Genomic DNA, 115,343 nt, shown 5'->3' with positions numbered 1-115,343 from the left:
GACACGGCGCGTCGCTTCCCGTCGAACGGCACACCATAAATCGCCCCGCGCTCGTTCGCGTACACGAGCGTGCCGTCCTGCACTCCCAGGATGCGTGACCCGACGAGCCCAAGGGACGTGACCGAATCGGTCGAGCGCGAGTAGGCCATGAGCCGCGAATTGCCGACATTGCCTCCCCAGTCGACGAAGAGCATGGTCTCGCCGTCGTCGAGCAGATGCGGCGTCTGCGACTGTCGGCCGGTCTGCACGAGCGGCCGCAACGGCTTCACCGTCCCGCCGTTCTCGGGCACGACAATGATCGGGCCCGCGTCGCCCACGTAGATGTGGCCATCGGTCGACCAGTCGCCACCGCGCGGATTGCGCAGGTCGGCGAGAAACTCCACGTTTCCGCCAGCCGTCGGCACCTTCTTGAGCTTCCCGTTCGCGGCGAACGCGACCCACGTCCCATCGGGAGACAGAAAGAGTTGCGTGGCCCCGTCGGTGCCCTCGAGGCGGCGGGCCCGTACGTCGTCGAAGGCCCGTACATAGGCGTGTGTCATACCGGCGCTGTCGCGCGCGACAAAGACGATGCGTTTCGCCACCGACGAGATATCGATCGACGCGTAGCCTACCGTGAGCTGCGCGCCCTCGGGTTGATCGACCGTGTATTGGATCGCCTTCGTCGCGCCCTCCACCCTGCCCTGGGCGGCGCGCCACCAGCCAACGCCCGCGGTGCCGGCGGCGATGGCGAGTAGCGTGGCGGCGATGAGCGGACCGCGTGATACCGGAGCACCCGACGTGGCCGTGGTCGTTCGCGAAGCCGATCGGGTCCCCTCGCTGCCGAGCGCCTCGATGAACTCCTTGGCCGTCTCGAACCGATCGGCCGGCAACTTCTCGAGGGCCCGCAGCACGGCGTCTTCCACCCCGGCCGGAACGGCCTTCCGCTGCACGCCGATCGGGCGCGGCTCCTCGGTGAGCACACGGGCAATGATTGCCTGCACGCTCGGCCCGGTGAACGGGGCCTCGCCCACCAGCATTTCGTAGGTGACCGCTCCCAAGGCATAGAGATCGCTGCGCGCATCGATGGTGCGCTCGCCCATCGCCTGTTCGGGGCTCATGTAGTTCGGCGTGCCCAGGCTCAGCCCCGTCTGGGTCATGCGCTGGCCGCCGGCGGTCTGAACCGCAAGCGCAATGCCGAAATCGGCGACGAGCGCCGACCCATCGTGCAGGAGGATGTTCTCCGGCTTGATGTCGCGGTGGATGACGTTCTGGCGGTGCGCGTAGTCGAGCGCGCTCGCCACCTCGCGCGCGATGCGGACGGCGTCGGCAATTGGGAGCTGGCGCTCACGATCCAACCGCGCACGGAGCGTCTCGCCGGTCACGAGCGGCATGACGTAGTACAGGAGGCCGTCAGCCGCGCCGCTGTCCAGCAGCGGCAGGATATGCGGATGCTGGAGTCGCGCGGTGGTGCGGATTTCCGTGAGAAAGCGTTCGCCACCAAGCGCGGCACCGAGGTCGGGGTGCAGGACCTTGATGGCGACGTCGCGCTCGTGCTTGAGGTCGTGCGCGAGGTAGACCGTCGCCATGCCACCGGCGCCAAGCTCGCGGTCGAGGCGGTAGCGGTCGGACAACGCCGACGCGAGGCGGCTGATGGTGTCGGTCATTCGTGCGCGGAGTTCACTTGTTCACGGCGTCCACCGCCTGTTTCATCTTGGCCACCCAGTTCGGCACCACACGCAGCGACCGCACGGGCGCCTCGATGTCCGCCTGCAGATAGATCACCCGACCATCCACGCTCAGCTGCGACGACGCGCCGGGCGTGTCGAGTGCGCGTGTGGAATTGAACCACCGCCGCATCGGACCGACGGGGTTCTCGGCCGAGGCGGTGATCGTGACGCGATCGAACCCCCACGGCTCGTAGCTCTTGAAGACGAGCTCTGTCGCCGAAAGCCAGTGCGGATCGTCGGCATTGGATCCGCTGTGCAGCGGATACCGTTTCCCCGTACGCGGCAGCGGCTCGAGCCACATCGCGTTCTCGTCGGGCTGCGAGTACGCGATCCACTTACCGTCTGGCGACACCGCCCCGTAGAGGGCATCGGTGACCAGCGTGGTGGTCGTGGTGGACCGCTGCTCGACGTTCATCGCGACCACCTTAGTCGCCCAGTCACTCAGCGTGACGCGGCCATCCGGCAGCCAGTCGTTGGGCTCGAAACTTCCGCCACGCACGAGCGGCGGCGGCGCCTCGCTCGCGTTGAGCGGGCGCAGGTACAGCTCGAGCGTGCGATCTCTCGTCCAGAGCGCGTATACCAAGCGATCGCCGGTTGGGCTCCAGAGGGGTTGCCGAATGTTTGGGGCGCTCGCGAGCACGTCGAAGCGGCCCGTCTGCAGATCGTACACGCGCAGTTCCTGTCCTTCGAGTACCTCGACCGTCGCGGCCAGCCGCTTGCCATCGGGACTCATGCGCCACAACTGAAACGCCGCGCGCCCCACCGGCAGCGTGTCGATCGACTGCGCATTCTGCCGTACGAGCTGCCCCACCGCGTGGTTGGCCCCCACGGCGTACACCAGCGTCCCGTTGTCGGCGATGCGGTAGCTCGCGGCGGCCGAGTAGTCGCGCAGCGACAATCCCGACAGCATACGCACGGGGCGCCCGATGGTCCGTTTGACGAGATCCACGCGCGCGGCCTGCAGATCCCCCTGCTGATTCGCGTACACCACGTACCGCTCATCAATCACGGTGAACTGCGAACCATAGACCAACGAGCTGTCGCTCTCGCGGCGAAAGAAGAAGCCCTCCACCGGCTTGGTCGTGTCGGCCTGCATCTCCACTCGAGCCGCCATCCGATTGGATCCCCCTCCGCACATGAGGGTACCCGGGTCGGGCAGCGGCGAACTGAGCTCGCAGTAACCAATGGACCGGAGCACCGAGACGCCGGCGTCCGCATCCACGATCCGGGCGCTGCGTCCGATATCCTCGATGGACACCAGATGCTGCGCGTCCTTCCAGAAGAGGTGCGAGATGGTCTTCGCCCGCGCGAGCACCGTGGGCTTGCCGCCCGCCATGGGTATGCGTTCGATCGACAGCCCAGCCGTCCCCCCACTGCCCGGCTGGCCGCCGCTGCTTGTGGCGCGCGTGGCAACGTAAGCAAGGGATTGTCCATCGGGGGCGATGGCCGGCGCGAAAGCTGGGGCATCATCCGTCACGCGACGGCTGGTGCCGTCGAGGAGCGACCGATACCACAACGTGGTACGGGAGGGATCGGCAGCGGTCGGATCCGCGGCCGCCGGATACACCACGAAGTCTCCGGTCGGCGACACCGCAAAGGGTGTCGCGAGCGACATCGCGGCGCTGTCGGGGAGCACCACGTCGTACTCGGTGGGCCCGCTCGGCGGCGTGGGTCGGGTGGCCATCCAGCCGACGGCGGCGACGGCGACCACGCACGCCGCCGACGTCGCGAGCGCCAGCGTGCGCCACCGCGTGGCGGTGCGTCCACTGACGTGGGCACCCGAACGCGACGACAGACGGCTGGTGCCAGTGTCGTTGAGCGCCTGCACGAACGCGGCAGCGCTGGCATAGCGATCGGCGGAGAGTTTCTCAATCGCGGTGTGCACGGCGGCGGCGACATGCGGCGGCACCGCCTTGCGAATGGTGGCGATGGGTTCGGGCTCGCTGCTCAACACCTTCGCCACGATCGCCTGCACGGTGGGGCCGGTGAACGGCGGCTCGCCGGTGAGCATCTCGTACACCACCGCACCCAGCGCGTAGAGATCCGAGCGCGCGTCGAGCGTCTTCTCGCCCATCGCCTGTTCCGGCGACATGTACTGGGGCGTGCCGAGCGACAGGCCGGTTTGCGTCATGCGCTGGCCGCCGGCACTTTGCACGGCCAACGCGATGCCGAAGTCGGCCACCAGCGCGTGGCCGTTCTGCAGCAGGATGTTTTCGGGCTTGATATCGCGATGAATCACGCCGAGCCCGTGGGCGTAGCCGAGGGCATCGGCGACCTCGCGGGCGATCAGCAGCGCGTCGTCGATGGGGAGCTGCTTCTCGCGGTCGAGCCGGGCGCGGAGCGTTTCGCCGGTGACGAGCGGCATGACGTAGTACAGCAGACCGTCGGCCGCGCCGCTGTCGAGGAGCGGCAGGATGTGCGGATGCTGCAGGCGCGCGGTGGTGCGGATTTCGGTGAGAAAGCGTTCGCCACCAAGCGCGGCACCGAGGTCGGGGTGCAGCACCTTGATGGCGACGTCGCGGTCGTGCTTGACGTCGTGCGCGAGGTACACGGTGGCCATGCCGCCAGCGCCGAGTTCGCGCTCAATACGGTACCGGTCGGCCAGCGACGCCGCGAGTCGTTCGCTCACGTCGCTCATCGCGTCAACCCGGGAATCGCGGCCAGATACACATCGCCTCGGTACTGGCTCGCCACGCACGCGCCGACGGCGCTGCCCGTCGCGACAATAATGCTCTCCACCCGGCACTGCGCCGGCACCGACATCACACGCTCCGGTGACTGGACCGTACCGGTCGCGTTGACCCGATACAGTGCGGGGCCGCGGGGCTCCCAGCGCCCGTAGTACACCCAGCCGTCCTTGGTCCAGCTGAGCGTGGTATTCGCGAGCGAGCCCGAATACAGCACAAGTGGGCGAAAGTCCCAGCGCGCCAGCGAAGAGACGCCAATGGCGGAGCCGGTCGGGGTGGACACCAACAGCGCGGCCGAGCGGCCGTCGGGGCTCACGGTGTGCTTCACGACGCGCAGACTATCGGGGGCTCGCACGGTGCGCACCATTGCTTTGGTCGAATCGAGAACCATCAGGCTCTGGTAGTCCCGCCCAATCGCCGCCAGTCCACTCGCACCAAACGGGACGACGCGCCGGGGCCATGTCGCGCCGGCGCTGTCCCGGTTGGTAATGCGCTGCGTGGCGGTCGCCACGTCGTACAGCACGTTCTTCCCGCTTTCGATGCGCTGAAACACGATCCGTGATCCGTCTGGAGAGAGCGGCGAGTGCGACCCAACGCCGGCCCCCGCTCCGGTGCTCACGGCCTCCTCCTTCAACGGGCTGGCGCCGAGGCGGATACGATACAGGTTGTCACCGCTACCATTGCCACGCAGGAAATAGAGGGTCTGACCATCGTCGCTGATGGCCGGATCGGCGTACCATGACGTCCCCGAAGTGACGCGACGCGGCGGCATCGCCGTGGTGGTGCCAACGCCGAAAACCCACTGATCAGCCAGCGCATCACCGGAGATGTAGGCGAGTCCAGCGCTTCGTCGCGCGAGATCAAAGTCGCCTCGATACAGTGCCTGCAAGCGCGGCATGATGTTCGACGACGCGCCGGAGAAGTGCCCATCGCGGGTTACGGAAACCTTGACCCAGTCATCCTCTCGTCCGGGCGCGGCCATAAACCGCACGAGGGCCTCGCCGTTCGGCGTCCACCGGATGACCGATCGCCCATCATTTCGCATCGAGTCGACGAGCGCACCGTTACGACGGGCGATGAAGATCTTCGCCCCGGTGTTGATCGCCAGCAACGATCCATTCGGCGACCACGCCACCGCCCATACTTCTGGGGACGGCAGCTTCAGGCTATCGGTCGCTTGACCGGTGGCGAGCGATAGGATGTAGGCAAAAGCGGACGCCAGCGTCGTGCCGTTCTTCGGAATGAAGAGTAACGAATCGCCAGTCGGATCGACATCAAACGTTCCGGGTGTCGTGACCTGGCGCGTTGCGCCGCCAAGTCGAGGCACCACGAAAATCCCGCGCCGTGCCGAATCGAGCGTTGCCGACACGATCATCGAGGTGCCATTCGGCAGCCAACGCACATCCCAAATGATTTTCGCGTTATCGATGACGCGGGCCGACTCACTGCCGCCGGTATCCTGCACTACAAGCGCCGATCGACAGGGCACGCCGCTGTCGAGCGCTTCCTCATCGCTGAAGCCGTCGTTGTCCGCCTGATCGCACTCGCGTAGGACGTATGCGAGTACCGCCCCATCAGCACTCAGGGCCGGAACGCCCGCCTTCCCCGTAAATGTGAATTGCTTGCTGGTCGCGGTGGACAGGGTCCCGGGCGACGTCCGTAACGCACTGGTCAGCGCGGTCGCGGCGACCGCGCCGAGCAGGATGCCGGCCGCGAGCATGATGCGGCCATCGAGACGCGCGCGCTTGCCGCCCATGCTTGGCGCTTCGCTGGTGCTGGCAGTAAACGCCGACCCGTCGCGCAGCGCGTCGGCAAAGGCGGCGGCGGTGGCGAAGCGGTCGGCCGGCAGCTTCGCGAGCGCCTTCAGGACCGCGCGCTCCACCGGCGGCGCGAGGGTTTTGCGCGTCAGGGACGGCCGTTCGGGTTCGGCATTCAGCACCTTGGCCACGACCGCCTGCATCGTGGCGCCGGTGAACGGGGGCTCACCGGTGAGCATCTCGTAGGTGATCGCGCCCAGCGCATAGATATCAGAACGCGCGTCGATGGTGCGCTCGCCCATGGCCTGCTCGGGGCTCATGTAGCTCGGCGTGCCGAGCGACAAGCCCGTTTGCGTCATGCGGGGGCCGCCCGCCTGTTGCACGGCGAGCGCGATACCAAAGTCCGCAACGAGGGCGTGCCCGCCCTGCAAGAGAATGTTCTCCGGCTTGACGTCGCGGTGGATGACGTTCTGCGCGTGCGCGTAGTGCAGCGCGTCGGCCACCTCGCGCGCGATCAGCAGCGCGTCCTCAATCGGGAGCTGGCGCTCGCGCTCGAGCCGGGCGCGCAGCGTTTCGCCGGTGACCAGCGGCATCACGTAGTACAGCAAACCATCCGCCGCGCCGCTGTCGAGGAGCGGCAGGATGTGCGGATGCTGCAGGCGCGCGGTGGTGCGGATCTCGGTGAGGAACCGCTCGCCGCCGAGGGCGGCGCCCAGGTCCGGGTGGAGGACCTTGATGGCGACGTCGCGGTCGTGCCTGACGTCGTGCGCGAGGTAGACGGTGGCCATGCCGCCGGCGCCGAGTTCGCGGATCACGCGGTAGCGATCGGCGAGGGCAGCGGTAAGGCGCGCGAGCACGTCGTTCATTTCGTTCTCAGTGTCTGCGGCCAGTTCACCAGCACATTGATCTGCGTGGGGGCACCGGTCGGTTTGAGCATCAGGAATCGCCCGTCCCGGGCCACATCGTACTGCGCGTAGTTTGGCGAGGCCAGATAGTCGCCCTCGAAGAGCGTGGTCCGTGACACGACGCGAAAGGTAGGCGTGTGTTCGACACGGGCGCTGATCATCTGGCGGCCCGCGCGATAGAAGAGCTGCGTGCCGTCTCGCGACCAGATCGGTTCCGTCCCGCCGCCCGCGGAGATCGTGATGACGGGGCCCGGTCCGGGGAACGGACGGACGTAGACCTCGCGTCGAGCGGTCTCTCCGGTCACGTAGGCGACCCAGCGGCCGTCGGGGGAGAAGCGCGCCATCGTCGCCGACTGGCCGGCATCGACAAAGACCCGAGACGGTTCGTCCGTCCCGAGTCGCACGACCTTGAGCCCGCCATCGCTGTTGGCCCGAAAGAGCAGCCACGCGGCGTCCGGAGACATCACCGCGGAGTAGACCGAGCCGTCGGCGCGCATGGTCCGATTGCCGAGCACTTCGTAGGTGCCACTTCCGTCGGCGGGTTGCCAGAGCAGGCCGGACGCCGCTTTCACATCGGTCCGCGTGGACTGATAGAGCACGCGCGAGCCGTCGGGCGTCCACTCGGGACGTTGGCCCATGGTCCCCAATCGACTGATGGTCGCGTTGGCAAGGGTATAGACCGACACGCCCACCGTGCGTCCGTCGCCCCCCTCGTTCGTGAAGGCCAGTTGCGCTTCGTTCGGCGACAGTCGTGGATCGGCGCCGCGCGTCACCGAGTCGAGCCCAGGGATCGCCGAGACGGTACGCCCATCAGCGCTCACCCAGAGGGCGCGCGACGTCCGACCACCACTCGCCGCGACCAGCACGCCCGTTTCGCTCAGGGCGGCATTCCATGACCCGACCGACACCACCTCGGCATCGTTCGGCGCCCGCGGCGACGACGGATCGAAGGGCACACTGAGCAAGGCCTCCTCGCCGATCGCCTTGTACAGCAACCGGCCCGCTCCATACCCAAGCGCCTGCCCGACAATCGTCGAGTTGACGACCTCGCCGCTCTCGAGCGAGGTGACGCTGAGCAGATCGTCCTCGCCACCACCGGGGCCAAAATCCGTGAAGGCGATGTGCCGACCGTCAGGGAGCGCCACCGGCCACATATGCAGATGACCGCTTGGGCCAGCGGCGGCCGTCGTGAGCGGGCGAATGTCCCCGCCGTTCGCCGAGACGATGCGAAGCCCCTTGCCACGCGCGCCGATGCCGCCCAACACGATCGTATTGTCGCGGGTCCAGACGATCCCGTTGGCGCCATCGAGATCAGCGATGGGCTGCGCCGGTCCGCCGGACAGCGGCGCCTTCATCAAGCGCCCACGATTGACAAACGCGACCCATTTCCCGTCGGGGGAGAAGGCGACGCCCCCATAGCGCAGGCCATCGGCGGCCCCAATGGCCCTGGTGCCGTTCGAGTCCAGCGAACGCACCCGGAGCCGTGGAATCGTGGCGGAATCGGCGATGTACGCGAACTGGCGGCCGTCCGCAGAAATGGCGAGGGCCTGCAATTGGACGCCGTCGCTGAGCGGGACCGAAAAACTCACGACCGGCGCGTTCGGCGCGACGCCCCGCGCGCGCCACCCCCACCAGGCCACCGTCATGGACACGAGCGCCACCATCACCGACACCAGCGTGAGCGCCCGAAGACCGCGACCGGTGGCTTCGGGGCCCGCGGACGCCCCCGCCCCGCGCCCGCGAGCGACGGGCGCCTCGCTCCCGAGCGCGTCGATGAACTCGCGAGCGGACTCGAAGCGATCGGCGGGCAACTTCTCTAACGCGCGCAGCACAGCGTACTCGACCCCTGCCGGCACCGCCTTGCGCTGCACGCCGATAGCGCGCGGCTCCTCGGTGAGCACGCGCGCGATGATGGCCTGCACGCTCGGCCCGGTAAACGGGGCTTCGCCCACCAGCATTTCGTAGGTGACCGCCCCGAGCGCATAGAGGTCGCTGCGCGCGTCGATGGTGCGTTCGCCCATCGCCTGCTCGGGGCTCATGTAGTTCGGCGTGCCGAGCGAGAGCCCCGTTTGCGTCATGCGCTGGCCGCCGGCGCTTTGCACGGCGAGGGCGATGCCGAAGTCGGCGACGAGCGCCGAGCCATCGTGCAGGAGGATGTTCTCCGGCTTGATGTCGCGGTGGATGACGTTCTGGCGGTGGGCGTAGTCGAGCGCGCTGGCCACTTCGCGCGCAATGCGGACCGCGTCGGCGATGGGGAGCTGGCGTTCGCGATCGAGCCGCGCCCGCAGCGTCTCACCGGTCACCAGCGGCATGACATAGTACAGCAGGCCGTCCGCGCTCCCACTGTCGAGCAGCGGCAGGACGTGCGGATGCTGCAGGCGCGCGGTCGTGCGGATCTCGGTGAGGAACCGCTCGCCGCCCAGCGCGGCGCCCAAGTCGGGGTGCAGAACCTTGATGGCGACGTCGCGGTCGTGCCTGACGTCGTGCGCGAGGTAGACGGTGGCCATACCGCCGGCGCCGAGTTCGCGGTCGAGGCGGTAGCGGTCAGCGAGGGCGGCGGTGAGGCGGTCGATCATAGGCCGACCGCTCGCCGTAGCTCGGGATAGCGAGGATGCGTGCGCGTCAACGTCGAAAAGAACGCGGTGCGCAAGAAGTACGGACCGGTCGTATCGCAGCGCTTCACCGATTCGATCGCGTAGGCCATGGCCTCGTCGCTGCGGCCGAGTCCATCGGCGGCGGCGGCCAGCAGAACGCGCGGGACCACATCGGTCTGCGAGCGGGCGATGAGCTCGTCGTACACGGCAGCGGCGAGCGACTGTTGGCCCAGCGCGAGATACGCCTTGGGCAGTGCGCAAAGGAAATAGGGGCTTCGCCCGAATTCGGCGAACGCCGTCGCGGTGACCTCCAGAGTACCAGCGGCATCGCCCGCCCACGAATGCACCATGACCCGCACGTAGCTCACCAGGAACGAATGGGGATCCAGTGCGTATCCCCGCTCCACTTCGCCGATGGCCTCGTCATAGCGATGCTGCACAAGCAAACCGAGCGCCCGCTGCCCGGCGCAGAAGGTGCTCAACGGATCATCGTGCACGGCCCTGGTGAGCTCGGCGATACCGCGTTCGTCGTCTTCACGAAGACAGATCAGTCCCTGCATCGCATAGTTGGCGCGGACGTCGGCCAGGCGCGGCTGCGCGGCGAGTGCGCGCTCCCACCATGCGAACGCCGCGCTCGGGTCGTGCTCCAACACCAGGCTCACACTCGCCAAGGTGCCCATCACGGACGCGAGGCTGGGATCCAGCTCGAGGGCGCGCTGCAATGTACGCTTGATGACCGGCAACGTCCCGTCCACCGGGAGCAATCCATACCGAACGGTCGTGGCGAGCGTATCACCCAAGGCCGCATGCGCTTCCGCGTTCCTTGGATCGAGTTCTACGGCCCGTTCGAAACACTCGCGCGCGAGGATGAGACTCCGCCCCCGTTGAGCGAGGAGGGCCCGCCCCTTCGCGACGAGCTCGAAGGCATCGAACTCCGCCGTGGTCGCGCGGCCGGCCCCCGTGGCCGACGGGGTGAACGTCACCTGCAGTCTGGATGAGATGGCGCTGGCGATCTCGTCCTGCACTGCGAACACATCGGTCAGCTCGCGATCGAAGCGCTCCGACCAGAGGTGAAAGCCGTTCTCGACGGCGACCAGCTGGACCGTCAGCCGCATGCGATTGCCGGAGCGGCGCACGCTGCCCTGGAGGACCGTCGCCACGTTGAGCGCGGCGCCGATCTCGGCGAGCGCAACGGCCTTCCCGCGGAAGGAGAACGCGGAGTTGCGCGCGGCAACGTACAGCCCCTCTGTGCGCACCAGGGCATCGAGGATGTCGTCGGCGATGCCGTCGGCGAGATACTGGTTGTCCGGATCGGCGCTGAGGTTCTCGAATGGCAGAATGGCGAGCGACTTGGCGGGTGCCGCGGGCGCCGCGGTGCGCGATTCGGGTTCGTTGAGCGCGCTGACGAAGTGCGCCGCCGTTTCGTAGCGATCGACCGCCGCGCGGGCCAGCGCCCGACTGACCGCGCGCGAGACCGGGTGCGGTACGCCTTCACGCAACGCCGCCACTTCCACCGGCGTCTGCACGAACCGCTTGGCGATCACCGCCTGCACCGTGGGGCCGGTAAATGGCGGTTCGCCCACGATCATCTCGTACAGTACGCAACCGAGGCTGTACAGATCACTGCGGCCGTCGACGTCCTCCCCAACGGCCTGCTCGGGGCTCATGTACGCCGGTGTGCCGACGCTCATGCCCACCTGCGTGAGCGTATCGGCGCTGGTATCGCTCACGGCTTTGCCAATGCCGAAGTCGGCCACCAGGACGTGACCGTTCTGCAGCATGATGTTCTCGGGCTTGATGTCCCGATGAATAACGCCGATGCCGTGGGCGTGATCGAGCGCGCCGGCCACTCCGCTCGCAATGCGCACCGCCTCGGTCAATGGCAGCTGGCGCTGGGCGTCGAGCCGCTCCCGGAGGGACTGCCCCTGCACCACCGGCATGACGTAGAAGAGCGTGCCACCGGCTTCGCCCGAATCGTACAGGGGTAGGATGTGCGGGTGACTGAGCTTCGCGGCCAGCTGAATTTCGCGAAGAAAGCGCTCGCGACCGACCGACTGCGCCACGTCGTCGCGAAGCACCTTGATCGCCACCGGCCGCTCGTGCTTCAGGTCCTGGGCGAGATACACCGTCGCCATACCGCCCTGACCCAATTCGCGGTCGAGGCGGTAGCGGTCAGACAGGGCGGCACTGAGGTGATCAAGGAGGGTGCTCACTGTTCACAAGATGCAGCCCCAACCGCGTTGCTGCCATGCGCTGGCGCCCCTCGCGTAGATTCTCCGACGTGACGACTCCGACCCGCACCCTGCTCGGTCTGCTCTTCCCGTCGTGGACGTTCTTTGACGCGGTGCGACCGACGCCCGCGTTGGAAGTCCGACGCTTCCCCACCGCCGGAATGGCCGGCGACTGGCGCCCCGCCGTCACGCCCCCCCGCCGCCGCTGGTGGCACCTCGTGTTCAACCCGGCGGGCACGCACACGCTGGCGGCGCAGACGCTCGTCGAGGCGTGGTGCCGTGAGCTCCTCGATGCGGAGGAGCCCCCGAGCCCAGACAGCCAATCGTTTCCGCTGGTGCTGGCGTTCGCGGAAGCCGCGGTGGCTGCCGAGGGGGCCGCCACCCGTCCCGCGCCGCACGGCTGGCAGCTGCGGTTGGTGCTGCGACACCCGAAGGACAGCCGTCCGGAGGTGCTCTACGAGACGAGCCGCCTGCCCTTCCCGCCCTCGGGCGTGTCGACATGAGTGGAAGCGCTCCCCTGCTGGCCTCGACCATCGTGTGGATGTGCCGCGCGGCAGCGGTGGCGGCCGCCATCAACGCCCTCGAACTCCTGGTCCTCCGCGCCAGCTGGGCTGACCGTGGCATCTGGTCGGCGCCGCTCCTGTCAGCAGCGTGGGGTGCGTGGCGCGGGGTTCTACGCGCACGCGGCTTCACCGTGGTCCTCTTCGGTCAGCTCGCGGGCGCCCTCGTGCTGGCGCTGGCCCCGGGCACGGGCCTCGGCTGCCTGGCCGCGGTGCTGATGGCGTGGACGAGCTGGCTCGCCGCGCTCCGCTTTCGCGGGAACGTGAATGGCGGCAGCGACGCGATGCTCTTCACCGTGTTGGGCGGGCTCGCCGTGGCGCAGCTTCCCGCCGTTTCCGAGGTGGTGCACGAGGGCGGGGTCCTGTACATCGCGGCGCAGCTCACGCTGTCATACGTGCGCGCCGGCCTCGTGAAGGCGAAAGAACCGACCTGGTGGCGAGGGGACGCGCTGGCAGCGTTTCTCGCGCTGCCGGCCTATGGTGTTCCGGCGTGGGTACCGCGACAGATCCCGCGGCACGCGCTCGTGCTCCGCGTGGCGTCAGCCTGCGTGATTGGCTTTGAGTGCCTTGCTCCGGTGGCCTGGCTCGATCCGGTCGCCTGTATTGCCGTGATGGTCGCGGCGTTTGCGTTCCACGCCGCCACGGCGGTGCTGTTCGGCCTCAATCGGTTTCTGCTCGCGTGGACCGCCGCTCTGCCGTCACTGTGGTACGCGGTCCATCGGGTAGGGTGAGCAGCCGCAGGCTACCGGTTGCTCACTGCTCGATGCTCTTCATGATCGCATCGGCCCGCGGATCCTTGCGCAACGCATCGTAGCGTTCGGCGCGGTTGTACATCTGCAGCCAGCTGTCGGGCTGCTTGACGGCCCGCTCGATCAGCGTCACGGCGGCCGCATGATCGCCCAACACTTCCAGCGTTGCCGCCAGCACCCCCATGGCAGGCATTTCGCCGCCATTCTTCACGCGCAGATTCTCCATGGCGCGTCGCGCGTCGGCGGGGCGGCGGGCACGCGCGTACACATAGGCGAGCACGCCTTCAGTCTGATTGGGGAGGTTCCTCGGCAGCTGCTCCAGGTTGTGCTGCAGCGCGACGATGGCCTCGTCGTGTCGGCCGAGGTAGCTAAGCGCCTCCCCTCGTACATCCCATGCCAACGCATAGGTGGAGTCCATCGACAGGATCGAGCGCGCGGCGGAGTCGGCCTCGCGGTAGCGGCGCTCGGTCATCAGCAGCTGGGCCCCCCAGGTCCGTGCGATCAGCGACGCGGGTTCGGCCGCCTGCGCCCGGGCCGCATGGTCACGCGCCTCCTCGAAGCGTCCCATGTGGACGAGATTGAGTGCGTGCCAGCCCCAGAGGATGGCTACGCTGGAATCGAGGGCCTGCGCGCGTCGGTAGTTCGCGTCCGCCACGCGATTATCGAAGACGCCCATCTGCGCCGAGGCGATCGCGCCCCACGCTTCGGCCACCGTGGAGTCGATGGCAATCGCCTTGCGCGCCGCGGCAATGGCCATCGGTGCCGTGATGCGGGCAGTGCCCTGCTCGTAGAACGGGATAGACGCCAGCGCTAACCCCAATGCCGCATGGGCGCGCGCGAACTGCGGGTCCCGCGCCACCGCGCGTTCAAAGAGCGCGATCGACTGCCGTACGGTTTGTGCCGTACGACGCCCGAACATCACCTGTCCTTGCAGGTACAACGCGTAGGCCTCAGGGTCGGCGGTCTCAACGCGCGTCGCCGTCGCCGCACGCACGCCGTCCAACGCGCCCAGCAGCTTGGTGGCCACCGCCCGCGCGATTTCGTCCTGCAACGCAAAGACGTTGGTGAGTGGCCGATCATACTTCTCGGTCCACGTCACCGCGCCATCGCTGGCCGACACGAGCGAGACATTCACCCGGACCTGCCCCGCCGCGCGCTGGACGCTGCCGGTGAGCAGTGAGCCCACCCCCAGTTCACGCGCGATGGCACTCTCATCCAGACCGCGCGCCTGCAGCGCCCCGGCGCTCGACCGGCCAATGACGCGCACACCGGTCTTGGAGAGGGCGCGCGTCATCTCCTCAGCCAACCCGATGCCAAAGAAATCGTCGGCCTTGTCGCCGCTCAGATTGGCGAGCGGCAGCACTGCGATCGACCGGTTCGGTGCGCTCGCGGTGGCGTTCACGGCGGCGGCCGTGCGCGAGGGCGACGACCCACTGCCCCCGCGCCGCAGCAGGATCGCCGCCGCCACCGCGGCCACGAGGACGCCGCCGGCGAGCAGCAGACTGCGGCCCCGACGGGCAGTCGGCGCCGGTGTGCCACCGGCACGCGCCCCCGTGGCTCCGCCGGGCGTCGCCACGCCATCGAGGATCTGCAGCACCTCCTCCGCGTTCGCCGGCCGATGCGCCGCGTCCTTCTCGAGGCAGCGGAGCACGAGGCCGTTCAGCGAGTCGGGCACCGCCGTGCTTCGCTGGGTGAGCGGCACCGGCGTTTCCGACAGGTGGGCCGCGATCATCTGCGCCGAGTTCGCCTTGCCCGCAAACGGATGGGTGCCCGTGAGCAGCTCGTAGGCCAGGACGCCCCACGCGTAGATGTCGGCCCGCTGATCGACGTCGGCGCCCACGGCCTGTTCGGGCGCCATGTACGACGGCGTGCCGATCGAGCCGCCAACCTGCGTGAGCGAAGCGCTTGTGACCGCAGCGGTGCCACCGTCACCAATGGTGCGCGACGCACTGAGCGCCTTGGCGATCCCGAAGTCCGTCACCACCGCCGTGCCACCCGACAGCAGGATGTTCTCCGGCTTGATGTCCCGATGGACCACGCCCTGCGAATGCGCGTACGCCAGCGCGCGCGCCACGTCCCGCAGAATACTGAGCGACTGCGAAGCCGTGAGCGGCGCCCCATTCGACAGCCGCGCGCGCAGCGACTCCCCGGTTACGAACGGCATCGTGTAGTACGGCAGCAAGCCCGAGCTGCCCGTGCTCAACACGGGCACGATGTTGGCCTGCTGCAACCGCGCCGCCAGCTTCACTTCACGCGCAAAGCGATCGGCGCTGACGCCCTCGGCCAGCTCGGGGGCAATGACCTTCACCACCACCGTGCGGCCGAGCGCATTCTCGTGGGCCACGAACACGCGCGACATGCCGCCACCACCCAGCTCACGCTCGAGGGTGTAGCTGTCGCCGAGCGTGGATTGGAGCTGGGTGCGGAGGTCGGTCACTTCGGAGCGGCGGGATTGGTCGGACGAGCAAGCTGGGAAGGCCTCGCAAAGCTACCCGAGCCTCCTCGTCCGGTCGAGGCGACCTCGGGATACCCCAGCTGCCGGAACAGCGGTTGCAGGCGAGGATCCTCCCGGAGACGGGGGCCGTAGTACGCGTACATCCCCCACGCGACGCGAGCCTCGATCATCTCCGGGTCGCGAATCGCGCGCTCGAACACCGCCAACACGGCGTTGTCGTCGCGCATGTAACGCGCCAATGAGATCGCCGCGAAGGTGGGCCCGCGCGCGATGAGCGAATCGGTGGCCATTTCCCGGGTCGCGGGATTGGACCAGAGCGGCGCAAAGCGGGCCAACACGTCGCGCCGTTCATGGGTCTTGGCCCCCAGGGCGGTATTTAAGGCGACCGCGGCGGCATCAAGCCGCCCGAGTGCCAATTCGTGGCTGAAGCGAAAGCGCCACCCATACCACGCCTGCGGCTGCTGCGCCAAGCCCTGGGCAAAGAGCGGGTCGGCTTCGGCATGACGATCCTGCCCGGCATAGGCGATCGCGAGCGAGAGGGTGATGACGTGTGCTAGCGGATCGAGACGGTGCGCCGCCTCCATCTCCCGGATGCCTTCGTCGAACCGGCGATCGGCCATGAGAGCATAGCTGTACCACTGATGCCCGGTCGCGTACGCCGGGCTGAGGGCGATGGCGCGCTCGAACGCAGCCAACCCTTCCGCGAAGCGCCCGCGCTTGTCGAGCACTTCGCCGAGCGACGCATACGCCTCGCCGAGCGTGGGCGCCAGCGCGATGGCACGCCGAGCCGCCGCTTCGGCCAACGGAAGAATCCCGTCGGTGGTGACGCCGGGGACGCCGTACTCATCCGGAACTGAGAGCACGTAGGTGTCGGACAACCCGGACCATGCCCGCGCGTACGAGGAATCGATGGCGATGGCCTGCTTGAAGGCCGTCGTTGCCTGGATCATCCCGTCGGTCGTTCGGAGATTCCAGTGATAGCGCCCCAGCAGATACTGCTCGTAGGCGGCGGCGTTCGCGGTGCCGCCGATATCACGCAGCGAGTCAGGCACGGCGGCCAGCGTGAGCCGCATCGCGGCGACGACCGCGCGTGCCACTTCATCCTGCACCGCGAAGATGTCGGTGGCGGGACGATCGAAGCTTTGCGACCAGAGGATGGAGTCATTCGCGATACGCACGGCGCGAGCCGTGATGCGGAGCTGATCACCCGCGCGCTGAATGCTGCCGGTCAGCACCGACGAGACGCCGAGCAGCTTGCCGATGGCCCGCAGGTCATTCTCCTTGTCACGCACGGCAAATGCAGACGTGCGCGCGGAGACGGTGAGGCCCGGCACCTTCGACAGCGCGGTGATCAGCGTTTCGGCGACGCCGTCGCCCAGATAGGCGCTCGCGTGGTCGGGGCTGAGATCGGCGAAGGGGAGCACCGCGATGGAGCTCGTCGCGTTCGCCGATGCCGCCTCGGCGCTCGACGGCAGGCGCCGCGACCAGAGCACGGCGCTCACGAGCGCCGCGATGCCGATGACGGCGGCGACGCCAAACCATCGTGTCAATCGGGCGCGCGACGCGGGCGCGGCCGGCCCGTGCGCGACTGGTCCGTTCGTCACGCGCGATTCGCCCGAGAGCGAGACGGTTCCCAAACGCGTCAACAGCTCGCCAGCGGAGGCAGGGCGATCCGCCGGGTTCTTGGCGAGGCACTGCATCACCAGCGCGACCAACTCGGACGCGAGATCGGGACGGCGATCACCGAGATCGCGAGGCGCCTCGGCAACGTGGGCGGCGACCCACTGCGCACTGCCGGTCTTGCCGGCGAAGGGGTGCGCGCCACTCAGGAGCTCGTAGGCCACGACGCCCCACGCGTAGAGATCGGCGCGGTGATCGACGGCATCGCCCACCGCCTGCTCCGGTGCCATGTAGGCAGGCGTGCCGACGCTGCTCCCCACCTGCGTCAGCGTGCCATCCGATGTCGATGGCGCCGACCCATCGCTCGTGCGGGCGGCGCTGATGGCCTTGGCAATGCCGAAGTCGGTGACGACGGCCGCTCCGCCCGACAGGAGGATGTTGTCGGGCTTGATGTCGCGGTGGATGACACCTTGCGCATGCGCGTAGGCGAGCGCGCGAGCGACATCGCGCAGGACCGCGATCGCATCGGCGGTTGAAAGCGGGGCACCGCCGGCGAGCTGGGCCCGCAACGAGTCGCCGGCGACGAACGGCATGGTGTAGTACGACAGCTCGCCCGACGTGCCGGCGGTGAGGACGGGCACGATGTTCGCCTGCTGCAGGCGGGCGACGGTCGTGATCTCGCGCGTGAACCGTTCGGCGCTGACGGTGGCGGCGAGTTCCGGCGCCAAGACCTTGACCACCACCTCGCGCCCGAGCGCATGCTCGCGGGCCACGAACACGCGCGACATGCCGCCACCACCCAGCTCACGCTCGAGGGTGTAGCTGTCGCCGAGCGTGGATTGGAGTTGGGTGCGGAGGTCGGTCACGGTCTGACGGCGAGGTCAAGCCTGCGCGAATACGGGATGGACTCGGCAAAGCTAGCCCGTTCGCCGGTATTCCGCCGCACCCGGCGGCGCTGCTACCGCAGCGCCATATCCACCCCGCCCTGCCCCGCCGTCACCCGGCGCGTCTCCACGTAGCCGGCGTTGAACACGATGAGCGACGTGACCGAGCCGGTGCCGTTGGCGATGCAATGCAGGCGGCCGAGGGCGTCGGCCATGGCGCTTCCACAGGTTACGGCGGCGCCGCTGCTATTGGTCAGGTTGAGCCACGACGTCGTGCCATTCGATACGAACGACAGGTCATCGGTGCGCAGCTTCACCACCCGATTGGTAAACGTGCTGAGATTTTCGTACAGGCTCGCGTAGAGGAAGCCATCGAGCCCAAGCTTCACGCCGGCGCCGTAGGTGCCGGTGGGCATGGGCTTGGTCAGGAGCACGCGGCGGTTCTTGAGATCGACCTTGGCGATAGCGCCACTCGCGATGAGCGTGTACGGGAAGCTCGCGAAGCTGGCGTCGCCGCCGGCGCTCACGTAGGCCACGTCGCCCTGCACGATGGCGCCGGCGCCCGAGCCACGCAGCCCGGTGAGTACGAGCGTATCACGCGTGGTGCCCATGGCCGGCACGCGAATGAGGCGCACATCGCCCTGCACCGTGTAGTTCACCTTGCAGTTGGCGTTGGCGTCCACAATCCACGTGTCCGTGCCGTACTTGAAGACATCCGTGGGGCAGTTGCCAGCGTTGGCGATGCGCGTGCTGGTCGCGTTGCCGGCCGCGATCGTAACGAGGGCAATGCTGCCGGAATCGCGCAGCGCGGCAGCGATGAGCGTGTTGCCGCCGGTGCCGGTAAAGAGGCGCGCCCGGCCCGGGTTGCTCTTGCTGGGGAGCTGCACGCGGCGCACGGCCCCCGACTTCACGTCGGTGATGTACAGGAGGTCGCCCGCGCCGCGGCTCGACACCGCCAGCAGGGTGTCGCGCAGGAGGGAGAAGCCACCGGCGTCGAACTCGGTGGTGCTGCCGAGGTTGATCTTGGTCGTGGCGGTGCCAGTGTCACCCACCAAGGTGTAGCCGGGCTGAATGAACCCGTCGAGCACCACGATGCCCGTAGGCGGACCGGGCTGCACGAGCGTGGGCGAATCGCTTCCGCACGCCGCGGCCAAGGCGACAGCAGCCAGCGACGCCCCGGACAGAGCGCGACGAATCACGGTGGAGTCCTGCAGGATCATACGGATAGACCTGTCGGGCACATGCCCATTCGAGAAGTGAGCGCGGTGATCAGCGACGGACCGGCTCGACGGTGATGCCCAGCGACCAACTGCGTCCGGGCATCGGGAAACCGCGCACTGATTGCCAGCGCGCATCGGTGGCGTTGTCGAGCGCGAGCGTCACCAGCACATCGGTGCGATGCACCGACCGGTGATGGCTGACGGCTCCATCGACAAGCCACACGGCGGGAAGTTCGAAGAACGGGTCACGCGGCCCCGCGGTGTACGGGCGGCGGCCCACGTAGCGCGCGTTCGCGCTGAGCGTGGCCAGCCGATGCTCGTGCTGCGCGCGCACGCCAGCGGCGACGCGGGCGACGTACGGCGTGGGGATGCGCAACCCGTTGGTGTGCAGCAGGGCGTCGTAGCGGGTCAGCCAGCCATCGGCGTGCCAGGCGCCCCACACAGCGGCGGCGCGCGTCTCGAGTCCACGCAGCGTTTCGCGCCCCACGTTCGCCGGGCTCCACCCGAAGTTGCCTGGGAACCAGATGATCGCCTCGCGTGTGGTACGCGACACCGCCAGCACTTCGCCGCTCAGCGACCGCTCGGCTGCGCCGGTGCGCGCGGTGATGCCGGTGCTGGCGTCGAGCGTGACGCGCTCCGGCGCCAGCGTCGTGACGGTAAGCCGCTGGGGGCTGCTGAAGTAGAGGTCGTACAGCGTGGGGACGCGTACCGCCTGGCTGCCGCGCATCACCGCGCCGAGCTGCACGCCCCCGACCGTGGCGAGCGACCACGTGAGGCCGAGCGAGCCGGTGGGTTGGACGCCGAGCCGTTCGACCGCATCGGTGCGCACCCCGACGTCCAGCTGCCCGCGCGTGGTGAGCGCGCGTTCGATGCCGTAGGCGGCGAAGCCCCGCGTGCGCCGCTGCGTGATGCTACCGGTGGCGGTGAGCCCGTCGGCGCCGGCGCCCGCGCGCCAGGTACCGGGCCCCAGCGTGCCGCGCCAGTCGGCATCGGCCGCCCACGCCTGCGCCCGACTGTCGAGCGCGGGGCGCGTGGGGTCACGATAGGCGAGCGTGAAATGCCGCACGCCCACACTCGCGAGCGACGCGTGCATCCCCTGCTGCAGGCGCAGCGTGATCCGGTCGGTGCGTGCGCGATCGTGATCGTAGCTGCGCACGTTCGCCGGGCCGACCATGCCGCGTTCGCTGGTGGACGCGAGCAGCGCCAGCTGCGTGGCGCCCTGCACCACGCCCGCGCTGAGCGCCGCGCGCGCTTCATCGTTGTTGGTGCGCACCTCGCGGACCGGCGTCACCCCGGCATCATTCACAAAGGCAAAATCGTTCTGCGCGCGGCGCCAGGTGGCCGCGGCGTGCCAGCGGGCCGTGCCCACCGTGCCAGCCGTCGCGGCCTCCATCTGCGTCGCGCCAAAGGCACCACGCTGCAGACTGACCAGCTGCTGCGCGCGTGTGGTGAGGGCGATCACGCCGCCCGAGGCGCCGAGCCCGGCACCGACGGGGTCGGCACCCGGCGCCACCGTGGCCGACCCGAGGGCCGCAAGCGGAATGTCACTCACATCGGCGACGCCGGTCGCGGGATCGTTGAGCGGCAGGCCATCGAGTGTCATCACGACCTGCTCGCGCCGCGCGCCGCGCAACGAGACTCCGGTTTCGCCGCGCGCCGTGCGAAGCTGCGTGAAGGGGAGCAGGGTGAGGAGCGCGCTGGTTGAGCCGGCCCCACGCATGCGCGCATCGGCGGCGCCTTGCGAGACCGCGGTGGCCACCCCCGCGCGAGCCGCGGGCGCGACGACGCGCTGGGCAGCGAGCGTTTGCGGCGCGCGGCCCATCGGCCAGAGTGCCAGCACGATCGTGTCGCCCGATGCCCGCCAGGCGATGGCGCGTGGCTGATATCCCGCGCGCCGGACCTGCACCGAATCGCCCGAGGCCCGCACCGCCTCACAGCTGGCGCGCCACACGCGCGTGCTGGTGCCGACACGCACCGCGGCCCCCACGAGCGGCGCGCCGGTGACGGCGTCCACCACACAGAGTACCGAGGCCAGCTGCGCGAGCGGCAGCAGCGGGATCACGGCTCGCTCCGCCGGTTGGCGCCACCGCGCAGCGGCAGCAGAGCCGGTGCGCCCACGGCGGGATCGCGCGTCACCACCAGCGGCCACTCATACACCTGCTCGAGTACCTCGCCACGCATGACATCCGCGGCTGCACCCGCCGCCGCCACCCGGCCCTTGTGCAGCAGCACGATGTGCCCGGCAAAGCGCGCGACGAGATTGAGCTGATGACTCACCAGCAGCACGGTGCGCCCCTCGGCCGCGAGGGTATCGACGAGCTCGAAGACCGCCATTTCGTGCGCGATATCGAGGAACGTGGTGGGCTCATCGAGCACGAGCACGGGCGCATCCTGTGCCAGCGCGCGGGCGATACGCACCCGCTGCCATTCACCACCGGACAGCGAATCGGTGAGATGCGCGGCAGCATCGGCCATGCCCGCCCGCACCAGTGCGCGCTCCACCGCCTCGTGATCCGCGCTCGAGGGCGCGCCGAAGGCCCGCCGCCACGGATGACGCCCCAGCATCACGAACTCGGCGACCGGCATGGGCAGCAGCGGCTCTTCGCGCTGCGGCACGATCGCCACCGTCCGGGCCAGGGATCGCGCGTCCACCGAACGCAGCGCCTGGTCGCCGACGAACACTTCGCCCTTCGCCAAGGGCACGCGCCGGAGCAGCGTGCGCACCAGACTGCTCTTGCCGCTCCCGTTGGGCCCCACCACGGCGGTGATCCGCCCCGGGCGCGCCTCGAGCGACACGCCATCGAGCGCGGGTTCGTCGCGACGCGGATAGCGCACCGTGATCCCATCGAAGCGCAACGCGGGGGCCGGCAGGCGCGCGCTCATGAGGCCGCGACCCGACGCAAGCGCAGCAGAAAGAACGGTACGCCCACCAGCGCGGTCACCGCGCCCAGCGGCAGCTCCACCGGTGCGCGCAGCGTGCGCGCCGCGAGATCGGCGGCCACCAGCAGCACCGCGCCGTAGAGCGCCGACAGGAGCAGCATGGGGCGATGCCGCGTGGCGCCCATCGCCCGCGCGAGATTGGGCACCACGAGACCGATGAAGCCGATGAGCCCCGCCGACGCGACCGTGGCCGCTGCCAGCCACGAGCCGGCGAGGAAGAGCCACTGCGCCGTACGTTCCACGTCAACACCGAGGGCCATGGCCGGCTCGGCCCCCAGCGCGATCACGTCGAGATCACGAGCCCGCCACACGAGCCAGCCGGCGAGCGGCAGCATCGCGACCACCGCGCGCCCCACGCTCCCCCACGACGCATCGGCCACGGAGCCCATCATCCACCAGAGTGCACCGCGCACCTGCTCGGCGGGCGCGTCGGCCAGCGCGACCATGATGACAGCGTTCGCGAACGCCCCCACAATGACGCCCGCCATGATGAGGAGGCGCGTATCGCCCGCGCCGCCCGCCACGCGCGCCAGCGCGGTCGTGAGCAGCGTAGCCATCGCGGCGCCGGCAAAGGCACTCCCGGTGATGGCCAGCGGCGCGTGCAGCCCGAGCACCATGGCCAGCACCGCGCCGACCGCGGCGCCGCCCGAGACGCCGAGCAGATAGGGCTCCGCCAGCGGATTCCGCAGCGTGCCCTGCAAGGTGCCCCCACTCATGGCGAGTGCGGCGCCCACCAGCATGGCCAGCACCACGCGTGGCGCGCGCAGCGATTGCACGATCGCGACGGTGCCCGCGTCTCCCTGCCCCTGCAGCGCCTGGATGACCTGCGCGATGGGGAGCGACGCCGACCCGAAGGCCAGCGCCAGCACCCCAACGAGCGCGAGCAGCGCGACGCCCGCGCTCCAGGCGAGCGGCAAGCGCGAGGGGGTCGGGATCGAGGAGCGCGCGGGCGTCATGATCGACTCAGTGAATGGAGTCGGCCCACTGCGGATGCAGTGCGCGCGCGAGCTGCACCGCGGCCATGCCGAGCACGACCGACGGACGCCCCGCGAGCTTGGGATCATCGAGCGCGATGGCGCCCTGCCTGATCGCCGGCAACGCCCCCCACGAGGGCGACGCGCGCAGTTCGCGCGCACGCGTCTCACTCGTGACCACCCGCGACGGATTGCGCGTGATGATCTCCTCCACGCTCACCTGCGGCGACGGGCCGGGCTGGTCGTGAAAGACGTTGGTGGCACCGGCGATGGTAAGCAGTTCGTCGAGATAGCTGCCGGCGCCGATGACCATGGGGGGCGTGAGCCACACCGGCCACACCACGGTCGGGCGCTGCGCGGCCGGCACGAGGCGATCCACCGTCGCCTGCACCCGCGCCAGCGTGGCCTTCACGGAGTCGCTCACGAGGGCGGCGCGCGCGGGTTCACCGAGCGCAACGCCAAGCGTGTGCACGAGGGTATGGAACTGGGCGATGCGATCGACGCGCACCGCGAGCGTCTTCACCCCGGCGCGCGCGAAGGCGTCAGCGGCCGGGCGATTGTCGGCGGTCGCGTAGAGCACCACCAGTGTGGGCTTGGCGGCGAGGACCGCCTCGACATTCGGCTTGATGCCATCGCCGAGCGACGGCAGTTCCTTTGCGGCGTCGGGAAATGCATCCCAGCGCGAACGGCCCACGAGATGCGACTCGGCGCCGATGGCGTAGATGATCTCGGTGGCGGCCGGATTGAGCGACACGACGCGTGCGGCGGCGCTCGCGTCGCGCGGGAGCGGCGCACCGAAGTCGTCGGTATCAGCGGGCGCCAATGGCGCTGCATCGGTGGCGGCGCGGTCGCGCGCAGCCCCGTCGGTCGATTTCGATTCCGCGCAGGCGGTGGCGATTCCCAGCAGCGCCAGGACTCCCAACCGTACCGCGCGGCGTCCAAATCGTGGGGGAGGAAACAAAAGAGGCGTCCTCTCCCACGAGAAGACGCCCGAGCACGCATGCCGGCGCGCGAAGGCGACGACACGATTGCACGAGCCCCCCCTCGAGGGTCTTCGTCAAAGAAAGAGCGTGGGTCGTCTCCTGGCTCCGGATGTGTCGCGCGCCACTCCGAAGAGTGCCGCCCGTCAGGTGCGCTTCGCCTTCCCGGTATTGCAACCAGTGGCTTCCAACGCGCACGCCGTTTCCCGTGAAGGGAATCGGATCCGTTACAGTGGCGGGGCCGCGCCGGCGTTGCACCGGCTTCCGTGTCCCGCGCTCGAAATCAGTTGTCATCGCCCCCTGTGGGCGACCCTTCGAAGCTACCGTGCCGTTCCGGACTCGGCAAGCGCTTGCGCGAGCGCCGCCTCGAGCTCCTGCCGGCGCGCCTCGTAAGTCCGCTGCAGGTGCTCGGTGGGTGCGGTCTGCTTCGCCCACGCGGCGTCGAGCTGGCGGATGGCATCGCGCAACCGCTCGGGCTCGGTGTCGTCATCGCGCACGGTGGTGCGCAGCGTGGGGAGCGGCGCGTTCACGCGCGCGTTCGCGCTGCGCTGCATGCGGCGCCCCACCAGCAGCAGCACGAAAAAGCCGATGGCAATGACGATGCCGTAGCGTTGCAGGGCGCCGCTCGCCGGCGCGTTCGCGGTGGGGACATCCACCGCGAGGCGCGTGTCGGGCTTGACGTCCTGCGCCAGGAAGCGCTGAAACTGGCGCCCCTCGAGCGTGACTTCGCCAACGCGCGTGAAGCCCATGGCCTGCACGGTCGCGTCCAGATCTTCGAGCAGAATCTCGAAGACGACCGCCCCCGCCTCGGCGGTGAAGGCGAGCGGAAAGGCACTCTCCGGCACGCTGTACGTGAACGAGACCTGCTTCACGCCGGGCGGTACGGGGGCAAAGATCTCGGCGCGGCCATTCTGCACGCGAAACGCCTGCGGCGACACCTCATCCGAATTCACGCGGGCATTCGTGGCCGCCCCGGGGATGCGCACGCTCCACGTCGGGGTCGTGGTGCCGGTGGCGATGATCGTCTGCAGGCTGTCGTTCGAGAGTTCGAAGACCTCGATGACGGTGCGCACGTTGCCGGTGTCGCGCTTGCCGACGATGAGATGCCGCCCCTTCACGCTCAGCGGAAACGGTCGCGACGTGGTGTCGAAGACGGTGATCTCGCCATCGTCGCCTGACGCGTGCTCACTCTTGGCCGGTGGCGCAAAGTAGGCGATGCCGCCATAGGTGACTGAGGCGAAGTACACGGCCTCCGGCGCACCGAAGGGGCGCCATTGCAGCCGATAGTGGCCATTGGCATCGGCGCGCACAGAGTCGATGGGCCCCGCGCTGTCCTTGCCGAGGCGATGCAAGGTGACCCACACGTTCGCGGCCGGGCCCATGCCGGTCGAGTCGCCACGACCGGGCATGGGGCGACGGACACGGCCTTCGATGGAGCGCGGAGACTGAGCGGTCGCCGCCTGCACGGCGCAGGCGGCAGCGGTCAGGGCGCAGAGAACCAGACGGCGCATACGGAGGGGCTGGCGAACGACGAGTTCAGGGCGTGAATCGCCCAAAATCTTCCGGTCGCAAACTACCCAGATACCGCTTCAGTTCGTCAGCGCTGAGCTCCGAGGCACTCGGCGGCTCGGCGGCGCCGGTGCCCTCGTCCTCGTCGGCGTCGCTCTCCTCGACCGCGGTGAGGAGCAACTCCGGGGCGAAGATCGGCGCCGCGCAGCGCAGCGCGATGGCAATGCTGTCGGACGGGCGGGCATCCACTTCGACGAGGCCGGCGGGCCCGTCCACATGCATGGTGGCGAAGTAGGTGTTCTTCTGCACGTGTGTGATGGTCACGCGCCGAAGCGTGCCGCCGAGCCCGACGATGAGCGCCTTGCAGAGATCGTGCGTGATGGGACGCTCACGCTTGATGTCGTTCATGTGCATCACGATCGACTCCGCCTCAGGCTGGCCGATCCAGATGGGCAGCAGCCGTCGCCCGCCGCGTTCGCGAAGGATGACCACGTAGGAGTTCGTGGTGCTGTCGAGCCCGAGACGGGAAACGGTGACTTCGACCATAGTGCCAATGGTACCCCACGAACCGCCCGAATGCACACGCGGTCCCGTGCGCTGGGCACGGGACCGCGTGGGACCACCGGGCGATGCGACTTAGCGGATCGCCTTCTTCAGCGCGGCGACCCGGTCGGTGCGCTCCCAAGTGAACGTCGTGCGGGCGTTCTTGCCACGGCCGATCGTTTCCGGCGTGCGGCCGAAGTGGCCGTACGCGGCCGTGGCCTGGTAGATCGGCTTACGGAGCTCGAGGTCGCGCGTGATGCCGCGCGGCGTGAGGTCGAACACCTCGTTCACCGCCGCCTCGATCACCCGGTCGGGCACGGCACCCGTCCCGAACGTCTGCACGTACACGCTCACCGGCTCCGCCACGCCGATGGCGTACGCCACCTGCACTTCGCAGCGCTTGGCCAGCTTGGCCGCCACGATGTTCTTGGCCACCCAGCGGGCGGCGTAGCACGCCGAGCGGTCCACCTTGCTCGGATCCTTGCCCGAGAAGGCGCCGCCGCCGTGGCGGCCCATGCCGCCGTAGGTGTCCACGATGATCTTGCGGCCGGTGAGGCCGGCGTCGCCCTGCGGACCGCCGATTACGAACCGGCCCGTCGGGTTGATGTGCGTCTTCATGCGGCGCCCGATCATTGCCTCGGGGATCACCGCGTGGATGACGTCATCGAGGACCGCGCGACGGATCTTGGTGTTGCTCACCTTCTCGTCGTGCTGCGTGGAGACGACCACCGTGTCCACGGCAATGGGCGTGTCGCCTTCGTACACGACGCTCACCTGCGCCTTGGCGTCGGGGCGGAGCCACGAGTAGGTGCCGTCCTTGCGGAGCACCGAGAGCTGGTGCGTGAGCGCATGCGCGAGCTGAATGGGCATCGGCATGAGCTCCGGCGTTTCGTCGGTCGCGTAGCCGAACATCATGCCCTGGTCACCCGCCCCGCCCGTATCCACGCCCTGCGCGATGTCCGGCGACTGGCGGTCGATCGTGCTCATCACGGCGCACGTCTTCGAGTCGAAGCCGAAGGTCGCGTCGTTGTAGCCGATCCCGTCGATGGTGCGCCGCACGATCTCCGGCAGGTGCACGTAGGCCGACGTCGTGATCTCACCGGCAATGACGGCGAGGCCGGTGGTCACCAGCGTTTCACAGGCCACACGGGCCGCGGGATCCTCCGCCAGGATGGCGTCGAGGACGGCATCGGAGATCTGGTCCGCGATCTTGTCCGGGTGCCCTTCGGTCACGGACTCCGACGTGAAGAGATGGCGATCAGCCACGCGATTTTCTCGGGGTGAAGGTTGGGGGATGAGAGCGAAGGCTAGTTGGGACCGTTGCCTGGCGGCAACGGGTAGGGGTCAGGCGGGAGGATTGAGGGGGGAGTGGTCCCTCCCCCCGGCCTCAGGACTTGGCGTGGTGATCGAGCTCGGCGCGGAGGCGTCGACGCAGGAGCGTCTCGGCCTCGCGGGCGGTGCTGGCCGCCAACGCGGCTCGGGCGGCTTCTTCGGCCGCCGAGACCCGTACACTGCGAAGGACGCGCTTCACATCGCCTACGGCACGGGGGGCGACACTGAGCTGACGAATTCCGAGCCCGAGGAGCGCAAAGACGGCCAGCGGCTGGGAGCCCATTTCGCCGCAGACGCAGACTTCGATGCCGTTGTTCGCCCCGGTGGCCTGCACCTGCGCGATGAGGCGCAGGACCGCGGGATGGAAGGGCGTGTAGCGGGGGGCGAGGTTGGCATTGCCCCGGTCCACGGCCAGCGTGTATTGCACGAGGTCGTTCGAGCCGATCGACAGAAAGTCGACATCGCGTACGAGCGTGTCGCAGGCGATGGCGGCGGCCGGCGTTTCGACCATGACGCCGAGCGGCACATCGGCGCGGAACGGCACCCGTCGCTCAGCGAGCTCGGCGACGCACTCCTCGATGAGCTGGCGGGTCTCACGGACCTCGTCCACCGTGACCACGAGCGGCAGCATCACGCGCAGATCGCCGTGCACGGCGGCGCGCAGCAGCGCGCGAAGCTGCACCTTGAACAGATCGCTCTGGTCCAGACACATGCGGATGGCGCGCCAGCCGAGGAACGGATTGGCCTCGGTGGGGAAGCCGCCGATCGGGAGCTTGTCGCCCCCGATGTCGAAGGTGCGGATCACCACCGTCTGCCCCTGGAAGGCGGTGATGACGCGCTTGTAGGCCTTGTACTGCTCCTCCTCGTCGGGCATGCTGGCGCGCCCAACGACGAGGAACTCGGTGCGCATGAGCCCCACGCCCTGCGCGCCGCTCTTGGCGCCCAGTTCCGCCTCATCCGGGATGTCCACGTTGGCGCGCACGATGAGACGCACCCCATCGAGCGTGATGGCCTCGCTCTGGGCCACCTCACGCAACACGTCGGCGCGCCCTTCCTCTTCGGCCAGGCGATTCTGCGCTTCGGCGATTTCGAGCTCGGTGGGCGCCACGATGAGCGTCCCCTCGAGACCATCGAGGATGGCGGTTTCGCCGCCGCGCATCGCATTGAGCGCGTTGCGGACGCCCACGATGGCGGGCAGGCCGAGCGAGCGCGCGAGGATCGCGACGTGCGCGGTGGCCGTGCCGGCTTCGGTGACGATGGCCGAGATGCACTCGCGGTCGAGCTGCATCGTGAGCGACGGCGTCAGATCGTGCGTGACGAGAATCGCGTTGGCGCCGCGCGGCACATCGACGGGATCGTGATCGGGGAGGCCGAGCAAGATCGACAGGACGCGGATCTGCACGTCCATGAGATCGCCGACTTTTTCGCGCAGCATGGGCGCGGCGTGCCGCGCAAAGTGCTGGCGCCACTCGAGCAGCACGATATCGAACGCCTTCTCCGCGGCCAGATTCTGGCGGATGAGCGCGATGGTGCTGTTGGCGAGTTCGCGGTCGTCGAGAATGGACAGCTGCACATCGAAGATGGCTGCCTCTTCGGCGCCCACCTGGGCTTCGGCGCGCGTGCGCAGGAGGCGCAGGCGCTCACGCGCCTTCTCGAGGGCGCTGTGGAAGCGCTCGATCTCGCCCTGCACGTCGGCATCGGCAATGATCCGCGGCCTGACCTCGGGCACCTCCCATCGCAGGAGGTGCACCGGGCCCACGACGATCCCCGGCGATGCCGGGATGCCGCGGAGCACCGACTGCACTCAGCTCTCTCCGAAGCGCGACGCGACCAGCGCCGCGAGCGCATCGAGCGCCGCATCGGCGTCGGCCCCGGTGGCGCGCAGCGTGATGGTGGCGCCGCATTCGGCGGCCAGCATCATGACCCCCATGATGCTCTTGCCATTCACCTCGAGGTCATCGCGCGAGATGGTGATGTCGCACGCGAACTTGGACGCGGTCTTGACGATTTCCGCGGCCGGTCGGGCGTGCAGGCCATGCTTGTTCACGATTTGTACGGATCGTTCCGCCATCAACGCACCACCGAGTAAAGGATCACAACCGCCAGCAGCAGCAGCACCACGCGCCACCCCTCGGCACGTCCCTGCAGTCGCACGAGGAGTACCGCAAACAGCGGGGTCGCTACCGCGACACCCACCGGGACGGGCGCGAGCGGGTCGCCTCCGCCAATGGCCCGATGGACCGCCAGCGGCAGGGCCAATCCCCCCAGGACCGCTGATATCCGTCCAATGTAGCGAGGCCCGTGCTGGAGCACCGGATGGCCGAGCGCCTGCGCCACACGCAGACCGTAATTCCAGCCGGCGGAGAGCCCCCAGATGCGCAGCCCGAAGTGGCCGATGTTGTAGACCAGCAGGAACCCGAGGATGACGCCCAGTGGTGAGACACCGACGCCGAACAGGAGCAGGGCCAGGAGCGAGCAGGCCGGCAGCCAGGAGGCCCAGACGAGCCGGTCGCCGACGCTCCCCAGGGGGCCGCAGAGGGCCGTCCGGAAGCGCTCGATCCGGTTGGCGGGCACTTCCTCCAGCTCGACCCGAGCCAGCGCGCCGACCGCCAACGCGGCCAGATACGGGTGGGCGTTGAAGTAGACCGACTGCCGGGCCAGCGCCTCGCGATAGGCCGGGCCGTCCATGCCGCCGGGGAGGTCGCGCAGCGCCGGCTCCACGCAGAAGCCGATGCCGTTGCCCGACAGGATTTCGTAGTTCCACGAGCCCTGGATGGCGAGGCAGCGGAGCAGCATGGCGTTACGCCGGCTGGCCGTCAGCGGGCGCGTGGGGGGCAGTGCGGCCGGCCCTTCGACGGTGAACGCGGAGTTCAGCGTGTTCGTGAAGGTCGGGAAAAGCGCCGTAAAGCGTTCGGTGAGCCGGCTCATCGCATCCACCCGATCACGAGGAGCGTGCCCACGGCCAGCGAGACCAGAAAGAGGCGACGCGTCCCGCTGATGGCGTGGAAGTCCTTCCAGACTGCGGCCGCCGCGACACCAGCCACACCGGTGACGATCGCGGCGCGCACAATGTCGTCGCGCAGGTCAAAGCCGGCGCGCACGCGCGTCGCAATGGGCGACGCGAGCAGAAAGACCGTGCCCCCCACGAGTGCGCCGCGGATGAGATCGGCGGTCATGCCGAACACCTGCAGGCCGATCACCGTATTCCGCTGCCCAGCGGCCAGCTGGTCGAGACGCGGGCGCGCAAAGCGCGCGATGAGCTGGCGATGCTTGACCATGGTCCACCCGCCCAGCCAGGCGGCCCCGATCCCCACGGCCACGCTCACCGCGAGTGCACCGGCGTTGGGGAAGACGCCCCCGGGCGCCCCGCCCGCGGCAATCGCGCCGGCGGCGACGGAGGCACTCCCCCACTCCGGATAGCGCGAGGCGCCCACCGGCAGCGCCTCCAGCGCCAGACACTCGAGGACCGCGCCGCAGATGAGGCCGGCGATGGGCACCCCCGCAAAGGCGCCGCCGATCGTCGCGGCCACGATGGGACGCGAGATCATCGCCTGCGGAAAGCTCACGACGTCGAGCCCCACCACCCCGGCAATCAGGGCGAGGGGGAACGCATCGAGCAGCGGCGCCAGCCAGTCCATCGTACGAGGTCAGCCGACGTGCGTGGACGTCAGCAACTCGGCGAGCGGCACCGGACGCGCCGACGGCACATCCTGCGCGGTCACGTCCACGCCGAGTGCCGCGATCTCCCGCAGCCCCGCCTCTTCGGCGGGCGTCAGGAACACGTAGCGCAACCGGCCGGTGCGCCCCGGCTGATGATGCACCCCGCCAACGTTAACCGTCTGGATCCGGCCGGCGGCGGCGCTCACCAGACGCTTCATCGTCCCGATGTCACCCACCAGCACGAGCCCGGGCTCGGCCGACGCCTGAAAGTCGGGCAGCTGCTGCGCGGCTTCGCTGACGGTGCAGAAATGCACCGCCATCTCGGGCGGCACGCCCATGCGATAGAGCTCCTGCTCCCACTCACTCGCCGCGACGTCTTCGTCGACGAGCACGATGAACCGAAGCTCGAGCGGTTGCCCCCACCCGACCACGACCTGGCCGTGAATGAGGCGGTCGTCGATGCGATACAGCGCGATGGCCATGCGTAGAAAAACCGGTGATGCGGCGGGGCGTCAGACGCCGTGGGCGACCATGGACTGCTTCCCGCGCTCGATGGCTGCCTGCGCGGCGGCGACGGGGTCCTTGTCGTCCTGCAGCACGAAGTCGAGGATGAGCGAGAGGTTCACGCCGGTCACGAGCACGACGCCGGGGCGCTCCCGGAGCAGGCGCCGGACGGCCATGGTGCAGCTGCCAGCGGGAAGGTCGGTGAAGACGACCCGGGCCCCCGTTTCGTCGATGGCGCGCACGAGGCTCCCCTGGATGTCTTCCATGCACAGCCCGGCGTTGGACACGCCGATCAGCCGGTCGCCCCGCCCCGCGATCTGCTCGACCGCCGAGATGATGCCCGCGGCGAAGGTCCCGTGTCCGGCCACGATGGCCCGGACCTGCTGCTCGCTCACTATTCGTCGTCCTCCTGGAGGTACTGCTGCGCGTCGGAGCGCCGCCGCATCCGCCCCATGAGGCGTTCGTTGAAAGCGGTCGCCGCGTCGTACCCGCGATAATACCGCAGGAGGTGGTTCATCGCGATGACTTCGGCGATGACCGTGATGTTCTTCCCGGGATTGAGATGCACCGTGATCTTCGGGACCTCGACGCCCAGGATGTCCATGGTCTGCACGTCGAGCCCGGTGCGGTCGACCGTGGCGTTGGCGTCCCACTCCTCGAGCACCACCACCACCTCGAGGCGTTTCTGCTGGCGCACGGCATGAATGCCGAAGATGGCGGGCACGTCGAGCAGGCCGACGCCGCGGATCTCCATGAAGTGGCGCTGGAGCTCGTGCCCCTTGCCGATCAGCACGTCGTTGCCGCGGCGCGAGACGAACACGAGGTCATCGGCCACGAGGCGATGCCCGCGCTCGACGAGGTCCAGGACGCACTCCGACTTGCCGATGCCGCTGCGCCCCATGAAGAAGAGCCCCACGCCGTACACGTCGGCGAGCGAGCCGTGCATGGTGGTGGTCGGCGCGAACTGATCGGCGAGGAACGGCTTGATCAGGCGATAGAACTCAGCCGTCTTGAGCCGCGAGCGCAGGACGGTGAGCCCAGCCGCTTCGGCCAGGCGCATGAACGGCTCGGGCGGTTCGAGCCCCTTGGTGACGAACGCGCAGGGGATCGGAAAGCCGAAGAACTGTTCGAGGTGCGCCGCGCGCGTCGCCTCATCGAGCGACTGCAGGTAGGTGATCTCGGTTTCGCCGAGCACCTGAATGCGCTGGTACGGAAAGCGATTGATGTACCCGGCGAGGACGAGCCCCGGGCTGGATGCCTCGGGGCTCGTGATCTCGCGTTCGAGACCGGTAGATGAGCCGAGCAGCTCCAATTCGAGCGCGTCCTTCATGCGCTCGTAGAGCGTCCCGACGGTCAGGCGACGACTCACCCGGTGCGGTCTCCGTCCCGGCGCGCGCGACGGGTGCGGCGGGCTCGGGCGATTTGGGATTCAAGGCGCTGGACCGCAGTGGTCAGCGCTGGCGCGAAGGCGCGCGCATCGGCGTGAGCGAAGAGCTCGCGATGTCGGGTGCCACGCAGGACGATTTCGACACGACGGGTGGGCCCGTCGCCGACGAATCGTACGATCGCATTGGCCACCTTGGAAATGCGGGCGGCAATGCGGCGGACAGCCGACTCGGCCTGAGCGCGGAGCGTGTCGGTCACGTCCGCGTGGTGCGCGTGCAGGATGATCTCCATCAGCGACCTTCCTCCCTTCCCATCACCTCACGGAGATGGGCTTCGGTTTGGTCCGCGGCGTTCTGCCAGGTGAACCCCTCGGCAAAGCGCCGCGCGGCAATCCCCAGGTCTTCAACGAGCCCTCGCTCGTTGCTGAGGTGCCGCATGGCTTCCGCCATGGCCGCGACGTCACCGTGAGGCACGAGATATCCCGTCTCGCCGTGCTTCACCGATTCGCGAATTCCCGGAGAGTTCGACGCGATCACCGGAGTTCCGCTCGCCGCTGCCTCCAGATTCGTGATGCCCCAGCCCTCCTTTGGTGAAGCGAAGACAAACGCCCAGGCTCGTCGCAGCAGGGCGCACTTGGCAGTCTCGTCAACCCGACCTAAAAACCGTACCCGCGAGGCCACCCCAAGGGTTCCCGCGAGCCGTTCCAACTCCGGCCGGAACTCCCCCGCCCCGGCGATCTCCAGTACCGACTCTGGAATGGCCGCCGCGGCGAAGGCCTGTATGACGAGATCTACGCCCTTGTACTTCTTCAGGCGACCCAAATAGGCAAACGTGGGGCGATCCGCTCGCTGGGAGGGATCAGGCGTATACCCGGTACTGTCGATCCCTGGAAAAATCACCCGGATCTGGTCGGCCGGGATCCCCCGGCGGATCAGGTCTTCCTTGGTGCTCTCCGAGATCGCCTCAAAGGCGTAGCGCTTGTAGAACCAGGGGAGCGGCCGCTCGGCGAGCCACACGGCAGTGGCCAGCGGGGCGACGAGCTCCTGGAAGGCGGTCCCGCCAAACAGATGCGGGACGAGGCCGACCAGCTTCGGGCCACGCCAGGTCGGTGTGTAGATGGGGACCTTGTTGATGTCTTCGACCAGCACATCAAAGCCCCGATCCACGAGATGCGTATGCCAGTACCGGCGCGCCAGGAACGGAAAGGTCTGGCGGGTGCCCACGCGATGCACCTCGATGCCGTCGAGCGTGGCGCGCGGCGGACAGCCCGGCCATCCGCCACAGAGGAGCACGACCTCATGCCCCTTCGCGGCCAGGCGCCCGAAGATCTCGTGCAGGTGAATCTCGGCACCGCCCGCGAGGGGATTCTCGCGGCACTGCCAGTTGACGACGGCGATGCGCACCTGGCGTGCGCTGGTCAGAGCTTGCCGAGGCGACGCGCGTACGCGTCGAGCACGCCGTTCACGAAGCGCGCGCTGCGTTCGGTGCCATACCGTTCGGCGAGGCGCACCGCTTCCTGCAGCACCACCTTGACCGGCGTATCGCCGCGCGCGAGCTCGGCCGCCGCCACGCGCAGCACGCTGCGTTCGATGGCGCCGAGGCGCTCGAGGCGCCAGTTCGCCGTGACCTCGGCGATGGCGGCATCGAGTTCGGCGCCGCGCATGGCGACCGTGTTGACGAGCTTTTCGGCGAACGCGCGTTCATCGCTGTCGATGGCGAGATCGTCGAACACCGTGAGCGCGATCCGCGTGAGCTGGCTGAGGTCGCGCATGTCGGCCGCATACACGGCCTGCAGCGCCCGGGCACGGCCACGCGTTTCGACACGCTCCGCCTTCGAGGCGCGTCGCCCGGACCGACGGCCCACCACCGGCGCCAGCGGCTCCTGCATGGGCGTTTCCCAGAACGCGTCGTCGTGGAGGTTGGGCTTCGATTCGCTGGTCACGCGTCGTCTCCGTCGAACTCTGCGGGGAGGGCGCGATCGAAGAGATCGAGCATCTCGAGCGCGGCCAACGCCGCGTCTTCGCCCTTGTTGCCGTGCGCCCCACCGGCGCGCGCTTCCGCCTGCGCCATGTTGTCGGTGGTGAGGAGGCCGAGCGTCACCGGGACGTCAAAATCCCGTGACGCTTCCATGAGCCCGCGCGACGATTCGTTGGCCACGATGTCGAAGTGCGGCGTATCGCCGCGAATGACGGCGCCCACGGCGACCGCGGCATCGTAGCGCCCCGACGACAGCGCGCGACGCACGGCGACGGGCAGTTCCCACGCGCCCGGCACCCACAGCACGTCGATGTCGTCGAGCGCGACGCCCTTGCCCACGAGCGCGCTCACCGCGCCCTCGGCGAGCGCCGTCGTGATGCCCTCGTTGAAGCGGCTCGCGACGACGACGATGCGCCGACCTTCGCCCCGCGGTTCTCCGGAAAACTCAGCCACAATGATCTCAGATGGCGAAGAGGTGTCCAAGCTTGGTTCGCTTGGTCTCAAGATAGGAAGCGTTCTCACTGGACGGCGGCGCCTCGATGCGCACGCGATCCTTGAGCACGAGGCCATAGCCATCGAGCCCGACGAGCTTGCGCGGATTGTTGGTCAGGATGCGGATGGACTTGACGCCCAGGTCGAGCAGGATCTGCGCGCCGATGCCGTAGTTCCGGAGATCGGGCTTGAAGCCGAGCTTCTCGTTCGCTTCGACGGTGTCGGCGCCCTTATCCTGCAGTTCGTACGCCTTGAGCTTGTTGAGCAGGCCGATCCCCCGCCCTTCCTGGTCGAGGTACACGATGACGCCGCGCCCCTCGGCCTGGATCATCTGCATGGCCTTCTCGAGCTGCCAGCCGCAGTCACAGCGCTGCGAATGGAAGACATCGCCGGTGAGGCACTTGCTGTGCATGCGCACGAGCACGTCCTCGCCGTTGGTGACGTCGCCGTAGGCGATGGCGATGTGCTCGCGCTTGTCCACGTCGTTCTTGTAGCCCACGATGCGCCACTCGCCCCATTCAGTGGGGAGGCGCGCGTCGGCGACCCGATGCACGAGGCGCTCGTGCTGGAGGCGATACGCCACCAGCTGCGCAATCGTGATGAACGTGAGCCCGTGCTGCTTGGCGAACACTTCGAGCTGCGGGCGGCGCGCGGTGGTGCCGTCCTTGTTGAGGATCTCGCAGATCACGCCGGCCGGGCGACGGCCCGCCAGACGCGCGAGGTCCACCGCGGCTTCGGTGTGCCCAACCCGCTGCAGCACGCCGCCATCGCGGGCGCGCAGCGGATGGATGTGCCCCGGCACGCGCAGGTCGCTGCGCGTGGCTTCGGGGCTCACCGCGACGCGAATGGTCGTGGCGCGATCGCTCGCACTGATGCCGGTGGTGACGCCGTAGCTCGCCGCGGCGTCGATGCTCACCGTGAACGCGGTGCTCATCGCCTCGGTGTTGTGATCGGTCTGCATGACCAGCCCCAGGCGATCGGCCCAGGCGTTGGTCATCGCGAGACAGATCATGCCCTTGGCGTCGAGCATGAAGTTGACCATCTCGGGCGTGACCATTTCGGCCGCGCAGACGAGATCGCCCTCATTCTCGCGGTCCTCATCATCGGCGACGACGACGAACTTGCCGGCCGCGATATCGGCGAGCGCCTGCTCGACGGTGCCGAAGACCGGCTCGGTCGCCTCAACGTCCTGATCCTGCGGGTCCTGCGTCATGCGCGTACTCCAGAAGAAGCGGCACCCGCATAGGGCGCGAGCAGTCGCTCGACGTGCTTGGCCAGCACATCGACTTCGACGTGGACCTGATCGCCGGCGGTGAGCGTGCCGAGCGACGTGTGCCGCCGCGTGTATTCGATGATGGAGAGCTGCACCCCGGTGGGGAGCAGTTCGTTGACGGTCAGGCTCACGCCATTCACGGCGATGGAGCCCTTGTCGACGGTGAGCGGCCGAAGGGGGGCCGGGAGTTCCAGATCGATGAGCCAGGCATCGCCATGCTCGGCGGTGCGCAGCACGGTGCCCAGATCATCGACGTGGCCGAGTACCAGATGGCCGCCGAGGCGATCGCCGAGGCGCATGGCCCGCTCGAGATTGACCCGGGTGCCCGCGGTCCAGCCGCCGATGGTCGTGCGGCCGAGGGTCGTGATGACGGCGCCGACAGTGAACCAGCCGGCGCCATCCGCGACGCCGTGCTCGCGCACCGTGAGGCACGCGCCGTTCACGGCGATACTCTCGCCATCCGCGAGGTCAGTGTACCGGCACACAATGCGCAATTCGCGCCCAGCCGGCGTATCGGCGACCTCGGTAATGAGGCCGACATCGTCCACGAGCCCCGTGAACATCGGTGAATCAGTCTCCGGAAACAGCGTAGCGGGTCATCAGGTCGTCGCCGTACACGCGGCGCTCGAGCACCCGGAGCCGGGGCGCCACGGCGGCGCCCTGCGACGGGTAAGCGGCGAACGCCGGAACGGCGCCCGTCCCCAGAATGACCGGAGCCTGAAAGATAATCAGGTGGTGGACGAGGCCGGCATCGAGAAGGTCGGAGGCGACCACCGAGCCGCCCTCGACGAGCAGATGCCGGATGCCCTGCTGGCGGAGTGTCCGGAAGGCGTCGGCCACCAAGGGGGCGACGAGGATCTGCACCCCCCGGTCGGCCAGCGCCGCCTCACGGGAGGGCTGGCTGCCGTCGGTGATGACCGTGACCGGGATCTCGGTCGCCGTGCGCACCAGCTGCGACTCCAGCGGCAGCCGGGCGCGGCGGTCGAAAATGACGCGCCGGGGGGCCACACGGGGGGCCGGGGCGAGGCGGACGTTCAGGAGGGGGTCATCGGCCAGCGCCGTGCCGATGCCGATCCCGATGGCATCGGCGTCGGCCCGCAGATGGTGCACGGCGGTGAGCGCCGGCGGCCCGGTGATCCAGCCGCGCTGGCGCGTGGCATCGACGATGGCCCCATCGATGGACGTGGCCAGCTTGAGTGTGACGAACGGGGTGTCCGCGCCGCGGGCGGCGTGCAGGAACGGCGCGTTGAGCAGCGCGCCCTCGCGCTCACAGACGCCGCCGAGCACCTCAATGCCGGCCGCCGCCAACCGGGCGGCGCCGCCGCTGGCGATCGGATTGGGGTCGGCCACCGCATACACCACCCGGCGAATGCCGGCGGCGAGGAGCGCTTCACTACACGGCGGCGTCTGACCGTGATGATTACACGGTTCAAGGGTCACGTAGGCCGTGGCGCCGCGGGCCTGCTCGCCAGCGTGCGCCAGCGCATTCACCTCGGCATGGGCATCGCCATAGCGCTGATGCCAGCCCTCGCCCACCACCTGCCCATCGCGCACGATGACCGCGCCAACCTTGGGATTGGGCGACACCTGCCCCGCCCCGCGCTCGGCGAGCGCGAGGGCGAGGCGCATGAAGCGCTCGTCGTCAGAAGCGGGTGGCGAGACCAATCGACCCGTAGCGGAACCCTTCGTTGGCCCGATGGCCACCGAAGGTGTTGAGCCCGCCCTGTGCGTCGCCTTCACTGCTCCAGCCGAACTCGCCCACGATGCGCAGCATGGCGATGCCGAAGGACGCGCTGACGAACGCGGTGTTGCGCGTGATCTTCTGCCGCATGTTGGGCAGCGCCACCGAGGCGGTCACCGGCGTGCCGAGGACGGTCTCCTTCACGCTGCCGCCCATCGACGCCGTGGATTCGATCTCATCTCGCCCAACGCCACCGGAGAGCCCGAGGATGGCGATGCGCTTGCTCACGGTGAGGCGCAGCGCATTCGACGTGCTCGAGAGATCGCTAATGGTCAGCTGGTCGTCGTTCGGCGTGTACGCGACGTTCATGGTGGGCAGCTTGCGCCGCATGTAGCTCACGCTCACGCCCGGCACGAGACTCGATTCCTGCAGCGCCCCGACGCGCACCCCGTAGGTGAACGCGAGGTTCGATCCCGACGGCTTGAGCGACAGATCGTTCTCATCGACCGTGGGGAGATACGTCGCGCCGATGAGCGCATCGACGCCCAGCACGTTCGTGAGCCCGGCCGGCATGCCGGCGAACAGGCCGATCGCTGCTTCCGCCGTGGGTACCGGCACCGGCGTGCGCGAGGCCCCAAAGTCACTCGCCACGGCGCCGCCCGTCACGTTGATGGGCACCGCGTTCTTGGGGAGGAAGCCATCCACCGCCGTGGCGCGCACCGAGATGGCGCGCTTGCCCCAGCCACCCAACGTGCCGCCTTCGCCCAGTACGGGGTTGCCGCTCGAGAGCGCCACGCCAACCTGCGGCATCACGAAGCCGAACAGATCGAGCGCCTTGCGGCAGGCATCAGCGCCCGACAAGGTCGCCGGCGACGTCGCGCAGGCGCCGCTCGTGGTTTGGCCGAAGAGCGGCGACGCACCAACGATGGCCGCGGCGCTCAACGCGAGAACGAGGGGACGCCCCACGCGGGACGTCACGCGACGACTCCGTCGAGCCGCACCGCGCCGGTGCCCTTCACCACGCGACCGAGCTCCCATGCGGCGATACCGCATGCGGCGGCCCGCGCCGTGATGTGCGACACGTTCTCCTGCGCCGTGATGACGACCATGCCCACCCCCATGTTGAACGCCCGGAACATCTCGAGCGGGGCGACCTGCCCCGCTTCCGCGAGTACCCGGAAGACGAGCGGGATGGTCCACGTGGATGTGTCGACCGCGGCATCGAGTGTTTCAGGGAGCGCGCGGTTGAGGTTGCCGGGAAGGCCGCCGCCGGTGATGTGCGCCATGGCGTGGATATGGCCGAGCACGGGCTTGAGGCACTGCAGATACGAGCGATGCACCTTGAGCATCATGTCGGCCACGCTGGCGCCGCCCGCCTCGGGAAACGGGTCATGCACGCCCAGCTTGAGGCGATCGCTGATGATGCGACGCGCCAGCGAATAACCGTTCGTGTGGAGGCCGTCTCCGGCCAGGGCGATCAGCGCATCGCCCTCGCGCACGCGCGCACTGCCGAGCACCTGATCTTCTTCGACGATGCCGGTGATGAAGCCGGCCAGGTCGTAGTCGGGAGGCGTGTACACGCCGGGCATTTCCGCCGTCTCGCCACCGATCAGCGCGCACTCGTTCTCGCGGCAGCCGGCGGCCACACCGCCCACCACGCCTTCCACCACGGGCGGCTCGAGCTTGCCGAACGCCACGTAGTCGAGAAAGTAGAGCGGAATGGCCCCCTGCACGAGAATGTCATTCGTGCAGTGATTCACCAGGCAGTGGCCGATGGTGTCATGGCGACCGGCTTCGATGGCGATCTTGATCTTCGTGCCCACCCCGTCGGCGCTCGCGACGAGCAGCGGCGAGCGATACCCATCGGGTACCCGGAACATGCCACCAAAGCCGCCGAAGGCGCCGCGCGCCCCCGACGTGAGTGTGCTCTGCACGAGCTTGGCGAGGCGATGCTTCGCGTCGTCGGCGGCGTCGATGTCGACGCCGGCACTCCGGTAGTCGAGCGGACGATCGTTCGCGGCCGGCGTGCTCACGAGCCGAGCTCCGTGTCGAACGCCACGAGCTGACGGAATTCCTGCACGCGACGCTCGATGTCGTCACGCGTGATTTCGAGCAGCCGCGTATTGGAGAACTTCTCGACGGCAAACGAGCCCATCGCCGAGCCCACCACCACCGCGCGGCGCATGTTGCGCTCCGACAGATCGCCGGTGCGGGCGAGGTAGCCGATGAAGCCACCGGCGAACGAGTCGCCGGCCCCGGTCGGGTCGAAGACACTCTCGAGCGGATACGCCGGGGCGAAGAAGATGCTGTCGGGCGTGAACATGAACGCGCCATGCTCGCCCTTCTTGATGAGCACGTGCTTGGGTCCCTTCTCCATGATCCAGCGCGCGGCCTTGATCAGGTTGCTCTGCTCGGTGAGCTGGCGCGCCTCGCCATCGTTGAGCGTGACGAGATCGACGTGCTTGAGCAGCTCCACGAGTTCCGGGCGGCGCGACTCGATCCAGAAATTCATCGTGTCGCAGGCCACGAGGCGGGGCTTCTCGACCTGCTCGAGCACCTGCAGCTGCAGCCGCGGATCGATGTTCGCCAGGAACACGAACGGCGACGCCTTGAAGGCATCAGGAATCTTCGGCCGGAAGTGCGAGAAGACACCGAGGTGCGTTTCGAGCGTTTCGGCCGAGTTGAGATCGTGGCGATACCGCCCGCGCCAGCGGAAGCTCGTACCGGCCGCCTTCTCAACGCCGCTCAGGTCCACACCACGGGCGCGCAGCGCTTCGAGCTTCTCCATGGGATAGTCGTCACCGACCACGCCCACGAGCTGCACCGGCGCAAAGTGCGACGCGGAGCTCGAGAAGTAGTTGCCAGAGCCGCCCAGCACGTCGTCGGCCTTGCCGAACGGCGTTTCGACGGAATCGAGGGCGACCGAGCCAACGACGAGGACGGGGCTCGGGGTTACCGCGGTGGTATCGCTCACATGCGCTCCGGCGCAGACAGTCCAAGAATGCGCAACCCGGCGGCAATGCCGAGCTGCGTGGCGCGCGCCAGGACGAGGCGCGCCTGAGTAATGGCCTCGGGCTCCCCGAGGACATGATGCTTGTGATACCACGTGTGCGCCGCGCGCGCGGTCTCGAGCAGCCACCCGGCGATGCGGTGCGGCTCGAGATTGTCGGCGGCGCCCTTCACCATCGACGGGAAGTCGAGCAGCTGCTTCACCAGCTCCTGTTCGGCCGGCTCCACCAGCACGTTGAGATCGACACCCTGCCCGGTGACCGACGCGGCGTCGATCTCGCCCACGCGGAAGATGCCGCACATGCGGGCGTGCGCCATCTGCACGTAGTAGACCGGATTCTCTTCCGACTGACTGCGGGCGAGATCCACATCGAAGACGAGCTGCGAGTCGCCCTTCCGCATGAGGTAGAAGTAGCGCACCGCATCGCGGCCGACTTCGTCGATCAGATCCCGCACCGTCACGTACGAGCCGGCGCGCTTGGAGATCTTCACTTCCTCGCCGCCCTTCATCACCGTCACCATCTGGTGCAGCACGTAGTCGGGGTACCCCTGCGGGATCCCGATCCCCAGGGCCTGCAGCCCGGCGCGCACGCGGGTGGTGGTGCTGTGATGATCGGCGCCCTGCACGTTGATCGCGCGCGTGTAGCCGCGTTCGAACTTGGTAACGTGATAGGCGACGTCGGGGACGAAGTACGTGTAGTCTCCGCCCTTGGCCGCGCTCTTCTTCATCACGCGGTCCTTGTCATCGCCGAAGGCGGTGGTGCGCAGGAACAGCGCCCCCTCTTCCTCGTACGTGTAGCCGCTCTGCTTGAGCGCCTCGACCGTCTTGTCCACGCGCCCGTCGGTGTAGAGCGAGCTCTCGAGATAGTACGTGTCGAACTGCACGCCGAACGCCTGCAGATCGAGGTCCTGCTCGTGCCGCAGCGCCGCGACGGCGAACTGGCGCATGGCGTCGAGATCGTTGCCGGCGGCATCCTCGGGATGCTGCGCAACGTAGCGCTCGGCGATCTCGCGGATATAGTCGCCGTGATAGCCGCCCTCCGGGATCTCGAGCGGCGCGCCACCGAGCTCCCGCACGCGCGCCTGCGTGCTCTTGGCAAGGTTGGCGATCTGGGCGCCGGCGTCGTTGTAGTAGAACTCGCGATCGACGGTCCACCCCGTCCACTCGAGGAGCGTGGAGATGGCATCGCCGAGCGCCGCCTGACGGCCATGACCGACATGCAGCGGGCCGGTGGGGTTCGCCGACACGAACTCCACCACGACGCGGGTACCGTTGCCCGTGTTCGAGCGCCCCCACTGCTCGGGGTTCGCGAGGATCTGCAGAATGCCGCGCGCCTGAAAGCCCGGATCCAGCCGCAGATTGATGAAGCCCGGGCCGGCGATCTCGGCGGACACGACGCCGACGGCGCTCTGGTCGAGCGCGGCGATGAGCGCCTCGGCCACGTCGCGCGGCTTCTTGCCGAGCGGCTTGGCGAGGGTCATGGCGAGGTTGGTGGCCCAGTCGCCGAACGACGGGTCCCGCGGGCGCTCGAGGATGGGCGAAACGTCGTCGGGCGCGCCAAGCGAACGCGCTGCGCGCGCGAGCTCGGCGCGCAGGGCGTCGGCGTGGGTCACGGGTTGTGGCTCATGGAAAGAGACAGCACGAGGGCTGTCATTCGGCCTTGGCGGCCGGCGCGGCCGGCTTGGCCTCGCTCTTGGATTCGGACTTCGTGTCGGACGAGGCGGCGGGACGCTGATCCTTCTTGCCGTCCTTGCCGTAATCGGTGATGTAGAAGCCGGTGCCCTTGAAGAGCAGCCCGGCGCCGCCGGAGATGATGCGCGTGGCCACGCCCTGCCCGTCGGGCAGGTCGATGGACTCGGGGACTTCGCTGATCTTGAAGACGCGCTCGATGATCGTGCCGTCAGGGGCGCGGAACTCGTATGTCGGCATGGCTCGATGCGGGGGCGAATTCAGGGGTGACGCTAGGTAAAGCCAAACAGCTCCGAAAGTTAGCCGGAGCTGGAGGCGGGTTCAACCGGGGGCGACGGGCGGGACGGCTCAGGTCACGTACAGCACGGTGTCGCCGGGGGTGTAACTGACCGTCAGGCGCTGGAGGTCCGTGGTGCGCTGCGGGCTGGGCTGCCAGACGCCGGTGCCGTCAAAGAGGGCCCCGTGGTTCGGGCACCGGAAGCTGCTGTTGTTGACCACGTTCACCGTGGTCCCGGCGTGCGGGCAGCGCATCGAGAAGGCCAGGAAGCTCGAGGGGCCCGTGCGGGCCACGGCCACGGGGCCGCCGTTCACCGTCCCGACGCTACCGGCGACACCACCCACGTTGGCCAGGGCCGGCCAGCTGGCGAGCGTCACCCGGAGGCCGGCGGCGGTCACCGACAGGGTCACGGCCACCGTGCGCGCCGCGATGCCGGGGGCGCTGATGGTCACGTTGGCGGTGTAGGTCCCGGCGGCCAGGCCGGTCAACACCGGGCGCAGGGTGAGCGTGGCGGGGACCGTCGTCTGACTGAGGGTGGCGGAGAGCCACCCGGTCGCGCCTGCCCCGTACGAGACGCTCGTCGCGAGCCCGCTGATGGTGCCGCCCCCGCCATTGGTGAGCTGCAACGTCTGCGCCGCGACGGTGCTGTTCACCGCCCCGGTGAAGGCCGCCGTGGCCGCCGACACCTGCAGGGCCGCTACCGCGTTCGGATCGCGCACCACGAGCGAGACGGCGACCTGCTGGGGCCCATTGGTGATGCCGGGCGCCGTGAGCGTCACCGTGGCGTTGTAGGTGCCGACCGGGAGCGTCCCCCGGACCGCGCGAAGCGTGAGCGTCGCCGGTGCGCTCGCCTGATCGAGCGACACACTGAGCCACCCGCTCGGCTGGTTGCTGGCATACGCCAGCGAGACCTGCAGGCCACTCAGAATGCTGCCCCCACTGTTCGCCACCGCCACCGTTTGCGCCGCAATGCTGGTGTCGGCCACCAGGGTGCTGAACACCGCGGTGGTCGCCCCGAGCGCCAGCGCCGGCGGCAGCGGCGCCCCGCCCACGGTGATGGTGCCGTCGGCGTTCACGATCACGCCCACCGGCGACAGGTTGGTCGTCTGCTGGCCGCCCAGCCAAGTACCGTTGCTGTCGAAGCGCGCCAGATGATTCGGGCAGGTAAAGCCCGAGGACTGCACCTCCACGATGGTGCCCTTGTGCGGGCAGATCAGCGAGAGCGCGCGATACTGCCGCGTCCCCACCCGTTCTATGAGCACCGGGGATTCGCTCCCGCTCGTGATCACGGCACGCCCACCGATCTGCTGCAGCCCCGGCGTCGTATCGGGGTTGATGGTGAACGTCGTATTTGGGAACTCGGGGCGCACGTCGGGCTCGCTGATGACGCCATCGCCGCAGGCGACCGCGAGCGCACTCAGCGACAGCACGGAGGCCGACGCGAGGAACTGACGGCGGGAGCAGGCCGCGCACCCGCTTGCGGCGTGATCGGATGACGGCGATTCGGTGGGCGGGAGCGTGTCCATCGATTCCATGGCGAAGCGTGCAGGTGGACGTCGGGAGTGAGGCGCACAGCAGGGACCAACCGCAGACGAACGGTAGCACCCGGCGCCGCCGTTCCGCACCCCCTGTTTCATCGGATCTTCATGCGTCCCTCAGGGGTTTCTCATCAGCGGCCCGATGCCGAGGCCGTCGTTGTGATGCACATTGGCCCTTGATCGCCATGGCGGGCATGCCGCCCGTGGACCGTTCCGTGCCGTGGTCCGGCCCTGGAGCGATCCCCGCGGACCCTTCGCTCGACTCGTCACCCTGAAGCGCCGCAGGCCGGGCGCTGGAGCGCTTCCGTGTTCTCGACCTGTCTGTTCTGCCACGACAAGCTCGGCTCCAACGAGGTGCTGGAGAGTTTTCCCGTAGGGCGTCGCCTGGCCTTCGACAGTCGGCGGGGGCGCTTGTGGGTGATCTGCACGCGGTGCCGGAACTGGAATCTCTCGCCGCTCGACGAGCGCTGGGAGGCGGTCGAGCAGTGCGAGCGGTTGTATCGCGGTACGACCGTGCGGGTGAGTACCGACAACATCGGGCTGGCCACCCTGCCCGCCCGGCTTGATCTGGTGCGGGTGGGCACCCCGCTTCGCCCCGAGTTCGCGGCGTGGCGGTATGGCTCGCGTCTCACCCGGCGTCGCCTGCGCATGCCATCGCCGGCACAGTCGGCCAGTCAGTTCGCGCGCACGGGGGCCGCGATGATGGTGGGGGCCACCGCGTCGTTCGCCGAACTCGGGTTCACCCTGACCGGGGTGCGCCGCATTCGCGATCGGGTCGTCCGTCCGCTCGAGCAGATCGAGGCCCGGCTGCAATACGATCACGTGATGGCGCACGTCCGCACACCGGACGGTTTGCTGCGTCCGCTGCGGCTGAGTCACATCGCGCGGCTCGAGATTCTGGCGGCCGACGCGGACGCCCCGTGGACGCTGCGCATCGCGCACACCGAGGGGGTGACCGATCTGCCGGCGAGCGAGGCCGTGCAGGCCGCGAGCCCGTTGCTGGCGCGGCTCAATCAGCGCGGTGGGAGCGCACAGCAGATCCAGGAAGCGACGCGCCGTATCACCGATGCCGGCGACGCCGAGCGGTTCATTCGTGCGAGCAGCCACTTGCGGCGCGAGCGGCGGCGCAAGAATGCGATCTTCTGGGATGACAGCGTGGGGGTGCTGGGGCTCACGCCGACCGAGCGCCTCGCGCTCGAGATTGCGATGAACGAAGACGCCGAGCGGCAGGCGATGCAGGGCGAGCTCGAAGCGCTGGAAGCGGCCTGGCGGGATGCGGAAGAAGTCGCGGCCATCGCCGACGCGATGTTCCTCTAATCAAGGAGCGCCCGGACGCGCGACGAGCCGGGGTTATGGAGTCGGGTCCTGCACGGCCGGGTGGTCGGACCCGGTGCACATTTCCCTCCTCCATAACCCACGGCTCGACGGCCCTCCACGGGAGAGAGCATCCACCTGACTCCACGTCGAGTCAGGCGGAGTAGGCGCTTACGGGTTGCCGGTCTGTCCGCGGATCTCACCGCCGGGAAACGCGCTGCTGTGGACGTTCACGTAGGCATTGCCGGTGCGGATCAGCGTCATGAGCGAATCGAGCGACACGGCCGGCTGTCCGGCGACCGAGCGAATGTCGGTCGTGGTGAACGTGCCGGTGAGCACGCCGCTCGGTCCCATCTGCGTAGTGCGGAGCAGGTCCACCGCGATGCCCGTGGTCTGCGTCGCGTTGGCCGGCGCATGGATATGCAGGCCGGTTGGGTTGGACGCGATGCCCTGATAGGCCACGGTGAACGACACCGTGTTGCCGCTCCGTGTGAAGATTGCCGCGCCATTCGCCCCCGAGGTGTTGGCGTTGGGGCGCTCATTCGCGCCATTCATCTGCGCAAAGAGCGACGCCGCCGCCACGTTCACCGTGCCGGACATACCGGCGTGTAGCGAGCAGACGTAGGCAAAGGTGCCCGCCGACGCGAAGGTGCGCTGCACGCTGGCGCTCGAGGTGACCGGGATGCTGGTGGGCGCCCCGGCAGTCTGGAACACCACGTTGTGCTCCACCGTCCCGAAGGTCCACGTGACCGTCCCCCCCTCGGCGACGGTCACCGATGACGGGGCGAACGCGTTGGAGTTATTCGCCTGCACGGTAGCCGCGGCGGCGCCGACGGCCGGCGCATTCACGGTGATCCCGGCCGTGCCCGACGCCGTGACGCCATCGCGCGTGAGCGTGGCGGTCATCGTCGCCGAGCCCGGCGCGATCGTCGTGACGAGGCCGGACGCGGTATCCACCAACGCCTTCGTGCGGTCGCTCGTGCTGTACTTGAAGCCGGTGGCGGTGGTGATCGTGTTCCCCCGCGCGTCCTTGGCCAGCGCGGTGAGCTGCGTCGTGGCCCCGATGCCGAGCGAGGCGCTCGCGGCGGAGACCGTCAACGTGGCGAACTTCTGCGCGACTTCCACGACCGCGGTCGCCGAGACCGCGCCGCTCGTGGCCGTGATGGTGGCCGTCCCATTGCCGGTCGCGGTCACCACGGCGGAGGCGCCGGCGCCCGCCACCGTCGCCACGTTGGCATTGCTGGTCGTCCATGTGACGCTGGGCGAGGCGATCACCGCCGATTTGGCGTCGAGTACCGATGCCGACAGCGTGCGCGTCTCGCCGAAGGACACGAGCTGCCCCGTGGCCGCCGACGTCACACTGATGGAAGCAGCCACGACCGGCGCCGCGGCGGTATCGCCACTGCCGCCGCAGGCGGTGAGCGCAATGGTCCCGGAGCACGCCAGCAGCATCGCGAGCGTCCGCGGCCGGGTGCCGCGCCGAATGGTGGATCTCATGCAAGCCTCTCCTCGAAGGGTCTCCAACGACGCACCAACGTCGTCACGGCGAGGGAGAGGGCGCGGGCGCGCGGATTATTCCGCGCCTCCCGAGTCCGGCGGCCTTCTGGGGGGGCGGCGCGCTATTCCGCCGGGAACAGCGCGTCGAGCTGCGCCAGCGCCTGACGCGCGGTGGCCGGTCGCTCGCGCGGTTCGGCGGCGATCAGCGAGGCGATCCACTGCTCCAGGGAGGCGGGCGCCTCCACGCGCTCCAGCGGCGGGACCGTCAGCGGGACCACCGGGGTCCCCAGCCCCGGGGTATCGCGCAGCTTGGCCGCGAGGCCGTCGAGCGGCGTTTGTCGCCCAAAGGGCGTGCGTCCGCGCAGCGCCTCGTGCAACATGATCCCCACGGCGTACACGTCGCCCACCGCGGAGGCCGGTGCGCCGATGAGCTGTTCCGGTGCCATATAGTCGGGCGCCCCGACGGCGGCGCCCATGACCCGACCGCTCACATGGAGACTGGGTGGCATCGGCGCCTCGTCATCACCGCGGGTGCGGGCGGGGGCTTCGCCAACCCGGAGCAGCCGCGCCACGCCGGCATCGGTGATCGTCACGCGCCCGGTGGCACCGAGCAGGACGTTCTCCGGTTTGAGATCGCCGTGCACCAGCTCGCGCCCATGCAGCGCCGCGAGTCCGTACAACAGCTGACGGGCCACCGCGACGAGCGCGCGCGCCTCGAGCCCGTGATGTTCGTCCAGCGCCGTTCGCAGGCTGATCCCGCGCACCCACTCGCTGCTGATGAATACAGTGTCGAGCGCATCGCCGACATCGTGCACCCGCGCCAGATGCGTCTGCCCCAGCGCCCCCACCTGCCGGATGACGTGCAGCGCTGCCTCGCGCGCGGCCACGTCGGCGCTGAGCAGTTCGGGGCGCACCAGCTTCAGCGCGACCGTTTCGTGTCGCGCCCGATCGAAGGCGCGATACATCACGCCCGTCGGCCCGCCGCCAAGTCGCGCTTCGATATGATAGCGGTGCACGAGCCAATCCCCCGCCTCGAGATGCAGCGGTCCGGCGTCGCCGCCGCGTGAGACGGGGAGCGGCAAGGCGAGCGCGGTCTCACTGCGTCGCCCGCGGGTGCGCGGGAGATCGGCGGCGGGCGCGTTGTCGGCGGGCGCGGCCATCGTTGCCGTGGCCGCCGCCAGCTGCGCGAGACGATCGCGCTCCTCGAGCGTGCGACGCCACGCGGCAAGATCCTGCGCGAGCGCCGTGATTTCGGGCGCGGCGCCGTCGGGCGCGGCCTGCGCCGCAGGATTGCCTTCGGCGACCCGCTGCACATCCCATCGCACATGACGCAGGGGAGCGGCCACCGCGCGATCGACCAGCAGCGTGGCGCCTCCGGCCAGCAGCACCGCGAGGACGATGCCCACCAGCAACGCGTTGCGAAACCAGGTCGACCCGGCCAGCGACCCGGTCGCCGGGCGCAGGACGAGATAGCCGCCGACTTCGGTCCCGCCGGCGGTGTTGAGCGCGCTGGGATAGGAGAACCAGCTGCTGTCGCCCAAGGCGATGGTCTGCGGGGTGAGGCGTGTTCCGGTCGCCGGACGCGCGCTCGCGAGCGTATCCGTGTCGAGCGCCCGCGCGAGCGACACGCGCGATACGGAATCGAGCGGCATGGTGGCCGCCGTCACGTGCGATCGCCCGGCGTCATCGCGCAGATAGAACACCACATGCGCGCCCGTCGCGACGGCAATGTCCGCCGCCATGGCGGAGTCGAGACGGCTGGTGGCCACCAGTACCCCAAAGGCGCTGCCACCGGGCGCGGTGATCGGCACCGCGGTGGCAAGGAACAGCAAGGAATCGCCCGATCCGCCGAACCCGGTCGTCGCCTGCCCCCGCAGGGCGCCGGCAATCAGTGGCACACCGGCCAGCTGATCACCGGAGGCCGACGGTTCGTCGGACTTGGCAACCAGGACCCCGGCGGCGTCGGTGATGAAGACCCACGACGCCTCGAGTTGCTCGGCGGCTTCGAATGTCTGATCGAGAATGTCATCACGCCGCCGTTCGGCGACGAGCGTGCGGAAGTAGGGCCCCTGCACGAACACGCGCGCGCCGCCGGCCAGACTGCGTGAGCGCCCAGCGAGCAGCTGCGCCACGAGATCCGCCGCCTGCTCCAACCCACGCTCGGCCGAGGCGGCGGCGGCCCGACGGGCCCCCACGAGCGCGGTGCCAAGCACCGCCGCCAGCACCGCGGCGAGCAGGAGCAGCGTGCCCACGAACGTGCGCGCCGGGAGACGCATCACCGGGCGGGCGGGCGACCCATGCGCGACGGGCGCCTAGTACCGATCGGCACGGGTGGTCGCGTACGGCTGGCCGAACTTGTTGGTGTGCGGCTTCGCCACAAAGCCACGCCCGTCGAGCGCGATCGCGAGGGCGTTCACGCCATCCGCCGGCACCTGCACCGTCTCGACATGTTCCGGCGCGCGTTCATGCCAGACGTGCAGCCGCCACGAGCCCGCCGGCACATTCTCCAGCACAAAGGCCCCGGTGGCCGACGCGCGCGCCACATGCGCGGTCTTCACGGCGACGACGTAGTTCACCATGCGCGCGTGAATGTTGCAATAGATCGCGTACACGCCCGCACGCGGGAACGTCGCCGACCGCGTCTTGCCGGTGCGATAGAGCCCGAGATCGAACGCCCCGAGCGACGAGTTGGAGAAAACGTTGTGGCTGAACGGATCCTGATTCGGATACGCGACACTGCCGCCGGCGGCCACGATCTGCACATGCGGCTCGAACTCGCGCAGGCGCATGGCGACGGAGGCCGTCATCAACCCGGTTGGACGCGGCGCATTGTCCGACTCGAGAAAGACAATCGCGTCGCTCAGGTCCGCCGCGGGGGCGCCCGACTTGTCGAGCACCTTCACCGTACCGCGCACCGCCCCCTGCGCCCGGAGCGTTGCACGAGGCCCGAGCAGGACGGCGCCCGCGACCAGCACGCCAAGGAGGCGCCGTGCGAGCCGACGGACCGGCGTCACAGCTCGATGCCCAGGCCGAGATTGAGCTGACGGCCGCGCGCGAGCCCGCTGTTATAGCGCGTCCGGAATTCGCGCCACTCGAACGAGATGAAGAGCGGCTGCGTGGGGCGCCACTGCGTATGGACGGCGCAGGCGGTATTGCGGCGGCGATCCACCGCGCGCTCATGCACGCGATCGGTGCCGCAGCCGCCGCCGGCGATGAGCATGGGGGTCATCTGGGCGTTGAGCTGCAGCCACCCGGCGGTATCGGTGAGCGGGACGCCGGGTTGCTCGCTGACGCCCAGCGTACCGAAGTTCTGCCCAATGGCGCCACCACCCAGGCCGCGGATGAGGCGCCCGCGATAGCCCTCGCCGCGCAGTTCCACGCGCGTGCCCAACGGCACCCGGAGATCGGTGCTCACGGCCCACGAATGGAGCGACGAATCGCCGGCGACGCGGAGCGCTCCACTGTGAACGCCGACGCCGATCTCCCCACCGCGCGTGTGAACGCCCTGCGCGGCCACGACATCATGCTCGGTCCCCCAACGCACGCGCACGCGCGACTCCACCGCCGGCTTGCCGGTGAGAGCCGCGGCGTCGGGCCCCGTCAGGTTGGCGAGATGGCGTTCGTTCGCATACGGCGCCATGAGCGCCCCCTGCAGCGCGACCGACACCGCGCGCGCCCCCGCGCGCGACCACACCTCGCGCGTCACGCGCAGCTGCGGGAGCCAGTTCCACAGATTGCCCGCCGTCGCAAAGACCGGAATGCCCACGCCCGCCGAACTGATCGGATTGAGATCCGAGATCAGCGGTGTCTCGGTGCCGAGCATGATGTCGGTCTTGGGGCGCGTCAGAAAGACGCGCGCCGTGCGCAGCCGCGGTTCCGGAAAGAGCGGCGGATTGGCGTCGGTGGCGCGCGCGAAGAAGTCGACTTCCAGATCGGCGGCGAGTGTGCCACCGAGCACGCTGTCGATCGTGGCCGTCGCGCCGATGAGGGTCTGGCGAAACGACGCCCCCAGATTGGACCGTCCCGCCGATCCGTATTCGGGATCGCGGGCGCGGTCGGGGGAGGCAAAGACCGGCGATTCGCCGCCCTGCAGATTGCCCGACGAGCGGAAGCTGTTCATGACGAGGCGCGCCGAGAGCTCGAGCTGCGCGCGGGAACGCAGGCGCACCTGCGCGGCCGATTCCGTCGCCAGCTGTTCGCGGAGCAATCGCAGCGCCTCTTCGGTCCGCGCCAGACGCGCGGCCAGCGAATCGAGCGACGTCGCCGTGGACGTCGAGTCGCGCGGCGGCGCGACCTGCGCGTCGAGCGGCGCCCGTGGGGCAGCGACAGCTAGGCCAGCGCCAAGCATCAGCATGCGGACGCGGTGGGCGACGTTCCGTCGCCCGGGAAGATCGGTGGTGGGAAACACGCCCCCAATTGGCGGCGTGCGCACGGCGTGCGCAACTCGAACCGTTTGATTGGTGTCACAGCCTTTCCAGAAGCGCAGCGTGATCACGCGGTTCGCACGTCGTCACCCCGTCGTCGGCCTGCGCACCACACCAGCGGAGGCGTCAACGGGCGACCGGCTGAAGCCCCTGCAACGTGCGCCACGTCACGTCACCAACCAGAAACGCACCGCCCTGCGCTTCGGTCCACCCCACGACGCCCACGTTGCCATCCTGCGCGGCGATCGGCTGACCGGCGCCAAAGGCGCGACGGATGTCCACCGCACGGAACAGCGCGGCGTCGGAGAGGGCGTACTGCATGATCACGCGATCGTGCCATCGGTACGCGAGCACCGCCGCCAGCTCCCCATCGAGCTCGGTCGTCCACGCCCCCACCAGACGGAGATCATCGCGGAGCAACGGCCACACCGGAAACGCCACCGCCGCGCGCACGGCGTCGAGGTCGCGCGCGCGCCCCGGCAGGTCACGACCACTCGCCCGGCGGAAATCGGCGGCCACGGCGGCGACCACGGTGGGTTCGGCCGTGAGGACGACGGGCGCGGGCGTACTCGCCCCGCCCGCGCGCCACCGCGGCCACGTCTGCGCCACCGCGAGGCTGATCACCGCGCATCCGACCAGCGCCGCCCACCACACGCGCCGTGAACCGCGCGCCGGGGCTGCGGGCACCGGCGCGGGCGCGGGCATGGCGCTCGTCACTGCGCGGACCTTGGAGAGCAACGCCGGCGAGACGGGCGCGACCGCGAGCGTCGCCACCCGGTCGGCCAGCGCCTGCTGAATGCGCACCTCCCGACGGCAGCGGTCGCACCCCAGGAGGTGCGCCTCGACCTGCGTCATGGTTTCGAGTGGCAGCTCCCCGTCGGCATAGGCCCCGAGCAGCGTGGCGAGAATATCGTGGCGCGCCTGGCGCGTCGCGTCGTCCTCCGGCTGCGGCCGCGCGCCGGGGACCGCCCCCCCCATCCAGTCGGTCATGAGCGCCTCCGCGAGGGGCGCGTGGCGACGGGCTCGGCGCTGAGGTCCGCGCCGAGGGCCCACTCGTGCTGCCGTTCCTGAATGACGCCGGCGAGCAAGCGGCGTCCACGCGAAATGCGGCTCATGACGGTTCCGATGGGAATGCCAAGGAGTTCGGCAATCTCGATGTACTTGAAGCCGGAGATGTCGTGCAGCTCCACCGCGGTGGCGAAGTCCTCCGGGATGCTCGCCAGCGCCGCGCGGAGCAGCTCCGCGTCCAGGCGGCCGACGACATCGAGGAAGACCTGATCGCCCTCGCCCGCCACCAGGGCCTCATGCACATCCTCGAGGCGGGACATGGGCACCAGCCGCGCCCGCCGACCGGCGCGATCGGCCATATCGCTCAGCACCGTCCGCAGAATCGTGTACAGCCACGCGCGCACCCGCGTCGGGTCGCGCAGTTCATCGAAGGCGCTCCACGCCCGCACGCAGGTGTCCTGCACGGCGTCTTCGGCGTCGCTGCTCGAGGCCATGCGCCGCGCGGCAAAGCCGAGCAGTTGGCCGAGATGCGGGGTGACGAGTTCCTCGAATCGCTGCTGGCGACGGGCGAGGACAGCGGGAGTGGCGGTCATGGACCCGGGGACGGGGGGACGGGCGAAGTTATTCCCGTTCCTGATCGGCGGTCAGAGGGGGACCGCCGACAGCGGTTTACAGCCGGGGACAGCGCCCGCAGGTTGGTCCCATGACTCTCCGTTCCCAGCTCCCTGCGCTCCTGTTCGCCGCCGGTCTGGTGGCGTTCGCGACCCCGGCCCTCGCCCAACCGTCACCCCGGTCGGCGTTGACCGGGCCCGGCGTCTCCGCCTCGCTCGCCGGGGTCCGTCGGGCCTCCCTGCGCCACGTCGCCTACGACCTCGCCCTGACCGTCTCGGCGGGCGATACGGCGAGCGGGCGGGTGACCGTGCGCTTCGAGCGCTCGGGGGCGGGCGACGTGATCCTGGACTTCCGGGGACTGGGGATCGGCGAGGCCTCCGTCAACGGCGCGCCCTGGCCGGACGCCGCGCGGTCGTGGAACCGCCAGCACCTCACCGTACCGGCCGCGCGCCTCAAGCCGGGCGCCAACACACTCACCCTGGCCTTCCAGACGCCGGTGGCGAACGCGGGGGCGGCGATCATCCGCTATCGCGACGTGACCGACGGGCAGACGTACCTGTACACGCTGCTCGTGCCGTCCGACGCCAACCTGCTCTTCCCCTGCTTCGACCAGCCCGATCTCAAGGCCCGCGTGACCTTCCGGCTCACCGCCCCCAAGGCCTGGGTGGCGCTGGCCAATGGCGCCGAGGTGGGCGCCGATACCACCGGCGATCAGGTCACGCATCGCTTTGCCGAAACGCGGCCCCTCAGCACGTATCTCATTGCCTTTGCCGCCGGGCCCTGGGCGGTGCATACGCGTGCCGAAGCGATCCGCGAGGGAGCGGCCCCCGTCCCCGTGCAGCTGTTCGTGCGGGCCACGCGCGCCAAGGAGGCCGAAGGCGATACGCTGGTCGCGCTCAATGCGAAGGCGCTGCGCTGGCTGGGCCGCTACTTCGACACGCCGTACGGCTTCGACAAGTATGCGTCGCTCCTCGCCCCGGCGTTCCCCTTTGGCGGGATGGAGCACCCGGGCGCGGTCTTCTACAACGAAGACAGTTTCATCTATCGCGAGCGCCCCACGACGTCGCAGCTGCTCGGCCGGCAGGCGACGATCTTCCACGAGGTCGCGCATCAGTGGTTCGGCGATCTCGTCACCATGCGCTGGTTCGACGACCTCTGGCTCAAGGAGGGATTCGCGACCTTCATGGCGGCGCGGATGCAGGCGGAGGTCGATCCACAGGCGAACGCGTGGAAGACGTTCTACCTGCGCAACAAGCCGGTGGCGTACGGGACCGATGCGACGCTGGGGACGACGCCGGTGTGGCAGGCGCTCGGGAATCTCGATCAGGCCAAGAGCAACTACGGCCCGATCGTGTACAACAAGGCGCCGAGTGTGCTGCGGCAGCTCGAGTATCTGGTCGGGCCGGCGGCGTTCCAGCGCGGGGTGCAGACGTTCCTGCGGACCCATGCTTACGGCAATGCGACGTGGCAGGCGCTGTTGGCGGCAATCGGTACGGCGTCCGGGCGCGACCTGACGGCGTGGGGCCGACAGTGGATGCTGCGCCCCGGCATGCCCATCGTGCAGCAGCAGCTACGGGTCGCGAACGGCAGGATCACGCGCCTCGCGCTCGTGCAGCGGCCGGCGCAACCCAGTCTCTCCGGGAAGGGCACGTGGCCGCTCAAGATGCAGGTGCTGCTTTATCGTGCCGGCGGCCCCCCCGTGCGGCTGCCGGTGGAGCTCCGGGGGGATACGACGGTCGTCACCGCGGCGGCTGGCCAGGCCGCGCCGGATTTCGTGTATGCCAACGATGGCGACTACGGCTATGCGATCGTGCTCCCCGACAGTGCCAGTGTGCAGTGGCTCGAGCAGCACATCGAGCAGGTGCCGGATGATTTCCTGCGGGCGATGCTCTGGGGCTCGTTGTGGGATCTGGTGCGCGAGGCGCAGCTCGATCCGCTGCGCTATGCGCGGATGGCGATGCGGGCGTTGCCGACGGAACGCGATGAGCAGCTGGCGGGGACGCTCGTGGGCCGCCTGTCCACGGCGCTGACGCGCTACGGGGCCGCGGCGGCGCGCGACGCGATGCTGCCGGAGGTGGAGCAGCTGCTGCTCACCGGCGCCGCCGACTCGACGCGCAGCTACGGGACGCGCAAGTCGCATCTCGATACGTACATCGGACTGGCGCGCACTCCGGCGGCGCTGGGGCGCCTGCGCGGCTGGCTGGCGGGGGATACGATCGCCGGCCTGCCGCTGCGCGCGCCGACGCGGTGGAGCCTGGTGACGCGGCTGGTGGCCCGTGGCGCGCCGGATGCCGATGCGCTCATTGCCGCCGAGCGGGCGCGCGACAACACCAGCGAAGGGCAGCGGCAGGCCTTCGTGGCGGCGGCGGCCAAGCCAGACAGTGCCGTGAAGGCGGCGCTCTTCACGCGGTGGTTTGGCGACGCCTCGCTCAATGAGGAGTGGGTGACGTCGAGCCTGCGGGCCTTCCATGAGCCGGAGCAGCAGGCGCTCACGCGGCGCTATCTCGCCCCGGCGCTCGATACGCTGCCGTGGGTGCAACAGAACCGGCGGATCTTCTTTCTGGGATCGTGGCTGGGGGGGACGCTGGGCGGGCAGAGCGATCCGGCGGCGCTGGCGATCGTGGACCAGTGGTTGGCCGGGCATCCCGAGCTGGCGCCCGACCTGCGGCAGAAGGTGCTGCAGTCGCGAGACGAGCTCGAGCGTACGGTCACGATCCGGGCGCGGTTCGCGGCGCCGTCCCCGTAGGACTTACAGTCCAGTCCGCTTCGGTCCTAATCGATGGGACCGTTGTGACGCAAGTCTGGCCATCTGCGGTTCCAACCGTAGTATCAGCCTTCTGCCGCCTGCCTCGTCCCGCGCGAGCGGCGGATTCTGGGACGGGCCGTCATTCCGGCGGTCGTCGTTCCATCCCCAGCAGTTCGTTGTTCTCCATTTCCCTCTTGTGGAGCCCTCATGAGCAGGTTGTTCCGGATGGTGACCGCCCTCGCGGTCGCCGCACTGCCCTTCCGCGCCGACGCCCAGTCCCGAGATATCTCGGGCACGGTGAAGATGGCGGGAAGCGGTCAGCCCATCGCCGAAGTGACGGTTGGCATCGTCGGCCAGCAGGTCGGCGTCCGCACCAATGAGAAGGGCGAGTTCCGCCTTCGCGTCCCGTCGGGTGAAGTCGTGGTCGTCGCGCGCACGCTTGGCTACAAGCGGCAGACGATCCGCGTCGGCCCGAACGAGAACACGGCGAACTTCGTCCTCGAAAAGGACGTACTGCAGCTCGAAGGTGTGACGGTGACGGGTGCGGCCACGACGACGGACCGGAAGGTCGCGACGACGGCCGTGGCCTCGGTGAACACGGCGGAACTCAACCGCGTGCCGGCCCGCTCGATCGAAGGCAACCTGGCCGGTAAGGTCGCGGGTGCCCGCATGTTCGAGAACAGCGGCGCGCCGGGCGGTGGTGCGCAGATCCAGATCCGTGGTGCGACGTCGGTGCTCGGCTCCGGCGACCCGCTCTACGTCGTGGACGGCGTCATCATCTCGAACGCCAGCATCTCGTCGGGTGCCTCGTCGGTCAGCCGCGCGAGCGGTTCGACGGGCTCGAGCCAGGACCAGGTCGTGAACCGCCTGGCCGACCTCAACCCGAACGACATCGAGAACATCGAAGTCCTCAAGTCGGCGGCGGCCTCGGCCATTTACGGCTCGCGCGCCACGAACGGCGTCGTGGTCATCACGACGAAGCGTGGCCGTCAGGGCCGCCCGACGTGGAACGTCGTGCAGCGCGTCGGCTCGCAGCAGGCGCAGCGCCTCCTCGGGCACCGCAGCTTCGCCAACTACGCTGAAGTGGCGCCGTACGTCGGCGGCTCGCTCGGTGACTCGATCGCCAAGGCGGTCTGCGGCTCGGGCGCCTGCCCGTCCTACGACTGGTAGAAGCAGCTCTACGGCGAGACGACCCCGTCGTACGAGACGCTGCTCTCGGCGGCCGGCGGCGTGAACAACACCCGCTTCTTCGTGTCGCTCAACGACCGTCAGGAGTCGGGCATCATGAAGTACACGGGCGCCCGTCGTACGGGTGGCCGCATCAACCTCGATCAGACGCTCGGCACCAAGTGGACGGTGAGCGCCGGTCTCGACGTGACGCGCAACTACTTCGCGCGCGGCTTCGGCAACAACGACAACGCCGGTATCAGCCCGATCTACAACATGGGCTACAACCCGGCGATCATCGACCTGACGAAGCGTGACGCCACGGGCCGCTACGTGCGCATGCCGTTCTATACGGGCAGCGCGACGCCGGGCACGGCGACGTCGAATCCGTTCGAAGTGCTCGAGCGCGTGACGAACAACGAAAGCGTGTGGCGCCAGGCGGCGTCGACGCGCATCGGCTACACGGCGCTCTCGACCACCAAGAACTCGGTGCAGCTCTCGTACCTGTCGGGTGTGGACCGCTTCCAGCAGGAAGGCTTCCAGTACTCGCCGAACTACATGCAGTACGAGCCGGCCGACGGCTTCCTCGGCACGGTCAACCAGGTCAACGCGTCGAGCTTCCAGTTCAACCAGGGCATCAACGCGGTGTGGACGTTCACGCCGGGGTGGAGCTGGTTCACGTCGGCCACGACCTCGACGGGTGGCACGTACGAAAACCAGCGCCTGAACACGTACAGCCTGCGTGGCCGCGGCCTGCTGCCGACGCGTCAGATCGCGACCGGCGCGCAGGACCTGGCGATCACGAACGGCCGGTCGGAGTTCCGTGACCAGTCGTACTACGTGAACGAGCAGCTCCTGCTCCTCAACGAAAAGCTCTCGGTGAACGCCGGTCTCCGTGCCGACCGTTCGAGCGCCAACGGCGACCGCGAGAAGTTCTACAGCTTCCCGAAGTTCTCGGCGTCGTACCGCTTCACGAACGTGTGGACGGACAAGATCGACGAAATCAAGATCCGCGCCGCGAAGGGTCAGTCGGGTAACCGTCCGCGCTACGGCGACCGTGACGTGCTCTACGCCGACGGTGGTCTGATCGGTGGTGGTGGCTCGCTCGTGTCGAACGGCACGCTCGGCAACACGAAGATCAAGCCGGAAGTGATGAACGAGACCGAGTTCGGTACCGACATCCAGCTCTTCAAGGGTCGCCTCGGCCTCGAGTTCACGCGCTACCAGCGCCAGATCAAGGATCTGCTCCTGACCTTCCCGCTGCCCCCGTCGTCGGGTCTCGGCAGCCAGGTCATCAACGGCGGCCAGCTCTCGGTGCTCGGTACGGAAGGCGTCATCTCGGCGGTGCCGCTCCGCAAGGGCAACCTCGAGTGGACCACGCGCATCATCTACAACGCGAACCAGCAGTACACGGACAACATCCCGGTGCCGGCGTTCGCGGTGGGTGGCTCCTTCGGTGCCTCCTACGGCCGCAACCGTATCGCCACGGACACGAAGTCCACGTACATCTGGGGTAATGCCCCGCTGGGCGTGAACGGAGCCGTGCGCGACACGATCCTGTTCGACTCGAACCCGATCCACACGACGACGTTCAACAACGACTTCACCTGGAAGCGGTGGGGCGTCTCGGCGCTCGTGGACTGGCGCAACGGTGGGTACGTCTCGAACATGACGAACAACCTGTGGGACGAAGGCGGCCAGTCGCGCGACTTCGTGGCCAAGGGCAAGGACCGCTACGACACGTTCAACAAGGGCGACATCCGCCCCTACATCCAGAACGGTTCGTACGTGAAGATCCGCGAAGTGACGCTGAACTACACGGCGCCGGATTCGTGGGCCAGCAAGATCCCGGGTGCCCGCTCGATGCGCTTCAACCTCAGCGGCCGTAACCTCGCGATCATCTCCAAGTACTGGAGCTTCGACCCGGAGTTCTCGAACTTCGGCAACTCGAACTTCAACCGGTTCATCGACCTCGCGCCGTTCCCGTCGAGCCGGCAGTTCTTCTTCACCGTCGACCTGGGCTTCTAACCCATGACGACGACATCACTCAAGACGACCACGAATTCCGTGAAGACGTCCCTCGCTACGCTGCGCGCGGTCGGCGCGCTCGCGTCGCTGGCGGCCCTTGCCGCCTGCAACTCTGATAAGCTCGTGCTGAGCAACCCGAACGCGCCCACCGTGGAAGCGGCGGCGGCGGACCCGCAGGCGCTGCAGCTGCAGGCCAACGGCCTGCTCCGTCAGCTCCGCAACGGCCGCGGCGCGTTCATCACGTCCACCGGCCGCTTTGGCCGCGAAGCGTACATCTACACCCCGCAGGAAGGCCGTAACACGTCGGCCTACCTCATCGGCATCTCCGGCCAGAACAAGCTCGACCCGGCCGGCTTTGCGGTGGAGAACTGGGGCACGCAGTACGGCAACCTGCGCGACATCTTCAACTTCAAGAATTCGGCGACGAATTCGACGCTGTTGACGGCCGAGCAGAAGAGTGCCGCACTGGGCTTCGCCCGCACGCTCGAAGGGCTGGAGCTGCTGTACGTCATCTCGACGCGTGATACGCTCGGTCTCGTGGTGGAGATCAAGCAGAACGCGTCGGACCTCGCGGCGTTCGTGTCGCGGGACTCGGCGTACAAGTACATCATCAACACGCTGGACGACGGTGCGGCGAAGCTGGCGGCGGGCGGGAGCGCGTTCCCGTTCACCATGCATGCCGGCTTCAACGGCTTCAACACGCCGAGCACGTTCCGCCAGTTCAACCGCGCCATCGCGGCGCGTGCGAACGCCTACTACGCCACGTCGGGTGGTGGCACGGCGGCCTGGCAGGCGGCGCTGACGGCGCTGACGGCCTCGTTCATGAACACCGGCGCGACCACGCGTGCGGCGCTCGACGCGGGTCCGTCGCATCCGTACTCGACGGCCTCGGGTGACGCCAACAATCCGCTCAACTCGGTCACGAACACCGACCTGTTTGCGCACATGAGCATTCAGACGGATGCGCAGCTGAAGGCGGATGGCAACCCGGACGATCGCTACACGGCCAAGATCGGTACCCGCGCGACGCGTAACGCGCCGCAGGGTCTGGGCATCGCGTCGTCGCTCGGCTTCAACATGTATCCGACGACGTCGAGCAGCCTGCCGATCATCCGCAACGAAGAGCTCCTGCTCCTCCGCGCCGAAGCGCTGCTGGCCACGGGCGACAAGGCGGGTGCGATTGCGATCATCAACCAGATCCGTCAGTCGTCGGGTGGCCTGCCCGCCTCGACGCTCACCACCGCGTCCACGGATGCGGCGGTGCTGACCGAACTGCTGTACAACAAGCGGTACTCGCTCCTCCTCGAGGGGCACCGCTGGATCGACATGCGTCGCTACGGCCGCCTGAACCAGCTCCCGCTGGACATCGCGACCGGCACGAACGCGCACTTCGTGGCGCGCGTGCAGCCGATCCCGCAGGGCGAGTGCCTCGTCCGCGCGGGCAAGACGGGCGCGCTGGCCGGCCCGGGCTGCTAAGGCCCCCCGGCAACACAACGGCCCCGCGTGCGATGCACGCGGGGCCGTTTTGCTTTCGGGAGCGGTCAGGTCTCAGGTCTCAGGTCTCGCTGCTCACGGCTCGGCTCTCGGTTCTCAACGGAAACCAAGACTATTTCCTTTGAGAACTGAGAGCCGAGCGGTGAGCATCGAGACTGGAGCGATGAGATGGGAAACCGTGCCGGCTTAGTAGCCGTCCCGTGTCCACACCGCGATCACCCCGCAGCGCCGATCAGGGCCACCGAACTGGGGCGGGACCGTGGCGGAGCCGGAGTAGACCTCGATGCCGGCGATCTGCTTCGGGGGCGGGAGGAGATCGAGATTGAAGTTGCGCGGCAGGATGATGCCGTCGAGCAGCACCTGCATGGCGCACGCGCCAGCGCCGTCCCCAAAGACCGAGCCGCCTTCACGCTTGGAGAGCGCCACGGTGCCGGCGAACTGATCGCCACTCAGTGGCGAGACGATCACGCCGGTGAGGTTGCGGAGGAAGTCCTTGGCGTACATGGAGCCGCGGCGTTCGAGCATATCGCGGGTGACGAACTGCCCCGTGCCGAGCTTGCGGCGCTGTTCGAACTCCAGCATGCGGAGCGACACGCGCTGTTCGCGCACGCGCACGGTGTCGAGGAGCATGCCGCTGCGGACGAGCGCGTAGGCGAGGCGCACCGTGTCGCCGGCCGGGACCTCGATGATGCCGGAGGTCGGCGCGAACCCGATGCGCCGGACCACGATGAGGTACTGACCGGACGGCACCTGCATCATGCGGAAGCGGCCGTTCTCCCCGGTGATGACCTTGGCCGCCGTACCGATGACCGTGACGTCGGCATTATCGAGGGGCGTCAGCAGTGTGTCGGTCACGACGCCGTCGATTACGGCAAAGCCGCCCTGCCGCGCGAGCTGCTGCTCGCGCTCCATCCGGATGCGGTCCTGCATGGTGGTCCGCTGCTGGGCGCCGGCGGTGGCCGCCAGGGTGACCGACAGCAGGGCGGCCGACATCGCGCCGGCCACGTGGGCTCGGGGGCGACGAGAAAAGATGCGCATATCGATGACGGGGCTCAGTGCTTCGCCAGATCGCCGCAGGCCACGATGATCTGCATCGCGGCGGCGGCGTCGTGAATGTTCACGTAGTACGTGCTGGTATCACTCAGGGCCACATCGAGTTTGGCCGTGGCACTGCCATGGCCCTTGAGGTCAATCGCGATGGGGCTGTAGGCCCGCGCACTGCCCACGACGCCGCCACTCTTGGTGCAGCTGCCGGCGTGGATGTGCCACGGACGCGTCGCGCCGGGCGTGTCGCCGTCGAGCGTGACCGTGACCTCGGAACCGGCGCCGTTGGCCCCGGGCTTCACCACCGCCGAGCCGGAGACCTTGCGGCCGTCCCTGCCCGCGAGCGTTGTGGTCCAGTCGCGCAGCCGCGCCGATGCGGGGGTGCTGACCGCCAGGGCGGTCAGCACACCGGTGGCCGCGAGCAACAGCAGGAGTGAACGACGCATACGGGGAATCCTGGGGGAGTGACTTAACGCCGGGGTGGTGACCCCGGTCGGGCGGGACCGGTGGAATTTGCCACCGGGCGCTTGGGGGATGCTACACCGGAGCCCGCCGGAGTGCCCGCCGGACCGCTGCGAACGGGCGGGCGGGCGTTGCCCCTGACCCCGGGCGAGGGGGGCGCGGTCATCCCCTCGCGGGCGTCGATCAGAAAGATCACGCCAACAACCAGGATCACGAGCACGAAGAGCAACAGCAGCAGACGTGTGCGGAGCGGTGGCTGAATGAACAGACTCGCCACCAGCGTCGGCAGGACGATCAGCACGGTGCGCAGCAGCCGCCGGTCGAAGGGGCGCGGCGCGAGCGGTGTCCCGCGCGGAACGATCTTGAGGCGATACTCGACCTCGGCGAACAGCGCCCAGATCGCACGTTCGAGCCGCATGAACCAGTAGACGGGGTTCACACGCTGCAGCAGGGTGGGTGTGGACATAGTGGGTCAACGCGTGAGGCCGTGGTTCCGATCCCCAAGCGGTGCCGCGACTTAGCGCGCGTCAGCTGCGTTCGACGATGCGGTCGATGAGGAAGCTGGACTGCTCGAGCGCTTCGGCGGTGAAGTCGCCGAAGAACGTGCGCACCTCGCCGAACAGCCGGGCAAAGGTCTCCTGATCACCCTCGGCGATGACGCGCGCCAACTCCTGCGCCGACGCGCTGAACGCCGCCGTCACGTCCGCGGATCGGGGGTTCCGCATCTCGATCGGGCCATAGAGTGCGGGGTCCTGGGCAAAGTGCCGCGCCGCCACGTAGAGCTCGAGCAGGTAGGCCGGCGATGTGAACGGCATCGTTTCGGCGAGCGGGAGCCCGAGGCGCGACAGGGTGATCCCCTGCACCTGCGTCTGAAAGTGCGTCAGCACCTGCACCACGCTCATGACCCGATCGTGCTGGGCCGGCGACGTCTCGGTCACCGACAGGCCGCGCGCGGTGAAGGTATGCACCACCCAGTCGGCCCAGGCATCGCCCCGGGCCCGGCACACGACCACGCGCTGCCCCTGCAGCGTGTGCACGCTGGGACCGAACATCGGGTGGGTGCCCACCACACTGGCCGCGGTGGACTCCAGCATGGCCTGCACGGGAGCTCCCTTGATGCTCGTGACGTCCATTAGGAGCGACTCGGCGCGCACGTGCGGGCCGACCTCCCGGATCACCGCCTCGGTGTGCTCAATGGGGACCGACACGACCACCACGTCGGCCGCCGCCGCGGCTTCGGCCGCGCGGAGTTCGGTGTCGCGGTCCACGAGCAGGAGGCGATGCCCGAGATCACCGAACAGGCGGGCGAGCAGCCGACCGATCTTGCCGTGGCCACCGATCACGGCAACAGTGCGCACCGGCTCATTGAGGGGGATTTCGGCGCGCAGCGCCGCCTGATGGTCGCGGCTGGACCGCAGCAGCAGGCGGAAGATCGATTCGATCTCCCCGGCGGGCAGACCAAGTTCCACGGCGCGTTCATGGCGATCGCGGAGCACCTCGCGCTCGCGTTCGGCGTCGCGGATGCGCACGCCGTGCTGCCGCTTGTACGCCGCGACCTCGGCCACCAGCGCCATCCGCCGGGCCATGATCTGCAGCAGGTCCCGATCGAGGGCGTCGATCATGGCCCGCAGCACCGGGAGCGGCCGCGGCGCGCCTGGCGCCTGCTCGGTCATCGTCTCAGACCGTTGGCTGGTAGCGGCCCCACACGCCCTCAAGCGCATCGGCAATCTCGCCGACGCTGGCGCGGGCGCGGACGGCATCGATGATGAGCGGCATGAGCTCGGCGCGCGGGCCGCTGTGGTTGCCCTGATACTGCGGGGCGACCTCCACGATGCGCTGCAGCGCCGTGTTCACGGCGTTGGCGTCACGCTGCGCTTTAACGGCCGTGAGGCGGGCCACCTGATCACGCTCGAGGGCGCTGAAGTCTGGCGCCGGGATGATCGGCGGGTCCTGCCCGTCGCCGAACTTGTTGACGCCCACGACCACCGTCTCGCCGGCTTCCACCCGCAGCTGATACTCGTAGGCGCTACGCCCGATCTCTTCCTGAAAGAAGCCCGCCTTGATCGCCTCGGCGGCGCCGCCGAGTTCGTCGACGCGCGCCAGCAGTTCGCGGGCGCGCGATTCGATTTCGTTCGTGAGCTGCTCCACATACCAGCTGCCCGCGAGCGGATCGACTGTCTGCGCGACCCCACTTTCGTAGCCCACCACCTGCTGCGTGCGGAGCGCCAGCGTGGCCGCCTCCGCCGTGGGCAGGGCGAGCGCCTCATCGTAGCCGTTCGTGTGCAGCGACTGCGTGCCGCCGAGCGTAGCCGCGAGTGCCTGGATGGTGACGCGCACGATGTTGTTGAGCGGCTGCTGCGCCTGCAGCGTCACGCCGCCCGTTTGCGTGTGGAAGCGCAGGCGGCAGCTCGCATCGTTGGCGCCGAACTGTTCGCGCATGAGGCGCGCCCACAGACGGCGGGCGGCGCGGAACTTGGCGACCTCTTCGAACAGATCGTTGTGCGCCGCAAAGAAGAACGACAGGCGCGGGGCGAAGGTATCCACCGGCAACCCCGCCTCCACCGCTTGCTTCACGTACGCCAGCGCGTCGGCGAAGGTGAAGGCCACTTCCTGTACCGCGGTGGAGCCAGCCTCGCGAATGTGATAGCCCGAAATGGAGATGGGATTCCACTGCGGTACTTCGGCGGCGCAGAATCGGAACATCTCGGCCGTGAGCGCGAGACTCGGCGCCGGCGGATAGATGTACGTGCCGCGCGCGATGTATTCCTTGAGGATGTCGTTCTGCACCGTGCCCGACAGCTTGGCGCGGGCGATGCCCCGTTCCTCGGCCACCACGATATACATGGCGAGCAGCGTGGACGCCGTAGCGTTGATCGTCATGCTCGTGGAGACCTGATCGAGCGGAATGCCGTCGAGCAGGACGTGCATGTCCTCGACCGTATCGATCGCCACGCCGACGCGCCCGACTTCACCGAGCGCGCGTGGCGAGCTCGAGTCGATCCCCATCTGCGTGGGCAGATCGAAGGCGACCGACAATCCCGTCTGGCCCGCATCGAGCAGCAGCTTGAAGCGCTCGTTGGTGGCCTTCGCGGTGCCGAAGCCCGCGTACTGGCGCATGGTCCAGAGGCGCCCACGGTACATCGTGGGCTGCACCCCGCGCGTGAACGGAAACTGCCCCGGATCGCCGAGGTCGTTCGCGTAATCGGTCGCGACGTCCGCTGGGCGAACGACGGCGGGGATGGGGATGCCGGAGGGGGAGAGTCGGTCGGTCATCCCCCTAATTTAGAGAACTGCGCGAGGCGACGCCTTAGGCGGCGTCGTCCTTCCGCGGCACATGCCGCCGCTCCGGCACCGGGAGCGGGAACTCGTTCACCGTTTCCACCTCGGCCTTGCTGCCGATGTAGAGCGGCGTGCGCTGATGCAGCTCCGTCGCTTCGACATCAAGAATGCGCCGGTGCCCATCGACCGCGAGCCCTCCAGCCTGTTCGGCGATGAACGCCAGCGGGTTGGCCTCGTAGAGCAGGCGCAGCTTGCCGCGCGGCGACTTGGCGTTCGCGGGATAACAGAACACACCGCCGCCGAGCAGGTTGCGATGGAAGTCCGCGACGAGCGAGCCGACGTATCGCACGTTGAGCGGCTTCTGCTTGCCGTCGAGCCCACGATAGCGGCGCATCAGCGCGCGCGTGGGTTCCGGCCAATCCTGCTCGTACGCGTCGTTCACGGAGAGATACCGCGCGCGATCCGGGATACGGATGTTCGGATGCGACAGCAGGAACTCGCCGATCGACGGGTCGAGCGTGAAGCCGTGGGCGCCCTGTCCGGTCGTGTACACCATCATGGTGCTCGAGCCGTACAGGATGTAGCCCGCGGCCACCTGGCGGCGGCCGGGCTGGAGCATGTCTTCCATCTCGCCGCGCGTCCCGCGCGTGATCTTCTTGTAGACCGAGAAGATGGTGCCGACGGGCACATTCACGTCGATGTTCGACGAGCCATCGAGCGGATCGAAGAGCAGCACGTACTTGCCGTGCCGGAAGCCTTCGGGAATGTGAATGATGTCGGGCTCTTCTTCCGACGCCATGGCGCAGAGCCGTCCGCCGTGATCGAACGCCTTGACGATGATCTCGTTGGCGATGACGTCGAGCTTCTGCTGCACTTCGCCCTGCACATTCGTGTCACTCGTCGCCCCGAGGATGTCGGCGAGCCCGGCGCTGCGCACCTTGTTCGCGATCATCTTGCCAGCGAGCGCCATGTCGTAGAGGATGCCGGACAACTCACCGGTAGCCTCCGGGAACATGCGCTCCTGCTCGATGATGAAGCGCTCGATCGTGACGACGGACGTCGAAGTGTGCTTGACCACGGGAGGGACTCCGAAGAGGGAGGGCGGGCGAACGCCGGAAAGCTGACGACTTCGGGCGAGCGGGGGAAGAGCAGCGCGGATGATGCAGCCGCACGCCCGGCGCGGCACGCCCCGCGATGCGAGCCTCTACGCGACGTGAAACGCATGTAACAGCACGTCGGTCCATTCGGCTGCGCATTCAACGAGGTACGACGCCCTGAAGTGCCCGGACGCAACGCCGCGCGTCACTCAGCGCGCCCCGCGCGGCGGCACGATCCAGCGCGTGTCACCCGCCTCGACCTCGAGCGTGCGTCCGTCACTCCGCACCACGATGCTGCCGTCCTGATCGGTGCGAAACACCGGCACCGCGCGTGCCGCCAACTCGGCGAGTGTTTCCGGAGCCGGATGTCCGTATCGGTTGCCCGACCCCATCGACGAGATCCCGACGCGCGGCCGGACCACATCGAGAAAGGGCGCGCTGCTGCTGGTGCGACTCCCGTGATGCCCCAGCTTGAGTACGTCTGCCTCGAGCAGTGCCGGCGCGTGATGGGCCAGCAGCCAGGCCTCTTCGCTTCGCTCGGCGTCGCCGGTAAGCAGGAACGCGTGTGCGCCATAGGCGACGCGCAGCACCACCGATGTTTCGTTCGCGTTCTCCTGGGCCGCGGTCCAGGCGGAATCGGGGGCCAGCACGGTCACGGAGACACCATCGAGCGCGTAGCGATCCCCCGGGCGGACGCGCTTCCAGTGCACACCAACGGCAGCCACGGCCTCGAGCGCGGCACGGTAGCCCGGGCTCGTGGTGACGAACGCGGGCTCCCACCACCACGCGGGGCGCGTCGCCCGTACGACCGCGGCCGCGCCGCCCGCGTGGTCCTCATGCGCGTGCGACAGCACGACCAGCGCAACGCGTCCGCCGAGCCGTCGCAGATAGGGGAGGACAACGCGTGCGCCGGCGTCACCCGCGCGACCACTGGGGCCGGCGTCCATGAGCATCCAGCGGCCGCGGGGTGTTCGCAGCGCCACGGCGTCCCCCTGCCCCACGTCGATCAGGTGCAGCTCCAGGCGACCGGACCCGCCGTGTACCACGGGAATCCACAGGCCGAGCACCAGCGAGGCCGCCGCGGCGAGCATCCACGGCGTGCGCCGTGCGGCCGCTGAGCCACGCACCACACACGCCGACGCGACACCGGCGGCGACCGCGGTCACGAGTGAGGGGGCCACTGGCAGGACCGCCCCGGGAACCCCGGCGCTCCGGTCCGCGACGAGGTCGAGCAGGGCCATCAGCGGCTGCGACGCGTCGGCGACGACCGCGGAGGCCCGCGGAAACGGGGCGAGCACCAGCGCGAGGAACAACGCCGGCTGCAGCAGTGCGATACAGGGCCCGGCGAGCAGGTTCGAGAACGGTGCGACGAGACTCAGGCGGCCAAAGGTCCACGCGATCAGCGGCGCGGTCACGGCCGTCGCGACCAGCCCCGTCGAGATCTCGGTCACCAGCCATCCGGTCGCGCCGCGGCGGGTCGCGAGCCAGCGCGCCACGGCCTGCGGCATCGCGAGTACCGCGTGCGCCTCGCGATGGGCCCACTGCCGCGCACTCCGGCGAAAGGCGCGTGCCGCCACCAACGCGGCCATGCCGCCCGCACTCAGTTGCCATCCGAGATCGGTCACGACGAGGGGATCGACCGTCGGCACTACGGCGCCGAGCGCCAGTGGCGCCCACGCGTGCACCGGCCGCTGCGCCCGACGGCTGAGGGCCATGACGACCAGCATGACCGCGCTGCGCACCGCCGGTGGCGGGCAGCCGAGCACGAGGACGTAGAGCACCACCCCCACCATCGCCAGCGGTTCGGCCAGCGCGAGCGGCGCACGCAGGCCGCCGAGGAGCGTCAGCAGCGCCGAGGCGATGATCGCGACATGCATCCCCGAGACGGAGAGCAGGTGAACCAGCCCCGCGTCGGCGTAACGGTCACGCAGCGCGCGCGGGATGCCATCCTGATCGGCAATCAGCAGCGCGCGCACGAGCGGCGCCCGGGAGCGGAACCGGGCATCTATGGTGCGTGCGGCCCACGCCCGTGTCGCCCGCATCGGATCGAGTGGCCCGACGGCCACCACCGTGGCCTGCTGCAGGGCGAGGCCGCGCGAGGTGACCCGAGCCGCCGCGCGAACCTGCACCCGATAGCCGTCGGGGGGTGGTGCCCCCTGCCAGCGCACCGTGGCCGCGACGCGGCAGCGCAGGGCGCCCGACCGCCCGGTGAGCACGCCGCGCGATGGCATGGGCGCGATCGGTGGCGCATCGATCACCAGCCAGAGCGGCTGCTGGGCCGCCGCCTGGTCATGCAAGGCCGCGCGACAGCGCATCGCCTGCTGCGCGGCGGCGTGCGCGACCACGCCGCCAGCGGCGAGAAGCAGCGCCCACGTGGCCGCCCGCGGCGCACGCCGCGCAAGCGCCACCGCGCCCGCGAGCAGCAGGCCCGCGACCAGCGGGCCGCGATAGGCGAGTTGCCCCATCGCCAAACCGGTCAGCCACGCAGCCACGGCATGCACGAGCATCGGCATCTTGCACGATGCGAAAAGACGACACCCCGTGCGTCATCGAATCGACGCACGGGGTGTCAAAACAACGCGAGCCGCCAATCGCTACACGGCGGCCATCGGCAGGGCGGCTCGCTTCTTCTCACCGACGGGCGTCCCCGTGAAGGTCGCCCCGGTGGTGCCGGTGAGCTGCACCGTGAGATAGTCACCGATGCGCGCCGCATCCGCCGGCACCATGACCGTCTTGAAGTCGCGCGAACGCGCCTGCAGCAGGGCGCCATCGCGCGCGACCTTCTCCACGAGGACTTCCATGGTGTCACCGAGGCGCGCGAGGTTGTTCTCGCGGGAAATGCCACGCACCGTGCGCACCAGTTCGTCGAAGCGCTCGGCCACGACCGCATCGGGGATGGTCCACTCGGGCGGCATCTTCGTAGCCGGCGTGCCTTCGCGCGCCGAGAACTTGAACATGAACGCGTCGTCGAAGCGCACCTCGCGACAGAGCGAGAGCGTGTCGGCAAACTCTTCGTCGGTCTCGCCCGGGAAGCCCACGATGATGTCGGTCGTGAGTGCGAGGCCCGGGATCGCCGCCCGGAGGCGCGCCACGCAGTCGAGGTAGTCCTCGCGCGTGTAGCGACGCAGCATGCGCTTGAGCATGCTGGTCGAGCCGCTCTGCATGGGCAGATGCACGTGTTCGCACACCGTGTCCACCTCGGCCATCGCCGCGATCACGCGATCGCTGAAATCGTTCGGGTGCGGGCTCGTGTAGCGTACGCGTCGAATGCCATCCACGGCGCCCACGGCACGCAGCAGGTCGGCGAAGTCGTGCGTGCCATCGGTGTAGGAGTTCACCGTCTGGCCCAGCAGAACCACTTCGGTGAGCCCCTGCTCCACCACCTGCTGCACTTCGCGCACCACATCCGCCAGCTTGCGGCTCCGCTCGGGGCCGCGCGTGTACGGCACGATGCAGTACGTGCAGCGATAGTCGCAGCCACGCTGCACCGGGATCCACGCCTTCACGCCCTCGAAGCGGCGCGCCACCACATCCTCGTAATGCTCTTCGAGGTCGAAGTCGGTGGCGGTGAACTTCTCGCCCTTACGCGCCCCGTCGAGGAGCGACGGCAGCGCCTGGTAGCCATCCGGCCCCACAACGAGCGACACGTGCTTGGCCTGATCGAGCACCCGGGGGCCCAGACGCTGCGCCATGCAGCCGGTGACGCCCACGATGGTGTCCGGCTTCATGAAGCGGCGCAGCTCCCCGAGGCGTCCGATCACGCGCGTTTCCGCGTTCTCGCGAATCGCGCAGGTATTCACGAGAATGACATCGGCGCCATCGGGTACGTCGATGGGTTCGTAGCCGTGCGCGGCGAGCTTGCCGTACATCAGCTCCGAGTCCGCCACGTTCATCTGGCAGCCGTACGTCTCGATGTAGACCGTCGGCTTGCGTTCCGCCGACACGTCGGGCGCAAGGGATTCGGGGCGCGGAGTGGTCACGCGTCAGCCTCCCGGACGAACCTGCAACCCGACGCCGAACAGCCACGCCGATTCGCGGGCCGTGGTGCCGGTGAGCGAACGCGTCGCCCGCTGCAGCGAGAAGTCGATCGTTCCGAATTCCCGCGCGAGCGGGATGCCGAGACCGGTGGACCACCGCGATTCCTTGACCTGCTCCGCGTTGATGCTGAACGGCAGCTGATTGCGCGCGAACCCGGCCCGCACAAAGAGCGGAAGCCCACGCCACTTCGGCCCGGCCGTCTCCACGCCGACACGCAGATTGGTGGCATCGTGCGTGGTGGTCAGCGAGGAGCCGATGCCGCGCATCTTGGACCAGGCCACCTGCTCCATCGCCACGACGAACTGCGTGCCGGGAATGCCGTCGTAACGCAGCGAGGCGCCGAGGGCCGACGGGACATTCGCCGACGCGCGCACCGTGTCGCGCACGCGGGCATCGAGGCCGCCGCTCGTGCGGTACGACATGGTGGCCGCGAGCCCCTTCACCAGGCGCACGTCCGCGCCCGCGGTCAAGGCGGTGCCGAAGTAGGTCACCTGGGAGGTGTCGGTCACACTGCCGAAGCTCAGCGTGTCGCTGAACTTCTGCTTGCGCGACACGAGATTGTCGCCGGTGAAGAGATGGCCGGCGAGCCCCAGCTTGAGCCGGGGATTCACCTGCCAGCCCGCACCGGCCGTCAGCTTGCCGATGGCGCCACGCACGTTGAGGCGATCGGTCGTGGTGAGCGTGTCCTTGTCGAAGAGGACGCGGCCCGTGGTGTTGATCGTGTACGAGCGGTCGAGCACGCTCGACGCGCTGAGCCCAACCGCCACGCCGTGACCGGCGGGGAAGATCACACTGAGCAGCGGGATACGCTGCGCACTGGTGGTTTCCTTGACGCTCCCGATCCGCAGCGTGCGCCGTTCGGGCTCGGCCTGCGCACTGAGCACCGTGCGGGTGATTCCGCCAAGCGCCGACGGATTGGCCGGCGTGAGCGCATCCACTTCACCAAACGCCCCGGCGGTCCCGCTGACGCGGGTGCTCATGCCACCGACCGGGTAGCCGAAGCCGAGCGTGCTGAGCGAGCCCTGCGCGTGCAGCGCGACCGGCGGTGCGACGAGCAGCGCCGTTGCGGCCGTCAGGGTGCGCAGGTGGCGTCGCGCGGTACCGAGGGTACCCGTGACCTGCAGAGGACGAGTCATCACGGCAGCGCGAACTCCGTTCGGGGGAGATACGTGATCCGGAGCCGCGGGCGCAGCCCAACGGGCGCCTCGCTGCTGAAGAAACGGAGTTCTGCCGGCTGGGCCCCTTCCCCGCTGATGCGAAACGCGAGGGACCGCGCCACGCCGGAGGGCAGCGCCGGCCACGAGCGGGCGAGCGTGAGCACGTTGATGCTCTTTACGCCGGAGTCGCGCGGCACGAGCCGCGTGGAGTCGACCGACGCAAAGACGCCGTCGGCCGAGAGATCGAGCAAACGCCGCAGATCCGTCACCAACGCGGTTCCCGTGGGAATGATCGGGAGGAGCGCGACGCTGTCGGCGAAGTTGCCGAAATAGCTCGGGCGCTGCGTGAGCAGCAGCTGCGCGCGCACGATCGTGCTGGAGTCGGAGATGCGCGCCGGGATCTGGAAGCGCAGATAGCTGCGCCACGCCGGGAAGCCGCCGACGGTGAGCGTATTGGTCGGCGGTGGCGGCGAGCCGACGTCCAGCAGGTTGTAGACCGTGTAGGCCAGGATCTGTTCGGTCGTCCCTTGAGGAATCGAGGTGTTCGCCGGGACGATGATCGGCGCGTACGTCGTATCGGTACTCGGATCGTACTGCACCGACGGCGCCGCGGCGCCGCTCGAGAAGGCGAGCAGTCGCAACTGGCCCTTGCCGGCGGTGATCTGCAGCCCCACGCGCAGGCGATAGCCGCCAACGATGAGCGAATCCATCACGCGCCGGTCGATCGGAATGCGCAGCGAGTCCTTCACGCTCTTCGGCACGACTCGGAGCGAGCCGATGAGCCGCCGTGGTGTGAAGAGCCGCTTCACCACCGTGCTCACCGAATCGTTCGCCGTGGTGTCGACGTTGAACAGGCTGATGGTGACCGAGTCGGTGCCCTTGGCGCCGAGCGAATCCACCGTGAGCCGGAGGTAGACCGAGTCGGTGTTGGAGATCGGCTCCGTCGCCCCGGTCTTGTTCTTGGCGTACTCCTGGGTCAGCCCGTCCACGCGAATCACCATCCGCGTGACGAGGGTATCCGGGCGGTTCGCGAGCAACAGTTCAGGGGCGAGCCCCATCACCGGATACCCGGACAAGGCCGTATCGAGCGACACCGCCTCGAACGTGGTGTCCTTGAAGCTTTCTGCGCGCGTCGGACACAGGGTGGGACACGCGGCCCCACCCTCGAGTTCTTCGGTACAGGCGGCAGCAAAGACGGCCGTGCCCACCGCACTGAGGATCAGCAGGGGGGTACGCAGTCGCGACCACTGACGGCGCCACGGCGACATACGAACGCGCTCAGGCATTCTCGAGCGAAGCAGGCGTGAACGGTGCCGGCAGCAACTCTGCCAGCGACCAGCGGGTCCAGCGCCCGTCGGGCGTGACCGCAAAGACTTCGAGCGCTGGGGCGAATTCCACCAGCGCCTGACGACAAATTCCACACGGCGGCGTCGGCTCCGAGACCGCCGTGGTGATGACCACCCGAACGAACGACCGCGCCCCGGCCGCAATGGCTGTCCCGAGCGCGACGCGCTCGGCACAGGTCCCGGCCGGATAGGACGCGTTTTCGACGTTACACCCGGCGAAGACGCGCCCATCGTCGGTTTCGAGCGCCGCCCCGACCGGGAACTGCGAATACGGGCACCAGGCGTTGGCCCGGGCCGCGTCCGCCACTTCTCGTAGCCGCGCGAGGTGCGCCGGCGCGATATCGGCGCTCACGCGTGCAACAGCTCGGGCAGGAACGACGTACCGCGACCGCGCCACGCGCTCCCGAACCAGTGCGCCACCGTGGCGCCCAGATCGGAGAACGTGTCACGCACCCCCAGCGGGCCCCCGCGCACCGGCGCCCCCACGGCCAGAATCGGCACGCGCTCGCGCGCGTGGTCGGTCGAAGCCGTGGTGGGGTCGTTGCCGTGGTCGGCGGTGATGAACAGCAGGTCGTCCTCCCGAAGGGCAGCCAACAGCGAGGGGAGCACCTGATCGAACGCCTCGAGCGCTCCCCGAAAACCCGGGACATCGTTCCGATGCCCGAACAACTGATCGAAATCTACCAGATTGGCGAAGCAGAACCCACGCGTGTCGCCATTTAGCCACTCCAGCAGGGCGGCCACCCCCTCGGCGTTGTCCGCCGTGTGGCGCGAGGTGATCCCCCGCCCGGCGAACAGGTCGTCCACCTTCCCCACCCCGACCCGCGGGATGCCGGCCTCGGCCAGCACGTCCAGGAGCGTCGTGCCGGGGGGCTGGATGGAGTAATCGCGGCGGTTGGCGGTACGCCGCCAGGCCCCTGGGGTTCCCACGAACGGCCGAGCGATGACCCGGGAGACGTCATGCGGCGCCACGAGCATCCGGCGGGCGGTCTCACAGGCCGCGTACAGCTCCTCGAGGGGGATCCACTCCTCGTGGGCGGCGACCTGGAAGACCGAATCGGCCGAGGTGTACACGATCCACGCCCCGGTCTGCTGCTGGGCCTCGGCAAAGTCCGTGATCACCGCGGTCCCACTGGCGACGCAGTTGGCGATCACGGGGCGGCCGGTGGCCTTCGCGAAGGCCTCGATCACCTCGGCGGGAAAGCCCTGCGGGTAGGTCGGAAAGGGCCGCTCGAGGTGGAGCCCGGCGATCTCCCAGTGGCCCGTGGTGGAGTCCTTCCCCGAGGACCGGGGAAGCATCACCCCATAGCCCCCCACCGGATGCGCCACCGGCGCGACCCCGGCGATCTCGGACAGATTGCCCAGCCCGAGGCGCTGCAGGTTCGGGAGCGACAGCCCACCGGAGACGCGGGCCACGTTGCCGATCGTGTCGCTCCCCGTGTCGCCGTAGGCGTCGGTATCAGGCGCGGCGCCGCAGCCGACCCCATCGAGCACGATGATGAGGGCGCGGCGGTGGTCGGTGGCGTTGGCGGGAGGGGTCATGGCAGGACGTCGTGGTGCACGGCGGGGACCCGAAGGGTGAGTCCCACGAGCAGTTCGTACGGTGACACCCCACCAAGGGTTGCCACCATGTCGGTGGTCAGTTCGTCGGCGCCGTCGCGGCCGATGAGGGTCGCCACGTCGCCGAGCGCCGCCGTGGTGCCGGTCACGTCCACCATGGTCATGTCCATGGTCACACGGCCGACCACCGGGCACCGCTGCCCGTGCACGAGGACCTGCCCGGCATTGGCGAGGTGCCGGCGGTACCCGTCAGCGTACCCGACCGCGAGCGTGGCAATGCGGCGCGTCGCCGGAGCCGTCCACGTGGCCCCGTAGGACACCGTCTCGCCGGCATGCACCTCGCGCAGATCCACGATGCGGGCCCGCAGATGGACCACCTGCCGCAGCGCCAGCTCGGTGGCGAACAGGCCGGCGTAGAGCGCGATGCCGGGGCGGGCCAGATGGCCGGGCGATCCACCGGCGCGCGAGACGATGCCCGCGCTGTTGTCGCGATGTTCGAGGACGCCGCTTGGGAGCACGTCCCGCAACACCCCAACCGCGGCCTCAAACCGGGCGTCCTGTGCGTCCCGGGACTCCGGGTGCTCGTCGGCCGAGTGGAAGTGCGTGAACACGCCTTCGGGCGGGACGGCCGCGATGGCCTCGCGCAGGGGGGCCACGGCGTCCCAGCGCACGCCGGCGCGCGCCATCCCGGTGTCGATCGCCAGATGCCAGGGCGCGCCCCCCAGGGTGCCCCAGACGGTGATGTCGGACGCCCGGTGCAGCGTGGGGCGCACATCCAGGCGACGCGCCCGCGGGAGCTCGTTCGGGAGCAGCGGTGTCGTGCAAACGATCCGCCCGGTGCACCCAGCCTGTCGGAGCGCGTCGGCCTCGTCGAGCGAGGCAATGCCGACCCCCCACGGCGCCTCGCCCACGGCGGCCACGGGCCCCCGATCGAACGGGACGCCCAGGGCCCGGCACACGGCCTCGGCCCCGACCCCGTAGCTGTTCGCCTTGACCATGCAGAGCAACGGCACGCCCGCGCGCGCGCGGAGTTGCGCGGCGTTGTGGCGGACGGCGCCCAGATCGACGTCGAGCCAGGCCCGGTCGTGGGTCGAGGCAGGGTGAGGCATAGCCTTTGAAGCTAGCCACCGCGAACTTCCCCGTCGACTCTGACCTGGCCCGGTTCGCATGTCTGCTGACTCTGCTCCCGAGGGCGCCACGCCCTCCGCGCCCGCCCCCCGCACCATGGACGACGCCCTCGCGCTCATGCGCGACCTGCGCGCGCGGTGCGAGTGGGACCGTGTCCAGACCCACGAGTCGCTGCGCCCGTACCTGATCGAGGAGTCGCACGAGGTGGACGACGCGATTGCCGGCGGCGACGACGCCGTGCTGCGCGACGAGTTGGGCGACCTGTTCCTGCAGGTGCTCTTTCACTCGGTGGTGGCCGAAGAGCGCGGGGCCTTTGCCATGCCGGACGTGGCGGGCGCCCTCATCGCGAAGATGCACGCGCGCCACCCGCACCTGTACGGCGACGGCGTCAAGCGCTCGTGGGAGAGCATGAAGGCCGCGAAGGCGAAGCGCTCGACGCTCGAGGAAGGGCTCCCGGCGAGTCTGCCGTCGCTGCATCGCGCGCATCGCCTGCAGGACCGCGCCGCCGGTGTTGGCTTTGATTGGGACAACGCCCTCGGTCCCCTCGCCAAGGTGCGCGAGGAAGTCGAGGAGGTGGCGTCGCTGATCGATCCCGAGACGGGGGCGGTGCGCGATCAGGACGCGCTCGAAGCGGAGTTGGGTGATCTGCTCTTCGCCGTGGTGAACCTGTGCCGCAAGACCGCGGTGCACGGCGCGCTCGCGCTCGATCGCACGAACGCAAAGTTCGTGCGGCGCTACGCCGCGATGGAGCGGCTGGCGGAAGCGGATGGGAAGACGCTGACGACGCTGAGCCTGGAGGAGCAGGATGGGTACTGGGACGCGGTGAAGGAGGCCGAGCGAACCCAAGACCACCCGGAACCCATGACCTAAAGCCCGAAACCCTGAACTGATCAGTTCAGGGTTTCGGGTTTTTGGTCGTGGGTTCTGGGTTACTACGGTGCGATGCGTCCCATCAACCGCGGGAACGGAATCACCTCGCGGATATGCTCGATCCCGCAGATCCAGGCGATGGTGCGCTCGAGGCCCAGACCGAAGCCCGAGTGCGTGAAGGTGCCGTACTTGCGGAGGTCGAGATACCAGCCGTACGCCTCGACGGGGAGCCCCTCGTGCGTGAGGCGCGCGAGGATCTTGTCGTAGTCGTCTTCGCGCTGCGACCCGCCGATGATTTCGCCGCGGCCTTCGGGGGCGAGGAGATCGGCGCAGCGCACGGTACGCGGGTCGGCCGGGTTCTCCTTCATGTAGAACGCCTTGGCTTCCTTCGGGTAGTTCACCACGAAGACCGGGCGCTGATACTCGTCCACGATCATCGCTTCGTCGGGCGCGCCGAGGTCGTCGCCCCACTGGATGTCGCTCCCCTTGCTCTGCGCGAGCTTCACCGCCTCGCCGTAGTCGAGACGGACGAACGGCTGCGACACGCAATCGAGCTTGCTCGTGTCGCGCTCGAGGACCTTGAGCTCTTCCTGCCGTCGCTCGAGCACGCGGCCCACCAGGTAGCGCACGAAGTCTTCCTGCAGGTCCATGTTGTCGTCCTGATCGTACCACGCCATCTCCGGTTCGATCATCCAGAACTCGGTGAGATGGCGGCGCGTCTTGCTCTTCTCGGCGCGGAACGTCGGGCCGAAGGTGTAGATGCGCCCGAGCGCCGCGGCAAGCGCCTCGCCGTACAGCTGGCCGGTCTGCGCGAGATACGCCGTGCCTTCGTCGAAATACTCGGTGCTGAAGAGCCCCGCGCGTTCCCCGATGGCGGCGGTGAGAATGGGCGTATCGCAGCGCACGAAATCGCGCGCATAGAAGAAGTCGTGCACGGCCTGCTCGAGCTCATGCCGCACGCGCATGATCGCGGCCTGACGCTGGCTGCGCAGCCAGAAGGTGCGGTTGTCGAGCAGGAAGTCGATCCCGTGCTCCTTGGGCTGGATGGGGTAATCCAGCGGGCTCGCGCCGATGAGCGTGAGCTCCTTGACGCCCATCTCGTAGCCACCCGGGGCGCGCGCGTCGGCGCGGATTTCGCCGGTGAGCGCGACGCTGCATTCCTGCGTCAGCGCGCCAAACGTTTCCCAGGCCGTCTCGGGGACCTCGGCCTTCACGACCACCGCCTGCATGACGCCGGTGCCGTCGCGCACCACGGCGAAGCCCAGCTTGCCCTTGGAGCGCAGATGGGTGATCCACGCGCGGACGGTCACGGTGGCGCCGACGTGGTGCTTCAGGTCGGCAATGCGGGTGGTCTGCTGGGAAAGGCCCATGGCGGCGGCGGGTGAGAGGGAGGCAGCAAGGTAGGCCGCCCGCCGAGCGACTTCAACGCCCGCCGGCCCCCGGAACCGTGGCGCCGTCGATGGCCTGCCGCACGGCCTGCACGAGGGTGTCCGGGGTAAACGGCTTGCCGATGAAGCGGTGGGCCTCGTCATCGGGAAGCTCCTCACCCGCCTGATAGCCGGACATGAACAGCACCGGGACCGTCAGTCCTCGGCTGGCGATCTGGCTCGCCAGCTCGCGCCCGCCCATCCGCGGCATGACCACGTCCGTCACGACGAGGGCCGGTTCGAGCCCGGCGTCGAGCTGTTCGAGCGCCGCGACGCCGTGTTCCGCCACGCGGACCCGGTGCCCACGGCGGCGCAGAATCTCGGCGACCAGGCGCCGGAGCCCCGGCTCGTCTTCCACCACGAGGACAAGGGCGTCATTCCGCTCACGGTCGGCCGGCGACGGCGCGGGCGGCACCAAGACGCCCTCGAAGCGCGGCCAGGCCACGGTGACGGTCGTGCCCCGCCCCGGGAGGCTATCCACGAACAGCTGCCCGCCGGCCTGCGTGACGATGCCGTACACGGTGCTCAACCCGAGCCCGGTCCCGTGTCCGAGCGGCTTGGTGGTGAAGAAGGGTTCGAACATGCGCGCCTGCACTTCGGGCGTCATGCCCGTGCCATTGTCCTCGACGGTCACGAGCACCCAGGCACCGGCGGACAGCCCGGCCACGGGCCCATCGGCCGCCGGCGCCGCCAGGGTGAGGGGACCCGTGTGCACCCGCACCAGCCCGCCGCGCGGCAGGGCATCGCGCGCATTCACCACCAGGTTCAACACGACCTGCGAGAACTGGCCACTGTCGGCCATGATCGGCAGGTGGTCAGTCGCGAGCTCGGTGACCAGCGAGACCGTTTCGCCGATCAGGCGCTGCAGCATGCGCTCGAGGTCGTTCACGACCACGTTCGCATCGAGCGGCGCCGGCGAGACCTTCTGTCGGCGGCTGAAGGCCAGCAGTTGGGAGGTGAGCAGCGAGGCGCGATCGGCAGCCTTGAGGATCTCGGTGAGATCCTGACGGACCTCCACCAGATGCGCCTGGAGGGGGGGATCAGTCCCGTCATCGAGCACCCCCTGCACCTGCTCTTCGGCGAGCTGCGTGAAGCCGAGGATCGCCGTCAGCAGGTTGTTGAAATCATGCGCGACGCCGCTGGCGAGCGTGCCGACCGCTTCCATTTTCTGCGAGTGCAACAGCTGCTCTTCGAGACTCGCGCGTTCGTTCGATTCGCGGCGAAGCCGGGCGTTCGCGCCTTCCAACTCTCTGGTCCGCACCTCCACGGCCTGCTCGAGTCGCTCGCGCGCCCCCGTCACGCTGAGCGCTACCACCGCGAGGAGCAGCACGATCTCCACGATCGCCACGCGAATGGGGAACAGTTGCGGTGCGATGGCCGCCGCCCACCCGGCCCGCGGCGCCACGCGCAAGACGAAGCGCACGTCGCCCAATTCCACCCCGGGCTCGAAGGTGGCGCCGTCTCGCAACGCCTCCCCACCCAGCAGGGCGCCGCGCTGATCGCGCAGCTCGATCTGCAGCCCGGCCGGCAGCGGGGTACGCGCCGCGTGATCGAGGAGCGAGTCGAGATCGAGGGCCATGGACACCATGTCCGGCATGCCGGGGCGCGGTCTCGCGAGTCGCTGGCGCAGCGAAAGGCCACGGCCCCCAGACAGCAGCGGCATGGGCCCGGAGACCACGACGGTATCGCTGCGCGCGGCACGGGCGAGATTGGCGGCGATACCGGGGCGGGTGTCCGTTCGCAGGTCGTGACCGATATACTGCCGCGCGAGCGCGAGCGGATAGACCTGCACGATGCGCCCATCCTCGACCAAGTAGACGCTGCGCACCTCGCCGGCGGTCTGCAGCAACCCGGCCGCGACGACTGGGAACGCGGAATCGAGTGCCGCCCGGTTCGGGGCGGCGTCTACGAAGGCGCGGACGCCCCCCAACTGCCCAATGTGCTGATTGAATGCCAGTTCCAGCGCGTCGGCAAATGGGGCCGCCGCTTCCGGCGCTCGCACGCGCTCGGCGCGAAGTAACTGCGCGCGATACGACCGCTCGATCAGCAGGCCAACCGCGGCGCCGGCGAGCAGCACGAGTGCGGCAACGCGCCACGCCCGGGGCGGCGTGGAGTGGAGCGTCAAGAACATGCAGAGCGGACTAGCGGGGCGGACAATCGGCAGGACCGGGGTGGGTCCCACACGGTATCGCCCGATAACGCCCCCCGCTGTCAGGTAATCGCTGGCGTCTCGCCCCGCGTCGGTCGCCCGGCGGTCGCCCGGCGGGCGATCCGACGGGCTATCCGACGCCGAACAGCTCCAGCGCCCGCTCGTACCCCACCGTCAGCAGGTGTCGCAGCCCCTTGTTGGCGGGTGCGTCGAGGCGGGGATCGATGACGAGAATTTCATCGGCGACCTGCCGCGCCGTTTCGTTCAACGCCTCATCGCGCAGCGGATCCGCGATCCGGAACGCCGGCAATCCGTGCTGCTTGGCGCCGAACAGGTCGCCCATGCCACGCAACGCGAGATCCGCGCGGGCGATTTCGAAACCGTCGTCGGTGGCGGTGAACATCGCCAACCGTTCGGCGGCTTCGGCACCCACATCGCCCAGCAGAATGCAGTAGCTCTGCTCCGCCCCGCGCCCCACGCGCCCGCGCAGCTGATGCAGCTGCGACAGCCCGAAGCGCTCGGGGTGCTCGATGATCATCACGGTGGCGTTCCCCACATCGATGCCGACCTCGATCACGGTCGTCGCCACGAGCACATCGAGGTCGCCGTCGCGAAAGGTCCGCATGATGGCGTCCCGCTCCTCAGCCGGGAGCCGCCCATGCAGGAGCGCCACGCGTCGGGACGCGAGGGGGCCGCTCACGAGATCATTGAACATCTCGGTCGCGGCCTTGAGCTCGATCTTCTCGCTGGCCTCGATGAGCGGATAGACCACATACGCCTGGCGCCCCGCATCCAGCTGGGCGTTCACGAACTCGAAGACCTTGGCGCGCCCGCTCTCCGGCCGCATCACCGTGGTGATCGGCTGCCGCCCCGGCGGGCGTTCGTCGAGCACGCTGACATCGAGATCACCGTACATCGTGAGCGCGAGCGAGCGCGGAATGGGCGTCGCGCTCATGAGCAGCACGTCGGGGTGCGCACCCTTGGCGCCGAGCGTGGCGCGTTGCTCCACGCCAAAGCGGTGCTGCTCGTCGATGATCACCAGGCCAAGATTGGCGAACTGCACTCCCTCCTGCAGCAAGGCATGGGTGCCGATCGCAAGGACCGGCTCATGGCTCGCGAGGCGGGTGAGCGCGAGTTTCTTGTCCTTGGCACTCAAGCGCCCGGTGAGCAGCACCGGGGTGATCCCGAGGGGCGCGAGCAGCGTCGCGATGCCGCGCGCGTGCTGCTCGGCCAGCAGCTCGGTGGGCGCCATGAGGGCGACCTGGGCGCCGTTCTCCATGGCGAGCAGCGCGCTGAAGACCGCGACGACCGTCTTGCCCGCACCGACGTCACCCTGCAACAGGCGATGCATGCGCCGCGGGCTTCCCATGTCCGCCACGATCTCGCGAATGGCGCGCACCTGCGCGCCAGTCAGCGTGTACGGCAGCGCCGCCCGTAGCTTGCTGGTGAGATCGCGCTTGTTCGCGAACGCGTGGCCGCCCCGCGATTCTCGCGTGACCTGATTGGCGCGCCGGTGCAAAATCTGCACGCACAAGAGCTCTTCGAAGGCCAATCGCGAGCGCCCGCGGTGCGCTTCAGCGACGCTCGTGGGGCGGTGCACCATGCGGAGCGCGTCGCGCAGCGGCGGGACATCGGCACGCTCGAGCAGGGCGCGCGGCAACGGCTCCTCCACCAGCGGCAGCAGCGCCTCGAGATGCTGCTGCACGAAACTCCGCAGGACACGCACCGAGAGCCCTTCGGTGCTCGGGTACACCGCGAGGACGCGCCCTTCGCCGGTCCCCTCTTCTTCGGGGCCGAGATTGACGAACTCCCGCGGCTGCAGTCGGCGGCCGTGAAAGAAGCGGACGGGCCCCGTGCACAACAGCCAGTCGCCCTTGCTGATCTGCCGGTCCAGAAACGGCTGCCCCGGCCAAGCGATCTCGAGCATGCCCGACGCGTCCTGAATGACCGCCTGGAAGATGCGCAGCCCTTTGCGGGTGGGGAGCACGCCCTTCGCGATGACCTGCCCGAGCACCGTGACGTCGGCACCCACGGCGGCGTGCGCGATGGGCGTCACGGTGCTGGCGTCTTCGTAGCGATGCGGCACGTGACGCAGCAGATCGCCGGCCACCGTGATCCCCAGCCGCGCGAGCATCGTGGCGCGCGCGGGGCCGATCCCCTTGAGGTAGGTGACCGGCGTGTCGAGCGTCAGGCGCGGCGCGCCGCGACTCGGCGGACGTCGGGCCGGATCAGGCCTCGACGAGCTCACGCGCGTAGTCGCCCGCGTCGAACGGCTCGAGATCGCCCACCTGCTCGCCGAGCCCGACGAACTTGATGGGGACATCGAGCGCCTCATGCACCGCCACCACGATCCCGCCCTTCGCCGTGCCATCGAGCTTGGTGACGACAATGCCCGTGACCGGGACCGCCGCCGAGAAGGTGCGCGCCTGCGAGAGCGCGTTCTGGCCGATGGTCCCGTCGAGCACGAGGAGCACCTCGTGCGGCGCGTCGGGGAGTCGCTTCTTGATCACGCGGTGAATCTTGCGCAGCTCCGTCATCAGATCGTCACTGGTGTGCAATCGTCCGGCCGTATCGACGATCACCAGATCCACGCCGCGGGTGACACCCGCGTCGACGGCATCGTAGGCAACCGACGCCGGATCACTGCCGGGCGCCCCGCCCACGAACTCCACGCCCGCGCGCTCCGACCAGACGCGCAGCTGATCGATCGCCCCGGCCCGGAATGTGTCGGCCGCGCCAAGCAGAATGCGCTTGCCCTGCGCCTTGTAGCGCGCCGCCAGCTTGCCGATGAACGTGGTCTTGCCCGCGCCGTTCACGCCGATGACCAGGAGCACCGTGGGGCCGCTCGCCGCCTCGTGCATGGCCGGATCACTGTTCCCTTTCCGCAACGCGGCTTCCACGCCATCGGCCAGCGCGGTGCGGAATTCCGTTTCGGTCTTGACCTCACCGCGCTTGTGCCGGCGTTCGACTTCAGCCACCAGCGCGAGCGCGGTGGGCACGCCGAAATCACTTTCGATGAGGAGCGTTTCGAGCGCTTCGAGCGAGCCTTCATCGACGCCCTTGAACAGGACGCCCAGATCGGTGCGAACGACATCCTTGACGCGCTGCCAGAGGGAGCGCTTGGGCACATCATCTTTCTTGCGAAACAGGCGAGCCATAACAGACGATCGGATTAACGGTGGCCAGCGAGTCGGCGACCGACCCACTCGGCGCAGAGGAGCAGCAGTGCCAGCACAAACGGCCAGCCCATATCGGCAAAGCGCGGGGCGTCGCTGCTGCTGGCCGCTTTGGTGGCCGGGCCAGCGGTGACGGTCGGCGCGCGCGGGATCCACTCGCGTGACGCGTTCACCACCAGCACACTCGGGCCGCCGGGCGCCTGGACGTCATACACCCCAGTGGCGAGGGCGGGCGAGGCGGCTTCGAATCGCTGATTGGTGAAGCGCAGCGTCAGGGTCGTGGTGTCCGCGGTCGTGTTGGCGGCCGACCGCTTCCGCAGCTGGACGGCCACGACCGTGTCGGCACCGCCGCGGCGCCAGAGCACCGGTTCCCCGGCGCGCACGACACCCGACACGGGGCGTGCGGCACGGACATCGCCGCGACCGGCGGCGAGCCAATCGAAGAGGGCGCCCCACAGGGCGGTGAATGCGTCGCGGCTGCGCCCGCCGCGGAGCGACCAGCCCGCCCAGCCGGAGCCTGAGACGACGGCCGTGCGCACGCCGCGCTCCTCGCGGGTTGCCACCGCCGCGACGGCCGCACCGCGCTTGCCCAACTGCGCCGTGAGCACGGGCTGTGCGCCCGTCGCCGGGCCGGCCAGCGTAATCGGCGGCAGCGAGTCGAACGGGAGCGTGGCCAGCGCGGCCATCAACGGCGACGCCGGCGCGGCGTTCGCGTACCACTCGGGGGTGCGCGTGAGCTCGCCGGCCTTCGCCACGGTGGTCGGCGGCGCCGGCGTCCACAGTGCGCGCGCCGCCGCACGCGCGCGGGCGGTCGTGTCACCGCTGGTGACGGCGCCCTGCCAAGTGGTGTCGCCGTGCAAAATCAGCAGACCCGCCTGGGCGGCACGGGCCTTCACCTCGGCTTCACTCACCGGCGCGTACGACCCTTCCACGCGCCACACGTTCGGCGCGATGCGGAGATACGCCTTCGTGGGCACATCGAGCGCGCCGCGGAGCACGGTGAGCGCTTCGCGCACATCGAGATCGGGCGCGGTGCTCACAAACACCGCACTGGGGCGATCGCCAACTTCCACCGCCGCGGTCAGCGTGTCATTGCGCGCTTCAACATCCGCGGCGACCTGCGCGACGGCCTGCACCAGTGCCACCGCGGTGCCGCGCGGCACGACGACGGTGGTGGTGATGCGCGTGGTCGAATACGGTGCCAACGCCGGAATGGCCGCGCTGCCCGCGGGGGTGCCATCGAATCGCAGCTGCAGCGTGCCGTCAGGGGTCGCCACGCCACCCGAGGCCACCGCGACCGATACGCTCAGCGAATCGCCGCCCGTGGCCGACGCCGGCACGGTGAGGTCGGCGAGGGCCACATCGCGCTTGGTCGACGCGGGCCACGACGCGACCCGAGAACCGGCCGGCGCATCGGCGAGACTTTCGGCGTCATCCACTTCGCCATCAGTCACGAGCACCAACGGGCGGCCCAACGAGGCGGCGCGATCTACCGCACTGCGCACGCGCGACGTGGCGTCGCTCGGCGTCCACGTCTTGAGGTCGCTGCTGGTCGCCTCGCGTACCGAGTCGCCCACGACCACGAGCGGTCCGCCGCCACTCCACGCACTCAGACTGTCGGCGAGACGGGTACGCCACGCGCGCACGGCCGTGCTGTCATCGCCGCTGGCGCGGCGAACGGAGCTCGACACATCCACCGCCACCAGCGGCGCCAGCGGCGTCGCACGACCGGCCGGTGCGCCAACGAGGAGCGCCGCCACGGCAGTCACCGCGAGCGCACGCAGGGCCGCGAGCCACCAGGCATGGGCGCGCGCCGAGCTCCCGCCTCGCCCGTACGCGAGCCAGGCGGCCACGAGGCCCACGGCGATGGCAATCGTCCAACGAATCACAGGCGAAAACTCACGGAGCGGCAGACGGGGAGAAAGGGGACGGGGCACGAGAATTCGCATTCCCCTGCCCCGTTCGCTTTACGCGGAGGGGGTCCCCTCCGCTCACGATGGCACGGACGCCGGCAGACGCCGCGCGTCTCAGTCGCCGCTCACACGGACCGAGCGGGGGGCGTCGGTGCTGCGCCCTTCGAGCGCCGCGAGGAGGCGTGCCTTGAGTGCATCGAAGGCCGCGCGCTGGCCCGGGGCCAAGGGCTCCCCCGTCTGGTTCTTGAAGGCCTGGCTCGGATTGCGATGCACGCCGCCCACGAGCACTTCGAAGTGGAGGTGCGGCGCCGTCGCGAGGCCGGAGGCCCCCACCTTACCGATGGTCTGCGAAATCGACACCGCCGAGCCGGCGCGGATCCCTGCGCCGAACGCACTCAGGTGCCCATAGCGGGTCACGAAACCGTTGGCGTGCCGAATCTCGACGACGCGCCCGTAGCCGCCCTTCCAGCCGGCAAAGATCACCCGGCCATTGCCCAGCGCGCGCACGGGCGTGCCCGACGCGGCGGCGTAGTCGATGCCCTGGTGCGCCCGCGTGATCCCGAGAATGGGGTGCTTGCGCATGCCGAAGACACTCGAGATGCGGCGGAACGCGAGCGGGGCGCGGAGGAACGCCGCGCGCATCGACTTGCCGTCGGCATCGAAATACGAGGCCCGCGCATTCTGCTCGAAGCGCATCGTCTCGACCGGCTTGCCATCCACCGTCAGTCGCGCGGCGAGAATGTTGCCGGTGCGCACCAGCCCGTTGGGAGCCTGCTGACGCTCCACGAGCACGCGCACGGAATCGCCCTTCTGCAGATCGCGCGACAGATCGACGCGATACTCGAGCAGATCGGCCAGTGCGTACGCGAGCTCCATGCGCTGGGCGGCCGGGAAGGCCCCGGCGCCATCGGCGATGGCGTTCACCAGGGTGGAGTTCACCACCCCGCCCACCAGCACCGTGTCGGTGGTCCACGGCAGGCGCTCTTCCTTCTCGGTCCAGGACGACGCTGCCGATCGGGTCAGGCGGACGATGCGATCGATGGCCAACTGGAAGACGATCTCCGAGTTGCCGGAGTCGGGATTGACGCGCGTCGTGATCGTGGTGCCCGCCCGCACGTTGCGGGCATTGATGCTCTGCGACGCGAGGAGCGCCGAGGCCGCGTCCTTGGGATCGAGGCCGGCACGCTCCAGCACGCGGGCGAGCGGCTCACCGCGGTGAATGGTGTCGACGCGTTCGCGCCAGCGGGAGGCGACAGAAACACGAGACCCCGCAGCCAGCACGCTGGCCGCGGGGCGTTCCGTGACGGGACGTCCAATCGCGATGGCAGCCGCTCCGAGTCCGAGGCATCCGGCGGCGATGAGCAGCTTACCACGCGAGGAAGTCAATCCATCTGTCTCCGTATGAACGTCGGGATTTCCATGTCATCGAACTCGGTGCTCGATGACGGCGCTGGCGGCGGAACCCGGGGCGGCCGAGGCGGCGCCCCTTCCCACGGTGCTGGACGAGCAGGCTGGTTGGCAGGTCTCCCGCTCGTCGGCCGGGGGAACGGCAGAACCGAGCCGGGCTGCTTGGCAGCGGCAGGAGGCAAAGATGCCCCGGCCGGCTGGCCGGCGGAAGGGGCAAAGCTCTGATGGCCGCCGTGGCTGACCGGGTGGCCCACGCCGCGGGTCTCGGCGGCCGGGGTGCCCGTCTGCATATAGCGGTCAAAACCGGTCGCAATGACCGTCACGCGGATCTCGCCCATCATGGCCGGCTCGTGGACGGCGCCGAAGATGATTTCCGCGTCGTCGCCCACGGCATCGTGCACGATGTCGTTGATCTGGTGGACTTCGCCGAGGGTGAGGTCTTCGCCGCCGGTGATGTTCACGAGGACGCCGGTGGCGCCGGAGATGGAGACGTTGTCGAGCAGCGGCGAGGCAATCGCCTGCTGCGCGGCTTCCACCGCGCGATTTTCACCACGGCCGATGCCGGTGCCCATGAGCGCCGAGCCGCCGTTCGCCATGACGGTCCGGACGTCGGCAAAGTCGACGTTCACGAGGCCCGTCTCGGAGATCAGCACCGAGATGCCCTGAGTGGCGTGCAGCAGCACTTCGTCGGCCTTCTTGAGCGCTTCGTGGAACGGAATCCCCTTGCCGACGACGGCAAGCAGGCGCTCGTTCGGCACGATGATCATCGTGTCGACATTCTTGCGCATCTCGCTGATGCCTTCCTCGGCCTGCCGCATGCGCTTGCGCCCTTCGAACAGGAAGGGGCGCGTGACGATGCCGACGGTGAGGGCGCCGGCTTCGCGGGCAAGCTGGCAGACGACGGGAGCGGCACCGGTGCCGGTGCCGCCGCCCATACCGCAGGTCACGAAGACGAGATCGGCGTTGCCGATGACGCGCTTCACATCCTCGCGATTCTCCTCGATGGCCTGGCGCCCGATCTCCGGGCGCGCGCCGGCCCCAAGGCCGCGCGTGAGCTTTTTACCGATCTGGATCTTGACGTCGGCCTTCGAGTTCATCAGGGCCTGCGCGTCGGTGTTCACCGAGATGAACTCCACACCCTCGAGGTGTTCCTCGATCATGCGGTTCACGGCGTTGCCGCCGCCGCCCCCGACACCCACGACCTTCATGCGGGCGTTCTGAGGGGCGTTCTCTTCGAACTCGAACGTCATCCGGGGGAGCTCCATACGGGGCTTGGCGGGCACAGGGTGGAGGTCGCAGAACCCGGGGAGGGAACCGGGCCCTGAAGCCGGCGCGGCGAGCACCACCGGGATTGGTGGTCCGCGCTGCCGGCGGGATGTGCAAATGTGGACGGAGCGGAGACTACAGGCCGAACCACCCTAGAATACACGTTCGTTCGTGCCGCGCAACCCGTGGATTTGACGCAACTTGGCGGATTTCATCACGCTCCGGGCCGGTCCGTTTTCGGGTGGCGAGTTATCCACATCAGGCACCGTTTTCGCGCTCGCGTGACATTGGATGCACCGGCTGACATGTGCGCCTCGCACGGATGTGATGTCTCCGTCTGATGCGCCCGTCATATTCCCGACGTGCCCGATCTCTTGCCTCCCGCCGGCGTGCCGGTCTCCCCGGCCAGCTGCTGGCCCGATCACTGTTTCTGCGAGGCCCCGCGGACCGCGCCGGACGCCGGGCCCCTGCTCCAGCCATCCAACGCGCTGAGCAACCTGGCCTTCGTGGGCGTCGCGCTGCTGGTGCTCGCGCGCAGCCGGGGCGGCGGTGATCGCCTCTATGCGCTGGCCGTCCTGCTCGTGGGCGCGGCGTCGTTCGCCTTCCACGCGACGCTGACCTTTGCCACGCAGACCGCCGACGTCCTCGGCATGTATCTGGTGGTGACCTGGTTCGTGCTCGCGATCCTCGCGCGCCGTTTCGCCTGGCGTAGCGGGCGCGTCGCCGTGTTGTATGTGCTGGCGAACAGCGTGTTGCTGAGCGGCCTGGTGCTGGTGCCGGAACTCCGCCGCTACGTCTTCGCGGCTCTCGTCATGTGCACGGTGCTGCTGGCCACGCCATCGGAACGGCGCGCGCTCGTGCCCGCCCTCCTCGTGCTCGGCGCATCGTTCGTGATCTGGACGTTGGATCTGCTGCGCTGGTGGTGCACGCCGGACTCGCTGCTGCAGGGACATGCGCTCTGGCACATCGGGTCGGCGGTCGCGGCGTGGCTGGCCTGGGCGCGCTTCTCGGCGGTCGCGGAGCGACGGCGTGAGATGTGAGATCGTGAGAGGTGAGCGGTGAGGCGTGAGAGAACTGCAGGTCACCAGGCATCCCAGTCATCCTAGGCATCCCAGAGGGCGGTGCATGACCTGGGGACGGAGCGTGGTGAAGGGCGTGGCACTTTTTTATGGTCATCGCTGCCGACGACAAAACGGGCGCCCTTTGGAGGCGCCCGTTTGCATCGTTGGCCATGCCCCGCGCACTACCGCCCGCGCGGCACCTGCGTGTTCGTGACGGCCGGCTTCTCTTCCTTGGCCGCCCCCGCGTCGTTCCAGTTGATGATGCTGTTGAAGATCATGTTGAACTCGCCGTGGTTCTGCCACCGATAGATCGGGTTGTTGGCGAACATGATCACGCGCCCCTTCCCCTTCACGGCGCTGGGGATGTCCACCGCGAAGGGCCGATTGCGCAGCGAGTCGGCGCCGGTCATGAGCCCTGACAGCACGCTCTTGTCGCCACCGACGTACTTGGCGAGCACGTTGCCTTCGTCGGCGATGCCGACCTTGAACGGTGTGCCGCCGACGTACTTCACGGGAATCACGGTCTTGCCGAAGCCGTAGAAGACCGGGTGTTCGGGGCGCGTGATCTCCGCATCCACCAGCGGCCGCTGCGCCGTGAGCCCGGGGACGTTCGTCTTATCGACCGTGCGCGCCCAGCCGAATTCAATCGGCAACCGCGCGCTTTCGCCCACGGCGATCAACGTGCCACCGGCTTCGAGGAAGCTTGCGAACGCATCGACGCCCGGCTGACCGAAGCCGCCGGTGATGTCCTTCGATTCTCCGTACATGCCGAGGAACTTGTACTTGTCGCTCTTCACGTACGGCACGGCGCGCGACGCAGGGGCCTGCATGACCTGCGTCTTCCCGAGCGGCTGCTCGGCCACGAGGATCACGTCGTAGTCCTTCTTCAGGTTCCCCAGCACAACGCGTTCCTTGTAGATCAGGTCGTACGGGATCTTGAACTCGTCGAAGGTCAGGCGGTACCAGCCCAGGTTCTGCGTCCCGCTCCACTGCGAGTAGATCGCCACACGCGGCACGTCGGCGTCGTGCGTGGCCACGGTGGGGGCGCTGGCCAGATAGGTCGCCGTGAGGCCGAGCGAATCGACCAGCTTGCGAACCACCGTGGCGTGCTTGGCCTCGATGAGGAATGACCCGGCGGGATACGTCGTGTCGCCCGCGGCAAAGCTCTTCTCGGCGACCTTCATGGGAATGCTCTTCAGCAGATAGCGGAAGGCGACCATGTTGTTGGAGCCAAGATGCGCCACGGCGATGGTGTTGCCACTCGTGCCCTTCACCGTGCCCTTGAGGACGATCTTGTCGACGGGCGTGGTGGGCGCCGCCAGGATGCTCTTGTCGGCGACCTCCACCACATCGACGTTCATGGCGAGGCCCATCGACCAGCCACTGTCGTCGTACGTGTTGAGGCGCGCATCGGGATACTGCTGCCGCTCGATCAGATTCTTCGCCAAGCGGCCGTACGGCTGGTCGCGCTTGATGACGTACGAGCCGGCCGGATAGGTGGTGTTGCCGACCTTCACCGGCGCCGTCGCCTGCCCGATCTCGATGCGCTGCACGCGCAGCAGGTTTACGAATTCGGCGACGCGCGTCATGTCCTTCTGCACCGGGATGACGAAGCCGTACGGCGCCTTGGTCTTCCCTTCCTCGATGCTGTTCTTCGTCTTGATGTAGAAGTTCTCGAGCACGGTCTGCGGGAACATGCTCGCCAGCTGCAAGGCGGAGATCACGCCACTCTGCATGTAGTTCGCGTTCGAGCGTCGGGTAAACGTGGCCATGTCGTTGAAGCCGATCGGATTGCCACGGTACCACTCGCGGTCCTGCGCGCCGCCGCGGCCGGTCGGCACAGCGCCACCACGCCCGCCGCCAAAGCCACCACCACCGCCGGGGCCACCGGCGCTCGGGGCTTCACCGCGCCGCGCCGCTGCCATGGCCGCGCTGTCGAGGTCACGACCACTCTGGGTCTCGTACATCTTCATGAGCCCGTTGTGATTGTAGGCGACCGAGCCGAGGTAGCCAGGCGACCAGCCGTCCATGAAGGCGTGCGTGTAGACGCCCGGCATGCCCCACTTCGTCATCTGCGCGAGTTCCCAGTTGCCAAACCAGGGGAGCTCGGCAAAGAGGATCGGATCCAGATTCGGGTTCTGCGGCGGGCCACCCGTGTACGTGTACATGAGCGGCTGCGCCTCATGCAGGTCGTGCATGATTGGCGGATACGCCGTGAAATACCAATCGATGATCGCGCGCATCTGCTGGAGCTTGATGTTGATGTCGCGATTGTTGTCGTGGTACACGTACTTGCCCCAGTACGGCACGCCACCGCCGCCGAAGCCACCGCCGCCCGGCGTGCCAGCCGCCGGCGCTGCCTCGAGGCCACGGAAGAACCAGTCCACGTTCCGGTCACGTCCGTCGGCATCGGCCGCCGGAGTGATGGAGACGTAGAGCTGGTCACGCACCTGATTCAGAATGGGCGAGCTTTCGACGACGAGACGGTACGCCAGCTCCATCAGCGTTTCCGACGGCCCGGTCTCGCCGCTGTGCAGCCCACCCATGAGGTGATAGTGCGGCTTGGTCTGCGCGAGCAGCGTCTTGACCTGCGCGTCGGTCATCCCGCGCGGATCGGCGATCTTCGCCAGGTTTTTCCGGTTCTGGTCGAGCTTGGCCATGTTGGCCTCGCTCGAGATCCACACCACGACCAGCTCACGCCCCTCATCGGACTTGCCGATGGTCTCGACCTTCACGCGCTTGGGCGCCGCCTTCTCGAGCGCCCGGTAGTACTTCAGCTGATCGGCGTAGTAGGTGAGCTTGCGCGGCGCACCGATGTGATAGCCCAGCACGTCCCGCGGCGTCGGAATCCCGTCCGCCAGCGGCAGGTGATCCACCAGCGGGCTCCCGTGCTTCGGATTCGCGAGCCACTCCTGGTAGCTCTTGAAGTAGGTGGAGTCCTGCTTCTGGTTGGGATCGCGGGTATCCAGCGAAAGCTGCTGGGCCGAGACGGTCAACGGGGCGAGGGCGAGGGCGCCGATCGCGGTCCGCCGCAAGCTGCCGGCAAGGGTCACGGAAATGCTCCAAGGGGCGAATGGGAGCGCAGCGCGCCGAGTCGCACGCCACGCGGGGGAACCCTGAGAGTACGCAGCAGGCGGGAGTGCCGTTCGGCAAGGGGACGCCTCAGTTCGTTCTGACGGAATTCGGACAATTCGCACTTCCGGGGGCGGCCCGGCGCTGCATTCTTGACCAGAGGGCGCGTCGGGCGCCCCGCCTCTGGCCCGGAGTTGCTGATGCTCGTCCCCGCTTCCCGCGCGTTCCGCTCGGCCGGCACGGATTTCACGGTGCTGGTCTCGCTCACCGTTGGCCTGCTCCTGTGGCTGGTGCTCGCCTGTTTCGGGCTGGCGCGCCTGCAGCAACAGGCGACGATGCAACTTCAGCGCGCGGCCGCGCGCGTGGTGGTCGCCGAACTCGCGCCGCTGGTCACGTCGGGGGGCACCCTGGCCGGCGCGCTGGCCTCGCGCCCCGATCTGCGGGCGCTCGCGGACAGCACGGGGCTGCACGTCGCGATGGATTCGATGCCCACGGCTGCCACCACGACGGGGATCGTGGATGCCTCCGTCATCACCCAAGCCATTGCCGGTGCCCTCGTGACCCGCCCCGTGCAGGTGCAGGGCGTCTCCCGCACGCTCGTGGTGAACCGCGCGGTGGAGCGTGGCGGCGTGGCGCTTGCGCCGGTCGGCCCGCAGGTTCTTATGGCGCTCGTCGTGGCGCTGCTCGCGATCACCACGACCATTGGCGGTGCGCTGCTCGTGCGCTTGCGGCGCGAGCATGTCGCGAGCTCCGTGCGCTCCACCTTTGCGAGTGCGGTGTCGCACGAGCTGCGCACGCCGCTGGCCCAGATCCTGCTTTTTGCCGAAACGCTGCAGCTCGGACGCACGCGGAGCGATGCCGACCGCACCCTCGCGCTGGGCGCCATCGTGCAGGAAGCGCGGCGCCTGATGCGCCTGGTGGACAACGTGCTGCGCTTCACGCGCCTCGAGCAGGGCCCGCCGGCGCTGCGACAGGAGCCGGTCGCCGTAGACACGTTGGTGCAGGACACGGCCAGGCAGTTCGCGCCGCTCGCCGAGTCGAGCGACGTGGCGATTGCGGTGCATGCGCCCGTTGCCGCCGTGGCGCTGGCCGATGCGGACGCGGTGCGGCAGGTGCTCCTCAACCTGCTCGACAACGCGGTCAAACATGGCCCACGCGCGCAGCGCATTACCGCCCGCGTCGAGACGCGCGCGGCGCATGTCCGCCTCTCGGTGGAAGACGAAGGCCCGGGGATCGCGCCCGGTGATCAGGGGCGCATTTGGCAGCCATTCACCCAGGGGCGTCGCGCAGGCGAAGCGACAGGCGCCGGACTGGGGCTGATGATCGTGCGGTCGTTGACCGAAGCGATGGGCGGGCGCGTGTCGTGCGAACCGGTCGCGCGGGATGGGCGCGGCGCGCGCTTCGTCGTGGAGCTGCCCATGGCCAGCACGCTCGCCGCGCAGGGGGCCTCGTGACGACGATGGCGCTCCCCACTACGGCCACGGTGCTGGTGATCGAGGACAATGCCCTCCTCGCCGCCGGTGTGCGCAGCAATCTCGAGTTCGAGGGGCATCGCGTGCTGGTGGCGCCGACCGGTGAAGACGGCTTGCGACTGGCGGCTACCGAGCATCCGGATTGCATCGTGCTCGACCTGATGCTGCCCGGCATGGATGGTCTCACCGTACTCCGCACGTTGCGCGCGCGGGGCGTCGAGGCGCCGGTCCTGATTCTCACCGCGCGGGGGGATGAGGCCGACAAGGTCCGCGGACTGCGCGACGGCGCCGACGATTACGTGACGAAGCCGTTCGGGCTGCTCGAGTTTCTGGCGCGCGTCGAGGCACTGCTGCGTCGCCGCCGCTCGGCGCCGCCCGCCGTGGTGGACCAGCTGGGCGATGTCACGATCGATCTCACCCTCCGCACCGTGCAGCGCGCCGGTGCCGACGTACCGCTGCGTCCCAAGGAGTTCGATCTCCTCGCCGCCCTCCTGCGCCGCGTGGGTCAGGTGGTCACCCGCGACGTCCTGCTCCGCGAGGTGTGGGGATACGACGAGTCGGTGGTGAGTCGCACGGTGGATACGCACATGGCGGAGCTGCGGCGCAAACTCGAAGCGGATCCGGCGGAGCCACGACACCTGCTGACGGTGCGGAAGACGGGGTATCGGCTGGTGCGGTGAGACGGGCGGGAACTACGCGGGACTCAGAAGAAATCCTGCAGCCAGGTCTTCACGCGGCCCGCGAGCTTATCCACGCCGGCACCGCTGCGCGTCGTCTTGCGGGCCACCACGCCCCCCAGCGCCACGCGATGCGCGCCGTACAGGGCGAGTCCGGCCACCGTGGCATGCGACGGGCTCGCGACCTGCTCCACCAGCCCATCGAGCTTTTCGCCCGGCACGCCGACGCGCACACCCATGCTGAAGACGTCCTGCGCGAGTTCGGTGATGCCTTCGAGTTGCGCGCCGCCGCCGGTGAGCACGATACCGGCATTGAGGCGGCCCGTGAAGCCCGCCTGATGCACGTTGCGCTGCACCTTGTCGAAGATCTCATCCATGCGCTGATGGATGATGTGCGTCATCAGCTCACGCGACAGATGGCGCTCGCCGTGATTGCCCGAGGGCGGCATGGCGATGACCTGCGACGGATCGACGAGCGGCTCGTAGGCACAGCCATACGCTTCCTTGAGCAGTTCGGCATCATGCTGCGTGATGCCCAACCCCTGCACGAGATCGCTCGTGACCGTGTGCCCGCCGTACGGGAACGAACCGAGATGGCGGATCTTCCCCTCATGGAACACCGCGAGATCGGTGGTGCCGGCGCCGAGTTCAAGGAGCACGACGCCCAGTTCCTTCTCTTCTTCGGAGAGCACGGCCAGCGCACTGGCGAGCGGCTCGAGCACGAGCTCCCGCGTGCGATAGCCCGCGCGCTCGATGGCCTTGCGCAGATTCATCGCCGGCGCGCTGCCGATCGTGACGAGATACATCTCCGTCTCGAGACGCGTGCCGATCATGCCGACGGGATCGCGGATGCCGTCGGCCTTGTCCACCGTGTATTCCTGCGGAATCGCATGCAGCAGCTCGCGATCCTGCGGAATGGTCATGGCGCGCGACACCTCGTTCACCCGGTCCACATCGGCGCGCGTGATTTCATCGCCGCTGATGGCCACGACGCCGCGCTCGTTCACCGCGCGCACGTGCTCGCCGGCGATGCCCACGTAGAGCCCGTCGGGCTGCACGCCCGCATTGCGCACCGCTTCTTCGACGGCGGCGCGGATGGAGCGCGTAGCCTCCTCGATATCCGACACGGTGCCCCGGCGGAGCCCCATGGTCCGGCTCTGCCCCACCCCGAGCACCTTCACGCGCGGGGCGCGCGGCAGATCGCCGTGCACGGTGGCCACGAGGGCCGTCGTGTGGGCGGTGCCAATGTCGAGGGCGGCGACGATGGGTTCGGAACTCATGGCTGGCGGGCGATCACCTGGTCACGGAAGCGCAGATCGAGCTCGACCACGCGCAACGCATTCCGCGTGAGGTCGGCTTCCACGGGTAATATGTCCTTGAAGCGGGCCACGGTCACGTCGGGGGTCGTCCGGACGATCAGGGTGCCAAGGCGGAAGCGGAGCTCCTCCTTGCCCACGCGCTCCGCCTGCACGATCCGCCCGTACAGCTCCGGGGCCGACTGCCGGAGGGCATCGAGCACCGCCAGCAGCGCACTGTCGGACTGGGCCGCCAGCGGCAGATCGAGGGGCACCCGGACCGGATCGATCGGCAACAGATGGCCGGCGGCGTCCGCGGGCTGCAGCCGCCCGTCACCCGGCACCAATGCCGCCGGCTCCCGCTCCACCACGTGCACCGACAGCCGCCCGGGCAGTTCGCGGTCCACCTCGACCGTGCGCACCAGCGGGTGCGCCTGCAGTCGCTGCGCCAGCGGCTCCAGGGGCTGCCAGACCGACTGCAGGGTGTCCACGTGGAGCAAGGCGAGCAGCTCGGAGGTTTTGGCGTAGCGCACGCCAAAGAACTCCACCCGCCGGACGTGGAAGTAATCAAGTCGCGACAGCGCCCGCGGCCCCCACCAGGGCGAGGTGGCTACCGCCACCACGGCCACGACGGCGGCCGAGAGGCGCACGAGCCGGAGCCACCGCGGCCGCTCCCGCGGTTCACGCGGGACCGTCACGGTGGCCTCCTCGGGCGAGCGGGCGTCGATCACGCCGGTGGCCATCTACACCACCCGGCGCGCACGCATCAGGGGGTGCCTCACGCGCGGAGCCGCTCCAACAGCTCGGGGCCCGTCTTGGTGATGTCACCAGCGCCCATCGTGAGCACGACATCACCGGGCTGTACGATCGAGGCGAGGTGGGCGGCCGCAGCACTCCGCGGGCCTCGCCACGCCAGCGCACCGGTGGTGATCCGATCGCCAATGAGATCGGCGGTCACGCCAGGCTCCGGCGCCTCACGGGCGCCGTAGATGTCGCAGAGGAGCAGGACATCCGCCGAGCCGAGCGCGTCGGCGAACTCCGCCTGCAGATCGCGCGTGCGGGAGTAGAGATGCGGCTGAAACACGAGCACGAGGCGACGCCCCGGGAACGCATGACGGGCGGCGGCAATCGTGGCCTGCACTTCGGTGGGATGATGGGCATAGTCATCCACCACCTCGATCTCGCGCGCGTGCCCCAGTCGCTGAAAGCGACGTTCGACGCCGCGAAACGCCGCCAATCCCGGCGCCATCGCCGGCACAGTGAGCCCGAAGGCGAGCCCCACGCCGATCGCCGCCAGCGCGTTGCGGACGTTGTGAACGCCGGGCACGGCGAGTTGCACCTCGCCGAGGGCGTCGCCATCGAAGCGCACCACGAAGCGCGAGCCACTGGGATCGAGCACGAGCGCATCGGCCACGAGGCGCGCATCGGCGGCGCCGGCACTTGGCGCCTGCCCCGGCGTGGTGGCGCTGTAGGCGATCACCTCGCGACTCGCCGCCACGCGCAGATGCATGGCGCCGGCGTCGTCGGCGCAGCGCACCAGCGTGCGTGCCGGTTGCAGATACTGTTCGAAGGTGCGCGTGATGTCGTCGAGGTCGCGATAAATGTCGAGGTGATCGGCCTCGACATTGAGGACCACGGCGACTTCCGGCGTCAGCGCCAGAAACGAGCGGTCGTACTCGTCGGCTTCGACGACGTACGTCGTGCCCCCCAGCCGCAGGTTGCCGCCCCACAGCCCGACGCGCCCGCCCACCACGCCCGTCGGATCACGTCCGGCGGCCGCGAGCGCTTCGGTAGTCATCACCGTGGTGGTGGTCTTGCCATGCGTGCCGGCGATGCCGACCAGCGACCCGCCGCTCACCGCTTCGGCCAGCGCTTCGGCGCGGCGCACCACCGGGATACCGAGTGCGCGCGCCGCCACCATCTCCGGATGCGTGGCGGGAATCGCCGACGAATACACCAGAGCCCGCGCCTGCGCGACCATGCTGGCATCGTGCGCCGAGACCGTGATGCCGTAGCGCGCGAGATCGGGGGCGCCGGTCGGATTCGCGTCGGTCCCCTGAATGGCGACGCCGCGACGCGCCAGCAGTTCGGCGAGCGCGCTCATCCCCGCGCCGGCGATGCCCACGAAGTGCACCGGGCGCGGATCGGCGGGGTTGAGCAGAATGGGCGAGGGCGACGCAGTCATGTCAGGAAATATGGTCAGCGGCCGCAACTCCCAGCCGGTCGAGAATGGCGTGCGCGATGCGTTCGGCGGCGTCGGGATTGGCCCGGGCCGCGGCCGCGGTGCGCATGGCCTCGAGCCGCGCCGGGTCGGCCCGCAGCTCGCGCACGATGGCATCGAGGCGAGCGGCCGACAGTTCGTGTTGCGGCAAGTGCACCGCCGCCCCCGCCGCCGCCGTGGCGCGGGCATTGTGCGCCTGATGATCCTGCGCAGCCGTCGGCAATGGGACGAGCACCGTGGGCACGTGCCAGGCGCACAGCTCGGCGATAGACATGGCACCGGCGCGCGTAATGGCCAGGTCCGCCGCCGCGTACGCATCGGCGATCGGCGCGAGATAGGGCCGCACGCGTACCGTCGCGCTCTCACGATCAAGGTACGCGGCCGCCTGCTGCTTGCCGGTCCCCCAGATCACGGCGACGCCCTCGGGGAGCCCCTGCGCGATCCACGCCGCCATGGCCTCGTTGAGCGCCCGCGCGCCCTGACTGCCGCCAAAGAGCAGCACCACAAACGCGTCGGCCGGGAGGGCCCACTGCGCGCGGAGTTCGGCGCGCGACCGACGGACCGCCGGCGGGGGCTCGATGGGGCAACCGAAGGGCATCACCGCGGTTTCGGGACCCGCGGTCAGGCGCGCAGTCGCCTCGGGAAAGCCGAGAAAGAGCGACTTGGCCCCCGTGGAGAAGGCGCGGGTCGTGAGTCCGGGGTGACTGTCGGCTTCGAAGAGCATTGTGGCCACGCCATGCGCGCGCGCCCACGCCAGCGCGACGCCGGCAGCATACCCCCCGGTACCGACCACCCCACGCGGCGGATCACCGCTCGCGAGGCGGGAGATGGCACGCCACGCGCTGACCGCCCCGGCGATCGTCTTCCAGTTCTGCCAGGGCGTGCGGCGGTAGAGTGGATGCAGGTCGAGCAGTGTATGCTCGAACTCCGTGGTCGGCAGCACATCCCGTTCGATGCCGCGCTGTGCGCCAATGAAGTACGGATCAACGCGCGGCGACAGGCGCACGCAGGCGCGCGCGATGGCGAGCCCCGGATACAGGTGCCCGCCCGTCCCACCGCCCGCAAAGAACAGCCGAACGCGACTCACGCGGTCGTGCCGAGTGGATCGGTGGCGTTGGTGCCGTACACGACTTCGCGCTCACTGCCGATGTTCACGAGAATCCCGGTCATGGCCAGCGTGAGCAGCAGATTCGAACGACCATAACTCACGAACGGCAGCGTGAGCCCGGTGTTCGGCAACAGGCGAATCACCACGCCGAGATGCACGAACGCGGTGAACACCGTGGTAAAGGTGAGGCCCACCGCGAGCAGTGCGGTGTACGGACTTCGCGCCTGCCGGGCAATACGGAACCCGAGCCAGCCGTAGAGCGCGAACGCCACAGTGATGCCCGCGAGACCGAGGAAGCCGAATTCTTCCCCGATAATGGAGCCGATAAAGTCGTTGTAGGCGAGCGGCAGCCAGCCCCGTTGCTGATTGCCCTGCCCGAAGCCGACCCCCAACGCGCCGCCCGAACCCACCGCGACCAGCGACTGATACTGCTGATCATCCTTCGGGTCACGCTTGGCCCTTTCGGTCGCGCCGCCCTGCAGGAACACTTTCACGCGCTCTCGCACATACGTGCTCTGATAGGCCTGAATGCCCACGAGGAGCAGCCCGACCGCGCCGAACAGCAGGAAGTGCGACACCTTGGCGCCCCCCACGAAGAGCAGCACCGCCATCAACAGGCAGAACGTCATCGCCACCGACAGATCGGGTTCCAGAGCCGCCAGCACACTGAGCGAGCCGACCACGGTGACGAACGGGAGCAACCCCTTGCCGATCTGCTTCACCGCTTCGCCCTTCTTGACCAGCAGCATGGGGCACCACACCAGAATCGCGAACTTCGCGAGTTCGCTCGGCTGCATGGACCCGCCGAGCAGGTAGCGCCGCGCGCCGAGCTTGACGGGCGCGATGGACTTGGTGAAGGGCAGAATGATGAGCAGCATGAGAAACAGGCTGAGCCCCATGATGGGCCACGCGTACTGCTTCCACTTCTCCGCATCCATTTTGGCGAGCACCGCAAAGGCGACGATACCGACGGCCACGCCAGTGGCCTGGCGCAGCGCGTAGAAATACCCGGGCTGATTCTGATTCACCGCCTGCAGCGCGCTCGCACTGAACAGCACCGCGAGGCCAAAGCAGACGAGGACCGCCGTGACGAGCATCAGCGCGCGGGCTTCCACGCCCATGCGCCAGCGCTCGCGGGTGCCGGCCATCGCGATCGGACGGGCCGCCATCGGTCGCGCGGCGGTCGTCATACGCCACCGCCGGCGAGCCGCGCGAATTCGCGGCCGCGCTCTTCGTAGTTCTTGAACATGTCGTAGCTCGAGCACGCCGGTGACAGGAGGACCACATCCCCCGGCGCGGCAGCCGCGCGGGCGGCGGTCATGACATCAACAAAGCGCGAGGAGGCGATGCGCTGGACCGGCACCGCCGTGCCCAACGGTTCAGCGAGATCGGCCTCGATCAGGGGCGCCGCCTCGCCATACGCGATCACGCGCTTCACGATGCGGCGAATGTCCGGCAGCAACGCCGTATACGGCTCACCCTTGTGCCGCCCGCCGAGCAGCAGCACGGTGGGGCGCGTCATGCCGGCGATCGCGACCTGCGTGCTGGCCACGTTGGTCGCCTTGGAATCGTTGAGCCACAGAATGCCGCCCCGATCCACCACCGGCTCCAGCCGATGCGGCGGCGCCCGGAAGGTGCGCACCGCCTGCGCGAGCGTCACGCGCGCCGCGGGCGTCCGGAACGCCGGGTCGGCGAGCATCACCGCGAGCACGGCGGCGAGCACATTGGCCACGTTGTGATCACCCGCCAGACCGACGTCGGCGCGCGGCATGAACGGCGCCCCGAGGACCACCAGCTGGCCGGCATCACGGTCGAGATACGCCTCCACATCACGGCGGACCACGGAAAAATGGCTCCACTGCCCCGGGACGCCGCGAATGAGTTCGTGCACGTCGGTGTTGTCGGCCGTCGTGACCCACTGCGAGGTGCTGGTCGCGTTCGCGAAGAGCAGCTTCTTGTCGGCGTAGTATTCGGCCACTCCGGCATACCGATCGAGATGATCGGGGCTCAGCGTGGTCAGGACGCCAACCGTGGGCAGGATGCCCGGCGTGTCGTGCAGCTGAAAGCTCGAGACTTCGAGCGCCGCCCAGGCGGGCGGCGTGTCGCGCAGCGCCAGCTCGGCGACCGGCGTGCCGATGTTGCCGACATCCGCCGCATCGACGCCCAACGCGCGGAGCAGATGCCCCATCAGCGCGGTGGTCGTCGTCTTGCCGTTGGTCCCGGTCACCGCCAGGTAGCGGAGCGCGGGGAGCAGGCGCAACGCGATCTCGATCTCGCTCACCACCGGCACGCCCGCCTCAGCCGCCGCCTGCAACGGTGGCGCGGTGGGCGGTACGCCCGGGCTCACCACCACCACACTGGCTTCGCGGATGCGCGCGAGATTGTGCGCCCCGACATCCACCCCCGCCCCGATGGCGTCGAGCTCGCGCGCCGCCGTGCGGACGGCCTCACTGGAGCCCGCATCCGAGGCGTACACCGTGAGGCCGGCGCGCCGCAGCAGGCGGCTGGCGGCCACCCCGCTGCGCCCGAGGCCGATCACCGCAAATTCGCCCTGCCGTTCCGCGAGGCGACGCGCCACCAGGGCGGCGGTTTCGTGCGAGGTGCGCGCAGTCATGGGATCAGCGCAGCTTGAGGGTGCTGAGCGCCAGCAGCGCGCAGAGAATGCCGATGATCCAGAAGCGGATCACGACCTGCGTCTCCGGCCAGCCGGCCATCTCGAAGTGATGGTGCAACGGCGCCCGTCGGAAGACCCGGTGTTTCTGGGCGTACTCCAGCCCGTACTTCTTGCGGCGGTACTTGAAGACCGAGCGCTGCAGGATGACCGACGCGGTTTCGGCGAAGAACACCGCGCCCACGAAGAGCAGCAGGAACTCGCTCTTGAGCAGCAGCGCCACCGCGCCCACCGCGCCGCCGAGGGCGAGCGAGCCCGTGTCGCCCATGAACACCTGCGCCGGGTAGGCGTTGTACCACAGGAACCCGATGCACGCGCCCACAATGGCGGCGCAGAAGATCGACAGCTCGCCGGCGCCGCGCAGGTAGAAGATGAGCAGGTGCGCGCTGGTATCCACGCGGCCGATCAGATAGGCAAAGATGCCGAGCGTCAGCATCGCGATGGCCACGAGCCCGCTCGACAGGCCATCGAGACCGTCGGTGAGATTCACCGCATTGCTGACGCCGGTGAGGATGAAGGTCACCCACGGGATGTACAGCCACGCCGCCCACGCGACCGCGGGGACGATGAGCACGTACTTGAAGAACGGGAGCGTCGTGCTGGCACCGGGGAGCGTGGAGACCGGCGCCATGAGCAGCACCGTCCCGAGCCCCAGACCGCAGAGCACCTGCCCCGCGAGCTTGTAGCGCTCCACCAGCCCTTCGTTCTTCTTCCCCTCGCGCTTCTGCTTGAGCTTGAGGTAGTCATCGAGAAACCCGATCACACCCATCCACGCCGTGACGCCCATGGCGAGCCACACGTAGCGGTTGGAGAGGCGCGCCCAGAGCAACACCGGCACAAACGTCGCCAGCAGGATGATGATGCCGCCCATGGTGGGCGTCGTCCCCTTCCCGGCATGCGAATCGGGCGTGCCCTCGCGCACGACCTGATGCACGGCCATCGCGCGCAGTCGGCGGATGATGAGCGGCCCAAAGAGGAAGCACATCACGAGCGCGGTCACGAAGGCCGCCGCCGCGCGGAAGGTGATGTAGTTCAGGAGATTGAAGAGGCCGACGCTCTTGGCGTACGGCTGCAGCAGGAAATAGAGCACTAGGCAGTCACTGGGAAGTGGCCCACGCGGTGAGCGGCGGAACCAGACGTTCGAGCTGCATGCCGCGCGAGGCCTTGAGCAGCATCACGGCATCGGGAGCCAGGCGCGGTGCGAGCAACGGCCAGAGCGCGTCGAGATCGAGCGCCGTTACCACGCGCGCATCACCGGGGGCCACCTCGGCAAACGCCGCGGCGAAGTCCCCGACGCCGGCGATGAGCTCCGCCGGCGAGGCCAGCGCCGCCCGCGCGACCGCGCGATGCTGCTCGGCACTTTGCGCTCCAAGCTCGCGCATCGAGCCAAGAATAGCGACCCGCTGCCGCCCATGGCCGACGCGCCCGAGCAGATCGAGCGCCGCCCGCATGCTGGCGGGGTTGGCGTTGTACGCATCGTTGATGAGCGTCGCGCGCCCGAGCGACTCCCACACGCCGCGCATGTTCGGCACCGGCATCGCCGCCACGCCCGCTGCGGCATCGGCCAGCGGCACGCCACACGCCTGCGCCGCGGCGATGGCCAACATCGCATTGGCGGCCTGATGGGCGCCGCGCAGCGGCAAGGCGAAGCGCTGCCCGTCCACCACGAGCCATGGACGCCCCTGCTCGTCGAGCCCCCACTCGGTCGGCACCACGCCATCGCCGGTCAGCCCCGCCACGACGACGGCCTTGGCGCGCTCTGCGGCAAGCGGGCGCACTTCGGGGTGGGCCTCCGGCACGATGGCCAGCGTGACGCCGTGAAAGACATCCGCCTCCTCGCGCAGCACCCCCGCAAGATCGCCCAACCCTTCGAGGTGCTCTTCGCCGATGGAGGTCAGGACGGCGACATCCGGTCGCGCGATCGCCCGCAGCGTGGCCACCTCGCCCGGCGCGTTCGTGCCCAGCTCCACCACGGCAATCTCGGCGTCGCTCGGTATCGCGAGCAACGTCAGCGGCACACCGATAAGATTGTTGAGATTCCCCGCCGTGGCGTGCACCACGAAGGTGCGCCCGAGCGCCGCCTTGAGCAGCTCTTTCGTGCTCGTCTTGCCGTTGGAGCCGGCGACCGCGATCACACTGCGCCCCCAGGCGCGCCGCCACGCCGTGGCCAACTGGCCGAGCGCCACGAGCGTATCGGGCACCACGTACGTGGGGATCCCGAGCCCGGCGGCCTTCTCGGCGTCGCTGACCACGAAGCCGGCCGCGCCGGCGTCCTTTGCCTGCGCCAGAAAGTCGTGGGCGTCGAAACGGTCGCCTTTCAGGGCGACGAACAGATCGCCGCGCCCGATCTTCCGCGTATCGGTGGAGACGCCGGCCAGCGGCGCGTCCATGCTCGGCCCCGTTCCCAGCGCCGCGGCCACGCGCTCAAAGGTCCAATAGGGGTGCGCCGCATCGGGCGGCACCACCGGCACGGCGGCATACGCCGTCCCGGCCATGCTGTAACGGCTCACGCCGATTCTCCAAGAATGGTGTGCGACAGTTCGGCCACGATCTCCCGTTCATCGAACGGGTACGAGGTGGTGCCGCGAATCTGATACGTCTCATGGCCCTTGCCGGCCAGCACGATCACATCGTGCGGCTGGGCGAGGCGCAGGGCTTCGGCAATGGCCTCGCGGCGATCTGCGATCCGCCGGTGCCCCTGCCCCGTCATGCCCGCCTCAATGTCGTCCAGAATGCGCTCCGGATCCTCGGTGCGCGGGTTGTCGCTGGTGACGATCGTCACATCCGCCAGCTGCTCGGCGATGCGCCCCATCTCCGGGCGCTTGCCGCGATCGCGATCGCCGCCGCAGCCAAAGAGCACGATCAGTCGGCTGGGGGCCGCGTTCCCGTCGTTGGCCGCATCGGCCGCGCGCGTGAACGGGCGCACGGCGAGCAAGGCGCGCTCGAGCGCATCCGGCGTGTGCGCATAGTCGCGCAGCACGGTGGGCGCGGTGCGCAGCCGCTCCAGGCGCCCCGGCACCTGCGGCGCGTGCGACAGCTTGTCGGCGACCTCGGAGACCGACATCCCGAGCGCCAGCGCCACCGCGGCCGCACCGAGCGCGTTGGCCACGTTGAAGTCGCCGATCAATGGCAGGTCCACGGTGTGCGCGCCCGTCGGCGCCACGAGCAGGAAGCGGCTGCCGGTGCTGCCGAAGCTCACATCGCGCGCGCTCACCTGCGCCTGCGCGTCGGAGCCCCAGGTCAGGAGGCGCGGCGCGTTCTCGATCCCCCGCCACGCCGGATCGTCGGCGTTGATGCAGGCCACGCCATCACGTGCCAGCAGCCCCACGAGCCGGAGCTTGGCGTCGCGATAGGCCTCCATGGTGCCGTGATAGTCGAGATGATCACGCGTGAGATTCGTGAACACGGCGGCCGCAAAGACCAGCCCTTCCACGCGTCGCTGATCGAGCGCGTGCGACGAGGTTTCCATCGCCACCCGTCGCACGCCCCGATCGACCAGCACGCGCAGCAGCCGTTGCAGTTCCACCGGTCCGGGCGTGGTGAGTCCACCACCGCCGGGCATCTCCTCACCGGCGCTGCCGAGCAATACGCCGAGGGTGCCGATGCTGGCCGCGGGCGCGTCGGGCGCATCGAGCAGGTGGCGCAACAGCCCCACCGTGGTCGTCTTGCCGTTCGTGCCGGTGACGCCCACCAGCAACAGCTGCCGCGCCGGCCAGTCGAAGCCGGCCGCCGCCGCGACGGCTGCGGCGCGACGGCCGTCCCGCACGACGATGGCCGGAAGCCCGGCGGCATCGGCGGCCGCGGCATCTTCCACGATCGCCATGCTGGCGCCCAACTCGCGGGCCTTCGGGAGCCAGGCATGGCCATCCTGCGCGGCCCCGCGCACGGCGATGAACGCCGCTCCGGGCTCGACCTTGCGACTGTCGTCGACGAGATCGGTGATCACCGCCGGTAGTGCCGCCGTGTGCGACACAAAGAGCCCCGCGTCGCGCAGCGCATCGATGACACGCGCGACGGGAATCTCCAGCCGCGGCGCACTCACTTGAGTGTCTCCAGTTGGACGGTGCTGCCGGCGCGCACCAGCACGCCCGCGGCCGGTCGGGTGCGGACATCGCGTCCATTGGCCTTGCCGGAGGCGAGGCTCACCTGAAAGCCCGCCGCGTACAGCGTCCGCGCCGCCTGACGCGGATCGAGTCCAAAGACCGACGGCACCGGGCGCAGATCGTTCTCCGGACGCACGCGCTCCACGCGCGCGGGCACCGTGAGGTCCACCAGCACACGGGCCGGCCCCGCGAGGGGCTCCGCCTTGGGTGGCGGTGGCGCCTTGAGCGAGTCGCGCCGCAGCGAGTCCTTCTCCATGGCGAGGCGCTGCGCGGGCGTGAGCGGCTTGGGCGCCGGCATCGGAATGGCCTTGCGCACCTTGGCCAGCGCCACGCGATCGAGCGAGACCTCGCGCGTGGCAATGGCGGCCTTGAGGATGTTGCTCACCAGACCACCCGCCACCGTGCCGCCAAAGAAGCCGTTCTTGGAGTCGATGAGCCGCGCCACCACGACGTACTGCGGGTCCTCGATGGGGAACATGCCGGCAAAGCTCGAGTTGTACGCGCCGGCCCGATAGCCACCCGCGTCCTTGCGACGCGCCGTGCCCGATTTGCCACCCACGTCGAAGCTCGCCATGTCGGCCGCGCGCGCCGTGCCGCTGTCCACCACGCTCTTGAGCATGGCGCGCATCAACTCGGCGCCTTCGGGCGACACAGCCCGGCGCAGCACGCGGCGCTGATGCGTGTACAGCACGCGATCGTTCTCGTCGCGCATTTCGCGCACGAGCGCCGGTTGCAGCAGCTCGCCGCCGTTGGCAAAGGCGGTATACGCGGCGGCAAGTTGCATCGGCGTCGCCATGACCTCATAGCCGATCGCCGACGACGTCTGCGTCATCGTGCCCCACTTGGCGGGCACCTTGAGAATGCCGCGCGACTCGGCCGGATACGGCAACCCGGTGGGCGTGCCGAAGCCGAAGTCCCGGAGCGCCTGATAGTGCTGCCCGTAGCTCAGACGCTGGGACAGCTTGGCCGTGCCGATGTTGCTCGACTGACGCACGACATCGCGCACCGACATCTGCGGCGCCCGGTGTTCATCGGTGAGCGGGCGCCCGGCAATCATCGCGCGCCCGTTCTCCGTGTTGATCATCTCGTCGGCGTGCGCCAGCTTGAGGTCGAGAATGCGCGCGATGACGAATGGCTTCATGACCGAGCCCGGCTCGTAGGCTTCGGTGAGCGCGGTCATCGCCGGCGCCGGTTTCCGATCGCGCCAGCCCGCCATGGCGAGCACCGCACCGTCGCGCGGATCGATGATCACCACATCGCCCCCCCTCGCCCCCGTGGAATCGAGGGCGGCCTTGAGCTTCTGCTCGGTGATCTCCTGGAGCGACTGATTGATCGTCAGCGTGACCGCATAGCCCGGGCGGGCGGCGACCCGCGTCAGCATCGGCGAACTGAGACCACGTCCACGACCGTCCCGCACGAGTTGATCGTGTCCTTCCTCGCCGCGCAGGTAGGGATCGAGTTCGGCCTCCAGACCGCTGTTGGGCGTGCCATCGGGCTTCATGGCGCCCATGAGCATGCGAATGCCCGCCGGCGCGGTGACCACGCGATTCATGAGGCGCAGGCGGTGGATGCCCGGCAGCCCATCGAAGCGCTTGAGATCGGCCGGCACGAAGAGCTGCGGCAGCGTGACCCACTGCCGCTTGCGCGCGAGCACCTTGCGGATGGTGCTGTCGGGTACCGCCAGCTCCTTGAGCCCCTGCTTCACCACCGCACGGGTATCCACCACGCGTCGCTCGCCATCGGCGCCTTTGAGGCGAACGGGGAGCAACTCATGCGACGCGATCTCCAGCTGCACGACCTCGCGCGACTCCACCAGCACGCTGCCGGTGGCGTCGAGAATCGGGCCGCGCGGTGGGGTCACGTCGTTGTCGGCGACATGCTGCTCGTCTGCCCGCAGCGCCCACTGGCGATGCTCGACGAGCTGGAGTTGCGCCGCCTTCGCGATGATGGCCGCCCCAAAGAGCACGAGGCCGAGATGCACGACCGTCGGACGCAGCCGCGAAATGCCAGCCGGCGTGGTCGCGTCGGAGGGGCGCGGGGCAGTCATCGGTCAGCGCGCTCCCGCTTCGGGGAGCGAGCGGGTCTGCACCTCGCTCGCCACGTGCATGCCCAGCCGGCGTTCGGCTTCGCGAATGACGGTGGCGCGGCTCGTCGCGCCGCGCAGCTGCGTCTTGATGGCCAGCTTGCGCGACCGCAGTTCGCGGAGCTCGCTCTCCATCGTGCGCATCTGCCGCGCCACGCGCGTCCCCTCGGAGCGACGGAACACCACGATGGCCGTCACCACGATGAACGCCGCGAGCCCGATGGCCACGCGGAGGCGTCCGCTGCGCGCACGCGAGCGGGCGGCCATCAGCGCGCGAGCCTCCACGCCCGCAGCTTGGCGCTGCGGGCGCGCGTATTGAGCTCGATCTCCTCTTCGGTGGCCAGAATGGGGCGCTTGGTGAGCGTTTCGCCCAGCGGCACCCCGCGACAGGTGCAGATCATCTGGCGCGGCGGGCAATGGCACGCCGTGCTCCAGTCGCGGAACGCGTTCTTCACCAGGCGATCTTCGCCCGAGTGATACGAGATGATCGCGAGCACCCCGCCCGGGGTGAGCCGGTCGCGCAGCTGCGGCAGCGCTCGTTCAAGCCCCGAGAGCTCATCGTTGACGGCGATGCGGACCGCCTGAAAGATCCGTGCAAAATCGGGGGCCCCACTGCGCGGCCCCAGCACGGCGCGAATCGCATCGACCAGATCGTCGGCCGTGGCGAACGGGCGACGGGCGCGGCGCCGCGTGATCTCGCGCGCCATCTTGGCCGCGCGCGGCTCGTCGGCGTAGGCGCGTAGCAACGCCGACAGGTCCACCTCGTCGATCGTGTTCAGCAGCTCAGCGGCGTCGATGTCGGCATCGGTGCCCATGCGCATGTCGAGCGGCGCCCCTTCGCGGAACGTGAAGCCGCGCGTCGCATCGTCGAACTGATGGGACGAGACCCCGAGGTCGAGCAGAATGCCATCGAACTTCTCGGACTCGGCGAGACCGGCCGCGGCGACATCGGCATAGTTGCCGAGGAGGGCGCGGAACTGGCCGGCGCGCTCGAACTCGGCGAGCCGCTCGCGCGCCGCCGCCAGCGCGCGCGGATCGCGATCGATGCCGGTCACGCGCACGCCGTGGTCGAGGAAGGCCGAGGTGTGCCCCCCGCCGCCGAGCGTGCAGTCGAGCAGCGTGTGGGCGTCGGCCAGGAGGGTCTCGATCTCTGCGAGCAGGACCGGGACGTGATAGGCGCTGCCACGCCCTGTGGGAAGCGTTCGGACCGGGCTCACGGGCGGGGGAATGACACGATCAGGCGCCTCTGGAATGCCACCGACGCCGACGCGTGCGCACACTGAGCGCACGTCGAGGGGAGCGTCATGAGGCGTCATGTTAGTGAGGGCGAGGAGGCACCGTCAAGCGAGGCTGATGCGCTCGAAAATGTGCATTAGTCGTGCGCTCGCATGGATGTGATGCGGTACAAAAGACGAGGCCCGCCGTCGCATGACGGCGGGCCTCGCAACCACGGATGGGGCGTGAACTTACTTGCAGAACGCCTTGATCATCTGGTCGGCCGGGCCGTCCATCTGCATGACCGCGCCCATCAGCTGGCGCATGGCGTCGGGAGCGAACGACCCACCCTTCGGCAGGAGGATCTGCGCCTCGACGAACATGTCCTTCGCTTCCTTGGCCGGCTGGCAGGTCTTGCCCGCCTGCGCCGCCGTGAGCTTGGTCTGGCCAAACTGCACGTAGGTGGCGCCGAGCAGGAACTGCGCCTGCGGCTTGAACTGGCCGCTTACGACGCCGTCGGCGTACTTGAGCATGTCGATCGCATTTTGGAAGTCGACCGGATCCTTGCTGGCGGCCGCCTTCTTGTAGAGATCGTTGGCGCCCTGCATGAGCAGCACGCGCAGGTTGCTCGACGTGTCACCCGCCGCGATCGCGCCCTTGATGGCCGGGATCACTTCGTCGTCCTTCTTGAGGTCCTTGAGCAGCGTGATGCGGAGGACGGTGGCGTTGTCGACCTTCACCTTGGCGGCGACGGCCTTGTCCAGCGCCTCGAGGGCCGGCTGCAGCTGCCCGGCGTTACGCAGACCGACGATCTGCGAGTAGACCAGGTCCGGCTGGTTCGGGAACTTCTGGAGCCCCTTGGCGGCCACTTCGGCCGACTTGGCGAACTGCGAGTCGGCGGCGAGGGCCAGCGTCGTCTTCACGAAGTAGGTCGTGTCGGCGAACGAGGTGTCGAGCTTCACGAGCTCGTCGCCCTGCGCCATCGCTTCCTTGTAGTCCTTCGTGGCGAGCAGGATCAGCCAGCGAAGCTTGAGCAGGTCCGGGTCACCCGGGTTGTCCTGCACGGCCTGGTCGATGACCGGCTTGGCGACCTTCGGGTTCGCGAGGACGGTGAGGGCCTCGACGACGTCCTTCTGGAGGCGCGGGTTCTTCGGGTCGGTCGAGAGGAGACGCGTGAGCGTCACGACGGCCGAGTCCGACTGGTTGAGATCGCGATACGACTGCGCCGCGATTTCGAGGGCGTAGCGGCTGCGCGGATCGATGTTCAGGATTTCCTGCGCGACCGTGAGCTGCTCGGCCGGCGGCGCCTTCTTCGAGATCAGCACCTGCGCCCAGCAGAGGCGCGCCAGCGTGGCCTTCGGATAGGCGGTCACGCCTTCCTTGGCGGCGGCAATGGCCTCGTCGTACTTCTGCGCGCGGCCGGCGTTGCGGCACTTCTTTTCCGCATCGAGCTGCTTGCGCGCTTCCTTGAGTTCCTTGGTGATCGGCGCCGACGCGTCGCCCGCACCCTTCACCTCGTACGAGCCCAGCGGCTGCACGAGCAGGTTGTCGCGCGCGAGGACGAGATTGGCATCGACCTTCACGCCCGTCGCGGTCTTCGTGATCGTGCCGGTGACGTACTCATCGGCGCGCAGGATGGACGCGAGCGCCTTCTGGTCATGCGGCTCAAGCGCTTCGTTGACCGGGAAGCCCGAGGCTTCGAGGTACGACACGATGTCCTGCTTCGGCAGGACATACATCTGCTTGAACGGGATGTCCGAATTCATGCGGTTGCGTACCGCGTCGGCGGCCTGGACCCCCAGACCCTTCTCCGTCGAGCGGAACGTGGCGACGAACACTCGCGCCGCATTGGGATCGGGCACCCGGTTGAACGCGCCCTGCGCTTCCGCCATGGCGGGAACGAGCGTGCCTCCGAGGGCCAAACCGATCCCGGCGATCGCCTGGATATGCCGTGACATCAATGTCGTAACCTCCGCACCGTGAGCCGTGGGACCCGGACGCGCCGGGTGGATCGTGCAACCCGCGGCCGTGCGTAGCCATGCGGGTCTGGGGGAACGCAGAAACTGCGGTTGGATGCGGCAATGAGCAAGCCGAATCCGACGGGGAGTACTGACCTGCGGACAACCGATGCAACTACCGAAGAGCGGAATGGGCGAAGAGGGATTCGAACCCCCGACCCCCTGTGTGTAAGACAGGTGCTCTAACCAGCTGAGCTATTCGCCCGCACTGCCCGAGAACACCACGCCCTGACCGCTCCTGCACCAAACTACATCGGCGGGTAGACGCTGTTCCCGGAAAGGGCACAAATTAATCGGATTGTCACGAAGGGGCGCGGACTGTCCCGGCTGCCACGGCTCGACGCACCTGACGGGCGCGACTCGGCCCGGATTTCGCACCGGTGGGTGCGGGACGCTCAGCCCTTGAGGATGGCGAGCGGAACGAGCACGACGTAGCCGATCACGAGCAGTACGGGGGCGATCGTCTCGCCGCCGCGCGCCAGGTCGGCATAGCCGGCCAGCAGGGTGACGGCCGTCGCGCCCCAGTACAGGAGCGCCTTCGAGCGAGGCTTGTCCATTTCGGTCATCCCGCAGGATACCGAAGGTCCGCCGGCCCCGGCAAGGGCGCCGGGTCCGGAAGCGCGGGCGGGGCGTCGAGCAGCGCCTGTAACGCACTTTCCCGCTCCCGGGCCTCCTGCGCCGCGTCGGCCACCCGCATCGCCTCGAGCTTCCGCTGGTCCCGCCGCCGCTTGATCACGAAGAGCGGGAGCAGCAGGACGCCGAAGAGCCCCAGGGCCGCCGAGACATTCGTCACCACCGACAGCGCCCCGTACCGGCGCCGGGTCTGCTTCTTCCAGTGCTGCTCGAAGCCCTCGCCGGTCATGCCGTAGGCCTGCCGAACGGCCTTCTCAAACGAGCCAGTCGTCTTCCAGTACCCGAAAAACTGGGTCAGCCCGGTCGCCCCGCCGAGCTGCTCCAGTTCGCTGACCACCCGATAGGCGATGGCGTAGCTCCACCCGGCTTCCATGCCGCCGTGGGCGAAGCCGTCCTCGAGTGCGTCCAACGACGGCAGCGTGCGCCAGACCATCCCCAGTGAGGTCTCGAACACCTGCTCGCGCGTGAATTCGCCGGCGGCGACGCCGGCGTAGCCTTCGTCGAACCAGCGGGGCGGCAGCGGGCCCATGGCCTCGTGCAGCGCCAGGTGCGCCAGCTCGTGGCGCAACACGACCACCGGGTCGCCGGCATCGGAGCCGGCGCGGCTCCCCTGGAGGACGATGCGCCCCTCGTCGGGGATCGCGATGGCGGCGCCCCACTCGGGGGCCCCGGCGGTGCGGGCGCGAAAGTCGGCGGCGTCGCGGGCCAGCTCGATGCGCACCGGCGCCTGTGGCCGCGGCAACCCGGGAAACGTGTCCTGCGCCTGGGCCGCGCGCAGCAACGTGCGCGCGAGCCGGTCATCGCGCGGGGACGCCACGAGCGAAAAGCGCCCGGCCTGCAGCGTGAGGGAGTCGCCCACCGGCGGGGCCGCCTGCGCCGACAGCGCGGGCACCATGCGCCCGAGGCCGAACGCGGGCGCGGCCGCGAGCGCACCCGCGAACGCACCCGCGAGCGCCAGGATCAGCGCAGCGCGGGTGTGCCGCCCTGCTCCACCTCGACGATCACCTCGGCGCAGCGCTTCCCCCATGGGCTGAACTTGTTGGCCTCGGCGCCCGTGCGCCACGCCGCGACCGCGTCGCCCGGACGCCCCGCGAGCCAGTAGGTCCATCCGAGTTCATACCACGCCTGCAGCAGGTTGGGTCCGAGCTCGAGCGCCTTGTGGAAGAACCCTTCGGCATCGTCGTACATCGCGCGCTCACGATAGAGCTGCCCGAGATAGAGATGCGCGTAGAGCGTGGCCTTGCGGTCGCGGTCGCCCCGAATGGCCTGCCCGAGATGCTCGATGGCCGCGTTGGCGTCACCGCGCTTGAGACAGACGGCCCCCAATGTGGCGCGCGCGAGGGCATGCGTGCTGTCGCGCAGCAGCACGGCGTGCAAATGCTGCGTGGCGGCATCGAGCTGGTCCTGCTGCATGAGCGACCACCCGAGCAGCGTTTCCGCTTCGTTACTGCCGGGAGCCAGCTGGAGCGCCTTCCGCAGCGTGGCTTCGGCGCCCACGGGGTCGCCCAGCGACAGCTTCGACCACCCTTTCTCGATGAACGTGGAGGCCCCCAGATGGTCCACCCGCAGCGGCCCGGCGTTCGCCAGCGTCGTGGCGGCACCGGTGCTCGAGGGTCCCAGATGCTTCCACGTACCTGCGAGCGTCTTGACCTGCTCCTTGAGCGCCTGCGCCTCGCCGACCACCGCATCGACCTCCTTGTAGAGGGCGATGATCTGCTCCTTGAGCGCGTCCCGTTCGCCGCCGGCCAGTTCGCCGGCCGTCGCACGCGCCTGCGCGGTCGCCAGCGCGGTCTGGAGTTCAGCGAAACGGGCGGCCATCGAGGCGAGCGTGGACATGCGTCGAAGCTATCGGGTCGCCGCCAGCTGCTGCACCGCCCGCGCGATCGCCGCGCCCAGTTCCCCGAGCGGCACCACCACGTCTGCACCAGCCGCGGCGCGCGCGGCGTCGGGCATCCCGGCGATGACACAGCTCGCCGCCTCCTGCACGATCCCCACGCCTCCCGCGCGGCGAATCGCCGTCAGTCCCTCGGCGCCATCGCAGCCCATGCCGGTCATGACCACGCCCACACTGCGGGCGCCGAAGTGCTCGGCCACCGAGGCGAACAGCGGATCGGCCGCCGGTCGCACGCCCCAGCGCGGCGGCTCGTCGCTCAGGGCGAGCCGCACCCGATCGCCGCTCCGCTCGACCCGGAGGTGGCGTCCGCCCGGTGCGATATAGGCCACGCCCGCTTCGCATGGGGCGCCGTCGGTGGCTTCCTCGACCCGCAGCTGCGACTGCGCATGCAACCGACGCGCGAAGCTCGCGGTGAAGCCCGCCGGCATGTGCTGCGCAATCAGGACAGCCGTATCCCGCCATGCGGGGAGCGCCGGGACCACCTGCGCGAGAGCAGCTGGCCCACCGGTGCTGGCCGCCACCACCACCACCTGCCGCGGCGCCTGCACCACCGCGGGCGCCGGCGCGCGCGGCGTCGGCGTGGCCACCGTGGCGGCATACGCGGGGCGCGGCACGCGCAGCGTGGCAACCGCGGCCGCCCGCAGCGCCTCGAGCAGGCGTTCCCCGACCACCTCAAGATCGAGGCTGATGGCCCCCGACGGCTTGCGGACAAACTCCACCGCACCGGCCTCGAGCGCGCGCAGGGTCGCTTCGGCGCCGCCGTCGCTGCCGCCCGCGCTCAACATCACCACCGGGCGCGGGCACTCGGCCATGACGCGGCGCAGCGCCGACAAACCATCGAGGCCGGGCATGTCCACATCGAGCGTGATGAGATCCGGCGACAGCGCCTGCACCTGTCGGAGCGCGTCCTCGCCATCGCGCGCGGTCCCGACCACCTCGAACTCGCCGGTCGCGGTAACCACATCGCTGACGAGCCGACGCATGAACGCACTGTCGTCGACCACGAGCACGCGGCGGTGTACTTTCAGATCATCTGGGACGTGTTGCGCGAGCCCATGCAGCGGGCTCTGGAGGCGCT

The 115,343-nt window shown here is 69.1% G+C and carries 90 protein-coding genes, 1 tRNA gene and 1 riboswitch (1 of these 92 running past the window's edge); of the genes, 11 read left to right on the top strand and 80 right to left on the bottom strand.

The features are described 5' to 3' along the window. The 5 genes in view from K2R93_05430 to K2R93_05410 are tightly spaced (at most 13 nt apart) and all read right to left on the bottom strand, a layout consistent with a single transcriptional unit that may run on beyond the window. Positions 1 to 1,643, bottom strand: the 5' portion of a protein-coding gene (locus tag K2R93_05430) for a serine/threonine-protein kinase (protein ID MBY0489262.1). Its footprint begins 1,003 nt before the window's first position; the window shows 1,643 of its 2,646 coding nt (coding positions 1-1,643); it begins with the start codon at positions 1,641 to 1,643; the stop codon falls past the left edge of the window. A gap of 13 nt (positions 1,644 to 1,656) precedes the next feature. Then, positions 1,657 to 4,335, bottom strand: coding sequence for a protein kinase (locus tag K2R93_05425; GenBank protein MBY0489261.1), 2,679 nt, complete (start codon positions 4,333 to 4,335; stop codon positions 1,657 to 1,659). A 5-nt stretch (positions 4,336 to 4,340) separates the two neighbouring features. Continuing rightward, positions 4,341 to 7,016, bottom strand: coding sequence for a protein kinase (locus K2R93_05420; protein ID MBY0489260.1), 2,676 nt, complete (start codon positions 7,014 to 7,016; stop codon positions 4,341 to 4,343). Next, positions 7,013 to 9,631, bottom strand: coding sequence for a serine/threonine-protein kinase (locus tag K2R93_05415; GenBank protein ID MBY0489259.1), 2,619 nt, complete (start codon positions 9,629 to 9,631; stop codon positions 7,013 to 7,015). Before K2R93_05415 ends, K2R93_05420 begins: the two co-directional genes overlap by 4 nt. Beyond that, positions 9,628 to 11,862 (bottom strand): protein kinase, encoded by a 2,235-nt coding sequence (locus K2R93_05410; GenBank protein ID MBY0489258.1) that lies wholly within the window; start codon positions 11,860 to 11,862, stop codon positions 9,628 to 9,630. The genes K2R93_05415 and K2R93_05410 overlap by 4 nt, the downstream gene beginning before the upstream one ends. 68 nt (positions 11,863 to 11,930) lie before the next feature. Between K2R93_05410 and K2R93_05405 the strand changes: the two genes are divergently transcribed. Both K2R93_05405 and K2R93_05400 read left to right on the top strand, forming a co-directional pair. After that, the gene (locus tag K2R93_05405) at positions 11,931 to 12,383 is read left to right on the top strand and encodes a hypothetical protein (protein ID MBY0489257.1); all 453 of its coding nucleotides are present in this window, start codon (positions 11,931 to 11,933) and stop codon (positions 12,381 to 12,383) included. Further along, positions 12,380 to 13,171, top strand: a complete 792-nt coding sequence (locus tag K2R93_05400) for a hypothetical protein (protein MBY0489256.1) — start codon at positions 12,380 to 12,382, stop codon at positions 13,169 to 13,171. Before K2R93_05405 ends, K2R93_05400 begins: the two co-directional genes overlap by 4 nt. A gap of 22 nt (positions 13,172 to 13,193) precedes the next feature. Here K2R93_05400 and K2R93_05395 read toward each other — a convergent pair whose 3' ends face one another. The 30 genes from K2R93_05395 to K2R93_05250 form a co-directional block, all read right to left on the bottom strand. Beyond that, on the bottom strand, positions 13,194 to 15,626 hold the full coding sequence (locus K2R93_05395) for a protein kinase (GenBank protein ID MBY0489255.1): 2,433 nt from the start codon (positions 15,624 to 15,626) through the stop codon (positions 13,194 to 13,196). Then, on the bottom strand, positions 15,623 to 18,130 hold the full coding sequence (locus K2R93_05390) for a protein kinase (GenBank protein ID MBY0489254.1): 2,508 nt from the start codon (positions 18,128 to 18,130) through the stop codon (positions 15,623 to 15,625). The genes K2R93_05395 and K2R93_05390 overlap by 4 nt, the downstream gene beginning before the upstream one ends. Positions 18,131 to 18,222: 92 nt before the next feature. Further along, on the bottom strand, positions 18,223 to 19,347 hold the full coding sequence (locus tag K2R93_05385; GenBank protein MBY0489253.1) for a hypothetical protein: 1,125 nt from the start codon (positions 19,345 to 19,347) through the stop codon (positions 18,223 to 18,225). Positions 19,348 to 19,417: 70 nt separating this feature from the next. Next, positions 19,418 to 21,430 carry a TonB-dependent receptor gene (locus tag K2R93_05380; protein ID MBY0489252.1) on the bottom strand — a complete coding sequence of 671 codons (2,013 nt, stop codon included), beginning with the start codon at positions 21,428 to 21,430 and terminating at the stop codon, positions 19,418 to 19,420. Beyond that, on the bottom strand, positions 21,427 to 22,251 hold the full coding sequence (locus K2R93_05375) for an ABC transporter ATP-binding protein (GenBank protein ID MBY0489251.1): 825 nt from the start codon (positions 22,249 to 22,251) through the stop codon (positions 21,427 to 21,429). The genes K2R93_05380 and K2R93_05375 overlap by 4 nt, the downstream gene beginning before the upstream one ends. Beyond that, positions 22,248 to 23,264, bottom strand: coding sequence for an iron ABC transporter permease (locus K2R93_05370; GenBank protein MBY0489250.1), 1,017 nt, complete (start codon positions 23,262 to 23,264; stop codon positions 22,248 to 22,250). Before K2R93_05370 ends, K2R93_05375 begins: the two co-directional genes overlap by 4 nt. A gap of 7 nt (positions 23,265 to 23,271) precedes the next feature. After that, a complete protein-coding gene (locus tag K2R93_05365; protein ID MBY0489249.1) occupies positions 23,272 to 24,105 on the bottom strand; it encodes a helical backbone metal receptor in 834 nt (277 codons plus the stop codon). 231 nt (positions 24,106 to 24,336) lie between these two features. Beyond that, positions 24,337 to 24,580: riboswitch (cobalamin riboswitch) on the bottom strand. A gap of 2 nt (positions 24,581 to 24,582) precedes the next feature. Continuing rightward, positions 24,583 to 25,773 carry a hypothetical protein gene (locus tag K2R93_05360; GenBank protein MBY0489248.1) on the bottom strand — a complete coding sequence of 397 codons (1,191 nt, stop codon included), beginning with the start codon at positions 25,771 to 25,773 and terminating at the stop codon, positions 24,583 to 24,585. A gap of 25 nt (positions 25,774 to 25,798) precedes the next feature. After that, positions 25,799 to 26,317, bottom strand: a complete 519-nt coding sequence (locus K2R93_05355; GenBank protein MBY0489247.1) for a bifunctional nuclease family protein — start codon at positions 26,315 to 26,317, stop codon at positions 25,799 to 25,801. 90 nt (positions 26,318 to 26,407) lie between these two features. Beyond that, entirely contained in the window at positions 26,408 to 27,580 is a 1,173-nt protein-coding gene (metK, locus tag K2R93_05350; protein MBY0489246.1) for a methionine adenosyltransferase, read from the bottom strand. A gap of 121 nt (positions 27,581 to 27,701) precedes the next feature. After that, a complete protein-coding gene (ptsP, locus tag K2R93_05345) occupies positions 27,702 to 29,450 on the bottom strand; it encodes a phosphoenolpyruvate--protein phosphotransferase (GenBank protein MBY0489245.1) in 1,749 nt (582 codons plus the stop codon). Next, complete coding sequence (locus tag K2R93_05340) at positions 29,451 to 29,717, bottom strand: HPr family phosphocarrier protein (protein ID MBY0489244.1); 267 nt, start codon at positions 29,715 to 29,717, stop codon at positions 29,451 to 29,453. Beyond that, the gene (locus K2R93_05335; protein ID MBY0489243.1) at positions 29,717 to 30,574 is read right to left on the bottom strand and encodes a PTS system mannose/fructose/sorbose family transporter subunit IID; all 858 of its coding nucleotides are present in this window, start codon (positions 30,572 to 30,574) and stop codon (positions 29,717 to 29,719) included. The genes K2R93_05340 and K2R93_05335 overlap by 1 nt, the downstream gene beginning before the upstream one ends. Continuing rightward, positions 30,571 to 31,284, bottom strand: a complete 714-nt coding sequence (locus K2R93_05330; GenBank protein ID MBY0489242.1) for a PTS sugar transporter subunit IIC — start codon at positions 31,282 to 31,284, stop codon at positions 30,571 to 30,573. The genes K2R93_05335 and K2R93_05330 overlap by 4 nt, the downstream gene beginning before the upstream one ends. A 9-nt stretch (positions 31,285 to 31,293) precedes the next feature. Further along, positions 31,294 to 31,788: a PTS sugar transporter subunit IIB gene (locus tag K2R93_05325; protein ID MBY0489241.1), complete on the bottom strand. Its 495-nt coding sequence runs from the start codon at positions 31,786 to 31,788 to the stop codon at positions 31,294 to 31,296. A gap of 30 nt (positions 31,789 to 31,818) precedes the next feature. After that, positions 31,819 to 32,205, bottom strand: a complete 387-nt coding sequence (locus tag K2R93_05320) for a hypothetical protein (GenBank protein ID MBY0489240.1) — start codon at positions 32,203 to 32,205, stop codon at positions 31,819 to 31,821. Continuing rightward, on the bottom strand, positions 32,205 to 33,179 hold the full coding sequence (gene hprK, locus K2R93_05315) for an HPr(Ser) kinase/phosphatase (protein MBY0489239.1): 975 nt from the start codon (positions 33,177 to 33,179) through the stop codon (positions 32,205 to 32,207). Before hprK ends, K2R93_05320 begins: the two co-directional genes overlap by 1 nt. Next, positions 33,176 to 33,487 (bottom strand): HPF/RaiA family ribosome-associated protein, encoded by a 312-nt coding sequence (locus K2R93_05310; GenBank protein ID MBY0489238.1) that lies wholly within the window; start codon positions 33,485 to 33,487, stop codon positions 33,176 to 33,178. The genes hprK and K2R93_05310 overlap by 4 nt, the downstream gene beginning before the upstream one ends. Next, positions 33,487 to 34,599, bottom strand: a complete 1,113-nt coding sequence (locus K2R93_05305) for a glycosyltransferase family 4 protein (GenBank protein ID MBY0489237.1) — start codon at positions 34,597 to 34,599, stop codon at positions 33,487 to 33,489. The genes K2R93_05310 and K2R93_05305 overlap by 1 nt, the downstream gene beginning before the upstream one ends. Positions 34,600 to 34,613: 14 nt before the next feature. Next, the gene (gene nusB / locus K2R93_05300; protein MBY0489236.1) at positions 34,614 to 35,138 is read right to left on the bottom strand and encodes a transcription antitermination factor NusB; all 525 of its coding nucleotides are present in this window, start codon (positions 35,136 to 35,138) and stop codon (positions 34,614 to 34,616) included. Beyond that, complete coding sequence (gene ribH / locus K2R93_05295; protein ID MBY0489235.1) at positions 35,135 to 35,626, bottom strand: 6,7-dimethyl-8-ribityllumazine synthase; 492 nt, start codon at positions 35,624 to 35,626, stop codon at positions 35,135 to 35,137. Before ribH ends, nusB begins: the two co-directional genes overlap by 4 nt. Before the next feature lie 7 nt (positions 35,627 to 35,633). Beyond that, a complete protein-coding gene (locus K2R93_05290) occupies positions 35,634 to 36,878 on the bottom strand; it encodes a bifunctional 3,4-dihydroxy-2-butanone-4-phosphate synthase/GTP cyclohydrolase II (GenBank protein ID MBY0489234.1) in 1,245 nt (414 codons plus the stop codon). Further along, positions 36,875 to 37,501, bottom strand: coding sequence for a riboflavin synthase (locus tag K2R93_05285; protein ID MBY0489233.1), 627 nt, complete (start codon positions 37,499 to 37,501; stop codon positions 36,875 to 36,877). Before K2R93_05285 ends, K2R93_05290 begins: the two co-directional genes overlap by 4 nt. Positions 37,502 to 37,508: 7 nt before the next feature. After that, the gene (gene ribD, locus K2R93_05280; protein ID MBY0489232.1) at positions 37,509 to 38,567 is read right to left on the bottom strand and encodes a bifunctional diaminohydroxyphosphoribosylaminopyrimidine deaminase/5-amino-6-(5-phosphoribosylamino)uracil reductase RibD; all 1,059 of its coding nucleotides are present in this window, start codon (positions 38,565 to 38,567) and stop codon (positions 37,509 to 37,511) included. A 13-nt stretch (positions 38,568 to 38,580) separates the two neighbouring features. Then, a complete protein-coding gene (locus K2R93_05275; GenBank protein MBY0489231.1) occupies positions 38,581 to 39,597 on the bottom strand; it encodes a hypothetical protein in 1,017 nt (338 codons plus the stop codon). Continuing rightward, the gene (gene purM / locus K2R93_05270) at positions 39,594 to 40,652 is read right to left on the bottom strand and encodes a phosphoribosylformylglycinamidine cyclo-ligase (GenBank protein MBY0489230.1); all 1,059 of its coding nucleotides are present in this window, start codon (positions 40,650 to 40,652) and stop codon (positions 39,594 to 39,596) included. The genes K2R93_05275 and purM overlap by 4 nt, the downstream gene beginning before the upstream one ends. After that, a complete protein-coding gene (locus K2R93_05265; protein MBY0489229.1) occupies positions 40,649 to 41,593 on the bottom strand; it encodes a bifunctional hydroxymethylpyrimidine kinase/phosphomethylpyrimidine kinase in 945 nt (314 codons plus the stop codon). Before K2R93_05265 ends, purM begins: the two co-directional genes overlap by 4 nt. Next, the gene (gene argS / locus K2R93_05260; GenBank protein MBY0489228.1) at positions 41,590 to 43,242 is read right to left on the bottom strand and encodes an arginine--tRNA ligase; all 1,653 of its coding nucleotides are present in this window, start codon (positions 43,240 to 43,242) and stop codon (positions 41,590 to 41,592) included. The genes K2R93_05265 and argS overlap by 4 nt, the downstream gene beginning before the upstream one ends. Before the next feature lie 37 nt (positions 43,243 to 43,279). Then, complete coding sequence (locus K2R93_05255; GenBank protein ID MBY0489227.1) at positions 43,280 to 43,558, bottom strand: hypothetical protein; 279 nt, start codon at positions 43,556 to 43,558, stop codon at positions 43,280 to 43,282. 108 nt (positions 43,559 to 43,666) lie between these two features. Beyond that, positions 43,667 to 45,121: a Rieske (2Fe-2S) protein gene (locus K2R93_05250; GenBank protein ID MBY0489226.1), complete on the bottom strand. Its 1,455-nt coding sequence runs from the start codon at positions 45,119 to 45,121 to the stop codon at positions 43,667 to 43,669. A 318-nt stretch (positions 45,122 to 45,439) separates the two neighbouring features. On the opposite strand from K2R93_05250, the gene K2R93_05245 reads away from it, so the two are divergent. Further along, positions 45,440 to 46,450: a hypothetical protein gene (locus K2R93_05245; protein ID MBY0489225.1), complete on the top strand. Its 1,011-nt coding sequence runs from the start codon at positions 45,440 to 45,442 to the stop codon at positions 46,448 to 46,450. Between the two features lie 168 nt (positions 46,451 to 46,618). Here K2R93_05245 and K2R93_05240 read toward each other — a convergent pair whose 3' ends face one another. The 6 genes from K2R93_05240 to K2R93_05215 all read right to left on the bottom strand — a co-directional run bounded on the left by K2R93_05240 (position 46,619) and on the right by K2R93_05215 (position 53,969). After that, positions 46,619 to 47,944, bottom strand: a complete 1,326-nt coding sequence (locus K2R93_05240; GenBank protein MBY0489224.1) for a CHRD domain-containing protein — start codon at positions 47,942 to 47,944, stop codon at positions 46,619 to 46,621. Between the two features lie 122 nt (positions 47,945 to 48,066). Beyond that, positions 48,067 to 50,223, bottom strand: a complete 2,157-nt coding sequence (locus tag K2R93_05235; GenBank protein MBY0489223.1) for a protein kinase — start codon at positions 50,221 to 50,223, stop codon at positions 48,067 to 48,069. Between the two features lie 33 nt (positions 50,224 to 50,256). Then, a complete protein-coding gene (locus K2R93_05230) occupies positions 50,257 to 50,958 on the bottom strand; it encodes a hypothetical protein (protein MBY0489222.1) in 702 nt (233 codons plus the stop codon). After that, positions 50,955 to 52,352: a hypothetical protein gene (locus tag K2R93_05225; GenBank protein MBY0489221.1), complete on the bottom strand. Its 1,398-nt coding sequence runs from the start codon at positions 52,350 to 52,352 to the stop codon at positions 50,955 to 50,957. The genes K2R93_05230 and K2R93_05225 overlap by 4 nt, the downstream gene beginning before the upstream one ends. A 142-nt stretch (positions 52,353 to 52,494) precedes the next feature. Then, positions 52,495 to 53,358 (bottom strand): zf-HC2 domain-containing protein, encoded by an 864-nt coding sequence (locus tag K2R93_05220; GenBank protein MBY0489220.1) that lies wholly within the window; start codon positions 53,356 to 53,358, stop codon positions 52,495 to 52,497. Continuing rightward, on the bottom strand, positions 53,355 to 53,969 hold the full coding sequence (locus K2R93_05215; GenBank protein MBY0489219.1) for a sigma-70 family RNA polymerase sigma factor: 615 nt from the start codon (positions 53,967 to 53,969) through the stop codon (positions 53,355 to 53,357). The genes K2R93_05220 and K2R93_05215 overlap by 4 nt, the downstream gene beginning before the upstream one ends. Before the next feature lie 110 nt (positions 53,970 to 54,079). Between K2R93_05215 and K2R93_05210 the strand changes: the two genes are divergently transcribed. The 4 genes from K2R93_05210 (at position 54,080) to K2R93_05195 (ending at position 61,405) form a co-directional block, all read left to right on the top strand. Continuing rightward, entirely contained in the window at positions 54,080 to 56,734 is a 2,655-nt protein-coding gene (locus K2R93_05210) for an ERAP1-like C-terminal domain-containing protein (GenBank protein ID MBY0489218.1), read from the top strand. Positions 56,735 to 56,941: 207 nt separating this feature from the next. Next, positions 56,942 to 57,904, top strand: coding sequence for a TonB-dependent receptor plug domain-containing protein (locus K2R93_05205; protein ID MBY0489217.1), 963 nt, complete (start codon positions 56,942 to 56,944; stop codon positions 57,902 to 57,904). Positions 57,905 to 57,964: 60 nt separating this feature from the next. Next, entirely contained in the window at positions 57,965 to 59,929 is a 1,965-nt protein-coding gene (locus K2R93_05200; GenBank protein MBY0489216.1) for a TonB-dependent receptor, read from the top strand. A gap of 3 nt (positions 59,930 to 59,932) precedes the next feature. Continuing rightward, positions 59,933 to 61,405 carry a RagB/SusD family nutrient uptake outer membrane protein gene (locus tag K2R93_05195; GenBank protein MBY0489215.1) on the top strand — a complete coding sequence of 491 codons (1,473 nt, stop codon included), beginning with the start codon at positions 59,933 to 59,935 and terminating at the stop codon, positions 61,403 to 61,405. Positions 61,406 to 61,609: 204 nt separating this feature from the next. On the opposite strand, the gene K2R93_05190 is transcribed toward K2R93_05195, so the two are convergent. The 13 genes from K2R93_05190 to alr form a co-directional block, all read right to left on the bottom strand. Continuing rightward, positions 61,610 to 62,461, bottom strand: a complete 852-nt coding sequence (locus K2R93_05190; GenBank protein ID MBY0489214.1) for a carboxypeptidase regulatory-like domain-containing protein — start codon at positions 62,459 to 62,461, stop codon at positions 61,610 to 61,612. A gap of 14 nt (positions 62,462 to 62,475) precedes the next feature. After that, positions 62,476 to 62,913: a CHRD domain-containing protein gene (locus tag K2R93_05185; protein ID MBY0489213.1), complete on the bottom strand. Its 438-nt coding sequence runs from the start codon at positions 62,911 to 62,913 to the stop codon at positions 62,476 to 62,478. Positions 62,914 to 62,936: 23 nt separating this feature from the next. Beyond that, positions 62,937 to 63,395, bottom strand: a complete 459-nt coding sequence (locus K2R93_05180; GenBank protein MBY0489212.1) for a hypothetical protein — start codon at positions 63,393 to 63,395, stop codon at positions 62,937 to 62,939. A gap of 61 nt (positions 63,396 to 63,456) precedes the next feature. Then, complete coding sequence (gene tyrA / locus K2R93_05175) at positions 63,457 to 64,602, bottom strand: bifunctional chorismate mutase/prephenate dehydrogenase (protein ID MBY0489211.1); 1,146 nt, start codon at positions 64,600 to 64,602, stop codon at positions 63,457 to 63,459. A 4-nt stretch (positions 64,603 to 64,606) separates the two neighbouring features. Then, positions 64,607 to 66,202 carry a methylmalonyl-CoA mutase gene (locus K2R93_05170; protein ID MBY0489210.1) on the bottom strand — a complete coding sequence of 532 codons (1,596 nt, stop codon included), beginning with the start codon at positions 66,200 to 66,202 and terminating at the stop codon, positions 64,607 to 64,609. Positions 66,203 to 66,236: 34 nt separating this feature from the next. Next, positions 66,237 to 67,286, bottom strand: a complete 1,050-nt coding sequence (gene fbp / locus K2R93_05165) for a class 1 fructose-bisphosphatase (protein ID MBY0489209.1) — start codon at positions 67,284 to 67,286, stop codon at positions 66,237 to 66,239. A gap of 228 nt (positions 67,287 to 67,514) precedes the next feature. Continuing rightward, positions 67,515 to 69,818, bottom strand: a complete 2,304-nt coding sequence (locus tag K2R93_05160; protein ID MBY0489208.1) for a DNA internalization-related competence protein ComEC/Rec2 — start codon at positions 69,816 to 69,818, stop codon at positions 67,515 to 67,517. An 81-nt stretch (positions 69,819 to 69,899) separates the two neighbouring features. Continuing rightward, positions 69,900 to 71,285: a tRNA (N6-isopentenyl adenosine(37)-C2)-methylthiotransferase MiaB gene (gene miaB / locus K2R93_05155; GenBank protein ID MBY0489207.1), complete on the bottom strand. Its 1,386-nt coding sequence runs from the start codon at positions 71,283 to 71,285 to the stop codon at positions 69,900 to 69,902. A gap of 3 nt (positions 71,286 to 71,288) precedes the next feature. Further along, positions 71,289 to 72,479, bottom strand: coding sequence for a hypothetical protein (locus tag K2R93_05150; GenBank protein ID MBY0489206.1), 1,191 nt, complete (start codon positions 72,477 to 72,479; stop codon positions 71,289 to 71,291). Next, entirely contained in the window at positions 72,479 to 73,768 is a 1,290-nt protein-coding gene (locus tag K2R93_05145) for a hypothetical protein (protein ID MBY0489205.1), read from the bottom strand. The genes K2R93_05150 and K2R93_05145 overlap by 1 nt, the downstream gene beginning before the upstream one ends. A 10-nt stretch (positions 73,769 to 73,778) precedes the next feature. After that, on the bottom strand, positions 73,779 to 74,198 hold the full coding sequence (gene cdd / locus K2R93_05140; GenBank protein ID MBY0489204.1) for a cytidine deaminase: 420 nt from the start codon (positions 74,196 to 74,198) through the stop codon (positions 73,779 to 73,781). After that, complete coding sequence (locus K2R93_05135) at positions 74,195 to 75,388, bottom strand: phosphopentomutase (GenBank protein MBY0489203.1); 1,194 nt, start codon at positions 75,386 to 75,388, stop codon at positions 74,195 to 74,197. The genes cdd and K2R93_05135 overlap by 4 nt, the downstream gene beginning before the upstream one ends. Next, the gene (gene alr / locus K2R93_05130; GenBank protein MBY0489202.1) at positions 75,385 to 76,515 is read right to left on the bottom strand and encodes an alanine racemase; all 1,131 of its coding nucleotides are present in this window, start codon (positions 76,513 to 76,515) and stop codon (positions 75,385 to 75,387) included. The genes K2R93_05135 and alr overlap by 4 nt, the downstream gene beginning before the upstream one ends. Before the next feature lie 58 nt (positions 76,516 to 76,573). On the opposite strand from alr, the gene mazG reads away from it, so the two are divergent. Continuing rightward, positions 76,574 to 77,404 carry a nucleoside triphosphate pyrophosphohydrolase gene (gene mazG, locus K2R93_05125; GenBank protein ID MBY0489201.1) on the top strand — a complete coding sequence of 277 codons (831 nt, stop codon included), beginning with the start codon at positions 76,574 to 76,576 and terminating at the stop codon, positions 77,402 to 77,404. A gap of 62 nt (positions 77,405 to 77,466) precedes the next feature. Here the strand turns inward: mazG and asnS are convergent, their stop codons facing one another. The 7 genes from asnS to ftsZ form a co-directional block, all read right to left on the bottom strand. Further along, positions 77,467 to 78,774 (bottom strand): asparagine--tRNA ligase, encoded by a 1,308-nt coding sequence (gene asnS, locus K2R93_05120; GenBank protein ID MBY0489200.1) that lies wholly within the window; start codon positions 78,772 to 78,774, stop codon positions 77,467 to 77,469. Between the two features lie 52 nt (positions 78,775 to 78,826). Beyond that, positions 78,827 to 80,962, bottom strand: a complete 2,136-nt coding sequence (locus K2R93_05115) for a response regulator (GenBank protein MBY0489199.1) — start codon at positions 80,960 to 80,962, stop codon at positions 78,827 to 78,829. Between the two features lie 148 nt (positions 80,963 to 81,110). Further along, a complete protein-coding gene (recG, locus tag K2R93_05110) occupies positions 81,111 to 83,228 on the bottom strand; it encodes an ATP-dependent DNA helicase RecG (GenBank protein ID MBY0489198.1) in 2,118 nt (705 codons plus the stop codon). Next, a complete protein-coding gene (ftsY, locus tag K2R93_05105; protein MBY0489197.1) occupies positions 83,209 to 84,138 on the bottom strand; it encodes a signal recognition particle-docking protein FtsY in 930 nt (309 codons plus the stop codon). Before ftsY ends, recG begins: the two co-directional genes overlap by 20 nt. Positions 84,139 to 84,152: 14 nt before the next feature. Next, positions 84,153 to 86,045, bottom strand: a complete 1,893-nt coding sequence (locus K2R93_05100) for a hypothetical protein (GenBank protein ID MBY0489196.1) — start codon at positions 86,043 to 86,045, stop codon at positions 84,153 to 84,155. A 138-nt stretch (positions 86,046 to 86,183) separates the two neighbouring features. Continuing rightward, on the bottom strand, positions 86,184 to 87,455 hold the full coding sequence (locus K2R93_05095; protein ID MBY0489195.1) for a M23 family metallopeptidase: 1,272 nt from the start codon (positions 87,453 to 87,455) through the stop codon (positions 86,184 to 86,186). After that, the gene (ftsZ, locus tag K2R93_05090) at positions 87,452 to 88,726 is read right to left on the bottom strand and encodes a cell division protein FtsZ (protein ID MBY0489194.1); all 1,275 of its coding nucleotides are present in this window, start codon (positions 88,724 to 88,726) and stop codon (positions 87,452 to 87,454) included. Before ftsZ ends, K2R93_05095 begins: the two co-directional genes overlap by 4 nt. Positions 88,727 to 89,104: 378 nt before the next feature. Between ftsZ and K2R93_05085 the strand changes: the two genes are divergently transcribed. After that, on the top strand, positions 89,105 to 89,782 hold the full coding sequence (locus tag K2R93_05085; protein ID MBY0489193.1) for a ceramidase: 678 nt from the start codon (positions 89,105 to 89,107) through the stop codon (positions 89,780 to 89,782). Between the two features lie 203 nt (positions 89,783 to 89,985). Here the strand turns inward: K2R93_05085 and K2R93_05080 are convergent, their stop codons facing one another. Continuing rightward, a complete protein-coding gene (locus tag K2R93_05080; protein MBY0489192.1) occupies positions 89,986 to 92,856 on the bottom strand; it encodes a hypothetical protein in 2,871 nt (956 codons plus the stop codon). Between the two features lie 219 nt (positions 92,857 to 93,075). Between K2R93_05080 and K2R93_05075 the strand changes: the two genes are divergently transcribed. Next, on the top strand, positions 93,076 to 94,329 hold the full coding sequence (locus K2R93_05075; GenBank protein ID MBY0489191.1) for a HAMP domain-containing histidine kinase: 1,254 nt from the start codon (positions 93,076 to 93,078) through the stop codon (positions 94,327 to 94,329). After that, entirely contained in the window at positions 94,326 to 95,027 is a 702-nt protein-coding gene (locus K2R93_05070; GenBank protein MBY0489190.1) for a response regulator transcription factor, read from the top strand. Before K2R93_05075 ends, K2R93_05070 begins: the two co-directional genes overlap by 4 nt. Positions 95,028 to 95,050: 23 nt before the next feature. On the opposite strand, the gene ftsA is transcribed toward K2R93_05070, so the two are convergent. The 18 genes from ftsA to K2R93_04980 all read right to left on the bottom strand — a co-directional run. Further along, positions 95,051 to 96,304: a cell division protein FtsA gene (gene ftsA, locus K2R93_05065; protein MBY0489189.1), complete on the bottom strand. Its 1,254-nt coding sequence runs from the start codon at positions 96,302 to 96,304 to the stop codon at positions 95,051 to 95,053. After that, on the bottom strand, positions 96,301 to 97,062 hold the full coding sequence (locus K2R93_05060) for an FtsQ-type POTRA domain-containing protein (GenBank protein MBY0489188.1): 762 nt from the start codon (positions 97,060 to 97,062) through the stop codon (positions 96,301 to 96,303). Before K2R93_05060 ends, ftsA begins: the two co-directional genes overlap by 4 nt. Positions 97,063 to 97,097: 35 nt before the next feature. Continuing rightward, the gene (gene murC, locus K2R93_05055) at positions 97,098 to 98,504 is read right to left on the bottom strand and encodes a UDP-N-acetylmuramate--L-alanine ligase (protein MBY0489187.1); all 1,407 of its coding nucleotides are present in this window, start codon (positions 98,502 to 98,504) and stop codon (positions 97,098 to 97,100) included. 1 nt (position 98,505) lies between these two features. After that, entirely contained in the window at positions 98,506 to 99,627 is a 1,122-nt protein-coding gene (locus K2R93_05050; GenBank protein ID MBY0489186.1) for a glycosyltransferase, read from the bottom strand. Further along, a complete protein-coding gene (locus tag K2R93_05045; protein MBY0489185.1) occupies positions 99,624 to 100,838 on the bottom strand; it encodes a putative lipid II flippase FtsW in 1,215 nt (404 codons plus the stop codon). Before K2R93_05045 ends, K2R93_05050 begins: the two co-directional genes overlap by 4 nt. Beyond that, positions 100,835 to 102,262, bottom strand: coding sequence for a UDP-N-acetylmuramoyl-L-alanine--D-glutamate ligase (murD, locus tag K2R93_05040; GenBank protein ID MBY0489184.1), 1,428 nt, complete (start codon positions 102,260 to 102,262; stop codon positions 100,835 to 100,837). Before murD ends, K2R93_05045 begins: the two co-directional genes overlap by 4 nt. A 4-nt stretch (positions 102,263 to 102,266) precedes the next feature. Further along, a complete protein-coding gene (gene mraY, locus K2R93_05035) occupies positions 102,267 to 103,409 on the bottom strand; it encodes a phospho-N-acetylmuramoyl-pentapeptide-transferase (GenBank protein MBY0489183.1) in 1,143 nt (380 codons plus the stop codon). Between the two features lie 7 nt (positions 103,410 to 103,416). Beyond that, positions 103,417 to 104,829: a UDP-N-acetylmuramoyl-tripeptide--D-alanyl-D-alanine ligase gene (locus tag K2R93_05030; GenBank protein MBY0489182.1), complete on the bottom strand. Its 1,413-nt coding sequence runs from the start codon at positions 104,827 to 104,829 to the stop codon at positions 103,417 to 103,419. Further along, positions 104,826 to 106,361: a UDP-N-acetylmuramoyl-L-alanyl-D-glutamate--2,6-diaminopimelate ligase gene (locus K2R93_05025; GenBank protein MBY0489181.1), complete on the bottom strand. Its 1,536-nt coding sequence runs from the start codon at positions 106,359 to 106,361 to the stop codon at positions 104,826 to 104,828. The genes K2R93_05030 and K2R93_05025 overlap by 4 nt, the downstream gene beginning before the upstream one ends. Continuing rightward, positions 106,358 to 108,469, bottom strand: a complete 2,112-nt coding sequence (locus K2R93_05020) for a hypothetical protein (GenBank protein ID MBY0489180.1) — start codon at positions 108,467 to 108,469, stop codon at positions 106,358 to 106,360. Before K2R93_05020 ends, K2R93_05025 begins: the two co-directional genes overlap by 4 nt. A 3-nt stretch (positions 108,470 to 108,472) precedes the next feature. Beyond that, positions 108,473 to 108,772 (bottom strand): hypothetical protein, encoded by a 300-nt coding sequence (locus K2R93_05015; protein MBY0489179.1) that lies wholly within the window; start codon positions 108,770 to 108,772, stop codon positions 108,473 to 108,475. Then, a complete protein-coding gene (rsmH, locus tag K2R93_05010) occupies positions 108,772 to 109,722 on the bottom strand; it encodes a 16S rRNA (cytosine(1402)-N(4))-methyltransferase RsmH (protein MBY0489178.1) in 951 nt (316 codons plus the stop codon). The genes K2R93_05015 and rsmH overlap by 1 nt, the downstream gene beginning before the upstream one ends. A 249-nt stretch (positions 109,723 to 109,971) precedes the next feature. After that, complete coding sequence (locus tag K2R93_05005; protein MBY0489177.1) at positions 109,972 to 111,678, bottom strand: hypothetical protein; 1,707 nt, start codon at positions 111,676 to 111,678, stop codon at positions 109,972 to 109,974. Between the two features lie 191 nt (positions 111,679 to 111,869). Beyond that, positions 111,870 to 111,943 (bottom strand) — tRNA-Val (locus K2R93_05000). 190 nt (positions 111,944 to 112,133) lie between these two features. Next, positions 112,134 to 112,295: a hypothetical protein gene (locus K2R93_04995; GenBank protein MBY0489176.1), complete on the bottom strand. Its 162-nt coding sequence runs from the start codon at positions 112,293 to 112,295 to the stop codon at positions 112,134 to 112,136. A 5-nt stretch (positions 112,296 to 112,300) separates the two neighbouring features. After that, complete coding sequence (locus K2R93_04990; GenBank protein MBY0489175.1) at positions 112,301 to 113,398, bottom strand: hypothetical protein; 1,098 nt, start codon at positions 113,396 to 113,398, stop codon at positions 112,301 to 112,303. Further along, complete coding sequence (locus K2R93_04985; protein MBY0489174.1) at positions 113,332 to 114,207, bottom strand: hypothetical protein; 876 nt, start codon at positions 114,205 to 114,207, stop codon at positions 113,332 to 113,334. Before K2R93_04985 ends, K2R93_04990 begins: the two co-directional genes overlap by 67 nt. 9 nt (positions 114,208 to 114,216) lie before the next feature. Further along, positions 114,217 to 115,343: chemotaxis response regulator protein-glutamate methylesterase (locus K2R93_04980; GenBank protein MBY0489173.1), on the bottom strand; the 1,127-nt coding region annotated here is incomplete at its 5' end.

It is taken from the genome of Gemmatimonadaceae bacterium (genome assembly GCA_019752115.1).
Classification (GTDB): domain Bacteria; phylum Gemmatimonadota; class Gemmatimonadetes; order Gemmatimonadales; family Gemmatimonadaceae; genus Gemmatimonas.
Note: the sequence above shows the minus strand (reverse complement) of the source record. Positions and strands in the feature narration are given on the sequence as shown.

Coding starts and splice junctions, on each gene's coding strand:
- K2R93_05420 (MBY0489260.1), bottom strand. CDS start 7,016: ATGAACGACGTGCTCGCGCGCCTTACCGCTGCCCTCGCCGATCGCTAC.
- K2R93_05005 (MBY0489177.1), bottom strand. CDS start 111,678: ATGTCACGGCATATCCAGGCGATCGCCGGGATCGGTTTGGCCCTCGGA.
- K2R93_05415 (MBY0489259.1), bottom strand. CDS start 9,631: ATGATCGACCGCCTCACCGCCGCCCTCGCTGACCGCTACCGCCTCGAC.
- K2R93_04990 (MBY0489175.1), bottom strand. CDS start 113,398: ATGGGGGAAGCGCTGCGCCGAGGTGATCGTCGAGGTGGAGCAGGGCGG.
- K2R93_05060 (MBY0489188.1), bottom strand. CDS start 97,062: ATGGCCACCGGCGTGATCGACGCCCGCTCGCCCGAGGAGGCCACCGTG.
- murC (MBY0489187.1), bottom strand. CDS start 98,504: ATGACTGCGTCGCCCTCGCCCATTCTGCTCAACCCCGCCGATCCGCGC.
- K2R93_05170 (MBY0489210.1), bottom strand. CDS start 66,202: ATGACCGACCGACTCTCCCCCTCCGGCATCCCCATCCCCGCCGTCGTT.
- K2R93_05220 (MBY0489220.1), bottom strand. CDS start 53,358: ATGACCGACTGGATGGGGGGGGCGGTCCCCGGCGCGCGGCCGCAGCCG.
- K2R93_05160 (MBY0489208.1), bottom strand. CDS start 69,818: ATGCCGATGCTCGTGCATGCCGTGGCTGCGTGGCTGACCGGTTTGGCG.
- K2R93_05195 (MBY0489215.1), top strand. CDS start 59,933: ATGACGACGACATCACTCAAGACGACCACGAATTCCGTGAAGACGTCC.
- ribD (MBY0489232.1), bottom strand. CDS start 38,567: ATGCGCCTCGCCCTCGCGCTCGCCGAGCGCGGGGCGGGGCAGGTGTCG.
- K2R93_05115 (MBY0489199.1), bottom strand. CDS start 80,962: ATGTTCTTGACGCTCCACTCCACGCCGCCCCGGGCGTGGCGCGTTGCC.
- ftsY (MBY0489197.1), bottom strand. CDS start 84,138: ATGGCTCGCCTGTTTCGCAAGAAAGATGATGTGCCCAAGCGCTCCCTC.
- K2R93_05250 (MBY0489226.1), bottom strand. CDS start 45,121: ATGGACACGCTCCCGCCCACCGAATCGCCGTCATCCGATCACGCCGCA.
- K2R93_05205 (MBY0489217.1), top strand. CDS start 56,942: ATGAGCAGGTTGTTCCGGATGGTGACCGCCCTCGCGGTCGCCGCACTG.
- K2R93_05330 (MBY0489242.1), bottom strand. CDS start 31,284: ATGGACTGGCTGGCGCCGCTGCTCGATGCGTTCCCCCTCGCCCTGATT.
- K2R93_05285 (MBY0489233.1), bottom strand. CDS start 37,501: ATGTTCACGGGGCTCGTGGACGATGTCGGCCTCATTACCGAGGTCGCC.
- asnS (MBY0489200.1), bottom strand. CDS start 78,774: ATGGGCCTTTCCCAGCAGACCACCCGCATTGCCGACCTGAAGCACCAC.
- K2R93_05400 (MBY0489256.1), top strand. CDS start 12,380: ATGAGTGGAAGCGCTCCCCTGCTGGCCTCGACCATCGTGTGGATGTGC.
- K2R93_05045 (MBY0489185.1), bottom strand. CDS start 100,838: ATGACGACCGCCGCGCGACCGATGGCGGCCCGTCCGATCGCGATGGCC.
- K2R93_05255 (MBY0489227.1), bottom strand. CDS start 43,558: ATGCCGACATACGAGTTCCGCGCCCCTGACGGCACGATCATCGAGCGC.
- K2R93_05240 (MBY0489224.1), bottom strand. CDS start 47,944: ATGAGATCCACCATTCGGCGCGGCACCCGGCCGCGGACGCTCGCGATG.
- K2R93_05355 (MBY0489247.1), bottom strand. CDS start 26,317: ATGGTCGAAGTCACCGTTTCCCGTCTCGGGCTCGACAGCACCACGAAC.
- K2R93_05335 (MBY0489243.1), bottom strand. CDS start 30,574: ATGAGCCGGCTCACCGAACGCTTTACGGCGCTTTTCCCGACCTTCACG.
- K2R93_05190 (MBY0489214.1), bottom strand. CDS start 62,461: ATGCGCATCTTTTCTCGTCGCCCCCGAGCCCACGTGGCCGGCGCGATG.
- K2R93_05360 (MBY0489248.1), bottom strand. CDS start 25,773: ATGCGCCGTCTGGTTCTCTGCGCCCTGACCGCTGCCGCCTGCGCCGTG.
- K2R93_05185 (MBY0489213.1), bottom strand. CDS start 62,913: ATGCGTCGTTCACTCCTGCTGTTGCTCGCGGCCACCGGTGTGCTGACC.
- K2R93_05015 (MBY0489179.1), bottom strand. CDS start 108,772: ATGGCCGCCCGCTCGCGTGCGCGCAGCGGACGCCTCCGCGTGGCCATC.
- K2R93_05325 (MBY0489241.1), bottom strand. CDS start 31,788: ATGGCCATCGCGCTGTATCGCATCGACGACCGCCTCATTCACGGCCAG.
- K2R93_05135 (MBY0489203.1), bottom strand. CDS start 75,388: ATGACCCCTCCCGCCAACGCCACCGACCACCGCCGCGCCCTCATCATC.
- mazG (MBY0489201.1), top strand. CDS start 76,574: ATGTCTGCTGACTCTGCTCCCGAGGGCGCCACGCCCTCCGCGCCCGCC.
- K2R93_05145 (MBY0489205.1), bottom strand. CDS start 73,768: ATGTCGCCGTGGCGCCGTCAGTGGTCGCGACTGCGTACCCCCCTGCTG.
- alr (MBY0489202.1), bottom strand. CDS start 76,515: ATGCCTCACCCTGCCTCGACCCACGACCGGGCCTGGCTCGACGTCGAT.
- K2R93_05075 (MBY0489191.1), top strand. CDS start 93,076: ATGCTCGTCCCCGCTTCCCGCGCGTTCCGCTCGGCCGGCACGGATTTC.
- K2R93_05020 (MBY0489180.1), bottom strand. CDS start 108,469: ATGACTGCCCCGCGCCCCTCCGACGCGACCACGCCGGCTGGCATTTCG.
- K2R93_05290 (MBY0489234.1), bottom strand. CDS start 36,878: ATGACGCAGGACCCGCAGGATCAGGACGTTGAGGCGACCGAGCCGGTC.
- K2R93_05340 (MBY0489244.1), bottom strand. CDS start 29,717: ATGGCGGAACGATCCGTACAAATCGTGAACAAGCATGGCCTGCACGCC.
- K2R93_05180 (MBY0489212.1), bottom strand. CDS start 63,395: ATGTCCACACCCACCCTGCTGCAGCGTGTGAACCCCGTCTACTGGTTC.
- K2R93_04995 (MBY0489176.1), bottom strand. CDS start 112,295: ATGGACAAGCCTCGCTCGAAGGCGCTCCTGTACTGGGGCGCGACGGCC.
- K2R93_05375 (MBY0489251.1), bottom strand. CDS start 22,251: ATGAGCGCGCGCCTGCCGGCCCCCGCGTTGCGCTTCGATGGGATCACG.
- ftsZ (MBY0489194.1), bottom strand. CDS start 88,726: ATGACGTTCGAGTTCGAAGAGAACGCCCCTCAGAACGCCCGCATGAAG.
- K2R93_05210 (MBY0489218.1), top strand. CDS start 54,080: ATGACTCTCCGTTCCCAGCTCCCTGCGCTCCTGTTCGCCGCCGGTCTG.
- murD (MBY0489184.1), bottom strand. CDS start 102,262: ATGACTGCGCGCACCTCGCACGAAACCGCCGCCCTGGTGGCGCGTCGC.
- K2R93_05310 (MBY0489238.1), bottom strand. CDS start 33,487: ATGGAGATCATCCTGCACGCGCACCACGCGGACGTGACCGACACGCTC.
- tyrA (MBY0489211.1), bottom strand. CDS start 64,602: ATGACCGAGCAGGCGCCAGGCGCGCCGCGGCCGCTCCCGGTGCTGCGG.
- K2R93_05370 (MBY0489250.1), bottom strand. CDS start 23,264: ATGACGCCCGCGCGCTCCTCGATCCCGACCCCCTCGCGCTTGCCGCTC.
- K2R93_05150 (MBY0489206.1), bottom strand. CDS start 72,479: ATGACTCGTCCTCTGCAGGTCACGGGTACCCTCGGTACCGCGCGACGC.
- ftsA (MBY0489189.1), bottom strand. CDS start 96,304: ATGAGTTCCGAACCCATCGTCGCCGCCCTCGACATTGGCACCGCCCAC.
- K2R93_04985 (MBY0489174.1), bottom strand. CDS start 114,207: ATGTCCACGCTCGCCTCGATGGCCGCCCGTTTCGCTGAACTCCAGACC.
- K2R93_05215 (MBY0489219.1), bottom strand. CDS start 53,969: ATGACCGCCACTCCCGCTGTCCTCGCCCGTCGCCAGCAGCGATTCGAG.